Source organism: Streptomyces fumanus (assembly GCF_014655295.1).
Lineage (GTDB): Bacteria > Actinomycetota > Actinomycetes > Streptomycetales > Streptomycetaceae > Streptomyces > Streptomyces fumanus.
Genome location: NZ_BNBI01000013.1, coordinates 1 through 111,836 on the forward strand (window position 1 = coordinate 1; position 111,836 = coordinate 111,836).

Sequence of the window (111,836 nt, forward strand, 5' to 3'; positions counted from 1 at the left end):
TCTACTACGGCGACGAGATCGGCATGGGCGACAACATCTGGCTCGGCGACCGCGACGCGGTGCGCACCCCGATGCAGTGGACCCCGGACCGCAACGCCGGGTTCTCCACCTGCGACCCCGGGCGGCTGTCGCTCCCCACGATCATGGACCCGGTCTACGGCTACCAGGTCACCAATGTCGAGGCGTCGATGGCCTCGCCGTCCTCGCTGCTGCACTGGACCCGCCGGATGATCGAGATCCGCAAGCAGAACCCGGCCTTCGGCCTCGGCACCTACACCGAACTGCCGTCCTCCAACCCGGCCGTCCTCGCCTTCCTGCGGGAGTACGAGGACGACCTGGTGCTGTGCGTCAACAACTTCGCGCGGTTCGCCCAGCCCACCGAGCTGGACCTGCGCGCGTTCGCCGGGCGCCACCCGGTCGAGCTGTTCGGCGGGGTGCGCTTCCCGGCCATCGGCGAACTGCCGTATCTGCTGACCCTCGGGGGCCACGGCTTCTACTGGTTCCGGCTCACCCGAGTCGCATCCCGCATCGGCCGCCGAGCGTGAGCGCGGGCCGAGGAAAGGACGCGTCACCATGCCGAAGACCGCATCCCCGCGCCCGAGACCGGCGCAGCTCCCCGAGCCCATGGGGTCGCTCGGCGAGTTGCTGCGTGACTGGCTGCCCAAGCAGCGCTGGTTCGCGGGCAAGGACCGGCCCGTCACCGACCTGGGTCTGCTGTCGATGACGGAGCTGTTCCCCGGCTGTCTGCATCTGCTGGTCCACGCCGGTCACGGCACGGTGCCCGCGCCCGGCGGCGCGCCACCGGCCGGCGACTGCTACCAGTTGCTGCTCGGGGTGCGCGAGCACCCGTCGCCGCGGCTGGGCCGGGCGCTCATCGGCCGGGTCGGCGACGGTCCGCTGGCCGGTCTGACGGTGTACGACGCGTTGCGCGACCCCCGGATGGCCCAGTTGCTGCTGGAGCGGCTGCGGCACCCGGGCAAGGCCGGTCCGCTGCGCTTCGAGGCGGACCCGGCGCGGCCGGTGCCCGCCGGGCTGGTGCCGCGGCTGCTGGACGCCGAGCAGTCCAACTCCTCGCTGGTCTACGGCGACGAGTTCATCCTCAAGGTGTTCCGGCGCATCCAGCCCGGGGTCAACCCCGATCTGGAGGTGCCGGGGGCGCTGGCCCGGCAGGGCTGCGGCCGGGTCCCCGCGCCGGTGGCGTGGTTCCGCACCTCGCATCCGTGCCAGGCGACGCTGGGCGTGCTCCAGCCGTTCCTGCACGACGCCACCGACGGCTGGTCGCTGGCCCTGGACGCGCTGGCGGGCGGCCACGACTTCACCGCGCAGGCCCGGGAGCTGGGCCGGGCCACCGCCGATGTGCACCTGGCGCTGGCCGCGGCGTTCCCGGCCGGGGCGGGCGCGGAGAACGGGCGGACGGCGGCGGCGATGACCGAGCGGCTGACCGCCGCCGCGCACTGCGTCCCGGCGCTGCGCCCCTTCGTACCGGGGCTGCGGTCCGCGTTCGCCGCGCTGAGCACCTGCGACACCGGCCCGCCCGCCCAGCGCGTCCACGGCGACCTGCACCTGGGGCAGGTGCTGCGCGCCGGACGCGACTGGTTCGTCATCGACTTCGAGGGCGAGCCGTCCCGGCCGCTCAGCGAGCGCCGCAGCGTCCACTCCCCGGTCCGGGACATCGCGGGCATGCTGCGCTCCTTCGACTACGCCGCCCGGCAGCGCCGGCCGTGGCGCCCGGAGTGGGCCCGCCGCTGCCGCGAGGCGTACTGCGCGGGCTACGCCGCCCGGGCCGGCTGGGACCCGCGCAAGAAGCACGGTCTGCTGCGCGCCTACGAGACGGACCGGGCCGTGTACGAGGTGCTGTACGAGGCCCGGCACCGCCCCGACTGGCTTCCCGTACCCATGGCGGCGATCGAACGACTCGCCGTGAGAGGAGACTGACATGGCCCTCCGCGACACCTCGCTCCCCGAGCCGTCCGGTCCCGCCGCCCCCTCCGCCGGGGCGGCCGGTGCCGCTGACCCGCTGGACGCGGCCGACCGGGGGCAACTGCTGGCGGGCGCGCACCACGATCCGCACGCGCTGCTCGGCGCCCACCCGGTGCCCGGCGGGATCGCCTTCCGGGCGCTGCGGCCCTGCGCCCGCGCGGTGAGCGTGGTCACCGGCGGTGAGCGGCATCCGCTGGTGCCGGAGGGCGACGGCCTGTTCTCCGGGGTGCTGGCGCTGCCGGAGATCCCCGCGTACACGCTGCTGGTGGAGTACGCGGAGGCCGAGCTGGAGACCCATGACCCGTACCGTTTCCTGCCCGCGCTCGGTGAGCTGGACCTGCATCTGATCTCCGAGGGCCGGCACGAGCAGCTCTGGCGGGCGCTGGGCGCGCAGCCGATGGTCCACCAGGGCGTGGCCGGCACCCGCTTCACCGTCTGGGCGCCGAACGCGCGGGGCGTGCGGGTGGCCGGCGACTTCACCTACTGGGACGGCACCGCCTTCCCGATGCGCTCGCTGGGCTCGTCCGGGGTGTGGGAGCTGTTCCTGCCGGGGATCGGCGAGGGCGCCGCGTACAAGTTCGAGATCCACTCCCGGTACGGTCAGCGCTTCCTCAAGGCCGACCCGATGGCCCGGCGCACCGAGCAGCCGCCGGACACCGCGTCGGTGGTGACGGCCTCGCACTACACCTGGGGCGACGAGGAGTGGATGCGGGGCCGGGGCGCGACACCGGTGCACGAGGCGCCGTTCTCGGTGTACGAGGTCCACCTGCCGTCCTGGCGGCCGGGGCTGACCTACCGCGAGCTGGCCGAGGAACTCCCCGCGTACGTGAAGGACCTGGGGTTCACCCACGTCGAGCTGATGCCGGTCGCCGAGCACCCCTACGGGCCGTCCTGGGGCTACCAGGTCACCGGGTTCTACGCGCCCACCGCCCGGCTGGGCACCCCGGACGACTTCCGGTACCTGGTGGACGCGCTGCACCGGGCCGGGATCGGCGTGATCATGGACTGGGTGCCGGCCCACTTCCCGAAGGACGACTGGGCGCTGGCCCGCTTCGACGGGGACCCGCTGTACGAGCCGGGGGACGAGCGGCGCGCGACCCACCCGGACTGGGGCACGTACACCTTCGACTTCGCCCGCACCGAGGTGCGCAACTTCCTGGTCGCCAACGCGGTGTACTGGTGCGAGGAGTTCCACATCGACGGGCTGCGGGTGGACGCGGTCGCCTCGATGCTCTACCTGGACTACTCGCGCGAGTCCGGGCAGTGGGAGCCCAATGTGTACGGCGGCCGGGAGGACCTGGCGGCGATGGCGTTCCTCCAGGAGATGAACGCCACCGTCTACCGGCGCTGCCCCGGCGTGGTGACCATCGCGGAAGAGTCCACCGCGTGGGGCGGGGTGACCCGGCCCACCGACGCGGGCGGCCTCGGCTTCGGGTTCAAGTGGAACATGGGGTGGATGCACGACTCGCTGGAGTACGTCGCCAAGGAGCCGGTGCACCGCAAGTACCACCACCACGAGATGACCTTCTCGATGGTGTACGCCTACAGCGAGAACTACGTGCTGCCGATCTCGCACGACGAGGTGGTGCACGGCAAGCGGGCGCTGGTGTCGAAGATGCCCGGCGACTGGTGGCAGCGGCAGGCGAACGTCCGCGCCTACCTGGGCTTCATGTGGGCCCACCCCGGCAAGCAGCTCCTGTTCATGGGGCAGGAGTTCGCGCAGGGCGCGGAGTGGTCGGAGCGGCAGGGCCCGGAGTGGTGGCTGCTGGACGACGGGTACCACTCGGCGGGCGACCACCGGGGGGTGCGGGACCTGGTCCGCGATCTCAACACCGTCTACCGGGACACCCCGGCGCTGTGGCAGCGGGACACGGATCCGGCCGGTTTCCGGTGGGTGGCGGTGGACGCCGCCGACGACAACGTCTTCGCGTTCCTGCGCTATGGCGCCGACGGCTCCCCGCTGCTCGCGGTGTCGAACTTCTCGCCGGTGGTCCGGCACGGCTACCGGCTCGACGCCGGCGCGGAGACGGCCGCCTGGCGGGAGGTCCTGAACACCGACGACACCCGGTACGGCGGCAGCGGCGTCACCGCCGCGGACCCGGTGGCAGCGGAGGCCGGGGGCCTGCGGCTGACCCTGCCGCCGCTGGCCACGGTGTGGCTGGTGCCGCACACCCGCTGAGGCCCGGCGGCGACGACCAGGTGTTCGACCGGCCCGCAAGGGGCAGGCGGGGCCTTGCGACCGAGAATTCCTCGTCGTCGCCGCGGCAGGCTACAGAAAGGGCGGCATCACGTGCGCACCGTCGGAGTGGAGGAGGAACTCCTCCTGGTCGATCCCGAGACCGGCGAGCCCCGGGCCATGTCCGCGGCGATCCTCGCCCGGGCCGCGCAGGAACCGGGCGAGGAGGACGTCTTCGAGAAGGAACTGCACGACCAGATGCTGGAGTTCGCCACGCATCCGCAGGCGGACATGGAGAAGCTGCACGCGGAGATCGTCCGCTGCCGCAAGGAGGCCGCCCGGCACGCCGGGGGCATCGGCTGCGCGGTCGCGGCCCTCGCCACCTCTCCCCTGCCGGCCAGCCCCGCCGTGGGCGTGAGCCGGCGCTACCAGTGGATGGCGGAGCAGTACGGCGCCGTGGTCCAGGAGCAGCTCGTGCTGGGCTGCCATGTACATGTCGCCGTCGACTCCGACGAGGAGGGCGTCGCCGTCGTCGACCGGGTGCGGCCCTGGCTGCCGGTGCTCACCGCGCTGAGCGCGAATTCGCCGTTCTACCAGGGCAAGGACTCCGGCTACAGCAGCTACCGCAGCCGGGTCTGGCAGCGCTGGCCGTCGGCCGGGCCGACCGAGCTGTTCGGGTCGGCGGAGACCTACCACCGGCGGGTCTCCGACATGGTCGCCACCGGCACCCTCCTGGACGAGAAGATGGTCTACTTCGACGTCCGGCTCTCCGAGCAGTACCCGACCGTGGAGTTCCGGGTCGCCGACGTCTGTCTGCACTCCGGCACCGCCGTGCTGCTGGCCACCCTGGCGCGCGCCCTGGTGGAGACCGCCGTGCGGCAGTGGCGGGCGGGCGAGGAGCCGGCCGACCCCAGCGTGAGCCTGCTGCGCCTGGCCGCCTGGCGGGCCGCCCGGTCGGGGCTGACCGAGGAGCTGCTGCACCCGGCGACGATGCGCCGGATGCCCGCCGAGACCGTCGTACGGGCGCTGCTCGACCACGTCGAGGAGGCGCTGGCCGGCACCGGTGACCTGGAGCGGGTGCGGGAGGGCTGTGCGGAGCTGCTGCGCGACGGCAACGGGGCCAGGGTCCAGCGCGAGCTGCTGGAGCGCACGGGCAGCCTGCGGGACGTCGTCACCGAGTGCGTGCGCCGCACCCAGGGCTGAGACCTCCCGGAGCCGCCGCCGCGGCCCCCGCTCAGAGCATCAGGGCGATGGCATAGGCCAGGAAGCCCGCCGCGACGAGGACGACCAGGAGCAGGATCAGGGTCAGCGGCGCCTTGGCCCAGCCTTTCGTGGGGTTGTGCACCTCCCGGGGACCGGCCTCGGGCAGGCTGCTCTCCGCGGGCGGGGTCTCGCCGGGCGGCACCCCGCCGCCGGGCTCCAGACCGGTGGTGCGTTCGGGTTCGGGGTCGGGATTCGTATAGCTCATGCCCTACGGGTCCCCCGATCGGCCGGGATCACCGAGCCGGGGCTGACTTCCGCCGTCCCGTCCCCCGGCGCGGCCCTCCTCGGCTAGATTCGAGCACCGCGCCGGCGGTGTCCGTCGGCGCGTCGCCCCGCCCGATCCGTCAGGAGCAGTGCATGCGCGAAGCTCTCGCTCCCCCCGCCGCCCCGCCGCTGACCGGCGGGCTCGCCGACTCCCTGTTCGAGACGGCGGCCCGGACGCCCGCCCTGCCGCTGCTGGCCCGCCGCCCCGACCCGGCCGCCGCCCGCTGGGAGGAGGTGACCGCCGCCGAGGTCCGCGACGAGGTCGTCGGCCTGGCCCGGGGCCTGATCGCCTCGGGCATCCAGCCGGGCGAGCGGGTCGCGATCATGGCGCGGACCCGCTACGAGTGGACGGTGCTCGGCTACGCGCTGTGGTCGGTGGGCGCCGAGGTGGTGCCGATCTACCCGGCCTCCGCCCGGGACCAGGTCGAGTGGATCCTGCGGGACGCCGGATGCGTGGCCGTCGTGGTCGAGGACGAGCAGGGCGTGATGACCGTCGGCTCGGTGTGCGCCACCCTGCCGTCGCTGCGGCACGTCTGGCAGTTGGACGCGGGCGCGCTGGCCGAGCTGACCGCGCGCGGCGAGCCGGTCCCGGCGCCCACCGTGGACTCCCTGCGCCGCATCGTCCTGCCGGACGCCACCGCGGTCGTCGCCTACACCTCCGGCACCTCCGGCCGCGCGCTGGGCTGCGCCCTGAGCCACCGGGGCCTGGCCGGCCCCTGCGACGTGCTGCTGGCCGGCTGGGGGCACACCGCCGCGCCGCCGGGGGAACAGGGCTCGGTCCTGGCCTTCCTGCCGTTCTCCCATGTGTACGGGCTGATGATCCAAAGCCTGTGCGTGCGCGGCGGCCTGCTGATGGGGCACGAGCCGGAGATGGACGCGGCGACGCTCGCCTCGGCGCTGCGCTCCTTCCGCCCGACGTACTTCTACGCGGTCCCCTCGGTGCTGGAGAAGATCTACAAGAACTTCCTGCGCGCGGCCCAGCAGGCCGGCCGGGGCGCGCTGTTCGAACGGGCGGCGGAGACCGCCCGGCAGTACGCGGCGGCCCTGGAGCGCCGCCGGCTGGGCACCGGCCCGGGACCCGGCCTCGACCTGCGGCTCCAGCACGCCCTGTACGAGCGGACGGTCTACCGCGGGCTGCGCGACGCCCTGGGCGGCCGGGTGCGCCGCGCGACCTGCGGCGGCTCCCCGCTCAGCCGGGAGCTGTCCCTGTTCTTCGAGGGCATCGGCATCTATGTGCACGACGGGTACGGGCTGACCGAGACCAGCGGCGGGGTGACGATGCAGCCGCTGGGCCGGGAGAAGTCCGGCACCGTCGGCAAGGCGCTGCCCGGCACCGAGATCCGGGTCGCCGACGACGGCGAGATCCTGGTGCGCGGCCCGTCCGTCTTCCAGGGGTACGTGGGCGACGCCGCCGCCACCCGGTCCGCGCTGCGCGGAGGCTGGCTGGCCACCGGCGACCTCGGCCACCTGGACGAGGAGGGCTACCTCACGATCACCGGCCGCAAGAAGGACGTCATCATCACCTCCGGCGGCAAGAGCGTCGCCCCGGCCGCGCTGGAGCAGCGGCTGCGGATGCACCCGCTGGTGCACCAGGCGGTCGTGGTCGGCGACAACCGGCCCTGCGTCGGCGCGCTGATCACGCTGGACCCGGAGTTCCTCACCCACTGGCGGGCCGCCCTGGCGCTGCAGGGCGACGCCCCGGCGCGGGAGGCCCGGGAGGAGAACGCGCTGCGCGAGGAGATCGCCCGCGCGGTGGCCGTCGCCAACAGCGCGGTGTCGCGGTCGGAGTCGATCCGGGTCTTCCGGGTGCTGCCCCGGCCGTTCGACGTGGCGGGCGGGCTGCTGACGCCCTCGATGAAGCTGCGCCGGGACGAGATCGTGCGGACCTACGCCTTCGAGATCGACGCGATGTACGCGGCGCGCTCCCGCCCCCGGGTGCGGACCGCGGCGGACGAGCCGGACGCGTGGGACGACTCGGACAATGTCTTCCTGCGCTGACCGTCCCGCGCCCGCTCCGTGCCGCTCACCTCCCGAGGTCCCGTGCGGACGGGCGCGTAGGCTCTGTCCGCACGGGAACTAGCAGACGAAGGGGGCACACGGAAAGGACGAGACAGCCGGGCTGACGCCGGGCCGGGAAGGCGAAATGGCAGCCGAGTCGCGTTGGGACAGGACACTGGCTTCCGAGGAGATCACGAACCGCACCGCCAGCTTCGACGGGGAGCTGCACAATGTCACCGGTGCGCGGCTGGTCGCGGAGGAATTCCTCTACGACCTCGCGCGGGTGTCACCACCGACGGCCCCCGAGCACTGGGACGACATCCTGCTGGTCGTCACCGAGCTGGCCGCCAACGCGGTGCAGTACGCTCCCGGACCGTTCCAGTTGCGGTTGCGCCGCACCTTCGACGGGGTGCACGTGGCGATGCACGACACCAATCCGACCCCGCCCAGCCCGCGGCCGTTCCATCCGAACAACGGCGGCGGCGGCATAGGGTGGCACCTGATCCACACGCTGTGCGACCAGGTCAGCGTGGTCCCCGACGACCGGGGCAAGGACATCCACGTCTTCCTGCCCTGGTGACCGCCCCGGCCGTCGGACCCGGGGCGGCCGAGCGGCCCGCCTCAGGAGGCCGAGGCGGTCCGGGGCGGCAGGGCGGCGTAGTACTCGCCGACGGTGGTGAGGTACTGCGGGTCCATCGTCTCGCTGTCGGTACGGAACCGGGGGGCGGCCTTCACCTCGGCCCGGGTGCAGGACACCGTGACCTTGCGGGCGCCGGGGTCGATGCCCGTGACCACGCCGACCGGCACCAGCACACTGCGGCCGAAGACCCAGACGCCGGTGTCGACGACCAGGTGGCGCATGCCGTAGTGGTCGGCCTGGCGGTCCACCTGACCGATGGTTCCGTCGGGCGCGACGACGGTGCAGCCCGTCAGGTCCTCTCCCTCGACGTGGCCGCTGTCCGGCGCGTACGACCAGATTCTGTCCATCGGCACAGTGCTCCTTCCCTCCCGGGTGGTGACGGGTCGCTGTCCGGGGCCCGGCCCCGTCCCGGCCGGCCCGGCCTTACACAGCAGCAACTACCCTCCCCGCGCACCGCCATTCGGCGAGCGCCGCCCCACCTGCGGACCCGGCCGGGCGGTCCGCCCGCCGACGGTGAAAAAACTGTTCACGTACCCCCGATCCAGCAATCCATGCACGGTCCGACCCGAACGCGTGAGGGACCGTCACGGGCAGGCGTCGTCTTTTTGTTCCCCACCGCGCGGGTGCGTTAGCCTCTGGCGTATTTTCTCATCGGGCAGCTCCGCTGAACTGCGGAAATGCACGCACGGCATACCGGGTCGGTACCCCCGCCCCGGTGGGTTCCGAGTCCTCGGTGGCGAGGGCTCCTGGGGAGCGGAACGAGGGTGCGCATGACCAGCGACAGCACCGGGACCGTCGAAGCGGTCCCGGGCGACCAGGAGCTGCGACGGCTCCTGGCCGGCTTGACGGCCGTCCGCGACGGCGACTTCGGCACCCGGCTGCCGGACGACGCCGACGGACTGCTGGGCGACATCGCCAAGGTCTTCAACGGCATGGTGGACCAGTTGTCCGTGTTCACCTCCGAGGTCACCCGGGTGGCCCGCGAGGTGGGCACCGACGGCCGGCTCGGCGGGCAGGCGAAGGTGCCGGGGGTCTCGGGCACCTGGTCCGACCTGACCGACTCCGTCAACGCCATGGCGGGCAACCTGACCACACAGGTCCGGGACATCGCCCAGGTGGCCACCGCGGTCGCCCGGGGCGACCTGTCGCAGAAGATCGACGTGGACGCCCGCGGCGAGATCCTGGAGCTGAAGAACACCATCAACACGATGGTCGACCAGCTCTCCGCCTTCGCCGACGAGGTCACCCGGGTCGCCCGCGAGGTCGGCACCGAGGGCCGGCTCGGCGGGCAGGCCGACGTCCAGGGGGTGCGCGGCACCTGGCGGGACCTGACCGACTCGGTGAACTTCATGGCGGGCAACCTGACCAACCAGGTCCGCAATGTCGCCCAGGTCGCCACCGCCGTCGCCAAGGGCGACCTGTCGCAGAAGATCACCGTGGACGCCCGCGGCGAGATCCTGGAGCTGAAGAACACCATCAACACGATGGTCGACCAGCTCTCCGCCTTCGCCGACGAGGTCACCCGGGTCGCCCGCGAGGTCGGCACCGCCGGGAACCTGGGCGGGCAGGCGCAGGTGCGGGGCGTCTCCGGCACCTGGAAGGACCTCACGGACAACGTCAACGTGATGGCGTCCAACCTGACCCACCAGGTCCGCTCCATCGCCCAGGTCGCCACCGCCGTGGCCAAGGGCGACCTGTCGCAGCGGATCACGGTCGAGGCCAAGGGCGAGGTCGCCGCCCTCGCCGAGGGCATCAACACCATGGTCGACACCCTGTCGGCGTTCGCCGACGAGGTGACCCGGGTGGCCCGCGAGGTCGGCACCGAGGGCCGGCTGGGCGGCCAGGCGCACGTGCCCAACGTGGCCGGCACCTGGAAGGACCTGACCGACAACGTCAACTCCATGGCCAACAACCTCACCGGCCAGGTCCGCAACATCGCGCTGGTGACCACCGCCGTGGCCCGCGGCGACCTGTCGAAGAAGATCGACGTCGACGCCCGCGGCGAGATCCTCGAACTGAAGACGACCATCAACACGATGGTCGACCAGCTCTCCGCCTTCGCCGACGAGGTCACCCGCGTCGCCCGCGAGGTCGGCACCGAGGGCCGGCTCGGCGGCCAGGCCGAGGTCGAGGGCGTCTCCGGCACCTGGAAGCGGCTGACGGAGAACGTCAACGAACTGGCGGGCAACCTGACCCGGCAGGTCCGGGCCATCGCCGAGGTCACCAGCGCGGTCGCCGAGGGCGACCTGACCCGCTCCATCAACGTGGAGGCGTCCGGCGAGGTCGCCGAGTTGAAGGACAACATCAACGCGATGGTGGAGTCCCTGCGCGAGACCACCCGGGCCAACCAGGAACAGGACTGGCTCAAGACCAACCTGGCGCGGATCTCCTCCCTGATGCAGGGCCACCGGGATCTGCCCGTGGTCGCCGAGCTGATCATGGACGAGCTGGTGCCGCTGGTCTCCGCCCAGTACGGCGCCTTCTACCTCGCCGAGGACGGCGAGCGCGGCCCCGAGCTGCGGCTCGTCGGCTCCTACGGCTCCCCCGACGACGACCGGCCGGTCCGCATCCCGTTCGGCCGCACCCTGGTCGGGCAGGCCGCGCGCAGCCGCCGCACCATCATGGTGGACGAGCTGCCGCCGGACTACGTCACCATCTCCTCGGGCCTCGGCCATGTGGTGCCGTCCGCCCTGGTGCTGCTGCCCATCGTGGTCGAGGGCCAGGTCCTCGGCGTCATCGAGCTGGCCTCGGTCAGCCCGTTCACCCAGATCCACCGGGACTTCCTGACCCAGTTGATGGAGACCATCGGCGTCAACCTCAACACCATCGTCGCCAACGCCCGCACCGACGAGCTGCTCGCCGAGTCCCAGCGGCTGACCGCCGAACTCCAGGCCCGTTCCACCGAGTTGCAGGTGCAGCAGGACGAGCTGCAGCGCTCCAACGCCGAGCTGGAGGAGAAGGCGTCGCTGCTGGTCGCCCAGAACCGGGACATCGAGGCGAAGAACCTCCAGATCGAGCAGGCCCGGCAGGAACTGGAGGCCCGCGCCCAGCAGTTGTCGCTGGCCTCGAAGTACAAGTCGGAGTTCCTGGCCAACATGAGCCACGAACTGCGCACCCCCCTCAACAGCCTGCTGATCCTGGCCCAGTTGCTGGCTCAGAACCCCTCCCGCAACCTCACCCCCAAGCAGGTCGAGTACGCGGGCATCATCCACTCGGCGGGCTCGGACCTGCTCCAGCTCATCAACGACATCCTGGACCTGTCCAAGGTCGAGGCCGGCAAGATGGACGTCGCGCCCGAGCGGGTCACGCTGCGCCAGCTCATCGAGTACGTGGAGGCCACCTTCCGGCCGATGACCACGCAGAAGGGCCTGGAGTTCACGGTGACCACCGCGCCCGGCGCGCCGGCGGACCTGCTCACCGACGACTCCCGGCTCCGTCAGGTGCTGCGCAACCTGCTTTCCAACGCGGTGAAGTTCACCGAGCGCGGCGGGGTCGAGCTGCGGGTGGAACCGGCCGCGGACGAGGAGGTCCCGCAGGGCGTGGTCCGGGGCGGCGCCGTGGTGGCGTTCCGGGTCCGCGACACCGGCATCGGCATCCCCGAGCAGCACCTGGAGACCATCTTCGGCGCCTTCCAGCAGGCGGACGGCACCACCAGCCGCAAGTACGGCGGCACCGGCCTCGGCCTGTCCATCACCCGGGAGATCGCCCAGTTGCTGGGCGGCGCGGTGACCGTGGACAGCACGCCGGGACAGGGCAGCACCTTCACCCTGTTCCTGCCGGTCTCCCGCCCGGACTTCGAGGAGCTGCTGGGCCGCCGCCGGGACACCGAGAGCGCCGCCGCCGAGGCCGACGCCGACGCCCTGGCCCGGCCGGAGCCGGTGCCGGAGCTGTCGGCGGGCAAGGGCGAGCGGCCCCGGCGGCTGCTGGTCGTCGAGGAACGCCCCCGCGGACTGCTGACCCTGGTCGCCGAGAGCGTCGTCGCCGACCTGCGGCAGGCCCGGGACGACGCCGGGTCCCGCACCCCGCTGGACGTGATCACCGCCGTCGGCGCCCAGGAGGCCGCGGGCGCCCTGGCCGCCGACCCCTGCCACTGCGTGGTGCTGGAGCTGGGCATGCCGGACGGTGAGGCGTCCCGCTTCCTGCGGGCGCTGCGCGGCGACTCGGCGCTGGCCAACGTACCCGTGCTGGTGCACAGCGGGCACCGGGTGGACTCGGCGCTGGAGGAGACCCTGCGCGCCGAGGGGACCGGCGGGGCGCTGGAGTTCCTCACCAGCCTGGACGAGCTGCGCGAGCGGATCGCCCTGCACCTGTCCGCCGAGGAGCCCGGCGACGTGCTGTCGCTGGTCCGCTCCGAGGAGCCGCAGCGCCTGGTGCCGCCGCTCACCGCCGAGCCGGCCGCGGGCCGCACGGTCCTGGTCGTCGACGACGACGCCCGCAACCTGTTCGCGCTCAGCGGCATCCTCGAACTGCACGGCCTGCGGGTGCTGCACGCCGACAACGGCCGCAAGGGCATCGACACCCTGCTGAACAACCCCGACATCGCGCTGGTGCTGATGGACGTGATGATGCCGGAGATGGACGGGTACACGGCGACCGCGGAGATCCGCGCCATGCCCCAGTACGCCGACCTGCCGATCATCGCGGTCACCGCGAAGGCCATGCCGGGCGACCGGGAGAAGTCGATCGCCTCCGGGGCCAGCGACTACGTCACCAAGCCGGTGGACACCGGCGACCTCATGGACCGCGTACGGCGGTGGCTGCCGGCATGAGCGTGCCCGTCACCGTCCCGTACCCCGGCCGGCCGTCCGGCGCGCACCGCAGTCGAGGAGCAGTCACCCCGTGAGCATCTCCGAGCAGCCCCAGGACCCGGCCGACGGCAAGCCCCCCGGCGCGGAACTCGCCGGCGTCTCCCCCGAGTCGCCGGTGGGGCGGCTGGCGGCCACCGTGGACCGGCTCAGCCGGGAGGTGGCCCAGGCCCAGGCCGAGGCCGAGGGCCGGGCCCTGATCGAACTCGCCAAGGGCATCCTCGTCGAACGCCTCGGGTGCGGTCCGGCGCAGGCCGCCCGGCAGCTCGCCGAGCTGTCCGAGCAGGCCCGGATGACGCCGCTGGAGTTCGCGGTCGACGTCATCAACCAGGCCGCCCGGGACCGGATGTCGGAGGTGACCGACGCCTTCCTCGCCGCCACCGCCGCCGCGGAGAGCGAGGAGCAGGCCGCCGAGTCGGCCGCCGTACGGCTGCGGGCGGCCGAGAGCGGCGCGCTGGCCGCCGACGACACCCAGGCGGTCGCCGACGCGCTGCTGGAGCAGGCGCTGCGCCCGCTCGGCGCGGTGGCGGTGGCGATCTGGTCGGCGGGCTCCGACGGCTCGCTGGCGCTGGCCGGCAGCGCGGGGTTCTCCCCCGCGGAGGCGCTGCGCTGGCGGTACGTGCCGCCGGACGTGGCCACGGTGGCCCGGCGCGGCCTGACCGAGCGCGACGGCCAGTGGATCAGGTCCCTGGCGGAGACCGGGCTGCCCACCCTCGGCCGGCAGCGCTACCCGGAGGGCGGCCGGGTCGCGCTGCCCGCCGGGACGGGCGGCCGGGTGCACGGCGTGCTGGAGATCGCCTGGCCCGATCCGCTCCAGTTGCAGCCGCCGCAGGTGGTCCGGCAGGTGGAGGCGCTCGCGGAGCTGTGCGCGCACACCCTGGAGACCTCCACCCGGCCCCTGGGCGGCGCCGAGCCGCGGGTGCTGCCGGACGCCGCGGAGCTGATGGACCTCGCCGACGGGCTGCACGACCCGGCGCTGGTGCTGGTGCCGCACCTGGACGCGGACGGCAACCTGGTCGACTTCCGCATCCAGCACGTCAACGACCGCTTCCTGGACCCCGCCGGGCGGCCCCGGGCCGTGGTGGGCGGCGCGCTGCTGCTCCAGGCGTACCCGATGGCGGCCGGGGAGAGCGAGCTGTTCCAGCGCGTGGAGCGGGTGTACGCCACCGGGGAGCCGTTCCGGGCCCGGCGGATGAACCTGACCGCCCTGGTGGACCAGGTGCCGCTGTCGGCGGTGGCGGACATCAGCATCAGCCGGCACGGCAACGCGGTCCTGCTGATCTGGCGCATCGAGGACGAGACGGCCCGGCTGGCCAGCCTGCTCCAGCACGCCCAGCGGCTCGGCCGGATCGGCGGGTTCGAGGAGAACCTGCTGACCGGCGAGATCACCTGGAACGGCCAGTTGTTCGACCTGTACGGCCGGCCGCAGACCGACACGCCGGTGCCGCTGGAGCAGTTGCCCGCGCACGCCCACCCGGACGACGCGGTCACCATCGGCCGGTTCCTGCGCACCCTGCTGCACCGCCGGCGGCCCGCCTCGGCGGCGTTCCGGCTGGCCCGCCCGGACGGGGTGACCCGGCACATCCGGGTGGTCGCCGAGCCGGTCCTGGACACCGACGGCCGGCCGCTGCTGGTCCGGGGCGCCTACCAGGACATCTCCGCGCAGCACTGGACGGAGGTGGCGCTGGCGGCCACCCGCGACCAGTTGGCGCACACCGAGCAGCAGGCCCATGAGCGCAACCGGCTGACCCTGCAGTTGCAGCACGCCATCATGCCGCCCGCGCAGGGGCCGCTGAAGCTGGACGGCCTCCAGGTCGCGGTGCGCTACCGGCCCGCCGAGACCGAGCAACTGGTGGGCGGCGACTGGTACGACGTGGTGGTGCTGCCCAACAAGCTGGTGCTGCTGTGCGTGGGCGACGTGGCCGGGCACGGCATAGAGGCCGCGACCAGCATGGTGGTGCTGCGCAACGCGCTGCGCGGCCTGGCGGTGACCGGCGCGGGCCCGGGCCAGCTCCTGTCCTGGCTGAACATCGTGGCCCACCATCTGACCGGCGCGGTCACCGCGACCGCGGTGTGCGGCCTGTACGACCCCGCCCGGCGCACCCTGACCTGGGCCCGCGCGGGGCATCTGCCGCCGGTGCTGGTCCGCGACCGGCAGGCGGCGCCGCTGCCGCTGGTCAAGGGCCTGCTGCTGGGCGCGGTGCCGGAGGCGGTGTACGAGGAGGCGGAGGTGCAGCTCGCCGCCGACGACACGCTGCTGATGTACACCGACGGCCTGATCGAGCGCCGGGACCGGTCGGTGGAGGAGTCGCTGGCCCATCTGCTGACCACCGTACGGGCCGCGCCCACCCCCCTGGACCAGCAGTTGGACCGGCTGCTCACCTACAGCAGGTCCGACACGGACGACGACACCTGTCTGGTGGGGGTGCGCCTCGGGTGACGGCTGGGACGCATGACCGGCCGGATCGGGGGTAAGCGCGCGGGCGCGGCCACGAACGAGCACCGAGAGGGGACGTACCCGATGAGATCTTGATCACCCGTGCGCGTCCGGAAAGACGCGCATCGAAGTGGCCCACGGGGGTAACCAGCCCAGGCTGTCCGCATTCGTTGGAGGTACACGTGCCCATTGCCCAGGATCCGCTGTCCGTCGAGGTGACCCTGCCTCGCGAGGACGTGGCGCTGCTCACGGTCGAGGGCTATCTGGACGTCGACACCGCGACGGAGTTCCAGCACCATCTGGCCAATCAGCTCCACCACGGAAGGCGGCATTTCCTGCTGGACCTGTCGGCCGTGCCCTTCATGGACTCCTCCGGCATGAACATCATCCTGCGGGTCTACCAGGAGGCCCGGGAGCTGCCGGGCAGCGTGCACATCATCCGGCCCACCTCCGCGGTGCGCCGAATACTGGATCTCACCGGTGTCAGCATCACCGTCCCGGTCTCCGAGAGCGTCGAGGAGGCGCTCGCCCGCGTCGACGGGGAGCCGGGTCCGGCCGGGGCGCGGGAGGACTGAGCACACGGTCCTTCGCTCCTCGGACGCGGGCCGCGGCGGCCCCCGCCCCACCTGCCGCTCTCCCCACCCGCCCCGGTGGGAGCGGGTGCCCCACGCGGTGTCGTACGAGGTCGGCGGGTCGTTACAGTTGACGCCCGGCAGAGTTACGTCGTCGGCCCGTTGCCGCAACGGTGCGCACGACGCAGTGCGGATGAGGAGTGAATCAGGTGCCGGAGCACGCAGCGGACGGGACGTTCGTCAACCCGACGGGCGAGGTGCGGGACTTCCTGCGCCGGCGGCGCGAGCAGATCGCGCAGCGCTGGGCGGACGAGCCCTTGTTCCGCACGGTGTTCACCGTCTCGCGGGACGAGGCGGTGGAGGCGGCCAAGGCGGTCGTCGACGCGCTGGCGGAGGTGGCGGACGCCGCGCGGGTGGAGGACCCGGACGCCGCGGGGTTCTCCTCGGTGCGCGAGCAGCTCGGGCGGATGGGCACGGCCCGTTCCCGGGCGGGGCTGAGCGCCGGGCAGATCTCGAGCGAGCTGGCCTCGCTGCGGCTGCCGCTGGAGAACCCGCTGCTGGCCGATCTCCAGGAGGCGGAGGCCCCCGAGGGGCATGTGCGGGCGTGTATGACCACGCTGACCGTGCTCATCGGGACGCTGCGGGTGGTGGTGATGCAGACGGCGCTGAGCGAGGGGCAGGCCCTCATCGACCGGCAGCGGCTGCAGTTGCTGGAGGTGGCGACGCCGGTCATCAAGCTGTGGGACGGCATCGTCGCCGTGCCGCTGATCGGCACCCTGGACAGCGCCCGCAGCCAGGTGGTCATGGAGACCCTGCTGGAGGCCGTGGTCGAGCAGCAGGCCCGGTACGCGATCCTGGACATCACCGGGGTGCCGACGGTCGACTCGCTGGTGGCGCAACACCTGATGAAGACGGTGGCCGCGGCCCGGCTGATGGGCGCCGAGTGCATCGTCTCCGGCATCCGGCCGGCCATCGCGCAGACCATCGTCCACCTCGGCCTGGACCTGGGCACCGTGGTGACCCGGGCGGGCCTCGCCGACGCGCTGGCCTACGCCCTGCACAAGCTCGGGGCCGGCATCGTCGCCGACGCGGACCTGCGGTGAGCGAGATGTACCCCGGCGGCGCCGCCGGGCGCGTGCCCGTGCTGAAGCTGGGCGAGGTGCTCCTGGTCACCATCCAGGGCGACCTGCACGACAGCACGGCCGAGCAGCTCCAGCAGGACCTGTCCGAGACCATCGCCCGCAGCGGTGCCACCGGTGTCGTCATCGACATCTCCGGGGTGGAGATCGTCGACTCCTTCCTCGGCCGGGTGCTGGCCGAGATCGCCGCCCAGTCCGCCCTGCTGGCGGCGCGGACCGTGGTGGTCGGCATGCGGCCCGCGGTCGCCATCACCCTGGTCGAGCTGGGTCTGACGCTGCCGGGGCTGCGCACCGCGCTCAGCACCGAGCAGGCCATGGACCTGCTGACCGGGCCCTCCCGCCTCGGCGGCCGGCGCCAGGAGAGTCCGTGATGCACACTGCCGCGGGCGTCGAGGCCCGTCTGCCGATCCGTTCGGACATGGATCTGGTGTGGGTGCGCCAGCATGTCCGGCAGGCGGCCGCCCAGCTCGGCTTCGGCCTGGTGGACCAGACGAAGCTGGTGACCGCGGCCAGCGAGCTGGCCCGCAACACGCTGGTGTACGGCGGCGGCGGCACGATGGAGTCGCAGCACCTCGTCGACGGCTCCTCGCACGGGCTGCGGCTGGTCTTCAGCGACCAGGGGCCCGGCATCGCCGACGTGGAGCAGGCCCTCAGCGACGGCTACACCTCGGGCGGCGGTCTGGGCATGGGCCTGGGCGGCGCGCGCCGGCTGGTCCACGAGTTCGCCATCGAGAGCGCCCCGGGCGCCGGTACCACCGTCCGCGTCACCTCCTGGACGGGACGGACGCCCCGGCCGCGCGAGGAGCACTGATGCCGCGGGTCTGGGAGGTGCCGGTGCACGACTCCACCCGGGTGCGCGACGCCCGGGTGGCGGCGGAGCAGGCGGCGGCGCTGGCGGAGCTGGACGGGCGGCGTACCGCGACGGCGGCGCTGGTCGCCACCGAGCTGGCCACCAATCTGCTCAAGCACGCGGGCGGGGGCCGGGTCCTGATCGACGTGGTCCCCCCGCCGGAGCTGTCCGCGGGCGCCGAGCCGGTGCCGGTGGTGCAGATCGCGGCGGTCGACCACGGGCCGGGGATCGCGGACGTGCCCGCCGCCCTGGGGGACGGCTTCTCCACCGCCGACTCGCTCGGCGCGGGCCTGGGCACCTGTCTGCGGGTCGCCGACGACTTCACGCTGCACAGCGTGCCGGGCCGGGGCACGGTGGCGCTGGCCCGCGTCGGCGCCGCCGCGGCCCGGCCCCGGATCCGGGAGGCCGGCGGGACGGCCGGGGTGCGGGCCGGCGGGGTGAACGTCCCGTTCGGCGGGGCGGAGTACTCCGGGGACGCCTGGGCGTGGGTCCGGGCCGGGGACCGGGTGACGCTGATGCTGGCGGACGGGCTGGGACACGGCCCGGAGGCGTCCCGGGCCTCGGCGGCGGCGGTCGCGGCGCTGCGGGAGGCCGCCCATGTGCCGCCCGCCGAGGCGCTGCGCCGGCTGCACGGGGCGCTGACCGGCACCCGGGGCGCGGCCGTCGCGGTGGCCCAGGTCGACCTGCGCGCCGGGCGGCTCAGGTTCGCCGGGATCGGCAATGTGGGGGCGCGGCTGTGCGAGGACGGGACCTGGCGGGCGCTGGTGTCCCGGCCCGGCATCGTCGGCGCGCACCGGCCGACGACCCTGCGCGAGGAGGAGACGGCCTGGACGGCGGACCGGGTGCTGATCCTGCACAGCGACGGGCTGCCCAGCCGCTGGTCGCCGTCGCCCGAGGCGTGCCGTCCCGAGGCCGACCCGGCCGTGACGGCCGCGGTGACGGTGCGCGACGCCAGCAGTTCCGCGCGTCCGGTGCGGGACGACACCGCCGTGGCCGTGCTGACCCCGACCCCGCCGGAAAGATCATGAAGCGTACGTGGCAGATCTCCACCGTCACCGACGCGGCGCGGGCCCGTATCGCCGCCGCGCGACTGGCCGCGGCGTGCGGTGCGCCGCCGCTGGAGCGGGCCGGGCTGGCGGCGGCGCTCAGCGCCCATCTGCGGCAGTGCCTGACCAAGGGCGGTGTCTGGCACCTGGTGCTGACGCTCCGCGCGGACGACGGGGGGAGCCTGCTGGCGGCGGAGGTGACGCCGGCGCGGGACGCCGACGCTGCCGGTGAGCCGCCCTGGCGGACGACGCTGGCCTGTCCGGAGCCGGCCGGGAGCGGGGTGCCGGGCGCGGTGGCCGAGGACCCGGGCGCGCTGGCGGAGGCGCTGCTCGGCGCCGACGAGGACACCGCGGTGGTGCTGGACAAACTCACCGAGCAGGAGGAACTGGTCGCCTTCCACCGGGAGGAGCTGCAGCAGACCAACCAGGGCGTGGTGGCGCTGCACGCCGAGCTGGACGCGGCCGGGCGGGCGCAGCGGGAGGCGTTCGCCGCGGAGCGCAAGGCCCGCACCGAGGCGGAGGACGCGCGCCGGCGGCTGACCTTCCTGGCGGACGCCAGCGCGGTGCTGACCACCTCGCTGAACCACCACGAGATCGTGCGCCGCCTCCCGGACCTGCTGGTGCCGCGGTACGCGGGCAGCGTCGACGTCTGGCTGTTCGACGACGACGACCCGCGGCGGACGACCCCGCACCCGTCGGCGGCGGTGACCGCCGCCCGCACCGGCCGCCCGCAGTACGCCGCCGACCGGCCCGGCGATCTGCCCGGCGTGGACGACCACCCGCCCTCGCCGCTCGGCGCGGACCGGCCGCTGCTGTGCATCCCGCTGCCGGCCCGGCGGGCGCCGCTGGGCGTGCTGACCCTGACCCCGCCCGGGGAGCACTGGGACCCGGACGACGCGGTGATGCTGCTGGAGCTGACCCGGCGGGCCAGCATCGCCATCGACAACGCCCGCCGCTACGAGCACAACCGGGACATCGCCGAGACCCTCCAGCGGGCCCTGCTGACCGAGCTGCCCGCGACCCCGGGGCTGGGCCTGGCCGCGCGCTATCTGCCCGCGACCCACGGGCTGAACATCGGCGGTGACTGGTACGACGCGTTCCGGCAGCCCGACGGCGGGGTGATCACCGTGGTCGGCGACGTCACCGGGCACGGGCTGCACGCGGCGGTCATGATGAGCCAGTTGCGCACCGCACTGCGCGCCTACGCCGTCGACGGCGGCAGCCCCGGCAAGCTCCTCACCCGGCTGCACGACTTCCTGCACCACCTCCAGCCGGACCTGTACGCCACCGCCGTCATCGCCCGGTTCCACCCGGACGACCCGACGATGACCTGGGCGGCGGCCGGGCATCCGCCGCCGGTGCTGCGCGGCCCGGACGGGCGGGTGCGGATCCTGGACGCCAAGCCGGGCGCCATGCTGGGCATCCCGCTCAAGCAGGAGATCGCCGACCACAGCGTGCGGCTCTCCCCCGGGTCGACGCTGGCGCTCTACACCGACGGCCTGGTCGAGCGGCGGGCGCGGGGCATAGACCCGGGCATCGAGCGGCTCGCGGCGGCCCTCGGATCGTTCGGGCCGGCGGAGCTGGACACCGATCTGGGCGGCGCGGCGGACGGCATCCTGCATCCGCTGCTGAGCGACTCCGAGCGGGACGACGACGTCTGTCTCCTCCTGTGCCACCTGCGCGGCGGCCGCTGACGGACCCCCCTGCCGTCCCCCGACGGCCGCCGCCGAGTGGCGGGGTGTGCCGCCGCGCGATGAGATCGGTGGGTGCGAAGCAGCGATCCAGGGGCAGGCGAAGGACGTATTCGGCAGACCGCCCGGAGCCGCAGAAAGGGATGAACACCGTGACACGACCCAGGATCCTGGTGGTCGGCGCAGGTTTCGCCGGCGTGGAGTGCGTCCGTCGCCTGGAGAGGCAGCTCACCGCCCAGGAAGCGGACATCACGCTGGTGACACCGTTCGCCTACCAGCTCTATCTGCCGCTGCTGCCCCAGGTGGCCTCCGGCGTGCTGACCCCGCAGTCGGTGGCCGTCTCGCTGCGGCGCAGCAGCAAGTACCGCACCCGGATCATTCCCGGCGGCGCCATCGGCGTGGACCTGAAGGCCAAGGTCTGCGTGGTGCGCACGATCACCGACCGGATCGTCAACGAGCCGTACGACTACATCGTGCTGGCCCCCGGCAGCATCACCCGTACCTTCGACATCCCGGGCCTGACCGATCACGCCTTCGGCATGAAGACACTGGCGGAGGCCGCGTACATCCGCGACCACGTGATCTCCCAGTTGGACCTGGCCGACGCCAGCGACGACCCGGCGGAGCGGGCCTCCCGGCTGCAGTTCGTGGTGGTCGGCGGCGGCTACGCGGGCACCGAGACGGCGGCCTGCCTGCAGCGGCTGACGCACGCCGCCGTCAAGCGCTACCCGCGGCTGGACCCGGGCCTGATCAAGTGGCACCTGATCGACATCGCGCCGCGGCTGATGCCCGAGCTGGGCGAGAACCTGGGCCGCAGCGCCCAGGAGGTGCTGCGCCGGCGCGGTATCGAGATCTCCCTCGGCGTCTCCATCGCGAAGGCCGGCCCGGAGGAGGTCACCTTCACCGACGGCCGGGTGATCCCGACCCGCACCCTGATCTGGACGGCCGGTGTGGTCGCCAGCCCGCTCATCGGCACGCTCGGCGCGGAGACGGTCAAGGGGCGGCTCGCGGTCACCGCCGAGATGTGCCTGCCCGACCACGACGGGGTGTTCGCCCTCGGTGACGCGGCGGCCGTGCCCGACCTCGCCAAGGGCCAGGACGGGGCCGTCTGCCCGCCGACCGCGCAGCACGCGATGCGGCAGGGCCGGCACGTCGCCGACAACGTCATCGCCGCCCTGCGCGGGCAGCCGCGGCGGCCGTACGTCCACAAGGACCTGGGGCTGGTCGTCGACCTCGGCGGCACGGACGCGGTGTCCAAGCCGCTCGGCGTGGAGCTGCGCGGGCTGCCCGCGCAGGCGGTGGCCCGCGGCTACCACTGGTCGGCGCTGCGCACCGGCGTGGCCAAGACCCGGGTGATGACCAACTGGCTGCTCAACGCGGTGGCCGGCGACGACTTCGTGCGCACCGGCTTCCAGGCCCGCAAGCCCGCCAAGCTGAAGGACTTCGAGTACACCGACGCGTATCTGTCCCCGGAGCAGGTGCGGGCGCAGGTCGAGGGGGCCGGGGCCCGGACCTGACCCGGCGCCGGGGGTCCGCTTCCGGCATGACATGCTGAGAAGTGGATCTCGGCGTTCGAGCAGGGGAGAGTACGGCGGCGTGAGAGCAGCGGGACGCTCGGTGCGGACACGACTGCGGGACCGCGTCGCGGCGTCCGACCCGGGGCTGCTCCGGCTGATCGCCGGGCTGCGGACGGTGGGCGCCATCGCGCTGGCGCTGGCCGTGCTCGCCCTGCTCGGCTCGGACGTCACCCATCTGGTGGCGGGGGCGATGGCGGCGATGGTCGCCACCTTCGCCATCCGCGAGAAGCAGCCCGGCGCGCAGGCCCTGACGCTGGCGCTGGGCCTGCCGGTGGCGCTGGCCTCGGTGTCGCTGGCCGCGCTGCTCAGCTCCCGGGTGATCGCCGGCGACGTCTTCTTCGTCGTACTGATCTTCTGTGCCGTCTACGGCCGCCGGTTCGGCGACCGGGGCACCGCGCTGGGCCTGATCGGGTTCCAGCTCTACTTCGTCTCCCTGTTCGTCGGCGCGAGCGCCGGGGCGCTGCCCGAGCTGTACCGGGCCGTGGCCCTGGCGTTCGCGTGCAGCGCGCTGGTGCGGTTCGCGGTCGTGCCGGCCCGGCCCGCGGGCATCCTCCAGCGGCTGCGGCAGGCGTTCCGGGCCCGGCTGGCGCAGTTGATCTCCGCTCAGTTGGCGCTGCTGGACGCCGAGCCGGACGGCATCGACAAGGCGCTGGAGGACCTGCGGGAGGGCACCGCCCGGCTGCACGAGACGGCGCTGATGATCCAGACCCGGCTGGAGGAGGGCACGCCCGACGCGTCCACGGCCCGGCTGGTGCAGCGCCGTATCGCGGACGCCGAGATCGCCGCCGAGCGGCTCGGGCTGCTGCTGCTGAGCGCGCGCAGCGCCCGCCGGGCCGACACCCTCACCCTGCACCTGCCGGGCGCGCCCGCGCCGACGGTGCGCAGCCTGCCGGGCTCCGACGAGGCGATGGGGCTGGTGCGCCGGGACCTCGGGGCGCTGCGGGAGCTGGTGCTGCGGCCGCCCGCCGAGGCCCGCGGCACGGCCCTGTCCCACCTGCGCAACCGGCTGCTCGGCTACCGCGAGGAGGAGAACCTGCCGGCGGCGTCACCGGCCGTGCAGGACGTCTTCCGGGGCATCGGCGAGACCGCACGGGCGGTGCTGGGGCTGCGGGTCGCGCTGGACGGGCCGCAGGACGAGTCGGACGACTCCCCCGCGACCACCCGCTCGCGCGAGGAGCTGGACGCCGAGGACGCCGCGATCGACGCCGGTGAGGAGCAGGCCCCGGCGGCGGAGCCGACCGGGCTGCGGCGGCCGACCACCCGGGCCGCGGTGCAGGTGGCGGTCGGGTCCTCGCTGGCCATCGTGGGCGGCGAGCTGCTGTCCGCGCAGCGCTGGTACTGGGCGGTGCTGACCTGCTGGATCGTCTTCCTGAACACCGCCTCCACCGGCGAGATCCTGGTCAAGGGCTACCGGCGGCTGCTGGGCACGGTGTTCGGGGTGGTGGCGGGCATCGTGCTGGCCGGGGTGGTCGGGCAGCACACCTGGACGGCGTTCGCGCTGGTGCTGGTCTTCATCTTCGCGATGTTCTACACCGCGCCGCTGTCGTACACCCTGATGTCGTTCTTCGTCACCGCCATGCTGGGGCTGCTCTACACCCTGCTGCACACCTACAGCACGGCGGTGCTGCTGCTGCGGGTGGAGGAGACGGCGCTCGGCGCGGCCTGCGGGGTGGTGGCGGCGGCGCTGGTGCTGCCGGTGCGCACCGACCGGCGGACCGACGAGCTGCTGGGCACGGTGCTGGAGAAGCTGGTGGACGTCACCGAGGGCGCGGTGGAGCAGCTCAGCGGCGGCCCGGCGGCGGAGCTGCTGGACCGGGCCCGCGACCTGGACCAGGCGCTGGGGGACTTCCGGGCGGCCACCCAGCCGCTGACGCACCCGATCACACCGCTGCGGGCGCGCCGGGACACCGCCCGCTATGTGGTGGCGCTGCTGGAGACCTGCGCGTACCACGCCCGGTCGCTGGCGGCGACGGCGGAGCTGCTGCCGACCCATCCGTCCATCGCGGCCGACCCGCGGCTGCGGGGGGCGGTGCGGCGCACGGTGCGCAACATCGAGGCGATCGCGGCCCGGGTCGCGGACGAGCGGGCCGGCACCGAGGTGGAGACCGGTCCCAGCATCGCCTCGCTGCTGGAGCCGGACGCCGGCGGCGCCCCGCGCTACGGCAGGATCACCGGGCGGGTGCTGCGGCACCTGGAGCGGCTGGACGAGGCGGTGACCGGCCTCGCCCGGCCGCTGGGCGTGCCCGTCGCGGCGCCGCGGCGCTGAGCGCGGGCCGGGGCGGTCAGAAGTCGGTGGGCAGGCCGCTGGCCTCGGCGATGCCGCGCAGCTCCTCGTTCTGCCGGTGGCGTTCCGCGAGGTAGTCGGCGATCTCGCCGAGCCGGTCGGGGTCGGCGGCGGTGGCCGCGTCGGTCACCACGCGGACCGGGCCGGTCTCCTCGGTGCTGATCTCGATCACCTCGTTGTCGAGACGGCCGGTGACGGCGGTGGCGATGACCAGGGCGGCCTCGTCGCGTATCTCCTGGGGCAGCTCGTCGGCGCCCTGCCCGTCGAGGGAGAAGTCGATGGTGGGGAGCTGGTGCTCGTCGATCGCCCGCAGCACCGGTTCCACGACGCTCAGCAGCAGCCGGTAGTCCTCGGTGTCCATACGGATGCGCAGGAGATCGAGGTAGACGTCCACGGGACGGCCGTCCGGCGGAATCTCGTGTTCGTTCATCCGCACCGTGTTCCCCGTCCCGCGCGGATCAGACCCGCCGCCACCGGGCCAGTGCGAACGAGAAGACGCCGAACAGCACCAGGCCGGCCGCGACCAGCGCCAGCAGCCAGGGGCCGAGCGGGGTGTCGGCGAAGGAGCGCAGGGTGTCGTCGAGGCCCTTGGCCCGGTCGGCGTCGTAGTCGACCGCGGCCCGTACGGCGAAGGCGCCGGCGGTGGCGAACACCGCTCCGCGCGCCACTCCCCCGGCCACGCCGGTGATGTCCACCAGCTTCCGGGACCAGGGGGCCAGCTCGCCCGTCTTGAGCTTCTTGCGGAAGCTGCGGCGGGCCGCCTGTACGGCGATCACCACGCCGGCGATCACGATGCCCACGCCGGCCGCGCCGACCAGCCACCGGCCGGCGGTCACCTCCATGACCCGGGCGGTGACGTCCCGGGACTGCTGGTCGCTCGATCCGCCGGAGCCGTGGGAGGGGCTGGCGGCGAACGCGAGGACCGAGTAGGCGACGAAGCCGTAGAACACGCAGCGGGCGGCGGCCGGCAGCCGCTTCTTCGCCTTGCGGCCGTCCGCGCCGATGGTGCCGAACAGCGCCTCGGACAGCCGCCACAGGGCCATCCCGACCAGGCCGATGCCCAGCGCCCACAGCAGCACCGAGCCGAACGGCTTGGCGGCCAGTTCCTCCAGGGCGCCCGAGCGGTCGGCCTCGCGTCCCCCGCCGCCGCCGAAGGCGATCTGCAACGCCAGCAGCCCGACCAGCAGGTAGATCACCCCGCGGGCGGTCAGGCCCGCGCGGGCCGCGCTCTCCCGGGCCGATCCGTCGGCCAGTCGCCGGGCCCTGGCCCGGCCGGTCATTCCCGTCAGCACTCGCGTGGCCATGTTCTGGCTCCCCTCCCGGTGTGTCGCGGATCGGATGCCCCCGCCCGGGCCCGGCACACCCGCCGGGGCCGGGCCGCCGTCCCGGGTCCGGACACGCCACCGCCGTGGGGGCGCGGGGCGCGGCCACGGCGGTGAGGGTGCCCTCCCGCTCGGCGTCAGTCGCCGACGGCGACGGGGGTGGGGTGGTCGGGGGCGGGCGCGGCGGCGAGCCAGTGGCGCGCCGCCTCCAGGGCCAGTCGTACGTCGCGGGTGCCGGTGGACACGCACAGCGTGTACGCCAGGTCCCGCGCTCGGGGGCTGGGTGTGCCGTCGGCGGGCGCGCCGGCCAGGGCCGACTCGTAGTCGTCCACGAGCCGGCGCAGCACGGCGGGGTGGGGCCTCAGCATGTTTCTCGGTTCCTCCTTCACACCGACGCGGGCCGGCCGGGGCCGCCGCGCCGGTTCGTCCGCTGACCCAGCGCCTCGTCGCGCACCCGGGCGCAACTGCGGCTGATCAGGCGGGAGACGTGCATCTGCGAGATGCCCAGCCGGTCCGCTATCCGGCTCTGTGTCATGTCCTCGAAGAACCGCATGTAGAGGATGGCGCGTTCGCGCTCGGGCAGCTTGCGCAGCCCCTCCTTGGCGGACTCGCGGTCCACGACGGTGTCGAACGAGTTGTCCGAGGCGCCGAGGGTGTCGGCGAGGCTGTAGCCGTCGTCGCCGGCCGACAGCTCGGCGTCCAGCGACAGGGTGCTGAAGCTCTCCAGCGCTTCCATGCCGGCGCCGACCTCCTCCTCGGTGAGCCCGGTGTGGGCGGCGATGTCGGCCACCGAGGGTTCCGGGCTGCCGGGGTTCTGCGTGAGTTCGCGCCGGGCGACGCGGACCTTGTTGCGCAGTTCCTGGACCCGGCGCGGGACCCGCAGGGCCCACATCCGGTCCCGGAAGTGCCGCTTGACCTCACCCGTGATGGTGGGGACGGCGTAACTCTCGAAGGCGCCCCGCTCCGGGTCGAAACGGTCGATGGCCTTCACCAGCCCCAGCGCCGCCACCTGCCGCAGGTCCTCCACGGACTCCCCGCGGTCGCGGAAGCGGCCGGCGATCCGGTGGGCCATGGGCAGCCAGGCGGTGACGAGCTCGTCGCGTACCGCGTCGCGCTCGGGCCCGTCCTCCAGGGTGGCGAGCCGGGCGAAGAGCGCCGCGGTGTCGGGTGCGTCGTCGTGCCGGCGCCGGGCGGTCCCGGTGGTCGGCTCGGGGGACGGTTCGGTGGTGGTCGTGGGCTCGGCGGTGGCGGGACGGTCAGTGGGCGTGTCGATGAGCATGCGGATTCGCTCCTGAACGGTGGTCTCAGGGGACTTACCGCGGGAACGGGGCCGACCGGATCACATGGGGTCCGAGCGGCCGTGCCGCCCCCGCTGCTGCGCCTCCGGTCCGAAGCACGAAACTGCGACTGCCCTCACTCCGGGGGAACAAACTCCGCTTTTCGAAAAGTAACTAGGACAGCGGTACGAGGACGCTGATGCACTTGCCTCCGGACGGCAGATCGCGCACGTGGACGTCGCGGGCGAGGCGGCAGACGATCGGCCAGCCCCGGCCGCCCACCCGGCGGCGTCCCTGCGCGTCGGTCGGGTCCACGGCGACCGGCAGGCGGTCGCTGCGGTCGCTGACCGAGACCCGGACCGCGGGGCCGGTGACGTCGACCCGGAAGTCGGTGATGCCGCCGCCGTGCAGAATGGCGTTGGTGGTCAGCTCGGAGGCGACCAGCACGGCGTCCGACAGGGCGTCGTCGTCGCAGCGGGCGCGGCCCTGGCGGCAGCACTCGGTGACCGCGCGTTCCACGGCCCGGCGGGCCTCGGCGGGTTTGGACGGCCGCGGCGGCAGGCGCCGGCCGGCGCCGCCGCGTTCAGCGGCGGGATCGGTGGGGTGCGGTTCGCACATCCGTCAGCTCCCTGGTCGATGGGACAAGCCGGACCCGGCCGCGGTGGCGCGGCCGGCCAGGAGGACCATGTGAACCGGCTGACCTCTCCCCGCACCCCCAAACCTCCGGGCCTCCGTACGGCCCAAGGGCCATTCCGCGGGCCGGCGGGGGTACGCGGAAGGGCATGACGGATGTTGTGGACTCGGACGAACTGCTGCGACGGATGCAACGCGCGAGGGCCTGCGCGGCCCAGGAGGAACAGACCTGGCGGGCCCGGCGGGAGGAGCTGGACGCGGCCGACCCGGCCGCCCGGGAGGCGGAGGTGCGCTCCCTGGCCTACGAGGCCGTCGTCCACGTCCTGGACGAGGTGCTGACCCCGGGCAACCGCACCCGGCGGAGCTGACCGGCGCCCGCCCGGCCGGACGGGCGCCGGGCGGAGCCGGCCGGCGCCCGCCGATTGGGCGGGCCGTCGCGGGGAAGGCGACCGGCATGGCTGTCGATCACACCCGCGCACCCGTCCTGGAAGCCCTCGCCGAGTACCGCCGCGAGGGGCGGCTGTCGTTCACGCCCCCCGGGCACAAGCAGGCGCGCGGCGCCGACCCGGCGGCGCGTGAGGTGCTGGGCGACGCGGTGTTCCTCGGGGACGTGCTGACCACCGGCGGGCTGGACGACCGGCTCACCCGGGGCCGGGTGCTGCAGCGCGCCCAGGAGCTGATGGCCGACGCCGTCCACGCCGACCACGCGTTCTTCTCCACCTGCGGCAGCTCCCTGTCGGTCAAGGCGGCGATGCTGGCGGTGGCCGGGCCGCACGAGAAGCTGCTGATCGGCCGGGACGCCCACAAGTCGGTGGTCTCCGGCCTGCTGCTGTCGGGCATCGAGCCGGTCTGGGTCGAGCCGCGCTGGGACCCCGACCGGCATATCGCGCACCCGCCGTCCGCCGAGGAGTTCGACCGGGCCTTCGCCGCCCACCCCGACGCCAAGGGCGCGCTGATCACCAGCCCGACGCCGTACGGGGCCACCGCGGACCTGCGGGCGGTCGCCGAGGTCTGCCACCGCCGGTCGCGGCCGCTGATCGTGGACGAGGCGTGGGGCGCGCACCTGCCCTTCCACCCGGACCTGCCGACCTGGGCGATGGACGCGGGCGCCGACATCTGCGTGACCAGCATCCACAAGATGGGCAGCGGCCTGGAGCAGGGTTCCGTCTTCCACCTCCAGGGCGACCTGGTGCCGCCGGAGCTGCTCGGGATGCGCGCCGACCTGCTCGGCACCACCAGCCCCTCGTCGCTGATCTACGCGGGCCTGGACGGCTGGCGCCGGCAGATGGCGCTGCACGGGCGGGAGCTGATGGGCGGCGCCCTGGAGCTGGCGGCCGAGGTGCGGGCGGCGATCGAGCAGATCGACGGCATGCACGTCAACGACCGGGCGGACTTCTGCGGTCCGGGCCGCGCCGACGACTTCGACCCGCTGCCCGTGGTGATCGACCTGGACGGGCTCGGCATCTCCGGCTACCAGGCGGCCGACTGGCTGCGCGAGCACCGGGGCCTGATCGCCCACATCACCGACCACCGGCGGATCGGCGCGCAGCTCACCCACGGCGACGACCGGGAGACCGCCGGGGAGCTGCTGGCCGCGCTGAAGGACCTCGCCCGGGTGGCGCCCTCGCTGCCGGCCGCGCCCGAGGTGGCGGTGCCGGTGCCGGACGAGCTGCGGATGGCGCAGGTCGCGCTGCCCCGGGACGCGTTCTTCGGGCCGGTGGAGAACGTGCCGCTGGAGGAGGCCGCGGGGCGGGTCGCGGCGGAGATGATCACCCCGTATCCGCCGGGCATCCCGGCCGTGCTGCCGGGCGAGCGGCTGACCGCGCCGGTGCTGCGGTACCTGCGCACCGGGCTGGAGGCCGGGATGTACCTGCCGGACCCGAGCGACCCGTCGCTGGAGACGGTCCGGGTGGTGGCGGAGTGAGCGGACCGGCGCCCCGGCCGTGACCCGCGTGAATCACGTCACGAACCCGCGCCCGGCGTTCTCGGAACGGTCAGAAATGGTTTAGCGTTCATCCATACGTGGTGACGGGGTCGACCCGCGCGGCCCCCCGGCGCCACCGCTTACGGCCCTGGCTGGCTTCCCCCGTCCAGCCAGGGCTTTCTCATGCCCACGCGCGGTCGCCGGAGATCGGCCGGGCCGCCCGGGGGACGGTGGCCGCCGAAATGGGCACTGGGACTGCACCGGAACCGAACCGTCGGCGAGGAGTCCCGCCTCATGACCAAAGCGATAAAACTGCTCACCGCCCTCCCCCCGCCGCAGCGTGCCCGGCTGACCGCCCTCGCCCGGGAGGTCTCCTTCCCGGAGGACGCCGCGATCTTCGAGGCCGAGGGTCCCGCCGACCGCTTCTGGGTCATCCGCTCCGGCGCGGTCTCCCTCACCCAGAGCGTCCCGGCGGCGCAGCGGGTCACGGTGGCCAGCCTCGGCGCCGGCGACCTGCTGGGCTGGTCCTGGCTGTTCCCGCCGTACCGGTGGGACTTCGGGGCGGAGGCGTTCAGCCCGGTGCGCGCCTACGAGTTCCGCGCGGACCAGGTGCTGGCGCTGTGCGACGAGGACCCGCGGCTCGGCCTCGCCCTGGTCCGGTCGGTCGCCGAGATCCTCGCGCACCGGCTGGAGATGACCCGCGGCCAGCTCATGGAGCAGTACGCGCTGCACCGGCGCGGCTCCCTGTGAGGGCTCAGACCCGGTAGCGGCGCAGCGCGGGCACGGCCAGCGCCAGGCCCAGCATCACCACGACGACCAGCAGTCCGCCGCCGGTCACGGCGGTGCGGGCGCCGAACGCCGAGCCCGCGGTGCCGTGCAGCACATCGGCCAGGCGCGGGCCGCCCGCGACGACGACCGTGAAGACGCCCTGCATCCGGCCGCGCATCTCGTCGGTGGCGGCGGAGAGCAGGATCGCCCCCCGGAACACCATCGAGACCATGTCGGCGACCCCGGCCAGGGCCAGGAAGACCACCGCGAGCCACAGGTTGCCGCTCAGCCCGAACCCGGCGATGGCCGCGCCCCAGGCCACCACCGCGCCGATCACCATCCAGCCGTGCCGCCGGGCCCGGGAGAAGGTGCCGGAGAACAGTCCTCCGGCCACCGCCCCGATGGGGATCGCCGCGAACAGCAGCCCCAGCGCGAGGCCCTCGCCCCAGGGGGCGTACGTCTCGGCGGCGAGCTGCGGGAACAGGGCGCGGGGCATGCCGAGGACCATGGCGACGATGTCGGCGAGGAAGGAGAGCAGCAGCACGGTGTGCGCGGCGATGTAGCGGAAGCCCGCCACCACCTCCCGGACGCCCGCGCGCCGCTTCGCCGCCCCGGTCAGCGGCACCAGCGCGGGCAGCCGGTACACCGCCCAGACGGTGACGCACAGGGCGAGGGCGTCGATGAGGTACAGCTCGGGCAGGCCGATGACCGGGATGAGCACACCGGCGAGCAGCGGGCCGACCACCTGGCCGGTCTGCATGACGGTGGAGCCCAGGGCGTTGGCGGCGGGCAGCTCGTCCTCGGGGACCAGCCGGGCGATGGAGGCGCTGCGGGCGGGGGCGTTCAGGCCCCAGAACGCCTGCTGGAGGGCGAGCAGCGCCATCAGCACGGCGACCGACTCCAGGCCGGTGACGGCCTGCACCCAGAACAGCAGCGAGGTCACGGCGATGCCGCTGTTGGTGATCAGCAGCAGCTTGCGGCGGTCCATGGTGTCGGCGACCGCGCCGCCCCACAGCGCGAACACCACCAGCGGCAGCAGTCCGGCGAGGCTGGCCGCGCCGACCCAGGCCGAGGAGCCGGTGATGTCGTAGATCTGCTTGGGCACGGCGACGGCGGTGAGCTGGCTGCCGACGGCCGTGACGATGGTGGAGCTCCACAGCCTGCGGTAGGCGGGGCGGCGCAGCGGGCGGGTGTCCATCGCCCAGCGGCGCCAGCCCCGGCGGGGAGCCGGTTCGCTGCCGTCGGCGTCGGGGGTCTCGGCCCGGGGTGCGGTGCTGCTGTCGCTGGTGTCCACGCGTTCCTACTTGGTCGCTACATCTTTCGATTCGGGGGTTCACTATCGCAGGACGCGGCGGCGGGCGGGGCGGGGGGCGTCAGCTTCCGGCGAGCAAGGAGACGCCGAGGGCGATCATGGTGACGGCGACCAGGCCGTCCAGCACCCGCCAGGCGGCAGGCCGGGCCAGGAACCGGCCGAGGAAGCGGGCGCCGAAGCCCAGCGCGGCGAACCAGACCAGGCTGGCCAGCGCGGCGCCCAGGCCGAAGGTCCAGCGCAGCGGGCCCCGGTCGGCGGCGACCGAGCCCAGCAGGAACACCGTGTCCAGGTAGACGTGCGGGTTGAGCCAGGTCAGCGCCAGGCAGGTGAGCACCGCCCGGCGCCGGGAGCCCGCCGCCTCGCCCTCCGCCCGCAGCGCGCCGCCCGGCCGCACCACCCGGCGGGCGGCCAGGGCGCCGTAGCCGAGCAGGAACAGGCCGCCGATCCAGCCGACCGCGGTGAGCGCGCCCGGCCAGGCCACCACCAGCGCGCCGACCCCGCCCACCCCGAGGGCGATCAGCACCACGTCGGACAGGGCGCAGATGCCGACCACCGCGAGGACGGCGTCGCGGCGCACCCCCTGGCGCAGGACGAAGGCGTTCTGGGCGCCGATGGCGACGATGAGCGAGAGGCCGGTGCCGAAGCCGGCGGCCGCGGCGGTCAGGGCGTTGGTCATGGACCCGACGCTAAACGGGGCGATCACTGGACGTACAGCTAAAGATTCTTACGTACCCTTAGCGCTCGTGATGACGACGGCGCTGGGTGATCTCCCGCTGGACCAGGTGCGGACGCTGCTGGCGGTGGTGGACGAGGGGACGTTCGACGCCGCCGCGGCGGCGCTGCATGTGACGCCGTCGGCGGTGAGCCAGCGGGTGAAGGCGCTGGAGCAGCGCACCGGCCGGGTGCTGCTGCTGCGCACCAAGCCGGTGCGGCCGACCGAGTCCGGCGCGGTACTGGTGCGGCTCGCCCGGCAGGTGGCCCGGCTGGAGCGGGACGCCCACGCGGAGCTGGGGCTGAGCGGGCCCGGGGAGCCGACCCGGGTCTCGGTGGCCGTCAACGCGGACTCGCTGGCGACCTGGTTCCTGGCCGCCCTCACCCGGGTGCCGCCCGAACCGGCGCTCTTCTTCGATCTGCGCCGCGAGGACGAGGACCACACGGCGGCCCTGCTCCGGGAGGGCGCGGTGATGGCGGCGGTGACCTCCTCCCCCGACCCGGTGCCGGGCTGCTCGGTGCGGCCGCTGGGGCGGATGCGGTACCGGCCGGCGGCCACGCCGGACTTCGCCGCCCGGTACGTCACCGGCCGGCCGCTGCCGGAGGCGCTCGCCGGGGCGCCGGTGGTGGTCTTCGACCGGCGGGACGACTTCCAGGACGGGTTCGTGCGCCGGCTCGGCGGCGGGCGGGGCGCGGCGAGCCCCGCGCGGCACTACGTCCCCACCTCCGAGGGTTTCGCCGAGGCCGTCACCGCGGGCCTGGGCTGGGGCATGATCCCCGAGCCCCAGGCCCTGCCGCTGCTGCGCGCCGGGCGGCTGACCGACCTGGCGCCCGGCCGCGTGGTCGACGTCCCCCTGTACTGGCAGCAGTGGAAGCTCGACTCCCCCGCCCTCGCCACCGTGGCCGAGGCGGTGGCCGGGGCGGCGGCGGAGGCCCTGCGGCCCTGACGGACCGGACGCCGTACGGATCGGCCGGTTTCACCCCGCCGTCGGGCGGCACCCGGAAGGCGAGCAATCCGTACCGAGGACGCGATACGACGATCGCAGGTGACTTCTGATGGACAACTGGCGTGAATTCGCAGCCTGCCGCGACGAGGACCCCGATCTCTTCTTCCCGATCGGCACCTCCGGCCCGGCCCTGCTGCAGACCGAGCAGGCGAAGGCGGTGTGCCACCGCTGCCCGGTCCGTGACCAGTGTCTGCGATGGGCGCTCGACACGGGACAGTCCATCGGTGTCTGGGGCGGGACCAGCGAGAACGAGCGCCGCGCGCTGAAGCGGCGGATCGGCGCCCGCCGCGGCACCGGCTGACGCCGGGAGTACGTGAGAAGGCGGTGGCCGCCCCTGCCGGGGGCGGCCACCGCCTTGTCGTACGGGTGCTCAGTCACCCCCGCGGCGCAACGTGCCCCAGGGGCGCTCCTGGTGGTCCACCACGTCCCGGGCCTCCTGGATGACGGCGTCGTCGAGCCAGTACAGCGGCTCGACATCGGTCACCAGCGGCTCGTTGTCGGGGCCGCGGCCCGTCTCCCGCCCGGTGAGCACCCACGCCCGGACGCCGGGGCCCTTGTCGTGCGGCAGATGGGCGTAGTCGTACAGCCGCCGGGCCACCCACACCCGTACCGGGCGGTCCCCCCACCACTCCTCCACGTCGAGCGAGTTGGCGGAGAGGCCGGGCATGGGCACGCCCGTGAGTTCGTCGGTGCTGGACAGGCTGCGGAGGTCGGTCCCGGGACCCCGGGACCAGCGGACGTACAGGTCCTTGTGCCCTTCGACCAGATCGATGACCTCGCCCAGTGTGCGCGCGAGCGGCAGCTCGTCCGGTGCGCTCATGTCCGATACCTCCTCGTCGCTTACCAGCCGACGGAGTACCCCCGTGACCGGCAAGGATTCGGAAAACGGACCGACGGCATAGGCTCGCCGGAGGAGCGCCGACCGTGGAAGGGGTCCGATCGTGAACGTCCGGGTGCGCCGCGTCTACGAACCGTCCGAGCCGGACGACGGGGTACGGGTCCTGGTGGACCGGCTGTGGCCGCGGGGCCTGGCCAAGGACGCCGCCCGGGTGGACGAGTGGCCCAAGGCCCTCACCCCGTCGACGGAACTGCGCCGCTGGTTCCACGCGGACGAGGGCTCCTACGAGGAGTTCGCCGAGCGGTACGAGGCGGAGCTGGCCGGGCCGGCCGCGGCCGAGGCCCTCGACGGGGTGCGGGGGCTGGTCCGCGAGGGCCCGGTGACCCTGCTGACCGCGTCGAAGACGCCCGAGCGCAGCCACGCCGCCGTGCTGGCCGGCCTCCTCCGCGAAGGCAAGAGCGAGAGCAGGGGCAAGGGCAAGGGCAAGGAGAAGGGCAAGGGCTGAGCGGCGGGTGGTCCGCTCACGCCGTCTGCCGGGCCGCCGCCCGTCCCGCCGCCCGCCCCGAGAAGAGGCAGCCGCCGAGGAAGGTGCCCTCCAGCGCGTTGTAGCCGTGCATCCCGCCGCCGCCGAAGCCGGCCACCTCGCCGGCCGCGTACAGGCCCTCGACCGGCTCGCCGTCGGTGCCGAGCGCGCGGGAGTCGAGGTCGGTCTGGATGCCGCCGAGGGTCTTGCGGGTGAGGATGTGCAGCTTGACGCCGATCAGCGGGCCGGCCGCCGGGTCCAGCAGCCGGTGCGGGGCGGCGACCCGGCTGAGGCGGTCGCCGAGGTAGCGGCGGGCGTTGCGGATGCCCTGGACCTGGGCGTCCTTGCCGAACGGGTTGGCCATCTGCAGGTCGCGGGCCTCGATCTGGCGGCGGATCGCGGCGGCGTCCAGGAGCGGTTCGGCGGTGAGCGCGTTCATCCGGTCCACGAGCTGTTCCAGGCCGGGCGCGGTGACGAAGTCGGCGCCCTCGCGCAGGAAGGCGGCCACCGGTCCGGGGGCGCCCTTGCCGAACAGGCGGGTGCGCAGGAAGGCGGCGCGGTCCTTGGCGGTGATGTCGGGGTTCTGCTCGGAGCCCGACAGCGCGAACTCCTTCTCCACGATCCGGCGGGTGAGGATGAACCAGGAGTGGTCGTACCGGGCGATGTCCGGGTCGGTGCGCAGGTGCCGGAGGGTGCCCAGGGTGTCGTAGCCGGGCAGGCAGGGGTCGGGCAGGCGGCGGCCGAGCGCGTCGAACCACAGGGCGGACGGTCCGGGCAGGATGCGGATGCCGTGGCCGGGCCAGATCGGGTCCCAGTTGCGGATGCCCTCGGTGTAGTGCCACATCCGGTCGCGGTTGACCAGGCGGACCCCGGCGGCCTCGCTGATGCCGAGCATCCGGCCGTCGACGTAGGCGGGGACGCCGGTGACCATCTCGGCGGGCGGGGTGCCCAGACGGGCGGGCCAGTGGCGGCGGACCAGGTCGTGGTCGGCGCCGATGCCGCCGGAGGTGACGATCACGGCCTGGGCGGTCAGCTCGAACGCGCCGGCCGGGTCGCGGTGGGAGGCGACCCCGCGGGGCGAGGTGTCCTCGGCGAGGACCGTGCCGCGCACGCCGCGGGCGGTGCCGCCCTCGACGACCAGTTCGTCCACCCGGTGGCGGTGGTGGAAGGTGAGCAGCCCGTCGCGGGCGGCCTCCCGCGCGTACCGTACGAAGGGCTCCACCACGCCGGTGCCGGTGCCCCAGGCGATGTGGAAGCGGGGCACGGAGTTGCCGTGGCCGTGGGCGGTGAGGTCGCCGCGCTCGGCCCAGCCGACGGTGGGCAGCAGTTTGATGCCGTGCCCGTCCAGCCAGGACCGCTTCTCGCCGGCCGCGAACTCGACGTAGGCGCGGGCCCAGCGCACCGCCCAGGCGTCCTCGTCGTCCGTCCGGTCGAAGGCAGCGCTGCCCCGCCAGTCGCTCCAGGCCAGCTCGAAGGAGTCCTTGACGCCCATCCGGCGCTGCTCCGGCGAGTCCACGAGGAACAGGCCGCCGAACGACCAGAACGCCTGCCCGCCGAGGTTGGCGGCGTTCTCCTGGTCGACCAGCGCGACCCGGCGGCCCCGGGCGGTCAGTTCGTGCGCGGCGACCAGTCCCGCGAGACCCGCTCCGACGACGATGACGTCGGCGTCCATGGCGATCGTCCCTTCCTCGTATGGTGCTGCGTGGTGGTGGGCCGGGCCGCCCGCCGGCGTCTCATTGCGGCGTCCCGCCGCCGTCGCTGAGCAGCGCGGTCAGCAGTCCGGCGAGCCGGGCCCGGGCCCGTTCGGTGTCCCGGTCCAGCAGGAGCTGGACGGTGATGCCGTCGTACGCGGCGACCACCGCGTGCGCGGCCCCCTCGGCGTCGCCGAGCACGGCGGGCAGCGGGGTGTGCCGGTGGGCGCGGGCCAGCCGGACGGCGATCGCCCGCCGCAGTCGCGCCCGGTGCTCCAGCAGGGTGCGGGCCAGCTCCGGGGCGCGGGCGGCGCGGACCAGGAAGTCGGTCTTGACCAGCAGCCAGTCCCGGTCGAGCAGCAGCACCTCGGTGACCCGGTGCACGGCGGCGGCCACGTCCGGTTCCGGGCCGTCGGCGGCGAGGGCGGCGGTGACCTGCTCGGCGATCAGGTCGGCGCGCTGCCGGTAGAGAGCGAAGAACAGCTCGTCCAGGGTGGTGAAGTTCGAGTAGAAGGCGCCCCTGCTGTACCCGGCGGCCTCGCAGACCTCCTCGATGGAGACGCGGCCGAACCCCTTGGCGGCGAACACCGTGAACGCGGCGTCCAGCAGCTCGGCCCGGGTGCGGGCCCGGCGCCTGGTCGTCCGTCCCGCCCTCGCCGTCATGGTCCGCCCTCCGTCCGATGCGCGAACGTATCGGATACGGCGGTGTATCGGAAGGGACCGGACGCCACCGGCAACCGAAGGGAACACATTTTCGAATAAGGAGTACGCTGGCACCATGACCACGCACCTCCAGGGCTCCCTCTTCGACCAGACCGACCAGGTCCGGGTCGGCCCCCTGGACGGGATCCGGCGGACCGTGCTGGGCCGCGGCGCCTGGATCGACGTCCTGCCGGGCTGGCTGACCGGGGCGGACGCCCTCTTCGCCCACCTCGCGGCCGGGGTCCCCTGGCGCGCGGAGCGGCGCGCCATGTACGACCAGGTGGTCGACGTCCCGCGGCTGCTCGCCTTCTACGGCGCGGGCGACCCGCTGCCGCACCCGGCGCTGGACGAGGCGCGCGCCGCGCTGAGCGCGCGGTACGCCGGGGAGCTGGGCGAGCCGTTCACCACCGCCGGGCTCTGCCACTACCGGGACGGCCGGGACAGCGTCGCCTGGCACGGCGACCGGATCGGGCGGGGCGCGCGCCAGGACACCATGGTCGCGATCCTCTCCGTGGGCGCCCCCCGGGACCTGCTGCTGCGCCCGGTGGGCGGCGGCGACACCGTGCGCCGGCCGCTGGGCCACGGCGACCTGATCGTGATGGGCGGCTCCTGCCAGCGCACCTGGGAGCACTGCGTACCGAAGACCGCGCGGGCCGTGGGGCCCCGGATCAGCGTCCAGTTCCGCCCGCACGGGGTCCGCTGACCCGCCGGCCGGGGACCGGTGCCGGCGGCGGCCCGCGTCTGGTTGGCTGTCCCCCGCGGGGGCCGGCGCGGGACAGGGAGAGCGATGGACGCGGACGTACGGCAGGTCGCCGACGGCACCTACCTGGTGCACGGCGGCCACACCAACTGGGTGATCCTCACCGAGGGGGACGCGGTGACGCTGGTGGACACCGGCTACCCCGGGGACCGGCGGGCACTGCTGGCCTCGCTGGCCCGGGTGGGCGCCGCGCCGGAGGCGGTGACGGCCGTGCTGATCACCCACGCCCACAACGACCACCTGGGCTCGGCCGAGTACCTGAGCGCCGCCCACGGCACGCCCGTACACCTGCACGAGGCCGAGGTCCCGCACGCGCGGGGCGACTTCCTCCAGCAGGTCTCCGTGCCGACGGTGCTGCGCAACAGTTGGCGGCCCGGTGCCCTGCCGTGGATCGCGCACGTCGTACGGTCCGGCGGCACCGCCCGGCACCCGGTCACCGCGCCCCGGGCGTTCCCCGGGCCGGGCGCCCTGGACCTGCCCGGCCGCCCGGTGCCGGTACACACCCCCGGGCACACCGACGGCCACTGCGCCTACCACCTGCCCGACGCCGGCGTGGTCGTCTCCGGGGACGCCCTGGTCACCGGGCACGCCCTGGCCCGCACCGGCGGACCGCAGCTCTTGCCCGGCATGTTCCACCACGACCGGGCCCGCACCCTGGCCTCGCTCGCCGTCCTGGAACGGCTCGACGCCGACGTCCTGCTGCCCGGCCACGGCCCCGTCCACCGGGGACCGGTCGCCGACGCCGCCCGCCGGGCCCGGGAGCGGGCCCTGCGCGGCGGGTAGCCGGGCGGGCCCTTCGGCGCGGGCAGGCGGGCGGGCCCTCTACAGTCGGGGCCATGGCCTTGCACATCAGCGCCACCAACCCGGAGCACCCCGTGCTCCTGCTCGAACTGCCCTGGCACCTGCCGCTGGAGGAGTGGCCCGACAAGTACCTCGTGCCGCTCCCCCGCGGCATCTCCCGGCACGTGGTGCGCTACGCCCGGGCCGGCGACGAGGTGATCGCCGTCAAGGAACTGGCCGAGCGGCCCGCGCTGCGCGAGTACGAACTCCTGCGCGACCTGGACCGGTTGGGCATCCCCGCGGTGGACGCCCTCGGCGTGGTCACCGGCCGCACCGACGAGGCCGGCGAGCCGCTGGAGCCGGTGCTGATCACCCGGCACCTCGGCGGGTCCATGCCGTACCGGTCGATGTTCGAGACGACGATGCGCCCGGCCACCATGCACCGGCTGATGGACGCCCTCGCGGTGCTGCTGGTGCGGCTGCACCTGGCCGGGTTCGCGTGGGGCGACTGCTCGCTGTCCAACACCCTGTTCCGCCGCGACGCGGGCGCCTACGCCGCCTATCTGGTGGACGCCGAGACCGGCGAGCTGCACGCCAGGCTCAGCGACGGGCAGCGCGACTACGACCTCGACCTGGCCCGCGTCAACATCAGCGGCGAGCTGCTCGACCTGGAGGCGTCCGGGGCGCTGCACCCCTCCGTCGACGCCGTCGAGTTCGGCGCGGAGATCTGCGCCCGCTACCGGGACCTGTGGCGGGAGCTGACCCGCACCTCCGTCTACCCGGCGGGCAAGTACCACTACATAGAACGCCGGATACGCCGGCTCAACGACCTCGGCTTCGACGTCGCCGAGATGCAGATCGAGCACGCCTCCAACGGCGACACGGTCACCTTCGTGCCCAAGGTCGTCGACGCCGGGCACCACCAGCGGCAACTGCTCCGGCTGACCGGCCTGGACGCCGAGGAGAACCAGGCCCGGCGGCTGCTGAACGACCTGGAGTCCTGGATGGCCACCCAGGACGACTACGACCCCGACGACCCCCTGAGCGCCCGCCCGGAGGTGCTGGCCCACCGCTGGGTGCGGGAGGTGTTCCGGCCGACCGTGCGGGCGGTGCCGCGCGAGCTGCGCGGCACCATGGACCCGGCGGAGATCTACCACGAACTGCTGGAGCACCGCTGGTACCTGTCCGAGCGGGCCCAGCACGACATCGGCCTGGACACCGCCGTCCAGGACTACATCGCCCACGTCCTGCCCAAGGCCCGCGAGACGCTCCAGTTGGTGCGGGAGGAGTGACTCACGCGTGCGGCACCACGGCCACCGGGCAGCCCGCGTGGTGCAGCACGCCGTGCGCCACCGAACCGATCCGGGCGCCGACGGCCGTACGGCGGGCGCGGCGCCCGACGACCATCAACTGGGCGCGTCCGGCCACCGACAGCAGCACCTGCCCGGCGCTGCCCATCTCCACGTGCTCCACCACGTGCACGCCGGGGAAGCGGTCCCGCCAGGGCGCGAGCGCCGCGTCCAGCGCCTGCCGCTCGTACGGCTCCAAACCCCCGGCGTCGTCCAGCAGCTTCAGCGAGGCCGGGCTGTAGGCGAACAGCGGCGGCAGGGTCCAGGCCCGCACCGCGCGGACGGTGGCGCCCCGGGCGGCGGCGGCCTCGAAGGCGAACCGCAGCACCTCGGCGCTGTCCTCGGGCTCGCCCTGCTGGCCCACCACGATCTCGTGCCCGGCCACCTCGTCCGAGGGCCGGTTCCCGGCCCGGACCAGCACGACCGGCCGGGTGGCGGCGGCGATCACCTGCTGGCCGACGGAGCCGAGCAGGAAGCCGACGACGGGGCCGTGCCCGCGCGAGCCCAGCACCAGCGTCCCGGCGTCGGCCGCCGCCGCGACCAGCGTCTCGACGTCGTCGCCCTCCAGCACCTCGGTGGTCACCTCCAGGCCCGCGTGGCGCCCGGTGACGGCCGCCACCGCCTCGGCCACCGACTCCCGTACCCACCGCTCCTGGGTCTCCCGGTCCGCCGCCTCGGGCCGCGGCTCGAACCGCCAGGCGTGCACCACCCGCAGCGGTGTCCCGAGCCGGACCGCCTCCCTGGCCGCCCAGGCCAGTGCCGCGAGGCTCTCCTCCGATCCGTCCACCCCTGCCGTGATCGGGCGCGTCATGCGGTTCCTCCTGAGTGCTGATGGCGTACGTCGGCACCAGTCTTCCCCACGTCAGCCGCTCGACCGGCCCGCGGGGGCGAAGATCCGCTGTCCGCGCACGGACCGGCGATCGAACATACGATGGGCGCAGGCCGGTGCGGTCACGGAGACGCCGTGCCGTGAGCCGGCCGCTCGACGTGGGGGACGTATGACACAGGCCGCCGAGACGGCGCGGACCGTCATCATGACCGTGGACGACGACCCCGGGGTGTCCCGGGCCGTCGCCCGCGACCTGCGACGGCGCTACGGCGCCACGCACCGGATCGTGCGCGCGGAGTCCGGCGAGTCCGCGCTCCAGGCGCTGCGGGAGCTGAAGCTGCGCGGCGACCTGGTCGCGGTGATCCTCGCCGACTACCGGATGCCCCGGATGAACGGCATCGAATTCCTCGAACAGGCCATGGACATCCACCCGGGAGCCCGCCGGGTGCTGCTGACCGCGTACGCGGACACGAACGCGGCCATCGACGCGATCAACGTGGTCGATCTCGACCACTACCTGCTCAAGCCGTGGGACCCGCCGGAGGAGAAGCTCTACCCGGTCCTGGACGACCTGCTGGCGGCCTGGCGGGCCGGCGACCACAAGCCGGTGCCCAGCACCAAGGTGGTCGGGCACCGCTTCTCGGCGCGCTCCTCGGAGGTGCGGGAGTTCCTCGCCCGCAACCAGGTGCCCTACCGCTGGTACTCGGCCGACGAACCGGAGGGCGGGCGGCTGCTGGCCGCCGCCGGGCAGGACGGGCGGCGGCTCCCGGTGGTGATCACCCCCGACGGGACGCCGCTGGTGCAGCCCGCGGCCCCCGATCTGGCCGCGCGGGTCGGCCTGGCGACCACCCCGGCGGCCGACTTCTACGACCTGGTGGTGATCGGCGGCGGCCCGGCCGGGCTGGGCGCGGCCGTGTACGGGGCGTCGGAAGGGCTGCGCACGGTGCTGGTGGAGCGGTCGGCGACCGGCGGCCAGGCCGGGCAGAGCAGCCGGATCGAGAACTACCTCGGCTTCCCCGACGGCGTGTCCGGCGCCCAGCTCACCGACCGGGCGCGGCGGCAGGCGGCGAAGTTCGGCGCCGAGATCCTCACCGCCCGGGAGGTGACCGGCCTGGAGGTGAACGGGGCGGCGCGCACGGTCCGCTTCTCCGACGGCTCGGCGATCGCCGCGCACAGCGTGCTGCTGGCGACCGGCGTGTCCTACCGGCAGCTCGACGCGCCCGGCTGCGAGGACCTCACCGGCTGCGGCGTGTTCTACGGTTCCGCGCTCACCGAGGCCGCCTCCTGCCAGGGCCACGACGTGTACATCGTGGGCGGCGCCAACTCCGCCGGGCAGGCGGCGATGTACCTGGCCCGGGGCGCCAAGACGGTGACGCTGCTGGTGCGCGGGGAGTCGCTGGCCGCGTCGATGTCGCACTACCTGATCCAGCAGATCGAGGACACCCCCAACATCGTGGTGCGCTGCGGCACCGTCGTGGAGGGCGCGCACGGCGACGGCCGCCTGGAGCGGCTCACCCTGCGCGACACCGAGACCGGGCACAGCGAACTGGTCGACGCCCAGTGGCTGTTCGTGTTCATCGGCGCGGCCCCGCTGACCGACTGGCTGGACGGCACGGTGCGGCGGGACGCCCGCGGGTTCATCCTGGCCGGACCCGACCTGATGACCGACGGGCGGCCGCCGGCCGGCTGGGACCTGGACCGGCCGCCGTACCACCTGGAGACCAGCGTCCCGGGCGTGTTCGTGGCGGGCGACGCCCGCGCGGAGTCCGCCAAGCGGGTCGCGTCCGCCGTAGGAGAGGGTGCCATGGCCGTGATGCTCGTTCACCGGTATCTGGAGCAGTCGTGAGCGGCCGCCCGATGCCGTGCAGCCCCGGCGAGATCGGGGCGCTGTTCCTGTTCGAGAAGCTGACGCCGGAGCAGTTGGGACGGCTGTGCGCCGAGGGGCGGGTGGAGCTGTTCGAGCCCGGCCCGGTCTACACCGAGGGCGAGCCCGCCACCTGCTTCTACGTGATGCTGGACGGCACGGTGGTGCTCTCCCGCCGGGTCGGCGGGGACGAGGTCGAGGTCAACCGCACCTCGCAGCGCGGGGTGTACGCGGGCGCGATGCAGGCGTACCTCGGGGAGCGGGTGCCGCAGCGGTACACCAACTCGATGCGGGTGACCGAGCCGACGCGGTTCTTCGTGCTGCCCGCGGACACCTTCGCCAGCATCATGCAGGAGTGGTTCCCGATGGCGGTGCACCTGCTGGAGGGGCTGTTCTTCGGGGCGAAGAACACCCAGCGGGCGGTCGGGCAGCGGGAGCGGCTGCTGGCCCTGGGCTCGCTCAGCGCCGGGCTGACGCACGAGCTGAACAACCCGGCCGCGGCGGCCGTCCGGGCCACCGCCGGCCTGCGGGAGCGGGTGGCGAAGATGCGGCACAAGCTGGCCGTGATCGCCGAGGGGCCGTTCTCCCGGGACGCGCTGGCGGGGCTGATCGAGATCCAGGAGCGCACGGCCGAACGGGTCGCCAAGGCGCCCTCGCTCAGCCCGCTGGAGGCCGCCGACCGGGAGGACGCCCTCACCGACTGGCTGACCGACCACGGCATCGAGCAGGGCTGGCAGCTCGCCCCGGTCTTCGTGCAGGCGGGCCTGGACACCGAGTGGCTGGACCAGGTCGCGGCGGCGGTGGACGAGGAGATCCTGCCCGGCGCGGTGGGCTGGCTCAACTACACGGTCGAGACCGAGCTGCTGATGGACGAGATCGCCGACTCCACCGCCCGGATCTCGCACCTGGTGAACGCCGCCAAGCAGTACTCCCAGCTCGACCGCGCCCCCTACCGGATCGCCGACGTCCACGAACTCCTCGACAGCACCCTGCTGATGCTGTCCGGGAAGATCGGCCCCCGGATCAAGGTCGTCAAGGAGTACGACCGCACCCTCCCGGGCATCCCGGCGTACCCGGCGGAGCTGAACCAGGTGTGGACCAACCTGATCGACAACGCGGTCGCCGCGGTGAACGCCGCGGGCGGCGAGGGGACGCTCACCGTGCGCACCGCCCGCGACCACGACCGGCTGCTGGTGGAGTTCCGCGACACCGGCACCGGGGTGCCGCGGGAGATCCGGGACCGCATCTTCGACCCGTTCTTCACCACCAAGCCGGTGGGCGAGGGCACCGGGCTCGGCCTGGACATCTCCTGGCGGATCGTGGTCAACAAGCACCACGGCACGCTCCGGGTGGACTCCGAGCCGGGCGACACCCGCTTCCAGGTCCTGCTGCCGCTGACCGCGGCGGAGCCCGACACCGAACCGACCGAGGAGTCCGCATGACCGACGACACCGGAATCGACCCCGCCGTCCCGCCGAGCGGCGCGGGCTGCGCCGAGTGCGACGCGGCCGGCGGCTGGTGGTTCCATCTGCGGCGGTGCGCCGCCTGCGGGCACGTGGGCTGCTGCGACAGCTCCCCCGGGCAGCACGCCACCGGCCACTACCGGGCCACCGGGCATCCCGTGGTGCAGAGTTACGAACCCGGCGAGGACTGGTTCTGGGACTACGCGACGGACACGCTGCGCGAGTCGGGCCCCGAGCTGGCCCCGCCCGCCAGCCGCCCCGCGGACCAGCCCGCGCCCGGACCGGCCGGGCGGGTACCGGCGGACTGGGCGCGCTCGCTGCACCGGTGACGGGTCGTCGTACCGAGGGAGGACGCTGACGGACCGTCGTCGCCAGGGTGTTGCGGAGGGCGCTGACGGCCGTCGTTCCCCGGGCGCTGACGGGCCGCCGTCGCCAGGGCGTTGCGGGTGGCGCTGACGGGCCCTCGTTCCCCGGGCGCCGGTGATCCGCGTGCCGGGGGCGCTGTCGGTGCCCCGTGCCAGGATGGGGGCGTGCCGCAGACCTCGTTCGCCGCTCCGCTCGTCGGCCGGGAAGCCGAACTCGCCCGGCTCACCGGCGTGCTCGCCCCCGCCCCCGCCGGAGGCGCCCGCGCCGTGCTGATCGCCGGGGACGCCGGGGTCGGCAAGACCCGGCTGCTGGACGAGGCCGCCGCCCGCGCCGCCGGGGCGGGCCGCACGGTACTGACCGGGCACTGCGTCGACCTCGGCGACGTGGGCCTGCCGTACCTGCCGTTCACCGAGATCCTCGGCGCGCTCGCCGCCGACGAGCGGTTCGCGCCCGTCCTCGCCGCCCATCCGGTGGCCGACCGGCTGCTGGGCGCCGGGCCGGACGCCGCCCGGGACCCCGACGGGCGGCTGCGGCTGTTCGAGGGCGTCGCCGGGCTGCTCACCGAGCTGGCCGGGACCGCCCCGCTGCTGCTGGTCCTGGAGGACCTGCACTGGGCCGACCAGTCCTCCCGGGACCTGCTGCGCTTCCTGCTCGGCCGGGGCGTGCTCCAGCGCTCCGGGGACCGCCTCGCGGTGTTCGCCTCCTACCGCGCCGACGACCTGCACCGCCGCCACCCGCTGCGGCCGCTGCTGGCCGAGCTGGTCCGGCTGCCCGGCGTGGAGCGGCTGGAGCTGCGGCCGCTGCCCGACGCCGACGTGGCCCGGCTGGTGCGCACCCTGCCGGACCGCCCGCTGCCGGAGGCCACGGTCCGCCGGATCGTCGAACGCGCCGAGGGCAACGCCTTCTACGCGGAGGAACTGGTCGCCGCCACCGGCCCCGGCGACGACGGCGTGCCCAGCGCGCTGGCCGACGTGCTGCTCATCCGGTTCGAGCAGCTCACCGACACCGCCCAGCAGGTGCTGCGGACCGCCGCCGTCGCCGGGCGGCGGGTCGGCCACGACCTGCTGCGGGACGCCGTCGGGCTGCCCGAGGAGGAGCTGGAGGCGGCGCTGCGCGAGGCCGTGGGCCGGCAGCTCCTGGTGGCCGGCGACGGCGACACCTACGCCTTCCGGCACGCGCTGGCCCGGGAGGCGGTCTACGCCGATCTCCTCCCCGGGGAACGGGCCCGGCTGCACGGCGCGTTCGCCCGGCTGCTGACCGCCCGCGACCACCGCCCGGAGAGCGCCGCCGAACGCGCCCACCACCACCGGGCGAGCCACGACCTGGCCGCCGCCCTCGCCGCGTCCCTGGAGGCCGCCGACCACGCCGAGCGGGTCGGCGCGCCCGCCGAGGAGCTGCGGCACCTGGAGACGGCCCTGGACCTGTGGTCGGCGGTGGAGCCGGACCGGCGGCCGAGGGGCACCGGACTCGTGCCGCTCACCCTGCGCGCCTCCGCCGCCGCGGCGCACGCCGGGCAACTGCACCGCGCGGTCTCCCTCACCCGGTCCGCGCTGGCCGGCCTCGACCGGGACGCCGACCTGGAGCTGGCCGCCCGGGTGCGGTACACCCTCGCCGGGAACCTGCTGGACGTCGACAGCCTGACCGCCGCCTTCGCCCACAGCAGCGAGGCGCTCGCCCTGATCCCCGCCGACCCGCCGTCGGCGACCTGGGTGTGGGCGGCGGCCACCCATGTACTGGCCGCCCGCCAGGTCGGCCGGAACGGCGTCGCCCTTAAGGTGGCGCACCGCGCGCTGGCCGCCGCCGAGGCGCTGGGCATCGACGACGCCCGCGCCGACCTGCTGATATCCCTGGCCGGCATGGACGGCGGCGGCCGGAGCACCGCGATCGGCCAGCGACGGCTGAAGCTGGCCCGGGACCTGGCGCGGCGCTCGGGCAACACACCGGTGGAGCTGCGCGCCCTGTTCAACCTGGCCGTCGGCACCTTCGAGGCGGGCGACCTGGAGAACTGCCTGGACCGGGTGACCGAGGGCCTGGACCGGGCCCGCCGCGCCGGGCTGCTGCACGCGCCGTACGCGGGAGAGCTGCGCTACCTCCAGCGGCTGGCGCGGTACACGCTCGGCCACTGGGACGACTTCGGGGCGAGCGGGCCGGACGAGGAGCCGGGCAGCCGCCTGTTCGTCGCCACCGGGCCCCTGCTGTACGCGGCGCTGGCCCGGGGCGACCTCGGCGCCGCCGACCGTGCCGAGGAGATGCTCCAGGGACCGTTCGACTGGCTGGGCACCCTGGTCGCGGGGGTGGTGCTGACCGACGCCGCCGCGCTGCGCGGCGACCCGGAGGAGGCGGTGCGCCGGATGCGGTCCACCGTCGAGGCGCTCACCGACGACGCGGGCACCCCGCCCGACGCGACGGTCCGGCTCGCCGCCCTCGCGCTGGCCGCCGTCGCCGACGCGGCCGTCGAGGCACGCCGGACCGGCGACGCGGCCGGGGTCCGGCGCTGGACGCGGACCGCGACGGACCTGGTGCGCCGGGCCCGGGAGTCGGCCGCGCACAGCCAGCGCGCGCTGCCGCAGGGGCCGGAGGGGCAGGCGTGGCTGGCGCGCGCCGAGGCCGAGTGGACCCGGGCGGTGTCCGGGCCCGACCCGGCGGTCTGGGCGAAGGCGGTCGCCGCGTTCGGGTACGGCGACCGCTACGAGCGGGCCCGGTGCCGGCTGCGGCTGGCCGAGGCCCTGCTCGCCGCCGGCCGGCGCGAGGAGGCGACGGCCGAGGCCGAGGCCGTCCGGCGCGACGCCGACCGGTTGGGCGCGGTGCCGCTGCGCGAGCGGCTGGACGCCCTGGTGCGCCGCGGCCGGCTCGCCGAGGCGCCGCCCGCCGGGGAGCGCGCCCCGGCGCTGACGCCCCGGGAGCGGGACGTCCTGAGGCTGCTGGCGCTCGGGCGCAGCAACCGGCAGATCGGCGAGGAGCTGTTCATCAGCGCCAAGACGGCCAGCGTCCACGTCTCCAACATCCTCGCCAAGCTGAACGCGGCGAGCCGTACCGAGGCGGCGGCCATCGCCCACCGCGACGGGCTGCTGGCGCCGGAACCGCCCGCCCCCGAGCCGTCGTCCACGACGTAGGCGGTGCGGCCGCGAGGGGGCTTCCGCGCCGGGGCGGTGGGGAACCTCGTCGTCGCGCCGGGCGTTGTCCGGTCAGCCCCACCGGTGCGGGAGGACCACGACGACAGGGCGGCAGGATGAGCGAGTTGGTGCCCGGCGGCAATGTGCCCCTGCCCGGCGGTCCCGTGGGCGTGCGGGTGGGGGGCGCCTTCGATCTGTCCGCGCTGATCACGGACGACGGGGGCAAGGTGGCCGGCGACGGCGACTTCGTCTTCTACAACCAGCCGGACGCCCCCGGGGCCCGGCTGCGGGACGGTGTCCTCACCGTCGACCCGGCGCGTCTGCGCACCGGCGCCACCCGGGTGACCGTCGCCGTCAGCCCCGCCGACCCCGGCACCGCGCTGAGCGACCTGCCCTCGCCCGCCCTGCGGATCACCGACGCGTCCGGCCGCGTCCTCGCCCGGTTCACTCCCCCGCGTCCGGGCCGGGAGACGGTGCTGCTGCTCGCGGAGTTCTACCGGCGCGGCGACCGGTGGAAGCTGCGCGCCCTCGGCCAGGGCTACGCGGACGGCCTGGCCGGCCTCGCCCGCGACTTCGGCGTGGACGTGGACGACGACCACCCGACGACCAGCCCCGCGACCGGTCCTGCAACCAGCCCCACGACCGGTCCCATGGCCGGCCCCACCACCACCCCCGCGACCGGTCCCACGGCCGGCCCCGCCACCGGCCCCCTCACCGGTCCCGCCACCGACTCCGCCCCGCCCGGTGCCCCGGACCCCGCCGCCTTCCTCGACGCGGTCAACTCCGCGCGGGCCGCCGCCGGTTCCCCGCCGGTGCGGTTCGACCCGCGGCTCGTGGCCGCCGCCCGGGAGCATGCCGCCGCGATGGCCGCGGCCGGTGCGCTGAGCGTGCAGACCAGGGACGGGGTCGCCGTCTACCAGCGGATCATCGCCGCCGGATACCGGTACCTCACCGTCGGCGAGCACCTGGTCTCCGGGCCGCGCACGGCACGCGAGTTCGCGGCGTACTGCCTGGAGACGGACGGCGCCCGGCGCACCCTGTGCGACGCCGCGTACGCCCATGTCGGGCTGGCGCGCGCCACCGGCGGCCCGGCGGGCGGCGCCTACTGGACGGCGCTGTGGGCCGGTCCGCTCACCCCGGACGGCCTGGCCCGGACGGTCGCCGAGGTCGTCGGCCTCACCAACCGGCGGCGGACCGGCGCGGGGCTGCCGCCGCTGGCCGCCGACCCCCGGCTCACCGCCGCCGCCCAGGCGCACAGCGCCGACATGGTGGCCCGCGACTTCTACGCGCACACCGACCCCGACGGCGGCCGGCCCTGGGACCGCGCCGGCGCCGCCGGCGCCCCGCACCGCACGGTCGGCGAGAACATCGCCTGCGGCCAGCGCTCCCCGGCCGATGTCGTGGAGGGCTGGATGAACAGCCCGGGGCACCGCGCCAACATCCTCAAGCCCGACTTCACCCACATCGGCGTCGGCCTGGCCGGCGGGGGCCGCGCGGGCACGTACTGGACGCAGGTGTTCGGCGGTTGACCCACCGCGCACACGATCTTGGCGGAACGGCGGGGTCCGGGAAAGGATGCCCCCATGAAGGGTGACCTCTTTTCCCACGAGCACATGGTGCAGCCCGCGCAGGCGCCGGGCATGACCGTCGAGAACTCCAAGTGCATCCGCTACGCGGTCAACGGCGAGATGCTGGCCCGGCAGGGCGCCATGGTCGCCTACCGCGGCAACCTCCAGTTCGAACGCAAGGGCCAGGGCGTGGGCGGGATGCTCAAGCGCGCGGTCACCGGGGAGGGGCTGCCCCTGATGGCGGTGCGCGGCCAGGGCGAGGCGTGGTTCGCGCACGAGGCGCAGAGCGTCTTCGTCGTCCAGGTCGACCCGGGCGACGAGTTCACCGTCAACGGCCGCAACGTGCTCTGCTTCGACGCCTCGCTGTCGTACCGCATCGCCACCGTCAAGGGCGCCGGCATCAGCGGCGGCGGCCTGTTCAACAGCGTGTTCAGCGGCCAGGGCAACCTGGGCCTGATCTGCGAGGGCACCCCGCTGGTCATCCCGGTCTCCCCGCAGTACCCGGTGTACGTCGACACCGACGCGATCGTCGGCTGGACCGCCGGGCTGGACACCTCCCTGCACCGCTCGCAGTCCATCGGCTCGATGCTGCGCGGCGGCTCCGGGGAGGCCGTGCAGCTCATGCTCCAGGGGCAGGGATATGTGGTGGTGCGGCCGAGCGAGGCCACGCCGCAGAAGACGCAGCAGCACTGAGAGGCCACGTACGTGATCGGGATCAGGGAGATCGACGCCGCCGCCGAGCGCATCGCCGGCCATGTGGTGCGCACCCCCACGGTGGACAGCCCCGGGCTGTCGGCGCTGCTCGGGGTGCCGGTGACGGCGAAACTGGAACTGCTGCAGCGCACCGGCTCGTTCAAGGCGCGCGGCGCGGTCGCCAAGCTGCTGTCGCTGAGCGAGGCCGAGCGGGCCGCCGGGGTGGTGGCGGTCAGCGGCGGCAATCACGGGATCGCCCTGGCGGTCATGGCCGCCGCCCTCGATGTGAAGGCCACGGTGGTGATGCCGCGCACGGCACCCGCCCGTTCCGTCCGGATCGCCGAGGACGCCGGGGCGTCGGTGCGGCTGACCGACGGCATGGACAGCGCGTTCGCGCTCGCCGCCCGGCTCGGCGAGGAGGGGCTGACGCCGGTGCACCCCTTCGACGACCCGGTGGTCATCGCCGGACAGGGCACCGTGGGGCGGGAGTTCGCCGCCGACGCGGGCGACCTCACCGACGTCCTGGTGAGCATCGGGGGCGGCGGGCTGATCGCCGGGGTGGCGGTGGCGCTGCGGGCGCTGCGGCCGGACATACGGGTGTGGGGGGTGGAGACCGAGGGCGCCGAGGCGATGTCGCGGGCGCTGGCGGCGGGCGGGCCGGTGCCGGTGGAGGTGTCGTCGATCGTCACCACGCTCAGCGCCCCGTCCGTGTCGGCGCTGACGTACGAGCATGTGGCGGCGCTGGTCACCGAGGTGCTGGTGGTGCCGGACCGGGAGGCCGTCCGGGGTTCGCTGGAGCTGGCCGAGCACGCGAAGCTGTGGACCGAGCCGGCCGCGGGCTGTCTGGTCCCCGCCGCCCGGCGGGTGGCCGAGCGGGTGGGCCCCGGGGCCCGGCTCGGCCTGGTGGTCTGCGGAGGCAACGCGTCGGTCGCGGACGTGGCGGCCTGGACCACACGGTTCGGCCTGGGCTGACGGCCGTACGGGACCCGGGGGCGGCGGGAGGGGCCGCCCCCGCGCCAGAAGGCCGCCGTCCCCGCCGGCACACGCCCCCTCCGGGCCGTTTTCGCCCGGTCAGGACGGGGACCCGTCCGTTATGGTGCGAATCGGATACACGATGATGACCGAGCAGGCCGGCCCCCGTGAACTGGTCGGCCATGTGGTGCGGGCCGAGGAGGTCGGCTTCGACTTCTCGGTGACCTCCGACCACTACTTCCCGTGGCTGCGTGCGCAGGGTCACTCCCCGTACGCGTGGAGCGTGCTCGGCGCGGCGGCCCAGGCGACGTCGCGCATCCCGCTGATGACGTACGTGACCTGCCCGACGTTCCGGTACCACCCGGCGGTGGTGGCGCAGAAGGCGGCGACGATGCAGTTGCTGTCCGAGGGCCGGTTCCGGCTGGGGCTGGGCTCGGGCGAGAACCTCAACGAGCACGTGGTGGGCGGCGGCTGGCCGTCCGTGGACGTGCGGCACGAGATGTTCCGGGAGGCCGTGGAGATCATCCGGGCGCTGTTCGACGGCGGTCACGTCACCCACCACGGCACCCACTTCGACGTGGAGTCCGCCAAGCTGTGGGACCTGCCGGACAGCCCCCCGCCGATCGGGATCGCCGTCTCCGGCGAGCGGTCGGCGAAGCTCGCGGGCGAACTGGCCGACCTGGTGATCGCCACCGAGCCGAAGCCGGAGCTGCTGGACTCCTTCGACCGGCACGGCGGCAGCGGCAAGCCCCGCGTCGGGCAGCTCCCGGTCTGCTACGACCCGGACCGCGAGACGGCGATCGAGCGGGCGCACGACCAGTTCCGCTGGTTCGGCAGCGGCTGGAAGGTCAACTCCGAGCTGCCGCACCCGGACTCCTTCGAGGCGGCGACCCAGTTCGTCACCCCGGACGACGTGGCCGCGTCGATCCCGTGCGGCGACGACCCGCAGGCGTTCGTCGAGGCGGTGCGGCCGTACGCGGAGGCCGGGTTCACCGAGATCGCCCTGGTGCAGATCGGCGGCGACTCCCAGCACGCCTTCCTGGACTGGTCCGAGAAGACCCTGCTGCCGGCGCTGCGCGAGGCGCTGGGCGGCTCCTGAGGGCGTGTCGGATCGGTAACGTTCGATAACGTTCCGGGAATGTCACCCGGTCGACGGAGCATCGTCCGGGAGGTCGGGGTACTCGAAGAGGGCTACGCAGATTCGTCGTCCCGGAGGCCCTTTCGTGAACTCGCTCGTGCACAAGACGCTTGTCGTACAGCTCCAGGCGGGCGACACGGACCGGTGCTCCGTCCTCGCCCACCTGGGGTACGACGCCGCGGACCCGTTCGCGCTGAGCATCGTCTTCAGCCACGACGGGCGGGTGCTGGCCCGCTGGACGCTGGACCGCGAGATGGTCGCCGACGGCCTGCTGCGCCCGGTCGGCGTCGGTGACGTGCGGCTGCGCCCGGTCTCCCGGGGCGTCTGGGACGAGCTGCGCATGGAGTTCCTGGGCGACCCGCGCACCGACGGCGACCGGCACCGCGCGGTGGTGTACGCGTGGGCGCCGGCGGTCGCCGCCTTCCTGCGCGAGACCCACCGCCTGGTCCCGCCCGGCCGGGAGAAGGTCGCCGTCGACGACTTCCTGGCGGAGGTCATCGCCGGCGCCGAGTGACGCCGGCCTACCCGGCGGTGTACCGGTGGCGGGTCCACAGGGGCAGCGCGAACCAGCACAGCAGGTACCAGCCGACCACCCCCGCGACCAGCCAGGGCACGAACCCGTCGTGGGTGGCGACGCGCAGGATCAGCAGCAGCGAGGCGGTCGTGGTGGCGAGCAGCAGCACCAGCCCGAGCAGGGTGAGCCGCGACGCCCACCGCACCGCCTGCGGTTTGACGCGCCGCCCGGAGACCAGGCGGTGCAGCGAGACCGGGCCGATCAGCGCGCCGGTCGCGCAGGCGCCGAGGACGACGGTGATCAGGTAGATCCGCTGGTCGGTGTCGGACAGCCGCTCGTACTTCGGCTGGAAGACCACGGTCAGCAGGAAGCCGAAGAGTATCTGTACGCCCATCTGGGCGACCCGGACCTCCTGGATCAGCTCCGTCCACATCCGGTCGGCGCGCTCCTCCTCGGTCTCGTCGCGCCCCCGGCGCCTGACCGCCGTCTCTTCCCGCGTGCCGCTGTCCGTCACCGTGTCCTCCTGGTCGCCGTGGCCTCACCTTGGGCTTTCCTGTTGCCCGGGTTCCCCGGAGTCAGACACCGTGACGGGTGGGGTGTTGTTTGGACCACCGGCGGGCGGTTACACGGACCGCGACTTTGACGTGGTTTTCGAGGAGGTCATGAGGTATGTCCGACACGCAGCTCACCGTGACACTGGACGGTGGCGGCATCGAGGACGCGCGGGCCGTGGTGCGCGCGCTCCAGGACGTGTTCGGCGAGCCGGACGAGGTGCCCACCGACGAGCGGGCCACCATCCGCACGGCCACCTTCAGCTCCGCGGCGAACCCGGAACCGTCCGGCACCACCCGCGGCGGGAACCTGTCCGCGCCGGTGACCGTCACGGTGCAGGGGTCCCCGCAGGCGGTGGCGGCGGCCAGCGAGACGCTCACCTCCGCTTTCTCCACCCGGGACGAGGGCGCCGCCTCCGGCGACCAGGAGCAGGAACGGCAACTGCTCCTGGTGCCGTGACCAGCGGTTTCCCGACTACCAGCGGCTCTCGACCTGGTCCTTGATCCGCCGCTCGTACAGCTCGGTGATGGCCCCGAGCGTCGCGTCGGACAGCTCGGGCAGCCGGGCGGCCTCGGCGTTGGCGCGGGCCTGCTCGGGCGAGCGGGCGCCGGGGATGACGGTGGTGACACCGGGCTGCTGGACGATCCAGCGCAGCGCCAACTGGGCCGGGGTGCAGCCCTCGGGGGCGAGCGCCGCGAACTCGGCGGCGGCCTCGACGCCCGTGGTGAAGTCGACGCCGGAGAAGGTCTCGCCCTGGTCGAACGCCTCACCGTGCCGGTTGAAGGTGCGGTGGTCGTTGGCGGCGAAGACCGTGTCGCGGGTGTACTTGCCGGAGAGCAGGCCGGAGGCGAGCGGGACCCGGGCGATGATGCCCACACCGGCCTCCCGGGCGGCGGGGAGCACCTCGCGCAGCGGCTTCATCCGGAACGGGTTGAGGATGATCTGCACGCTGGCCACGCCCGGCCGGGCGATGGCGGTGAGCGCCTCGGCGCAGGTCTCGACGCTGACGCCGTACGCCTTGATCCGCTCCTCGGCCACCAGGGTGTCCAGGGCGTCGAACACCTCGTCCGTGGAGTAGACGGGGGTGGGCGGGCAGTGGAGCTGGACCAGGTCGATGACGTCGACGCCGAGGTTGCGCCGGGAGCGGTCGTTCCAGGCGCGGAAATTGTCCAGGACGTAGTTCTCGGGGAGCTGGTCGACCCGGCGGCCCATCTTGGTGGCGACCATGACGCGCAGGTCGGGCCGGCCGCGCAGGAACGCGGCGATGGTCTCCTCGCTGCGGCCGTCGCCGTAGACGTCGGCGGTGTCGAAGAAGGTGACCCCGGCCTCGGCCGCCGCCTCCAGTACGGCCTGGGCCGCCTTGTCGTCGACGTCTCCCCAGTCGGCGCCGAGCTGCCAGGTACCCAGGCCGATCACGGAGGCGTGCTGACCGGACCTGTCGAATGAGCGTTCTTCCATGGCGTCAGTGTGTCATCCGCCGGCCCGGTCAGGCGCGCCCGGCCGGCTCCCTGGCCTGCAGGGCGCGGGCCAGCCGGGGGCCGAGGCGGCGTTTGAGGCGGCGCAGCGGCTCCAGGTGTCCGGCGGCCCGGTCGAGGCGGTAGTACAGGTCCGGCGGGAGGTACGGCAGCAGGGGTGAGTGGCGCTGGCCGAGCAGGGCGAACATCCGCTCGGGCGGCAGGGCGAGGTAGCGGGGCAGGTTCTCGTACCACCGGGCGCTGTAGCGGGCGGCGCTCTGGACCGGCAGCAGGGCCGCCTTGCGTTCGCGTTCGTAGCGGGCGAGGGCGTCCGGCAGGGCGGCGGGTCCGCGCAGGGCGGCGGCCAGGGACATGGCGTCCTCCAGGGCGAGGGTGGTGCCGGCCCCGATCGAGTAGTGCGTGGTGTGGGCGGCGTCGCCGAGCAGCACCAGGTTGCCGAGGGACCAGGTGCGGTTGGTCAGGGTGCGGAAGGCCGTCCAGGGGGTGCCGCCCTCGGCCGGGGCGCGCCCGGTGAGCCGGTGGCCGTCGAGCAGACCGGCGAAGTACTCCTCCAGCAGGGCGAGTTGGCGGTCCGGGTCGGTGCGGTCCAGGCCGAGCCCGGTCCAGGTCTCCGGTGCGCACTCCACGACGACGGTGCTGCCCCGGGGGCCGAAGGCGTAGCCGTAGGCCCAGATCCAGCCGTGCGCGGTCGCCACGAAGGCGAAGGTGAAGGCGTCGAAGACCTTGCTGGTGCCGAGCCACGCGTAGCGGTTGCGGCCGGTCCTGATCCCGGTGCCGAAGTGGCCGGCGTGACGGGTGCGCAGCGCGCTGCCGGCGCCGTCGGCGGCGACCACGAGGTCGGCGGCGGGCCACCGCGCGCCGGTGACCTCGCTGCCGTGCTCCAGGCGGACGCCGAGCGCGCGGGCCCGGGCGGCGAGGATCTCCAGCAGCCTGTGCCGGCCGATACCGAAGCCCTCGTCGCCCCGGTGACGGACCGTCAGGTCCCCTACCCGGGCGACGCCGTCCCGCCAGCGTGCGGAGGCGTCCTCGACGGCCCGCGCGGACTCCGGGTCGTGGGCGCGGAGCCGGTCGAGCAGCGGACGCCAGTACGTGACGCCCCAACCGTAGGTGGAGCCCTCGGGGTTGCGTTCGTGGACGGTGATGTCGTGGGCGGGGTCCTGCCGTTTGAGCAGGATCGCGAGGTAGAGCCCGGCGGGTCCGCCGCCGACGCAGACGACCTTCACACACCCTCCTGAACATGGGCGAAACGGTCATATTTCTGCGCACAGTAGCAGCGAGAACGTCCGGTGCCGGGCTGATTCGGCCCGGAAGTCACGGGTACCCGCGCACCGTCGCAACGAGAAATCCACGAGCCGAAGGAGGCAGTACCTCATGTCGCAGGTCGAGGAGTCCGTCGAGGTCGGCGTCCCGGTCCACACCGCGTACAACCAGTGGACCCAGTTCGAGTCGTTCCCCGAGTTCATGAGCGGCGTCGAGCGGATCGAGCAGCGCACCGACACCCTCACCCACTGGGTGACGAAGGTGGACGGCGTGCGGCGCGAGTTCGACGCGGAGATCACCGAGCAGATCCCGGACGAGCGGGTCGCCTGGACCACGGTCGGCGGCGAGGCCAAGCAGGCGGGTGTCGTCACCTTCCACCGCCTGGACGACCAGCACACCAAGGTGATGCTGCAGATGGACTTCCAGCCGGACACCCTCGCCGAGAAGGCGGGCGACAAGCTCGGGGTCGTGCAGCGTCAGACCAAGGGCGACCTGAAGCGCTTCAAGGAGTTCATCGAGGGGCGCGGTCACGAGACCGGCGCCTGGCGCGGGGCCGTCTGACCCGCGCGCCCGGCCTCCGGGGCTATCCGGCTTCGGCCGTACGGCACTCCGGATGGCCCCAGCCCTGGGTGTTCTTGGCGATGGACTCGCCGGCCGCGTAGGCCCGCCCGCACAGGCAGCGCCCGGGGAACTTGGCCTTGATGGTCCGCGCCGAGCCGCCGCCGCCCTTCCGGGTGGCGGCGGCTTTGCGTCGCGGGGCCCTGGCCTTCGGGGTGTCCGGCGACGGCGGCGGCTCCGGGGAGCCGAGGTCGCTGCCCGCCGGTTCCTGGACGGTGGCGGCCTGGCTGGCGGCCCGGTCCGCGAAGTCGTTGAGCCGGTCGCCGTCGACCTGGTGGGCGGGGACGTAGCGGAACTCCACCGAGCGGCCGTCGAGCAGCGCGTCGATGCGCACGACCAGTTCCTGGTTGGCGACCGGCTTGCCCGCGGCGGTCTTCCAGTTGTTGCGCTTCCAGCCCGGCAGCCAGGTGGTGACGGCCTTCATCGCGTACTGGGAGTCCATCCGGATCTCCAGCGGCACCCCGGGGTCGACGGCCGTGAGCAGCTTCTCCAGCGCCGTCAGTTCGGCGACGTTGTTGGTGGTACGGCCCAGCGGCCCGGCCTCCCAGCGGGCCGGGGTCTCGCTGTCGTCGGCGACGACCCAGGCCCAGCCGGCCGGTCCGGGGTTGCCCTTGGAGGCCCCGTCGCACGCGGCCACTACACGTTCACGCATGCGCCCGATCATGCCATGGCCGCGCGGGCGGTCCGGGACACGCTCCCGTCCGCGGACGGGGCCCGGCGGTCACTCGCCGGCGAACGCCTTCTCCAGCTCGGCGATGTCGAGCTTGCGCATGGTGAGCATCGCCTTGCTCGCGCGCGCCGCCTTCTCGGGGTCCGGGTCGGCGAACATCTCGTTGATCCGGACCGGGACGACCTGCCAGGACAGTCCGTAGCGGTCCTTGAGCCAGCCGCACGGGCCCTCCTCGCCGCCGCCCTCGCGCAGCGCGGCCCAGTAGTGGTCGACCTCTTCCTGGGTGTCGCACATCACCTGGAAGGAGACCGCCTCGGTGAAGGTGAACTGCGGCCCGCCGTTCAGCGCGACGAACTTCTGGCCGTTGGCGGTGAAGTCGACGGTCATCACGGTGCCGGCGGGGCGCATCGAGCCCTCGGGGTAGCGGGTGATCGCGCCGAGGCCGGAGTTCTCGAAGACGGAGACGTAGAAGCGGGCGGCCTCCTCGGCCTGGTCGTCGAACCACAGACAGGTGGTGAAGCCGGCGGTGTCCATCAGGGTTCCTCCTGGGTCGTGGAGCACGGTCTGGAAGGTAGACCGCCGCGCGCCCCGGAACTCATCGGCCCGGCGGCCCCTTCTCCCGCTCTGCCCGTGGCGAATCTGCCGCGGGCAGAGAACGGGCCGCTACGGGCCCCGCGCGGCCGACAGTGGGGACAGCGGCACTTCCGCCGCGTACGAGGACGAAGGAGCGCCGATGTCTCCACTGACCGCCGGTCCGGTGCCGGCCACGCTGCCCCGCGCCGAGGAGGGCGACACCCCCGCGACCCGGTTCGACGACCACCTGGCCGCCCAGTTGCTGGCCCAGCGCGTCATCCTGCTGGGCACCCAGGTCGACGAGGTCTCCGCCAACCGGATCTGCGCCCAGTTGCTGATCCTGTCCGCGGAGGACCCGCGCACCGACATCACCCTGTGCGTCAACTCCCCCGGCGGCTCGGTCCACGCGGGCCTCGCCATCTACGACACGATGCGGCTGATCCCCAACGACGTCGCCACCCTCGCCATGGGGTTCGCCGCCAGCATGGGGCAGTTCCTGCTCAGCGTGGGCGCCAAGGGCAAGCGGTACGCCCTGCCGAACGCGCGGATCATGATGCACCAGCCGTCGGCGGGCATCGGCGGCACCACCGCCGACATCGAGATCCAGGCGGAGAACCTGGAGTTCACCAAGCGGACCATCGAGCGGATCACCGCCGAGCACACCGGCCAGTCACCGGAGACGATCTCCCGGGACGGCGACCGGGACCGCTGGTTCACGGCCGAGGAGGCCAGGGAGTACGGCATGGTGGACCGGGTCGTGCACGCCCTCGCGGACGTCCGCCCGACCGCCCCGAAGCGACGGATGGGACTGTGATCATGGGGACGTACACGATTCCGAACGTCGTCGAGCGCACCCCGCGCGGCGAGCGGTCCTACGACGTGTTCAGCCGCCTGCTGTCGGAGCGGATCATCTTCCTCGGCACCGAGATCGACGACGGCGTGGCCAACGTGGTCATCGCCCAGCTCCTGCACCTGGAGTCGGCGGCCCCGGACAGCGAGATCTCGATCTACATCAACTCCCCCGGCGGCTCGTTCACCTCGCTCATGGCGATCTACGACACGATGACGTTCGTACGGGCGCCGGTCTCCACGTTCTGCGTCGGCCAGGCGGCCTCCACGGCGGCGGTGCTGCTGGCGGGCGGGGATCCCGGGCGGCGGTTCGTGCTGGAGCACGCCCGGGTGCTGCTCGCCCAGCCCGCCAGCGGGGGCCGCCAGGGCACCGTTTCCGACCTGGCGCTCCAGGCCAAGGAGATGGTCCGCATCCGCTCCCAGGTCGAGGAGGTGCTGGCCCGCCACACCCACCACGACGTGCGCACCCTGCGCGCCGACATGGACCGCGACAAGGTGTTCACGGCCGCGGAGGCGGTGGCGTACGGGCTGGCCGACGAGGTGCTGAGCCGGCGCCTGGCGACGGTCTGACCCGCGGGGGCCGGCGCCCCGGGTCTCCCCCGGGCGCCGGCCCCGCACCGCCGGGCGTCAGGCGGCCAGGCACAGCCCGTCGTGCCGCGCGCCGGCCGCACCGGGCCGGGCGGTGGTGGTGGTGCGGGCGGGGGCGGTGCGGGCCGTGGTGGCACGGGCCGTGGTGGGTGGGCTCAGTCGGCGCTGGGCGCGGGAGAGCAGGTCGCCCAGGCCCAGGCCGAGGGCGCGGGCGGCGGCGGCGAGCACCTCGGAGGACGCCTCCTTGCGGCCCCGCTCCACCTCCGACAGGTACGGCACGGAGATCCGCGCCGCCTCGGCGACCTCCTTCAGCGTGCGTTCCTGGGCGAGGCGCTCGCGGCGCAGGACCTCGCCCACCAGGTCCCGCCACAGCGGTTCCCGGGGGGCGGCGGCGGGGGGTCCGCAGCGCTCGGCGGCGGGCGGACGCAAGGGGATGACGCGGGCTTCGTTCGGCACGTGGCTGCTCACCCCGCTCAGCCTAGGAGCCGCCGCGCGCAAGGAAGAAGGGGACGGCGTTCCGCCCTGAGGGAAATCCGGCGGCCGCGGGCGCGGCCCCCGAGATGTGCCCGGACGCTCACCCCGTTACCCTGAGAGAGCGGTTTCTCACGACACCGCGGTCACTGTTCTCGTGCCATGCGGCCACCAGCGGCATGTGCGGGCGTGACCTGGGTACCCGCGACCGCGGGAGGACTTAGGGGAGACGTCGAACCGTGACTTTCGTGGGAGAGGCAATGAAGCCCGCCGTGACCCGGCCGGGGACACGGCGTGTCGAGTACTTCACCGGGACCGGTGCGGACGGCGGATCGCTTGCGCAAGCCGTGGACGGCCGGTCCGTGGCCCCGCGCGACGCGCGCGAACTGTCCCGCCAGTTCTTCCAGCGCTTGGCCGGACTCGAAGAGGGCACGCACGAGTACCAGTACGCGCGCAACACCCTGATCGAGATGAACATGTCACTCGTGCGGTTCGCCGCCGGGCGGTTCCGCGGCCGCGGCAACGACATGGAGGACATCGTCCAGACCGGCATGATCGGCCTGATCAAGGCCATCGACCGGTTCGAGCTCTCGCGCGAGGTGGAGTTCACCTCGTTCGCGCTGCCGTACATCGTCGGCGAGATCAAGCGCTTCTTCCGGGACACCACGTGGGCCGTGCACGTGCCGCGGCGGCTGCAGGAGCTGCGCGTGGAGCTGGCCAAGGCCCGTGAGGAGCTGTCCAGCCGGCTGGACCGCGAGCCGACCGCCGCGGAGCTGGCCACGCTGATGAACATCAGCGAGAGCGAGGTCGTCGAGGGCCAGATCGCCGCCAACGGCTACCACTCCTCGTCCCTGGACGCCGCGCTCACCGGCGACGGCCCCGAGGGCGGCGAGGCGGTGCTCGCCGACTTCATCGGCGTGGAGGAGAACGGGCTGCGGCTCGTCGAGGACTTCCACACCCTGGCCCCGCTGATGGCGGAGCTGAGCGACCGCGACCGGCAGATCATCCACATGCGGTTCGTGGAGGAGGCCACCCAGGCGGAGATCGGCGAACGGCTCGGCTGCTCGCAGATGCACGTCTCGCGGCTGATCAAGCGGATCCTCAGCAAGCTGCGCGAGGGCATGCTCGGCGACCTGGACCGCGTCTGAGACCGGCCCGCGCCGCACGACAGGACGGTGGCCGCCCTTCCTCAGGAGGGGCGGCCACCGTGCGGCCCGGGTCGGTGCCGGGTGCGTACCGGTCAGTCCTGGGCGAGGCGGACCACCGCGCGGACCCGCTTGCCGACGGGGACCCGCTCGACGTGCAGTTCCTCGGTCAGCGCGTGCACGATCTCCAGTCCGTGCCGGCCCACGCGCTCCGGATCGCGGGGAAACCGGCGGGGCACCGCCGCGCTGCTGTCGTAGACGCACACCGTCACCGTGGTGTCCGTGCCCTCCAGCTCCAGGATGTACGGGCCGTTGCTGTGCCGGTCGGCGTTGGTCACCAGCTCGCTCACCACCAGGAGCACGGCGCCGTCATCGCGGTCGCCGATGGTGGCGCACCACTCGGTGCGGAGCTGCTCCATGAAGAGGGACGCGAAGGAGCGCGCCTCCGCGATGCATCCCGGCTCGCCGGTGAAGTGTGCCGCCCGCCGAAGCGGTTCCACGGGCACGTCGAAACCAGTCGGTATCACTGCCCCGTCCAGATGATCGATCATGCGTTTCTCTCTCGGAAGCCGGACTGGCCGGACGCTACTGCACCAGTCCTCGTACCCCGGCCTCGGCGGAGCAGTCCCCCTGATCCGCACCGCGTGCATCGTCACGGCCCGGCGGGGAACCCGGAGGGATCCGGAGCCGGTCGCGGCGCGGACGCCGGCCCGGCGGGAAGGGCGTGCGATGGACGAGCTGATGACCGCGCGGAGCCTGACCACCCGGCCGGTGGTCACCCTGGGCGGCGACGCGGTCGCCCAGGTCAAGGACACCGTATTCGACGCGGCGGCGGGCCGGATCGTCGGGTTCGCGCTCAGCGGACGCGGGCTGCTGTCGGGGTCGCTGGGACACAGGCTGCCGTGGTCGGCGGTGCACTGCCTGGGCCATGACGCGGTGATGATCCGCTCCCGGCGGGACCCGGCGGGCGCCTCCCCCGTGCCGCCGGACGGCGAGGTGCTGCGCGACCGGGTGCTGGGCGCGAGGCTGCTGACGGACTCGGGCACGGAGGTCGGCACGGTGCTGGACGTGGTGGTGGCGGGCGGCCGCAGCGGTCGCGTCGTGGGCTTCCGGGTCGACGCGAGCAAGGCGCTGGTGCCGGGCCCCCGACGGCGCCGCCGCCGGGTGTACGTGCCGCGCGGCGAGGACCTCACCGTCACCGGCCGGGCCCTGGTCCTGCCCGGGGAGAGCGTCCGGGTCACCGAGGACCTGTCCGGGCTCGGCGCCCTGGCCGCCGGCCGGCCGGGGTGTACGCCGTGATGCTGTTCTCCCGGGTGCGCGGCCTGCCCGTGGTGGCACCCGACGCGACCGAGACCGGGGTCGTCACCTCCCTGGCCGTGGACGTCGACGCGGGGACGGTCACGCATCTGCGGCTGCGCGGCCGGCACCGCCGGGAGACGGTGCTGCCCTGGGCCGCGGTGCACGCCGTCGAACCGGACGCCGTCCTGGTCCACGCCCACTCCCCCGGCCCCTCGGACGCCCCCGCGCCGCCGCACGACCTGCTGGGCAGCCGCGTGCTGACCGACACCGGCGAGGCGCGCGGCACGGTGCTGGACGCCGTCTTCGACCCGGACACCGGCCGGGTCCTGGCCGTGTTCACCACGCTCGGCACCCTGTCGGCGGAGCTGCTGCTGGGGCTCGGCGACTACGCCCTGGTGGTACGGGCCACCGGCTGAGCGGGGACGCGGACGGCCGCGCCGACGGGCGGGCCCGGCGGGTCCTGCTTAGCGTGGCGGCGTGAGCACGCGCACCTCCCCCGGCCGTCCCGGCCCGCACCCGCACGGCTGGCCGCGGGCCCTGGGCGCCGTGCTGGCCGGGCTGCTGGCCATGGGCGCGGTGGCCGCGCTGGGGCTGTGGGCGGCCGGGGCCGGGGACCTGCCCGGCGGGGCCTTCCCACGCGTCGTCACGGCGGTGATGGTGACGGCGGTGGGCGGCTCGGTCGACGTGTCCGGGGCGGCCGGGGACCTCATCGGTGCGGAGGCGGACCTGACCGTGATGCCGCTGTCGGTGACGCTGACCGGCGCCCTGGTGATCGGCCGGGGCTTTCTGCGTCCGCTGCGGCGGCGGGCGGTGGCCGGGCTCCCCGGGCTGGCGGGGTGGGCGGGCCGGATCGCCGCGCTGTGGCTGTGCGCCCTGCTGGGCCTGGCCTTCGCCGCGCGCCACACCTTCGAGGTGTCGCTCGGCGAGGGGCTCCTGGACGACCTCGGCGACCTGTTCGGCCTCTCCCCCACCGTCGGCTTCGCCGCCGACGTCCCGCTGACCGTGCTGTTCGGCCTGCTGTGGCTGGCGGGCGTGCTGCTGCTCGCCGTCCTGGTGACGCGCGGGGTGCCGCTGCCGGGGCGCCTGTCGCGGCTCGGGACGGCGGTGCGGCCGGCGGCGTCCGCGGTGCTCCTGCTGCTGCTCGCCTGCGTGGCCGCCGGCGCCGTCGCCGCCCTGGTGGTCGCGGCGACCCGCGGGCACCCGGCGCGGACCCTGGCCGTGCTGCTGCTCGGCCTGCCCAACCTGGTGTGGCCGGCGCTGACCATCGGCCTGGGCGCCACCTGGGACGGGCAGGTGGACGGGCCGTTCGCCCTGCCGATGCCGCACCTCCTGGACGAGGTGCTGCGCGCCCCGGACGCCGCCGCGCTGAACCTGGGCACGCTCGCCGAGCGGGACGGCCGGGTGTGGTGGCTGCCGGTCGCCGCCGGGGTGCTGCTGCTCGCCGCGGGGTGGCTGACGGCGGTGCGGTCCCGCCCCCGGACACCGGCCCGGCACAACGCCGTGCGGCTGGCCGTGGCCCTGGCCATGGCGGCGCTCATGGTCTGCCTGGCCGCCAGGGTCTTCGCGCACGGCCTGTCGGTGCTCGGCATCGGCGACCTGAGCGCCGGGCTGTCCGGCCATCTGTTCCTGCGGCCCCGGCTGTGGAGCACCGTCGGCCTGGCGGCGCTGTGGGGAGGGCTCGCGGGCCTCCTCGGCACCCCGCTCGCCCGCTGGACCGGCCGCCGGACGGGCCGCTGACCGGTCTTCGCCGACCGGTATTCGCCGACCGGTCTCAGCCGACCGGAACCATCTGCGGCGCCACCGTGCGCTGCATCCGCAGCGCGTCCACCGACTCGGCGAGCAGTTCGTACTCGGTGGTCTCGTCGCTGGTGGCGACCCGGACCAGCCGTCCGGCGGCCAGTTCGTCGGCGATCAGGTCCTGCCGGGCCGCATCGGCGCACCAGGAGCGCAGCACCCGGGGCACGTCCGGCGCGTCGTCGGCGACCGGGGTCAGGGCGCCGCGCGGCAGGTGCGGCTGGTCCGGCTGGGGGTCGAGGCGCTCGGCGATCCAGGAGGCGCGGTCGCGCAGCCACCACAGGGCGAGGGCGAGGGTGGGGGCCCGGTAGGTGCCGAGGGGGACGCCGACCCACCGGCCGCCGCAGACTCCGTACGCGGTGACATGGCACAGGAACTCGTCGTGCACGTCTACCATCCCCAGTCGCGTGGCCCGCCGGCCGGTGCGGCGCGTGTGCTCTGCGTGAGGGCGCCGTCGCGTGACGTGAGGCGTCCTAGGAGTCGAGTATGTTCACGGACGAATCACTGTCACCATGGCTTTCCGGCCACTCTCCTGGCATATTCACGGCGATCTCTGGCGAAAACCTTGCGGGCGTACGGGCGGCGCGTCCGGCGGCTCGCCGGACGCGCCGTTCCGCGCGGGCGCACTACGGTGCGAGCACCTCGTCGATGCGGGCCAGTTCCTCGGCGTCGAAGCGGAGGTTGCCGGTGGCGGCGACGCTGTCCGCCAACTGCCGGGGGCTGCTCGCGCCGACCAGGGCGGAGGTCACCCGGCCCTCGCGCAGCACCCAGGCCAGGGCCATCTGCGCCAGGGTCTGGCCGCGCTCCTTGGCGATCGCGTCGAGGGCGCGCAGCTTGCCGACGAGTTCCCCGGTGACGGCGTCGGAGCTGAGGAAGGGGCTGTCGCTCGCGGCCCGCGAGTCCTCCGGGATGCCGTCGAGGTAGCGGTCCGTCAGCAGGCCCTGCTCCAGCGGGGAGTAGGCGATGGAGCCGACCGCCAGCTCGTCCAGGGCGTCCAGCAGGCCCTCGGTCTCCGGGCGCCGGTCGAGCATCGAGTAGCGCGGCTGGTGGATCAGGAGCGGGGTGCCGAGGCCGGCGAGGATGCGGGCGGCCTCGCGGGTCTGCTCCGGCGAGTAGTTGGAGACGCCGACGTAGAGGGCCTTGCCCTGCTGCACCGCGGAGTGCAGCGCGCCCATCGTCTCCTCCAGCGGAGTCTCCGGGTCGGGGCGGTGGGAGTAGAAGATGTCGACGTACTCCAGGCCCATCCGCCGCAGGCTCTGGTCGAGGGAGGACAGCAGGTACTTGCGGGAGCCCCACTCGCCGTACGGGCCGGGCCACATCAGGTAGCCGGCCTTGGTGGAGATGACCAGCTCGTCGCGGTACGGCGCGAAGTCGGCCCTGAGGGCCGCGCCGAGCGCGGACTCGGCGGCGCCGGGCGGCGGGCCGTAGTTGTTGGCGAGGTCGAAGTGGGTGACGCCGAGGTCGAAGGCGCGGCGCAGGATGGCGCGCTGGGTCTCGACGGGCCGGTCCGGGCCGAAGTTGTGCCACAGGCCGAGCGAGAGGGCGGGCAGCTTCAGGCCGCTGCGGCCGGTGCGCCGGTAGGGCATGTCCGCGTAGCGGTCGGGGTGTGCGGTGTACAACGCGACTCCTGGAGGGGTGGGCCCACGAATACCGGGTTCCACTCTGTCGTGACCTGCGGGCAGTGGTCCAACAGAAGAATCCGATGGGATTGTGCGGATACGCTTCTCAATCATGGAACTGCGCCATCTCCAGCACTTCGTCGCGGTCGCCGAGGACCAGCACTTCACCCGGGCGGCGGAACGCCTGCTGGTCTCCCAGTCCGGCCTGTCGGCGTCGATCCGGGCGCTGGAGCGGGAGCTGGGCACAGCGCTGTTCGTGCGGACCACCCGCCGGGTGACGCTGACCGAGGCCGGCCGGGCGCTGCTGGACGAGGCGCGCCGGGTGCTGGCGCAGGTGCGGTCGGCGTACGAGGCGGTGGCGGCGGTGCAGGGGGTGCTGCGCGGCACCCTGTCGCTGGGCACCGAGCAGTGCATCGCCGGGGTCCATGTGGCGGGGCTGCTGGCGGCGTTCCGGCGGCGCCATCCGGACGTGGAGATCAGGCTGCGGCAGGCGGGCTCGGGGGAGCTGGCCGAGGAGGTCGCGGCGGGCCGGCTGGACCTGGCGTTCGCCTACCGGACGCGGGCGGACACCGACCAGTTGCGCTCGGTGTCACTGGCCAGTGAGCCGATGACGGTGCTGTGCCATCCCGGGCACCCGCTGGCGGCGCGGGGCGCGGTGCTCACCCCCGGGGACCTGGCGGACGAGGTCTTCGTGGACTTCCACCCGGACTGGGGGCCGCGCCGGATCACCGACACGGCGTTCGCCGCGGCGGGGGTGCGGCGCACGGTCGCGCTGGAGGTGAACGACGTGCACGGGCTGCTGGACCTGATCGACGAGGACCTCGGCGTGGCCGTCGTCCCCCGGCACTTCCGGCGCAAGCGGGCCTCGCTGACCTCGCTGCCGCTGAAGGACACCGGCGAGGCGGCGTACGAGACGATCGCCCTGCTGCCGCCGGCCGGTGCCACCAGCCCGGCGGCACGGGCCCTGCTGGCACTGCTGGAAACGGGGAGCGGCTGAGGGGCCGGTGCGTCATGGTGGAGCCATGCATGCCAAAGACATCCTCATCGAGGGCTACACCCGTATCCGGGAAGAGGTCCACGCGGCCGTCGACGGTCTCGGGCCGGAGCTGCTCAACACCCGGCCGTCCGACGACGCCAACTCCATGAGCTGGCTGCTCTGGCACCTCACCCGGGTCCAGGACGACCATGTCGCCGACGCCTTCGGGCTGGAGCAGGTGTGGCTCGCCCAGGACTGGGAGAAGCGGTTCGGTCTCGGCCTGCCCCGCCACGACACCGGGTACGGCCACAGCCCGGCGAAGGTCGCCCAGGTACGGGTCGACTCGGCCGGCCTGCTGACCGGCTACTACGACGCCGTGCACGAGCAGACCCTCGGCGCGCTGCGCTCGCTGACCGCCGGGGACCTGGAGCGGGTGGTGGACGACAACTGGGACCCGCCGGTCACCCTCGGCGTGCGGCTGGTCAGCGTCCTGTCCGACGATCTCCAGCACACCGGACAGGCCGCCTACCTCCGCGGGCTGCTTCAGAGCACCGGGGCGTAACCCGGCAGGACGACATCGGCGATGAGGGCCTCACGCTCGTCGAACGGGGCGAAGGCGCTCTTGAGGGCGTTGACCGTGACCGTGCGCAGGTCCTCGGCCGTCCAGCCCGCCTCGGTCACGAGCAGGGACATCTCGCGGGTCATCGTGGTGCCCGACACCAGACGGTTGTCGGTGTTGAGGGTGACGCGGAAGCCGAGGTCCTTCAGCGCGGTGATCGGGTGCCCGGCGATGGAGGCCGCGGCGCCGGTCTGGAGGTTGGAGGTGGGGCACATCTCCAGCGCGATCCGGCGGTCGCGCACCCAGGCGGCGAGCCGGCCGAGCTTGCCGGCCGCGAGGTCCGGGATGTCCTCGGTGATCCGCACCCCGTGCCCGATGCGCTGGGCGCCGCAGACCTGGAGCGCCTGGTGGATGCTGGGCAGGCCGTGCGCCTCCCCGGCGTGGATGGTGAACGGCATGTTCTCGCCGCGCAGGTAGGTGAAGGCGGCGAGGTGGTCGGCGGGCGGGAAGCCGTCCTCGGCGCCGGCGATGTCGAAGCCGACCACGCCCGCGTCCCGGTACGCCACCGCGAGGGCGGCCGCCTCGCCGACCCGGTCGAACATCCGCATTCCGCACAGCAGCGTGCCGACCCGGACCGGTGTGCCGGCCGCCGCGGCCTTCGCCATGCCGGCCGCCAGCCCCTCCTGGACCGTCTCGACGACCTCGGGCAGGGTCAGCCCGCGCTCCAGCATCAGCTCGGGGGCGTAGCGCACCTCGGCGTAGACGACCCCGTCGGCGGCCAGGTCGAGGACGTACTCCTCGGCGGCGCGCAGCAGGCCCTCGCGGGTCTGCAGCACGGCGAGGGTGTGCTCGAAGGTGGCTATGTAGCGCACCAGGTCACCGGAGTTGGCGGCCTCGTAGAACCAGTCGGCCAGCGCGTCCGGGTCGGTGGCGGGCAGTCGGTGGCCGGCGGACCGGGCCAGTTCCACGACGGTGGCGGGGCGCAGGCCGCCGTCGAGGTGGTCGTGCAGCACCGCCTTGGGCAGGCGGCGCAGGGTGTCGGTGTCGAGCCTGGTCATACGGGGGTGTCCTCGTCGGGGGTGGGCTGGAGCAGGTCCCAGCGGTTGCCGTACAGGTCCTGGAAGACGGCGACCGTGCCGTAGGGCTCGTGCCGGGGCTCCTCCAGGAAGGTCACGCCCGCGGCGCGCAGGCGCGCGTGGTCGCGGGCGAAGTCGCCGGTGTGCAGGAAGAACCCGACGCGCCCGCCGGTCTGGTCGCCGATCCGGGCCCGCTGCGCCTCGCCCTTGGCGCGGGCCAGCAGCAGCGCGGTGCCGCCGGTCCCGGTGCCGGGCCGGACGACGACCCAGCGGGAGCCGTCGGGCCGGGGCGTGTCCTCGGCGAGGCGGAACCCGAGGGCGCCGGTGTAGAAGGCGATCGCCTCGTCGTAGTCGTCGACGACGAGGGTGACCAGGGCGATGCGGGACATCGGGTCCTTTCGGCGGGGGGACGTCGACGGACGAGGTTATACGTAAAACTGCGGGACGCGAAACCGCCCGCCCACCGGCGGTGCGGTGGGCGGGCGGATCGCGGTGCCGGGGGCGCCGGTCAGCAGTACAGGTTGCCGCCCGGGTCGACGCCGAGGATCTGGGCGAACCGCTGGTAGGTGCTCACCCGGCTCTGCACCTGCGCCGGGTTCTTGCCGTCGCACTCCAGGGAGCCGTTGATGGAGCGGATCGTCTGGCCGAAGCCGGCGCCGTTGACCATGGCGTTGTGGGGGGTCATGGTGCCGGGGCCGGACTGGGTGTTCCAGTACCACAGGCCGGTCTTCCAGGCGACGGCCGCGTCGTTCTGCACCAGCCAGGGGTTGTTCAGCAGGTCGAGGCCGAGGGCGTCACCGGCCGCCTTGTAGTTGAAGTTCCAACTGAGCTGGATGGGGCCGCGCCCGTAGTAGGCGGCCTGGCCGGCCGGGCAGCCGTAGGGCTGGCTCCAGTCGCAGTAGTGCGGGTAGTTGGCGGTGTTCTGCTCGACGATGTGCACCAGGCCGCCGGTCTCGTGGCTGACGTTGGCGAGGAAGGCGGCGGCCTCCCGCTTCTTGGTGGTGTCGCTGCCGGTGGTGGCGAAGCCGGGGTAGGCGCTGAGCGCGGCGGTGAGCCCGCTGTAGGTGTAGAAGCCGTTGCGGCTCGGGAACATCTGGTTGAACTGGGCCTCGCTGACCACGAAGGTGCCGACCGGGGTCTGCCCGCCGTCGCAGGCGTAGGGCTCCCAGTACCAGGTGCTGATGGTGGGGTCGTAACCCGGGTTGGCGTGTTCGGCGATGTATGCCTTGCCGTCGGTGTAGCGCACGATGTCACCGGCGTTGTACGCCTTGCCGGCCACCCAGTTCGGGAAGCTGGAACACGCGGCGGCGGCGGCCGGCGTGGCCGGCGTCAGCGCCGGTACGGCGCCCGCGAGGGCCAGGATGGTCACGGCGGCGGAGATACGGCGTCTCGACACGGGATCAACTCCTTCACGGAGCACGGCCGTTCCCGTACAAGGGCAGCGCGGAGCCGGGCCGAGAGCACACGGGCCGGGCACGGCGCGGTGGGGGCGGCCGTGGTGGGGGGTGCCTGCGGGCCATACTCAACCGCGTTTGGTATGTACCAGTCAAGGGTGTAGACCAATCAACCATGTCGGAGCGCCCCGGGTCGGGGCGCTCCGGGTGTCACCGTCCTAGCCGAGGCCCGGCGGTGGCCGCCACAGGCCCCGGGCGGCGAGCCTGGGCAGGACGCCCTCGCCGAACCAGTACGCCTCCTCCAGGTGCGGGTAGCCGGAGAGCACGAACTCGTCGATGCCCAGGGCGTGGTACTCCGCGATCCGGTCGGCGACCTCGTCGTGGCCGCCGACCAGGGCGGTGCCGGCGCCGCCGCGCACCAGGCCGATGCCGGCCCACAGGTTGGGGTGGATCTCCAGGCCGTCCCGGCCTCCGCCGTGCAGGGCGAGCATCCGCCGCTGCCCCTCCGACTCGCTGCGGGCGAGCCCGGCCTGCACGGACCGCACGGTCTCCGGGTCGAAGCCGGCCAGCAGCCGGTCGGCCTCGGCCCAGGCCGCGCCGGCGGTGTCGCGGGTGATGACGTGCAGCCGGATGCCGAAGCGCGGGGTGCGGCCCTCCCGCGCGGCCAGGGCCCGTACCCGGGCGATCTTCTCGGCGACCTGCGCGGGCGGTTCGCCCCAGGTGAGGTACACGTCGGCGTGCCGGGCGGCGACCTCAACGGCGGCGGGCGAGGACCCGCCGAAGTACACCTCCGGCACCGGGTCGGGCGGCCTGGTCAGCTCCGCGCCCTCGACCCGGAGGTGCTCGCCGTGCAGGTCGACGGTCTTGCCCTCCCACAACTGCCGTACGACGGTGAGGAATTCGCCGGTACGGCGGTAGCGGGCGTCCTTGTCGAGGAAGTCGCCGTAGGCCCGCTGCTCCCGGCTCTCGCCGCCCGTGACGACGTTGAGCAGCAGCCGGCCGCCGCTGTGCCGCTGGAAGGTGGCGGCCATCTGCGCGGCGAGGGTGGGTGAGACGAAGCCGGGCCGGAAGGCGACGAGGAACTTCAGCCGCTCGGTGTGCTGGCTGACCATCGCGGTGGTCAGCCAGGCGTCCTCGCACCACGCCCCGGTGGGGGTGAGCGCGCCCGTGAAGCCCAGGCTCTCGGCGGCGCGGGCGATCTGGCCGAGGTAGGCCACGGTCGGCGGCCGGTCCCGCCCGGAGGCGGTGACCGGGCTGCCGTGGCCGCCGCCGACGACATCGCGGCTGTCGCCGTTGGTGGGCAGGAACCAGTGGAAGGTCAGGGCCACCGCTCAGCCCGCCGCCGCCAGCAGCGGCAGTTCGGCGCCGAGCGCCGCCGAGAACCCGTCGACGACCTGGGCGAGGGCCTCGGCGGCGGCCGGGGCGACGGTGACCGTGCCGTCCTCGCGCACGGTGATGTCCTTGTCGAGGGTGAACCAGCCCTGCACTATGTGCTCGGCGCCCATGGAGTTCAGCACCGGGCGGAGCGCGTAGTCGATGGCGAGGACATGTGCGGTACTGCCGCCGGTGGCCAGCGGCAGCACGGTCTTGCCGGTGAGCGCGTACTGCGGCAGCAGGTCGAGGAGCGCCTTGAGGACACCGGAGTAGGACGCCTTGTAGACGGGGGTGGCGACGACCACGCCGTCCGCGCGGGCGAACAGGTCGGTGGCGGCCACGATCGCGGGGTGCCGGAAGTCCGCGCCGAGCAGCGCCTCGGCGGGGACGGTGCGGATGTCGAGCGGGACCACCTGGTGGCCCTGGGCGGTCAGCCGCTGGTCGAGGTGGCGCAGCAGGCGGTCGGTGCGGGAGGAGGCGGACGGGCTGCCGGAGACGGACAGGACGGTGGCCATGGGTCCTCATTTCGGGTGGAGCGAGGGCGCGCCGGGGCGGTACGGGTACGGCCGCGCCGCCCGCCGGACAGGGCGGCGCGCCGCGGCCGGCCCGGACGGGCGGGCGGACGGCGCGGAGCCGCTGACCAGCGGTCGCGGACGACGGTGGCGTGGCACGGACCGGGGCGGTGGCACGGCCGGCGGGGCGGGCGCGCGGGGAAGCACGTGCCGCGAGCGCGGCACGGGAGAGGGCGGCGGACCGGGGAAGCGGTCGAAGGGCGATCAGGCCGCGGAGCGACAACAGGCGCTGGAGACCCGCGCGAGGTCGACATGGCGTCGCCGCGTGAGGTCCAGTCGTGTCGTCATGCGATCGATCGTGACAGCCGCCGTCGACAACCGTCAAGGAGAAGCCGGTCGTTCTCGCATCCCGGACCCGGTTCCCCGAGGGGATGTTCCGCGCGACCACACCCCGTGGGACACACCCCGCCGGAACACCCCGTAGGCCGGACCGCGCGTCTCCTCGCGGTCCGGCCTACGGGGCCACCGGGCTCACTCCTCGTCGGACCTCGGCACCACGACCAGGAACGCGTCCGAGTTGATGTCCATCACGACGGTCGCCGGCTCACCCGCGGCGCGCCGCTCGGCCGCGTACTCCTCGGCCGGCCACGAACCGCGCGGCGACCCCGCCGGAAATCGCTCCAACACCTTCGCGCTCATGCGGATGACACCTCCAGGTCGACCTTCGGACCGCGGACCTCGCGTGTAATCCGCATGCCCCCGTTCGAATCCGGTATGTCCCCCCTGACGGCCGTCCGGTGGAGCCCCGCCCGGCGGGGTGCTCCCATGGAGGGGGGCACCGAGCTGGAGGGCCGAGCACCATGCCGAGCGACGACACCGGACCGGGACTGCGCTGCCTGGTCACCGGCGCCACGGGGTACATCGGGGGCCGGCTGGTCCCGGAACTCCTCGCCGCGGGCCACCGGGTGCGCTGTCTGGCCCGCTCCCCCGGCAGGCTGCGCGACCACCCCTGGGCGGGCGACGCCGAGGTGGTGCGCGGGGACGTCACCGACCCGGACTCCACGGCCGCGGCGATGCGGGGCGTCGACGTGGCGTACTACCTGGTGCACGCGCTCGGCACCGGCGCGGGGTTCGAGGAGACCGACCGCCGGGCCGCGCGGCTCTTCGGGGAGCGGGCGCGGGCCGCCGGGGTGCGGCGCGTCGTCTACCTGGGCGGTCTGACCCCGGCCGGGGTGCCCGAGCGGTCCTTGTCGCCGCATCTGCGCTCACGCGCCGAGGTGGGCCGGATCCTGCTGGCCTCGGGGGTGCCGACCACCGTGCTGCGGGCCGCGGTCGTCATCGGCTCCGGCTCGGCCTCGTTCGAGATGCTGCGGTACCTGACCGAGCGGCTGCCGGTGATGGTCACCCCGAGCTGGGTGCACACCCGTATCCAGCCCGTGGCGGTCCGGGACGTGCTGCGCACCCTGGTCGGCAGCGCGCGGATGCCGGAGGACGTCAGCCGAGCCTTCGACATCGGCGGCCCCGATGTGCTGACGTACCGTCAGATGATGGAGCGGTACGCGGCCGTCGCCGGGCTGCCGCGCCGGCTCGTGGTCTCCGTCCCGGTCCTCACCCCGCGGCTGTCCGGCTACTGGGTGGGCCTGGTGACGCCCGTGCCCGCGTCGATCGCCCGGCCGCTCGCCGAGTCGCTGCGCCACGAGGTGGTGTGCCGGGAGCACGACATCGCGCGGTACGTGCCCGATCCGCCGGGCGGCCCGGTCGGCTTCGACGACTCCCTCCGGCTCGCGCTGCGGCGGGTCCGGGAGGCGCGGGTGACCACCCGCTGGTCGTCCGCCTCGGTGCCCGGCGCCCCCAGCGACCCGCTGCCCACCGACCCCGACTGGGCGGGCGGCAGCCTCTACACCGACCACCGGGCCGTGCCGGTGGACGCCTCGCGGGAGGACCTGTGGCGGGTGATCGAGGGCATCGGCGGGGAGCACGGCTGGTACTCCTTCCCGCTCGCCTGGGCGGTACGGGGCGGGCTGGACCGGCTGGCCGGCGGGGTGGGCCTGCGGCGCGGGCGCCGGGACGCGACGAGGCTGCGGGCCGGGGACTCGCTGGATTTCTGGCGGGTGGAGGAGATCGAGCGGGGGCGTCTGCTGCGGCTGCGCGCGGAGATGCGGGTGCCGGGAGCGGCCTGGCTGGAGATGTACGCCGAGACGGACGAAGGCGGGCGCACCCGGTACCGGCAGCGGGCCCTGTTCCACCCGCACGGCCTGCTGGGACACCTGTACTGGTGGGCGGTGGCACCCTTCCACGCCGTGGTCTTCGGCGGCATGGCCCGCAACATCGCCCGCGCCGCCGCCAAGGGCGAACGGGCCGGGACGGCCCCGCCGGACGACTACACATAAGCGGGAAATAAGAGCATCATGGACATACGCGGCACCCGGCACATACCGCGGCAGCCGCGGTCGGTCCTGCCAGTCGAAGGAGACGACCCATGGCCAACGTCTCGCACCCCAGAGGTGACATCACGAGTCATCCCGACGCCCCGGAGATGCGGGCCAGATACGCCCGTATGCTCGGCGGCCGCGATGTGGCGCTCGTGGACGGACCGGTGTTCCTGCTCGGTCTGTACTGCGCCGTGTCCCCGTGGATCCTCCACTTCACGGGGAGCCAGCCGTCGCTCGTCGCCCACAACCTGATCATCGGCATCGCGATCGGTCTGCTGGCGCTCGGGTTCACCCGGGCCCCGGAGCGCATGTACGGCCTGAGCTGGGCCATGTGCGCCATGGGCGTATGGATGATCGTCTCGCCCTGGATCGTGGGCACGCGCCCGGACGCTGGGGTCATCTGGAACAACGTCGTCATCGGCGCCCTCGCCCTGCTCCTCGGCGCGTTCTGCGCCGCCACGGCGGTGAAGAGCGCCCCCAGGCCGTAGCCCGGCCCGAGCCAGACCGCGGCGGGCCGGTCCGCGCCCTGCGGACCGGCCCGCCCGGCACGCTCCCTTCGCGCCGGTCGTACGCCCCCGGACTGACCCCGCCGCCCGCGGGCAGACGCAGTACAGCGCAGTACCACGGAGGTTCCGGAGCGGAAGGGGCGGAAATGGAGATTGACGGGATCATCAGCGCGATCGTCATCGGTGTCGTCATCGGCGTCCTGGGCCGGCTCGTGGTCCCGGGCCGCCAGCGGATCGGCATCCTGTGGACGATCCTGGTCGGCATCGTGGCGGCGCTGATCGGCACCGCGATCGCGGGCGCGTTCGACGTGGCGGACACCGACGGCCCGGACTGGATCGAGTGGCTCATCCAGATCGGCCTGGCCGCGGTCGGCGTGGTCGCCCTGGACCGGGCGAAGTCCCGCCGCTGACGGCGGCGGCACCGGCGTACGGCCGGCCACCGCACGACCGACGGCACCGCACGACGCGGGGGCGCACCGGGCACCCGGCGCGCCCCCGCGTCGTGCCCGTAGGGTGATCTTGTCGTCGATCACTCGTGAGGAGGGCCGTGCACGATGGCCGTGAAGGATGCCGAACTGCCGTATCTGCGCCGGTGCGTGGAGCTGGCCGCGCGGGCGCTGGAGGCCGGGGACGAGCCGTTCGGCTCGGTGCTGGTGGGCGCCGACGGCACGGTGCTGGCCGAGGACCACAACCACGTGGCGTCCGGTGACCGCACCCAGCACCCCGAGTTCGCGCTCGCCCGCTGGTCCGCCGCCCATCTGACGCCGGACGAGCGGGCCGCCGCGACGGTCTACACCTCGGGCGAGCACTGCCCCATGTGCGCCGCCGCGCACGCCTGGGTGGGCCTCGGGCGCATCGTGTACGTCGCCTCCTCGCGGCAGCTCATGGCCTGGCTCACCGAACTCGGCGTCCCCGCGCCCCCGGTGCGCACCCTGTCCGTCCAGGAGATCGCGCCCGGCGTGCCGGTGGACGGCCCGGTGCCCGGGCTGGCCGAGGAGGTGCGGGCGTTGCACGTCCGCTTCCACGGCGGCCAGGGGTGAGCCACCGGCGGTTGCCGCGAAGACGCGGATGATAAGCCGTCCCCCGCCCTTCCGCCCGCCCGGAGGCGGGGGTTCCGGGAGCCGCTTATGGTGATCGAGGGCGCCGTTCTGCGGTCCCCGACGGGGCGCCCGGGAGGCATCGATGCTGGCCAAGCTGTCGACTCGGCCCTCGGTCCGGCGCTGGGCGGTCCCCGGCGCGCTGGGCCTGGCCCTGCTGGGCGCGGGGCTGCCCGCCGCCGTGCCCGCCGCCGCAGCGGACGAGGACACCGGACGCGGGCTCGCCCGGTTCTACGACCAGCGGGTCAGATGGTCGGCGTGCGAGGAGACGGACGCGCCGAAGGACCTCCAGTGCGGCAAGGTCACCGTGCCGCTGGACTACGGCCGGCCCGCGGCGGGCTCCCTCGACCTGGCCCTGGCCCGCTACCGGGCGACGGGGCCCTCCCGGGGCTCGGTGCTGCTGAACTTCGGCGGTCCGGGCGGCTCCGGCGTCGACGAACTCACCGCCGGCGGCAAGGACTTCCTGCACCTGACCAACGGCTACGACGTGGTGACCTTCGATCCGCGCGGTGTCGGCCGGTCCTCACCGGTGAGCTGCGGCCCCGGTTCGGTGCGGATCATGGAGGCGACCGACGGGGACGAGGGGATGAAGGACCCCCGCGAGACGCTGCGGCAACTGCGCCGGGCCGCCGCGCAGTGCGCCGAGCACTCCGGGCGCGTCCTGCCCCACATAGGCACCGTGAACGCCGCCCGGGACCTGGACGTGATGCGCCAGGCGCTCGGCGACGACAAGCTGAACTACCTGGGGTTCTCCTACGGCACCCGGCTCGGCGCGGTGTACGCCGCGCAGTTCCCGCACCGGGTGGGCCGGCTGGTGCTGGATGGCGTGGACACCCTGACCGAGCCGCTGGCCGAGCAGGGCGCGGCCGGTGCCCGGGGGCAGCAGACCGCGCTGGAGAACTTCCTCGACTGGTGCGTCCAGGACATCGCCTGCCCCTTCGGCCAGGACGCCCGGGACGCCCGGCGCCAGGTCCTGCGGCTGGTCGGCTCGCTGGACCAGGACCCGGTGCCGTCCGCGTTCGGTGAGCCGTTCACCGGGCAGGACCTGGTCGGCGCGCTCAGCCAGGGGCTCTACAGCCGGCGGATGTGGCCCGCGCTGGAGCGGGCCGTCGCGCAACTGGTGGAGAGCGGCGACAGCGGCGGCCTGGAGGGCTTCGTCTCCGGCGGGGTCGGCTTCCCCGTCCGCCGGGCCGCCGGCGGCGGGCTGACCGACCCGGAGGACGTGCCGCTGGACAACCTCCCGGCGGCGCTGATGGCGATCAACTGCGCCGACGACCCCGACCGCCCGAGCGCCGAGCAGGTCACCCGGTCCCTGGGCCATCTGCGCCGGCGGTACGAGGAGGCGTCCCCGGTGTTCGGCCGGTACCGGCTCACCCAGGTGCTGATGTGCTACGGCCGGCCCCGGGGCACCGACTACATCCGCGACGAGGTGAAGGGCGTCGACACCCCGAAGATGCTGCTGGTCGGCACCCGCGGCGATCCGGCGACGCCGTACCGGTGGACGCAGGAGACGGCCGCGCGGCTCGGGCCGTCGGCCGTGGTCCTGGACAACAAGGGCGAGGGGCACACCGGGTACGCGTCCTCGGAGTGCGTGCACCGCAAGGTCGACGACTTCCTGCTGTACGGCTCGCTGCCGCCCTCCGGCTCCTCCTGCGGACCCGAGGAGGGGCGGGAGAGCGGCGGCTGAACCCCCGGGGTCAGTCCAGGACGATCTCGGGCCGGTACAGGTCCAGCCAGAGCGCGAGGTCGAGGGCGCGTTCCAGGCCGCGCCGGCCGGCCTGGGTGCTGACCGGCGTCTCCCGGTCGGCCGCCGCACGCAGCCGGTCGCGGTCGACGAGGTCGAAGACCGGGTGCCCGGAGCGGGCGAGCAGCTCCCGGGCCTGGTCCTGGAGGGCCGCCGCGTACTTGGGGTCCTGGGTCGACGGGTAGGGGCTCTTGACCCGGTCGTACACGGACCTGGGCAGCACGTCGGCGGTCGCCTCGCGCAGCAGGGTCTTCTCCCGGCCGTCGAAGGACTTCAGCGCCCAGGGCGTGTTGTAGACGTACTCGACCAGCCGGTGGTCGCAGAACGGGACCCGCACCTCCAGGCCGACGGCCATGCTGGCGCGGTCCTTGCGGTCCAGCAGGATGCGCACGAAGCGGGTGAGGTGCAGGTAGGACATCCGCCGCATCCGGTACTCGAAGTCGCTCTCGCCGTCGAGCCGCTGGAGGCCGGCGACGGCGTCGCGGTAGCCGTCGGCGACGTAGCCGGACAGGTCCAGGGCGCGGGTGAGGTCGGGGCGGAGCACGTCGGTGTCCTCGCCGAGGTGGCGGCCCATGGTGACCAGCCAGGGGAAGGCGTCGGCGGTGCGGGCCGCCTCGTCGAAGAACTGCAGGTAGCCGCCGAAGACCTCGTCGGCGGACTCGCCGGACAGGGCGACGGTGGAGTGCTCGCGGATGGCCCGGAAGAGCAGGTAGAGGGAGCTGTCCATGTCGCCGAGGCCGGCGGGCAGGTCGCGGGCCCGGATGACCTTGGCCCGTATCTCGGGGTCGGCGAGGTCCTGGGCGTCCAGCACGATGTCCTGGTGGTCGGTGCCGGCGGTGCGGGCCACGTCGTGCACGAAGGGGGTGTCGGGGGTGCCGCGCAGTTCGTCGGCGACGAAGTTCTCCGTCTGCCCGGCGAAGTCCACCGCGAAGCTGCGGACCTTCTCGCCCCGCTCGGCCAGTTGCCGGGCGGCCAGCGCGGTCATCGCGGAGGAGTCCAGGCCGCCGGAGAGCAGGGTGCAGCGAGGTACGTCGGCGACCAACTGGCGGCGCACGATGTCGTCGAGGAGCGAGCGGACACGGGCGACGGTGGTGTCGCGGTCGTCGGTGTGCGGCCGGGTCGGCAGCTCCCAGTAGCGGCGCACCCGCAGCCCCGCGCGGTCCACGGTGACGACGGTGCCCGGCTCGACCTCGCGCATGCCGTCCCAGACGGCGTGGCCCGGCGTCTTGATCATGGTGAAGAGTTCGCACAGCCCGTCGAGCCGGACCCGGCGGCGGGCCAGCGGGTTGGCGAGGATCGCCTTGGGCTCGGAGCCGAAGAGGACGCCGTCGGCGGTCGGGTAGTGGTAGAAGGGCTTGATGCCCATGCGGTCCCGGACCATCACGAGCCGGTCCGCGCGGCCGTCCCAGACGGCGAAGGCGTACATGCCGTTGAGGCGTTCGGCGAGCGCGTCGCCCCACTCCAGGTAGCCGCGCAGCACCACCTCGGTGTCGGAGTCGGTGGTGAAGCGGTGGCCGCGGCCGGTGAGCTCGCGGCGCAGTTCGGTGAAGTTGTAGGTCTCGCCGGAGTAGACGAGCGCGACCGTGCCCTCGGGGGTGTCGGCGGTCATCGGCTGCCGGCCGCCGGGCAGGTCGATGATGGCGAGCCTGCGGTGGCCGAGCGCGGCGGGGCCCTCGGCCCAGACGCCGCGGTCGTCCGGTCCGCGGCAGGCCATCGTCTCGGTCATCGCATCCAATGCCGCCCGCTCACCGCGCAGATCGCGGTCGAAGGAGACCCAGCCGGTGATTCCGCACATGCCCTACCTCCTGCGTCCGGTTCGCCGGGGCGCCCGCGCCGAGCGGCGCTTTTGCTGGTGCGAGCGACGACCGGCCGAACCAGTTGTAATAACCATCTACATTCCGAGCGTGCGCGATCCGAGCCCAGAAGGTCAACGTGGCCGTAACGTGGCCGATACACGGACCCCCATCATTTCGGCCACTCTTTGCATCCGCGATACCCGCTCCGCCCGTCGGTGGCACCCATCGAACGCCCTCGGGACGCCCTTGGGCGCGACGATCCGGCCACGGGCAAAAACTCCTTCAACCCGCGCGGCACCGACCCCGCGCCGGCCCGCCCCTTGACGGCCGTGGAACGCTGGCCTCGGTGCCCGCGGACCTCCGGCGGGCCGGAGAAGGAGCCGACGGAACGTGAGTCAGTTGCTGGGCGTGGCGGTCCTCGGCGCGGGACACATGGGCGCCGACCACATTCGACGGCTGGACCGGGTGGTGAGCGGGGCCAGGGTCGTCGCCGTCGCCGACCCCGACGCCGCGCGGGCCGAGGAGGCCGTCGCCGGGCGGGCGGGCGTGACGGTCCACGCCGAGGCCGAGGCCGCGCTGGACGTGCCCGGGGTCGAGGCGGTGCTGATCGCCTCCCCCGGCGAGGCGCACGAGGAGGCGCTGCTCGCCGCGTTCGCCCGGGGGCTGCCGGTGCTGTGCGAGAAGCCGATGGTGCCCGACCCGGCGGGCGCGCTGCGGGTGGTGGAGGCCGAGGCCGGACTGGGCCGGCGGCTGACCCAGATCGGGTTCATGCGGCGCTACGACACCGAGTACGCGCGGCTGAAGTCACTGCTGGACAGCGGGCGGCTGGGCCGGCCCCTGCTGCTGCACTGCACCCACCGCAACGTCTCCTCGCCCCCGTACTTCACCTCCGCGATGCTGATCGACAGCTCCGTCTCGCACGAGATCGACGCCGCCCGCTGGCTGCTCGGGCACGAGATCGACGCGGTGACCGTGCACCGGCCGCGGCCGTCCGCCGGCGCGCCCGCGGGCCTGTCCGACCCGCAGTTCGTGGTCTTCGAGACCGACCGGGGCGCCCTGGTCGACGTGGAGGTCTTCGTCAACTGCGGCTTCGGCTACCAGGTGCGCTGCGAGGCCGTCTGCGAGGCGGGCAGCGCCCGGATCGGCGAGGACCACACCATGGTGGTGACGGCGGCGGGCGGGGCCCGCGAGGAGGTGCCGGCGGACTATCTGCTGCGGTTCGCGGACGCCTACGACCGCGAGCTGCGGGCGTGGGTCGACGCCACCCGCGCCGGCCGGGTCACCGGACCGAGCGCCTGGGACGGCTACGCGGCCGCCGCGGTCGCCGAGGCGGGAGTGCGCGCCCTGGAGTCCGGCACCCGCACGGCCGTCGGCCTGGCCCCGCGCCCGGCCCTGTACGCGGAACCCCACTAGAACCCCCGCACATCGAACACACGGACCACACCAGAACGCCCGTACGCCTCAGTCAACTCCCGTATCCTTCCTACGACTTGGCGCCGCTCGAAGGACGCACCGGGGACGGTGGCATATGCCGCTGGCACCGCCGTGCCGGGTGTCGCCAAATCCCTTACGGGGCCTGGCGGGCTGTGCGACAGTCGATAGCGGTTCTCCCGCCCGCCGCGGTCCCGTCCCGGTCGGACCGTCAGCACACCGGAGCGCGTCATGCCGTCCCACCTGTCCGCGGGTCATTCCGCCGCCCCGCCGCCCGGCCGCCGCGCGGTCGAGTCGCTGATCACCCAGGCGCGGCGGCTCAAGGGCGACGTGGACGCCGTGCGCCGGGGCACCCCGCGCGACGGAGCGGACCCCCACGGACGCTGGCGGCGCGCCCTGTACGACCTGGCGCTGCACCAACTGGAGGACCTGGACGAGCACTTGGCGCAGTTGCGGGAGGGTCCGGCACCGGCCGCCGGGACCGGGCACCCGGCCGGGTCGCTGCTCAGCCGGGTCGGCAGCGCCGAGTGGAACCTGCTGACGGACGCCGCCGACTGGTCCGGGGAGCTGTACCGGATCCTCGGCCGCGACCCCGCCGCCCCGCCGCTCACCCTCGACGAGCTGCCGTCCCTGGTCCTGGACGAGGACCGGCCGAAGCTGACCGCGATGGTCACCGGCTGTCTCGTCGACGGGCGGCCGATCGACGGCGAGTTCCGGGTCGTCCGCCCGGACGGCACCGTGCGTACGGTGCACATGATGGGCGAACCCGTGCTCGACGCCGACGGCAGCACCGCCTCGATGTGGGCGGTGCTGCGCGACGTCACCGCACTGCGCCGCAGCCAGCGGGCGGTGGCCGCGACCCGGGAGGCGATCCACCCCCGCCCCCGGGACACCGGGCCGGAACCGGCGCCGCTCCCCCGTACGGCCGGTCTGGACCTGGCCGCCGCCCGCTCCCCCGCTTCCCCCGACCGCCCCGGCACGGCCTGGTACGACGCCGCCGAGACCGCCGACGGCGAGGTCCTCCTCGGCGTCGGCCCCCGCCCCGGCGACCCGGAGACCACCGCGCTGCTCATCGGCACCCTGCGCGGCCTGGCCATGGCGGGCACCCGGCCCGGCGCGATGCTCGGCCGGCTCGCCCTCACCGGCACCGCCTGCTGTACGTACCGGGCCGGCACCCGCGTCCTGACCTGGGCGGGCACCGGACACCCCGCCCCGCTGCTGTTCCGCGACGGGACGGGGCGCCGGCTCGGCACACCGCCGTCCGCCGGCCGGGCACCCGAAGCGGGAGCACCCGACGCCCGGGCACGCGACGTTCAAGCGCGCGATGCACGCACACCTGACGCCCAGGCACGCGACGTTCAAGCGCCCGATACACAGGCACCCGACTCCCAAGCACCCGTCTCCCAGCCCGAGGAGACCCTCCGGCCCGGTGATCTGCTGCTCCTGCACACCGGCCCACCGGCCGTGGCGGACCGGCTGCTCGCCCTGGCCCCCCGCCTGGCCGAGGCGGGCTCGGCGCAGGAAGGGGTGCGGATCGTGACGCGGGAGTGCCCCGGACTCGGGGACGACACCTGTGTGCTGGCCGCCCGGGTGCTGCCGTGACGCAGCGCGCCGCGCGCTACGCCAGGGCGCTGTTGCCGCTCTTCCCCTTCCCCTTCGGCAGCGCCAGTTCGATCTCCTCCCGCAGCTCCCGGATCCGCGGGCAGCTCGCGTACCGCGCGGTCAGCCGGTACATCTGGCGCAGCCGGTCCCAGGTGCGCAGGGAGGAGTTGGAGCCCATCGACATCAGGGCCAGCCGCGCGTACCGGTCCGCCTGCTCGGGCTCGTCGGCGATGAAGCAGGCCGAGGCCATGGAGAGATGGTCGAAGATCTTCGACCGTCCCCGGGCGTCGCTCCTCGTGTCCAGTGCCTTGCCCGCGTAGTACTGGGCGTGCACCGCCGCACCCGGGTCGGACTCGGCCAGCGTGCGGTAGGCCAGGGCCGTCATGCCGTACAGGTCCTCGGCGGTGAAGAGCTGCATCCAGTCCGGCGGTTCGGTGTCGTCGCGGTCGGAGACGAACAGGTCCTCGGCCTGTCCGAGGGTGCGGCGCATGGCCTGGCCCTTGCCCATGGACGCCAGGGCCCACGCCTCGATGGTGTGGAACATCGCCCGGGTGCGCGGCAGCAGTCGCTCCCCCGAACCGGAGGTGGCCAGCTTCATCAGGTCCAGTGCCTCGTCGGGCCGCCCGAGGTGCACCATCTGCCGGGCCGCCCGGGAGAGCGCCTCGCCGGCCCGGGGCCGGTCACCGCCCTCGCGGGCGGCGTGGGCGGCGATGAGGAAGTACTTCTGGGCCGTGGGTTCCAGCCCCACGTCGTGCGACATCCAGCCCGCGAGGACCGCCAGGTTGGCGGCGACGCCCCACAGGCGCCGCTGGAGATGGGGAGGGTGGCGGTAGGCGAGCATGCCGCCCACCTCGTTGAGCTGGCCCACCACGGCCTTGCGCTGGAGGCCGCCGCCGCGGGCGGCGTCCCAGGCGCGGAACACCCCGACCGAACGCTCCAGTGCCTCGATCTCCTGCCACCCGATGGGGGCGGCCTCGTAGCGGTCGAACCCGGCGGGGTCGGCGATGCGCAGGGGATCGTGGAGGTCGGGAGCGTCGGCGGCCAGCACCGGGTCGGTGTGCAGCCAGTCGTGCATGGCGCTGCTGAGTGCGGAGCCCGTGGCGAGCGCGGCGCCCGCGCCCACCAAGCCGCGTCGGTTGAGCATGAGATCCATTCCCGTGAATTCGGTGAGGACCTCGGCGGTCCGCTCGGGCGCCCACGGCACGCCGTCGGGATGTTCCGCACTCCCGTCGCGTGGCCGATTCCCCGCGCGCCCGTGCCGCACCAGACCGAGGTCCTCCATGGTCACGACACGGCCGAGACGCTCGGTGAACAGGGCCGCCAGCACCCGTGGCACCGGATCGCGCGGGATCTCTCCCTTGTCGATCCAGCGCCGCACCCGCGAGGTGTCGGTCGCCAGTTGGAGGTGGCCCATGGCCGCCGCCTGCCGGTTGACCAGCCTCGCGAGTTCGCCCTTGGACCAGCCGGCCAGGCCGAACAGGTCCGCGAGCCGGGTATTGGGTCGTCCGCTCACGTCAAGCCCCCAGGTTCTCGGCTGAGTTGACAGTAGACCCGCCGGACATGCCCGGCGACTATTCGCCAGGGTTCGCCAGGGTCCGCCAGATGGTGTGCCAGGGCCGGACGGGTGTCGAGTAGGAACGCGCCACCCCGACCCGGCCACCGCGGGGGCATTCCCCAGGGTGGCCCCCGGCGGCCGGGCGGGCGGCGCGACCACCGGCCGACCGACGGCTCAGCTCAGGCAGGCACAGCAGGTACAAGAAGGGATCTGGCTCGCCCATGTACGCAGCATCGGCCTCCGTGTCCGCCCCCACCCGCACGCCGCACCCCCGTCCCGCCGGAAGCGGACCCTACCTCGCCCCCGCGCGGCCGGCCTCCGAGGTGCTCGGGGCGGGCAGGGCGCGGCGTGCCCCGGTGCCGGGCGGCCAGCCGCTCAGCGGGAGAATCGACCTGTCCGGCCCGCAGGGCACCCAGTTGCGTACGGCGATCGCCGCGGTGCACCGGATCTGCCCGGAGTTCGCTCCGGTGCAGGTGCTGCGCCGCACCGGGCGGTCGGTGCTGCTGGTCGGGACGACCGGACGCAGCACCGCCGTGGCCAAGTGCCTGCTGGACCACTCCCCCGCGTGGGCGGAGCGGAGTAGGCACGAGATAGCGGCCTACCGCTCGTTCGTCCGGCAGCGCCCGCCGGTGCGGGTGCCCAGGCTGATCGCGGCGGACCCGGACAACTGCACGCTCGTCATCGAACGGATGCCGGGACGGGTGGCGGCCCTGCAGCGCCACCCCCTGGAGACACCGCCGCGCGCGGACATCAGGGCGGCCCTCGGCACCATCTGCCGGCTCAACGCCTGGCGGCCCCCGGCGGGTGCCTTCGACGCCCCGCTGGACTACGCGGCGCGAATCTCCCGCTACCACGAGCTGGGGCTGCTCACCGACCGGGACCTGGGCGACCTGCAGAAGCTGCTGCTCGGCATCGCGCACGCGGCCGGCCGCCAGGGCATGGGCCAGTTCTGCCACGGCGACGCCCTGCTGTCGAACATCCTGATGTCACCGGCCGGACCGGTGCTGGTCGACTGGGAGCACGCGGGCTGGTACCTGCCGGGGTACGACCTGGCGACGCTCTGGACGGTGCTCGGGGACGCGCCGGGGGCCCGGCGCCAGATCAGCCAGCTCGCCCAGTCGGCGGGCCCGGCCGCGCGGGACGCGTTCCTGGTCAACCTGATGCTGGTCCTGACCCGCGAGATCCGTACGTACGAGACGGCCGTGCAGCGTTCGATGCGCGACGCGGCCCCGCCGGCCCCGAGCCCGGCCCACCCGGGGGCCACGCCGACCGGCGAGGAGCAGCGGCTGCTGCTGCGGCGGCTGCACGACGACGCCCAGTTGGCCCGCCGGGCGGTGCGCGCGGCGGTCGGCACGCGCTGACGGGACCACGGCCCGCGGTGCGCCCCGAGAGGGCGTGCCGCGGGCCCTTCCGTGTGCCCGCGACCGCGGACGCCACTGGTGTACGCCACTGGCGTCAAGTCCTCCTCACCCCTGCGTGATTGACGGATCGTCGCACCGGCGGGTACCACTGACGGACACCCGGCCCCGGCCGCCCCGACACCCCCCGTCGTCCCAGGAGGCCGCATTGCGAGGTTCCGTCCCCGGCCCGTCGTCCGCCACCGACTCCCCCGGCGGCATACGCCCGCGCGCCACGGCCGCCGCCGTCGCCGCGTCGGCGCTGCTGCTGCCGCTGCTCGGCGCCGCCCCGGCCACCGCCGGGCCCGCCGGTACCGCGCCCGCCCCCGACCGGCTGCAGCGGGCCTTCGCCGCCGCGGCGGCCGAGTACCACGTACCGCCCAGCGTGCTGCTGGGCGTCTCCTACCTCCAGTCCCGCTGGGACACGCACGGCGGCGCGCCGAGCGTGACCGGCGGCTACGGCCCGATGCACCTCACCGACGCCCGCACCGCCCTGGCCCGCGCCTCCTCGCACCACGACGAGGGCGCCGAGGACCCGCGCGGCGACGACGCCCGCCCCGCGGTGCGCCCGGAACCCCGGCCCGTGGCCACCGCCGTACCGGCCCGGCTGTCGACGCTGCCGAGGGCGGCCGAACTGACCGGGCTGAGCCCCGAGGCCCTGCGCACCGACCCGGCGGCCAACGTGGTCGGCGGCGCCGCGCTGCTCGCCGACGCGCAGCGGCGCCTGGGCGAGCCGGCCGGCGCGGACCCGGCGGACTGGTACGGGGCGGTGGCCCGGTTCTCCGGCGCCGACGACACCGCCACGGCGGCGGCCTACGCCGACGACGTGTACGCCGTGATCCGCGCCGGTGAGCGCCGCACCACCGACAGCGGGCAGCGCGTCACCCTGCCCGCCCGTCCCGAAGTGGCCCCGGAGCGCGCCCAGTTGGCGCGGGCGGGGCTGCGGACCGCCGAGACGGCCGGTACCGAGTGCCCGCCGACGGTGTCCTGCGAGTGGGTGCCGGCGCCGTACGAGGAGTTCGGGGACGGCGACTACGGCAACCACGACCTGGCCGACCGGCCCGCCTCCCAGCGCGTCCGGTACATCGTCGTGCACGACACGGAGGGCACCTGGGACGGTGTCCTGAACCTGGTGCAGGACCCCACCTATGTGTCCTGGAACTACTCCCTGCGCTCCACCGACGGCCACATAGCCCAGCACGTGAAGGCCGAGGACGTGGCCTGGCACGCGGGCAACTGGTACGTCAACGCGGGCTCGATCGGCCTGGAGCACGAGGGCTTCCTCACCGATCCGGACACCTGGTACACGGAGGCGATGTACCGCTCGTCGGCGAGGTTGGTGAAGTACCTGGCGAAGAAGTACGGCGTCCCGCTGGACCGGCAGCACATCCTGGGCCACGACAACGTGCCCGGGCCGACCGCCTCCAGCGTCCCCGGCATGCACACCGACCCGGGCCCGTACTGGGACTGGGCGCACTACTTCCGGCTGCTGGGCCGCCCCTTCCACCCCACCGCCGGGAAGGACGCGGACGTGGTCACCATCCGCCCCGACTACGCGTCGAACCGGCCGGTCTACACCGGCTGCGCGAGCGCGGGCGTGCCCTGCCCGGCGCACGGCTCCAGCGAGGTGCGGCTGTACTCCGACCACGACGAGACGGCCCCGCTGATCCGGGACCCGGGCCTGGGCACGGCTCCGGGGACGGGCGTCAACGACCTGTCGTCCCGGGTCTCCACCGGACAGCAGTTCGCGGTCGCCGACCGGTGGGGCGACTGGACGGCCATCTGGTACCTGGGGCAGAAGGCGTGGTTCCGCGACCCGCCCGAGCGGCGCACGGCCGTGCCCGCCAAGGGCACGCTGGTCACGCCCCGGGCCGGTCTGGCGAGCGCCCCGGTGTACGGCAGGGCCTACCCGGAGGCGGCGGCCTACCCGGCCGGGGTACCCGTCCAGTCGGTGTCGCCGCTGCCGTACCGCCTGCCCGCGGGCCAGGCGTACGTGGTGGGCGACGAGGTCCCCGGCGAGTACTACTACGCGGTGACCTACGACGAGGAGTCGCACCGGGTCGTGCGGGGCCAGGACCGGTACTACGAGATCCAGTACGGGCACCGCGTGGCGTTCGTCCGCGCCGCCGATGTGGAGACCGTCGGCTGAGTACCCGGTGTCAGCCCTGCTGGAAAAGCTCCGCCGGGAGCGGCTTCAGCAGGGCGTACAGGTCGTCGGTGATGGGGCGGTCCCAGGCGGCGATGGTCACCAGGACCTGGTCGCTGCGGTCGAACTGCACACAGGAGATGCGGCTCTCGGAGAGCTTGAGGCGGCGCACGATCAGCAGGTTGTCGCCCTGCATGACCGGGGTGTCCTCGGCGCCGACGACGGTGACCTCCTCGTCGTTCTCCAGCGCGAGCAGCAGTTGGGCGACCTCGAAGGGGACCTGCCCCTCGGGGACGTCCCGGGCCGGGGAGCCCTCGGGCAGGTTCCCGATGATCATCGCGGGGCCGCGGCCGCCGAACAGGTCGTACCGCAGGAAGACGCCCTGGCAGGTGCCGTCGGGGGCGGGCAGCAGACCGGCGCCCAGATTGCCGGGCCAGTCGCCCGGGTCCATGGCCAGTACGTCGAAGTCGGGCCCGGCGGGGGTGGCACTGCGGCGGCGGAGGAACGACATGCCGCCCATGGTACGTGGCCGCGTCGCCCGGACGCCGGGCGACCGGGGCCTCATTCCGCCGGCGGGGAGGGCGGGACGACCGCGACGGGGGCCGCGGCGTGCAGCAGGACGGCGTGGGTGACCGAGCCCATCATGCGGGCCGGGGCCAGCAGGCGTCGCCGGTGCCGGCCGACGACCACGAGGTCGGCGTCGCGGGAGGCGGCGACCAGGTTGCCGGCCGCGTCGCCGGGGACGACGTGCGGCTCGGCCCGGACGCCGGGGTGCCGTTCGCGGTGGGGGGCGAGGAAGCCTTCGGCGAGGGCCCGGGTCTCGCTCGCCACCGCGGCCTCGTCGATCACCGGCGGCACCACCTGGCCGGGCGCGGTCCAGGCCGGTACCGGCCACGGGTAGGCGGCGACGGCCCGGACGCTCGCGCCGCGCGTGGCGGCCTCGGCGAAGGCGAAGGCGAGGGTGGCGTCGTCGGGGCTGTCGACCCGCAGCCCGGCCACCACGTGCGGGCCGGGTCCGGGCGGGGCCGCCTCGGCGGGCACCTCGCGGCCGGGGCGCGGTACGACGACGACCGGGCACTCGGCGTCGCGGGCGGCGGCCAGCGAGGCGGAGCCGAGCAGCAGGGCGGCGAAGCCGCCGCGGCCCCGGGAGCCGAGGACCAGGAGCTGGGCGTCGGCGGAGAGTTCGGGCAGGGCGGCGTTCGGGACGCCCTCGACGGCGAGGTACTCGGTGTCCGGCGGTCCGTCGCCGGCCCCCAGGTGGGCGCGGGCGGCGTCGAGGACCTCGTCCTCCTCCGGGTGGGGCGGGGCGACGGCCATGACGTCGGGCTGGGACCACACGGCGTACTGCCGCACGTGGGCCACCCGCAGGGGTGCCGCGCGCCGGCGGGCGGCGTCCCGTGCCCAGTCCAGGGCGCGCAGGCTGTCGTCCGAACCGTCGACCGCGGCGACGACCGGCAGGGTGCTCATGGGTTCCTCACCTTCCGGAGTGCGTCCCCCCTCCGGGCGCCAGCCTCGCTCAGGTGGCGGTCCCGGGCGGGTGCCCGGGGACGCGTGTCCGGGAAATCACCGCAGAACTCCCCCGGTTCGGCCGGTCCGCGGCCGGCGGCCGGCGGGGCTCAGGTGAGGTCGAACTCGCCGCCGCGCGCCCCGGAGACGAAGGCGCCCCACTCGGCGGGGGTGAAGATCAGGGAGGGGCTCTCCGGGCGGGTCCCGTTGCGCATGGCGATGAAGCCCTCGACGAAGGCGATCTGCACGTCCCCCAGACCTCCGCTGCTGGACTGCCACTGCGCGCCGCTCAGATCCAGGTCCGGCTTGTCCCAGCCTGTCGGCGGGCGCTGGTGGGTGGTGGTCTCGGCCACGTCCGTGCTCCTCCCGATCGCGTCGTCCGCGGGTCAGCCTAGCGATCGGCCCGGGGCGCCGACAGGCCGTGCGGGAAGGACCTTTCAGGCGGTGGCGAAACGGTCCCGCAGCTCCCGCTTGAGGATCTTGCCGCTGGCGTTGCGGGGCAGCGCGTCGGCGAACAGGACCCGCTTGGGGGCCTTGAAGGCGGGCAGCCGTGCGCGGGCGTGGGCGAGCAGTTCGGCCTCGGTCACCTCGCCGCGCGGGACGACGACGGCGGTGACCGCCTCGATCCAGCGCGGGTCGGGCAGCCCGACCACGGCGGCCTCGGCGACGCCGGGATGGGTGTAGAGGGCGTCCTCGACCTGGCGGGAGGCGACCAGCACGCCGCCGGAGTTGATGACGTCCTTGACCCGGTCGACGATGGTGAAGTAGCCGTCCGGGTCGCGCACCGCGAGGTCGCCGGAGCGGAACCAGCCGTCGCGGAAGGCCGCGGCGGTCTCCTCGGGCTTGTCCCAGTAGCCCTCGCACAGTTGCGGGGAGCGGTAGACGATCTCGCCGGGGGTGCCGTCGGGCACGTCCCGGCCGTCCTCGTCGACCACCCGGGCGTCCACGAACAGCACGGGCCGGCCGCAGGAGTCCATCCGGCCCTCGTGCTCGTCGGGGCCGAGGACGGTGGCCAGGGGGCCGATCTCGCTCTGTCCGAAGCAGTTGTAGAAGGCGAGTCCGGGCAGCCGGGCGCGGAGCCGCTCCAGGACGGGCACCGGCATGACCGACGCGCCGTAGTACGCCTTGCGCAGGCCGCGGAGGTCCCGGGTGGCGAAGTCGGGGCGGCCCGCGAGGCCGATCCAGACGGTGGGCGGCGCGAACAGGCTGTCCGCCCGGCCGGCCTCGATCAGGTCCAGCAGGCGGTCGGGGTCAGGGCTCTCCAGGAGGATGTTGGTGGCGCCGACGGCGAGGTAGGGCAGCAGGAAGACGTGGGTCTGCGCGGAGTGGTAGAGCGGCAGCGCGTGCACCGGGCGGTCGCCGGCCCGCAGGTCGAGGGCGGTGATGGCGCTGAGGTACTCGTGCACCAGGGCCCGGTGGGTCATCATCGCGCCCTTGGGCAGCGCGGTGGTGCCGGAGGTGTAGAGGAGCTGCACCAGGTCCTCGGCGCCGGGTTCCGGGCCGTCGAAGGCGGGGGCGGTGGCCAGCCGGTCCAGGAGGGAGCCGTCGGCGTCCCGCAGCGGCAGGACGGGTACGGCGGCGGGGAGCCGGCCGGCGAGGGCGGGGTCGGCCAGGACCAGCGCGCTGCCGGACTGGGTGACCAGGTACGCCAGGTCGTCGCCGGTGAGGTTCTGGTTGACCGGCACGTGCACCAGGCCGGCCCGCGCGCAGGCGAGGAAGGCGATCAGGTAGGCGTCGGAGTTGTGGCCGTAGGCGCCGACCCGGTCGCCGGGGGCGAGTCCCTCGGCGCGCAGGACGGCCGCCGCGCGGGAGACGGCGGTGTCGAGTTCCTGGTACGTCCAGGTGCGGTCGCCGAATTCCAGGGCGGTCCGCGCGGGGGTGCGGCGGGCGCTGCGGCGCAGCACTCCGTCGACGGTGCTGCCGTGTCCGGGCGTCATGACGGTGATCCTCGGCCGGGGACGGCGGCGGGTCAAGACACGTACGGCCCGGCGGCGGGGATCAGGAACGCGTCGCTGTCATGGCGCTGACAGGGCCGATACCGGTTGGTACGCTCAACCGCTCCCTTCCGTCGAGGGCGTCGGGAGGCCCGATGCGCACGCGTCCGGGACGGCCACCGCCCGCGGCGGTGACGCCGTCGGCGGCCGGACGGCCGGACCGGTCGGCACCCCCGTCCCGCGGCCCGGCCCGCCCGCGGACCGGACCCGGCGGTTCCCCGGTGAGCGCCGGACGCGGTCACGGTTCCGGTTCGGGTTCCGCGGGAGAAGACGTCCGGCCCCGGCAACCCGAAGGAGGCTCTCCATGGCAGCGGCGGAACAGGGCACGGGCGCAGTGACCCGGCGGCAACTGAGCGCGGGCGCGCTGGCGCTGGGCGGGGCGCTGGCCATCGGCCCGTACGCGGCCGGGCCCGCCGCGGCCGTCGCCCCGGGGGTCCGGCGGACCACCCTGCGGCACGGCCCGGCCGAGCGGGCCGGGCTGCTCCCGGAGCATCTGCGGCGGCTGGTCACCGGCGCCGAGGCGTTCCTCGGCCCGTCCCCCCGGCACCCCTGGTACGCGGGGGCGGTGCTGCTCGCCGGGCGGGGCGGCACGGTCGCGCTGCACGAGCCGATCGGCATGGCGGTGCGCTACCGGGCGTACGACGAGGCCACGGACACCGGTGTGGAGTTCCCGGCCGCCGAGCAGATCCCCACGACCCGGGGGACGGTGTTCGACCTGGCGTCGGTGTCCAAGCTGTTCACCACGCTGCTGGCGGTCCAGCAGATCGAGCGGGGCGCGCTGCGCCTGGAGGCGGCGGTCGCCTCGTACCTGCCGGAGTTCGGCCGGGCGGGCAAGCGGGAGGTGACGATCCGCCAGCTCCTCACGCACACCTCGGGGTTCCGGGCGTGGATTCCGCTCTACACCTCGCCGACGTACGAGGAGAAGGTGCGGCGGATCTTCGACGAGGCCCCGGTCAGCCCGCCGGGTACCGCCTACCTCTACTCGGACCTGAACCTGATCTCGCTCCAGTTGGTGCTGGAGCAGCTCACCGGCCGCCCGCTGGACGCCCTGCTGCGCGAGGAGATCACCGGCCCGCTGGGGCTGCGCCGCACCCGCTACAACCCGCCCGCCTCCTGGCGGCCGTCGATCGCGGCCACGGAGGACGCCCGCGCCCCCTGGTCCGGGCTGGACCGGGGCCTGGTGTGGGGCGAGGTGCACGACGAGAACGCCTTCGCGCTGGGCGGGGTCGCGGGGCACGCGGGGGTGTTCTCCGACGCCTGGGACCTCGCGGTGCTCGGCCGCACCCTGCTCAACGGCGGCGCCTACGGCCGGGCGCGGATCCTGCGGCCGGAGTCGGTGGAGCTGATGTTCACCGACTTCAACACCGCCTTCCCCGGCGACGAGCACGGCCTCGGCTTCGAGCTGTACCAGCACTGGTACATGGGCGCGATGGCCACCCCGCGCACCGCCGGGCACACCGGCTTCACCGGCACCTCGCTGGTGCTGGACCCGACCACCGACTCGTTCCTGGTGGTGCTGGGCAACTCCGTGCACCCGGTGCGCACCTGGCGGTCCGGGTCGGCGCCCCGGGTGGCGGCGGCCGACGCCCTGGCGCGGGCGGTGCCGGTCCGGCCGCCGCGCGGGCGCACGGCCTGGTTCTCGGGGATGGCGAACGCGGCGACGGCCACGCTCACCCTGCCCGCGCTGGACACCTCGGCGGGCGGCGCCCGGTTGCGCTGCGCGCTGTGGTGGGACACCGAGCCGGGTGCGGACGCCCTGGTCCTGGAGGCCGCCCTGGACGGCGGTACGGCCTGGCAGCCGGTGCCGTTCACCACCTCCCGGCCGGGGGCGGCGCCCGCGGAGCACCCGGCGGGGTCGGTCGGCGGCTTCTCCGGCCGGGTCTGGCACCGGCTGACCGCCGCCCTGCCGGCCGCCCGCTCGCTCACCCTGCGCTGGCGGTACACGACCGACCGGCTGTACGTGGGGCGCGGGGCGTACGTCGCGGCGCCGCGCGCCGAGTCGGCCGACGGCGTCCTGTTCGACGCGGCCCGTCCCGCGGACGCGGCCCGGATCGAGCCGGCGGGGTGGACGCGGTCGGCCGACTGAGGCGGGGGCCGTCCTACTGGTTGAAGACGGCCTTCTGGACCTCGTTGGGCCCGTCGAAGCTGTCCTGCTTCAGCCCGTCGAGCACGCTGACGACCTGGTCGTCGGCCTTGTTCTTGCGGGCGCGGTCGACGAGCGACTTCTTGTCCGCCGGGTAGTCCATGCCGCTGAGGGCCTTCTGCAGGTCGATGGGGCTGAGGTCGGCCATGACGGCCTCCTTGTCGTACCGGTCGATGGGTGGGGGGTCCTGCGGTCCGCACGGCCAGGCGTGCGATATGTCCGCTATGTCGCGGTACCCAGCCCGGCGCGGCACATGCGCCCCGTCCCCCGCTCGCGTCCCTTCCGCCCCCTCCGCCCCCTCCGCCCCTTCAGTCCCCCGGTTCCGCCAGCACCGCCATGGCCGCGTTGTGCCCCGGTACGCCGCTGACGCCGCCCCCGCGGACCGCGCCCGCGCCGCACAGGAACACGTTGGGGTGGCCGGTCTCCACGCCCCAGCGACCGGTGCCCTCCTGGGCGTACGGCCAGGACAGGTCGCGGTGGAAGATGTGGCCGCCGGGCAGCCCCAGCTCGCGCTCCAGGTCCAGCGGCGACTTCACCTCGACGCAGGGCCGCCCGTCCGCGTCGGTCGCCAGGCAGTCGGCGAGGGGCTCGGCGAGCTGGGCGTCGAGCTGGGCCAGGGTCGCCGTCAGCAGGCCGGCGCGGACGCAGTCGTGGTCGCCGGTGAACAGCCGGGCCGGGGTGTGCAGGCCGAACAGGGTGAGGGTGTGGTGGCCGCGCTCGGCGAGTTCCGGGCCGAGGATGGTGGGGTCGGTGAGCGAGTGGCAGTAGATCTCCGAGGGCGGGACGGCGGGCACCCGGCCGGCGGCGGCGTCGGCGTGGGCGGCGGCGAGCTGGGCGTAGCCCTCCGCCACGTGGAAGGTGCCGGCGAACGCCTCCCGGGGGTCCACCTCGGGGTCGCGCAGCGCGGGCAGCCTGGTCAGCAGCATGTTGACCTTGAGCTGGGCGCCCTCGGCGGGGGCGGGCGGCGGGCCGCCGGTCAGCTCCGCCAGCGCCCGCGGGGAGGCGCCGACCAGGACGTGCCGGGCGGCGGCGGTGCCCTCGCCGTCGGCGGTGCGGTAGGTGACCTCGGCGGTCCGCCCGTCGGTGTCGATCCGTACCGCCTCGTGGCCGGTGGCGAGCACGGCACCGGCCGACCGGGCGGCGGCGGCCAGCGCGTCGGTGAGCGCGCCCATCCCGCCGACCGGCACGTCCCAGGCGCCGGTGCCGCCGCCGATGACGTGGTACAGGAAGCAGCGGTTCTGGAGCAGGGAGGGGTCGTGGGCGTCGGCGAAGGTGCCGATCAGGGCGTCGGTGAGGACCACGCCCCGGACCAGGTCGTCGGCGAAGTGCTCCTCGACGGCGACCCCCACCGGTTCCTCGAACAGGGCCCGCCAGGCGTCCGCGTCGTCGACCCGGCGGCGCAGTTCCTCCCGGGTGGGCAGCGGTTCGGTGAGCGTCGGGAAGACCCGCCGGGCGACCTGGCCGGTCATGCCGTAGAAGCGCCGCCAGGCCGCGTACTCGCGTTCGCCGCCGGTGAGCCGGGCGAAGGACTCCCTCGTCCGCCGCTCGCCCCCGCCGACCAGCAGCCCCGTCGGTCGGCCGCCCCGCTCGACGGGCGTGTACGAGGAGATGTCCCGGGTGCGCACCCGGAAGTCCAGGCCGAGGTCCCGGACGATCTTCCGGGGCAGCAGGCTGACCAGGTAGGAGTAGCGGGACAGCCGGGCGTCGACGCCGGGGAAGGGCCGGGTGGACACCGCCGCTCCGCCGGTGCGGGCCAGCCGTTCCAGGACCAGGACGGAGCGTCCGGCGCGGGCCAGGTAGGCGGCGGCGACCAGGCCGTTGTGGCCGCCGCCGACGACGACGGCGTCGTAGGCACGGGTTCCCCGGTGCGTGGTCATGGCTCTTGGTAGCACGCGGTGATCGCCCCCGCCAGGGCGCCGGTGCCTACGGCCGCAGCCGGTGCGCTGCCGGGCGGGTGTCCGGGCCGAGCCGTGCGACGGCGGTCAGGATGTGCCGGGGCGGCAGTTGCCAGCGCACCTGGGCGGGGATCGCGCGCAGGACGGTGCCGGCGCGGCGCAGACGGCGGGTGACGGTGCCCGGGTCGGGCGCGGGCCTGCCGTACAGCTCGTGGGCGTACGGCGGCAGGGAGCCGTAGGCCAGGTCCGCGACCCGCCGCCACAGCAGGGCGCGGGCCGGGACCAGTGCCCGGGGGGTGGGCGGGCGGCGCAGGAAGTCGTCCACCTCGCGGGCCTCGGGTCCGGCGGCCAGTTCGGGCCGCACCCGGGCGAAGTAGGCGGCCAGGTCGGCGCGGCTGGCGGGCACACCGGCCGGGTCGAGGCCGACCAAGCGGGCGCTGACGCGGTGTTCGGCTAGGTAGCGGTCGGCCTGGGCGTCGGTGAGCGGGAACCCGGAGCGGCGCAGCACGTGCAGGTAGGAGCCGACCTCGGCGCAGTGCACCCAGAGCAGCAGCCCGGGGTCGTCCACGCCGTACCGCTCGCCGGTGTCCGGGTCGACGGCGCTGAGCCTCCGGTGGATGCGGCGGACCCGGGCGCCCGCCTCCTGGGCCGCCCGTGTGGTGCCGTACGTGGTGGTGCCGACGAAGCGCGCGGTGCGCAGCAGCCGGCCCCAGGCGTCCCGCCGGAAGTCGGAGTTCTGCATGACGCCGCGCACCGCGCGCGGGTGCAGGGCCTGGAGGTACAGGGCGCGGATCCCGGCGATCCACATCATCGGGTCGCCGTGCGCCTGCCAGGTCACCGATCCGGAGCCGAACAGCCCCGGATCGGCCCGCTCGCCGTCACCGCTCGCGCCCGTCTCGCCGGTCAGGAAGGCAGCCATGCCGTGAGGCTACCCGCGACCGGGCGGGGCGGGTCAGCGCAGGGTGGCCAGGAAGTCCCCGCAGGCGCGGGCGCAGTCCCGGCACGCCGCCGCGCTCTCCTCGGCGCCCGGCTGCCGGTCGAAGACCTGGGCGGTCTCCAGGCACACCTGCCGGCACCACTCCACCTGGGCGCGGATGGCCGCCTCGTCGGCCTGGGTCTGCTCCGACAGCACCCGGCAGGTGGCGTCGCACACCTCGGCGCACATGATGCCCTTGCGGCGCACCTGTTCCTGGTTCTCGCTCCCGTCGGGGTCGACGAGGCTCGCCCGCAGCGCGCTGGCCCGGGCACACTCGGTGCAGGCTTGTGCGCAGGCGAAGCGATCCTCGAGAAACTGGAAGAGTTCCGCTTGAGAAGTCGTCGTCGTCGTCACACCGCGCGAGTTGCCGCCGTCCCGGCCGCCAAACCCGCCGAGCCCGGTGTTCCCAAGGGGCGCGGCCCGTTTTCCGGTGCCCTCGCCGGGCACTCGTGCGGCCCAGCGAGCACGAGAACGGAAGGTGGCGACATGCCGGGACGACAGGAACTGCCGTCGACCCTGGAGCGGTCTCCCCAGGCGGCCCAGCGGACCTGGATCAAGGCGCACGACTCGGCCGTGCGGGAGTACGGCGAGGGCGAGCGCGCCCACCGGGTGGCGTTCGGCGCGCTCAAGCACAAGTTCGAGAAGGTCGGGGACCACTGGGAGCGCAAGGAGGGCGGGCGCAAGGGCCCCTCGGACTCCCGGTCGGCGCGGCCCCGCGGACAGGGCGGGCGCAGCGGCGAGGGCGTGGACGAGAGCGCCTCCAAGGAGCACCTGTACGACCTCGCCAAGCGACTGGACGTGCCGGGCCGTTCGCGGATGAGCAAGCCGGAGCTGCTCGACGCGATCCGCAAGGCCAACCGTTCCCGGACCCGGTCCGCGCGGTCGAGCTGACCAGGTTGGCGGCCCCGACCGGGGGTACCCGCGGGTCATGAGTAGCGCATGGATGAACCTGGCCGCGACCAACGGCGCCATGGGCGTCGGGCTGGTCGTGGCGGCCGTCGTGGTCGTGGCCCTGCTGATCGGCGCCTTCGCGGTCGGCATCCGCGTGAAGCGCCGGGAGGCGCCGCCGCCCCGCCCCGAGGAGCAGCCGCATCTGCCCGAGGGCGGCCCGGTCCGTGAGACCCGGGAGGTGCGGGAGCCCGAGGAGGTGCCGCGGAGCGACGAGCGGATGCGGCCGCACGAGCTGAAGCGCCAGGGCAGCCGGACCTCCGCCGGACAGGAACGGCCCCGCTGGGACGAGGGCGGCAGCGGTTCGTTCGGCAGCGGCGGCCCCGGCGGCGGCCGCTGACCCCGCGCCGCCCCACCCGCGTAGCCGGGCCGCCCCGGCCGGCCGCGCAGTACAGAGGAAGTGAGAACCATGGCCGATCCCGCCCGCAACACCCTCCCGCTGCCCGACTACGACCATCTGCCGATCGGCGGTCTGCAGAGCCGGATCCGGTCGCTGGCCGCGGAGGAGGTCGAGGAGCTGCTGGCCTACGAGCGGTCGCACGGCGACCGGCGGCCGGCGACGGAGGTGCTGTCCGCGCGGCTGGAGCAGTTGCGGGCCGGCGCCCGGCCGTCGTCCGGTGACCCGGCGGCGCTGCGGCCCGAGCGGCACGAGGGGCACCACGGTTCGCGGGTGTCGCCGGCGACCTCGCCGCAGCCGCACAACCCGCCGCCGCACGGCACCCCGGACCAGCCGGCCCAGCCGAAGGGCGACCGCACCTAGGGGCGGCCGAAGAGCAGCACCAGGGTGGGGGCCCGCGCGTGGCGCGGGCCCCCACCCTTATTTGCACACTCCTGGGCAACAAACTAGCCTGCACATCGATGGGCAAGTAACTGTCTTCCTAGGAGCCCCCGCGATGCCGCTTCTCACCGGCACCCCCGTCGACCGGCAGGCCGCGCCGTCCGCGCGGCGCTGGTGGGCGCTGGGCGTGCTGTGCCTCAGCCTGCTGATCGTCGTCATGGCCAACACGTCCCTGATCGTCGCCGCCCCGGACATGACCCGGGACCTGGACCTGAGCAGCAGCGACCTGCAGTGGGTCATCGACGGCTACACCGTCCCCTACGCCGCGCTGATGCTGGTGCTCGGCGCGATCGGCGACAAGTACAGCCGCCGGGGCGCCCTGGTGGCCGGGCTGCTCGTCTTCGCCGCCGGATCGGTCGCCGGCAGCCTGGTGGACCGCACCGAACTGGTCGTCGCCGCCCGCGCGGTGATGGGCGTCGGCGCCGCCGTGGTCATGCCGGCCACGCTCTCGCTGCTGGTCGCCACCTTCCCCCGGGCCGAGCGGGCCCGGGCGATCACCGCCTGGACCGCCACCTCCGGGCTCGCCATAGCCGTCGGCCCGCTGGTCGCCGGCTGGCTCCTGGAGGACCACTCCTGGGGATCCACCTTCCTGATCAACGTGCCGATCGCGGTCGTCGCCGTCATCGGCGCGCTGACCCTGGTGCCGCCGTCCCGGGCCGCGGACATGGGCCGGATCGACTACGCCGGCGGTCTGCTGTCGATCGTCTCCGTCGGCTGCCTGGTCTACGCCGTCATCGAGGGCCCGCACTTCGGCTGGGGCACCGGCCCGGTCACCGCGGCCGTCGTCGCGGGCGCCGGACTGGTCGCCTTCACCCTCTGGGAGCTGCGGCACCCGCAGCCGATGCTGGACGTCCGCCGGTTCGCCCGGCGCCCGTTCAGCGGCTCGATGATCGCGGTGCTGTTCTTCTTCTTCGGCGCCTTCGGCTCCATCTACTACGCCACCCAGTACCTGCAGTTCGTGCTCGGCTACGGCGCCCTGGAGACCGGCGTCCGGCTGCTGCCGCTGGCCGGCGCGGTGTTCGCCGGCGCCGCGGTCACCGGGCGGCTCGCGCCGAAGGCGGGGGTACGGATCACCGTCGGCACCGGCATGGCCGTCGGCACCGTCGCCGTGCTGCTGCTCGCCCTGGTGGACAAGGGCGCGGACTACGGCGACTTCCTGCCGTCGCTGCTGCTGCTCGGCTTCGCCATCGGGCTCAGCGTCTCCCCGGCCACCGACACCATCATGGGCTCGTTCCCCGAGTCCCAGCTCGGCGTCGGCGGCGGCGCCAACGACACCTCGCTGGAGCTGGGCGGCTCGCTCGGCATCGCCGTCCTGGGCTCGCTGCTCGGCACCGCCTACGCCGACAGGCTGGGCAGCCTGGCCGGCGGCAGGCTGCCGGGCGGCGCGCTGGACGCGGCCGAGGAGTCGGTGGGCGGCGGCCTCGCGGTCGCCGAACAGGTCGCCCGGGACCCGTCCGCCGGGCCCGCCCAGGCCCGGGCGCTGGTCGACGCCGTGCACGAGTCCTTCGCCCACGGCGTCGCCCGGACCAGCCTGATCGGCGGCATCGTCATGGCCGTCGGCACACTGATCGTCCTGCTGGTGCTGCCCGGCCGGAAGGACCCCGCGCTCAGGGACGGATGACGGCGCGGACGCAGCCGTCCGTCTTCTCCTTGAACATCTCGTACGCCGTGGGCGCCTCGTCCAGCGAGAGGGTGTGGGTCGCCAGGTGGGCCGTCTTCAGCTCACCGGCGGCCAGCTTCTCCAGCAGGGTCGGGATGTAGCGCTGGCCGTGCATCTGGGCGCCGCGCACGGTCAGCCCCTTGTTGACGACGGCGCCCAGCGGGAACTTGTCGACGGCGCCCGCGAACACGCCGAGGACGAACACCGTGCCCGCCTTGCGGCAGGCGTGGATGGCCTGGCGCACCGCGGTGGGACGGTCGGTCTGCAACCGGAGCTGCTGCTTGGCCTGGTCGTACAGGTACGCGGGCCCGTCGCTGTGCGCCTCCATGCCGACGGCCTCGATGCACACGTCCGGTCCCCGCCCGCCGGTGCGTTCGCGCAGTTCGGCGGCGATGTCCGTGCGGGTGTAGTCGAGGGTCTCGGCACCCACGTACCGCTCGGTCATCGCCAGCCGTTCGGGGATACGGTCGATGGCGATGACCCGTTCCGCGCCCTTGAGGATCGCGGCCCTGGCGGCCATCTGGCCGACCGCGCCGCAGCCCCAGACCGCGACGACGTCACCCGGCCGGACACCGGCGAGGTCGGCGCCCATCCAGCCGGTGGGCACCGAGTCGGAGACGAACAGGGCGCTGGTGTCGTCGATGCCCTCGGGGACCTGGAAGGCGCCGTAGTCGGCGAACGGCACCCGGACGTACTCGGCGTGGCTGCCGCGCAGGCCGCCCATGGCGTGCGAGTAGCCGAAGATCCCGGCGGTCTCGTAGCCGAACAGCGCCTGTCCGATGCCGGGGTTGGTGTTGCTGTTGTCGCACAGGGACCACAGGTCGTTGGCGCAGTACCAGCAGCGTCCGCAGCCGATGAACGAGCAGACGACGACCCGGTCCCCCACCTTGTGCCGGCGCACCCCGGGCCCGGTCTCCACGACCTCGCCGAGGAACTCGTGCCCGATCACGTCACCGGCCCGCATCGCGGGGATGTAGCCGCCGATCAGGTGCAGATCGGAGCCGCAGGTGGTGCCCGCGATCAGCCGTACGATCATGTCCTGGTCGTTGCGCAGCTCGGGGTCCGGGACGTTCTCCACGGACAGCTTGTTCACGCCTTCCCAGCACAGCGCCTTCACAGCACCCCCTCCCCTCCGGCTCGGCGGGTGACCATCTCGACCAGCTTGCCGCCCGGGGTCGGGCGGGTGGTCGGCGGGGCGTCGGGCAGCAGGACCTCCCCGGCCTCCAGCAGGGCCTTGGCCCGGCGCAGCGCCAGCCGCAGCTCCTGCCGCGGGTCCTCGCCCGCGAGCCGGGCCGGCAGCGAGGTCTGCCCGGCCGTGGGCACCTGGACCGGCCGGACGGCCAGTTCGGTGCCGCGGTCGCCCGGGGCCGGGCGGACCCGTACCTCGATCTTGCCGGGGAACGCGGCGAGGGGCTCGGGCAGGTCGTCCGGCGAGACCTCGGCGAGCGGCCGGTTGACCGTCACCGTGAGCCACCGGTCTCCCGCCCGGTCGTCGGCCGTCCGGCCCGACCGCGCCTTGCGCACCGCCGCGACCGAGGCGGCGGCGACCGGAATCGTCCACCACACCTTCTTCATGGGCTGTCCTCCGCTTCGGCACAGGTCCGTCACCGTCCCGCGGCGGGTTTCCCGGCACGGGGAGACGAAACGGCACCCGCCGCCGGGCCGGGGCGGGCCGGGCGGCGGGTGCCGTGGGACAAGGGGGGCTCAGCGGTCTCCCATGGCCTTGCGGACGGCGTCCTTGGTGCTGTCCATGAGGACGGCGACCGGACCGAGGGCCATGTTCTTGGCGCCGGACTCCACGCCCGGGTGCGGGCGGGTGGGCGCCATCGCCTCGGCGGCCTTCAGCGCACGGGCCATCGCGGCCAGGTTGGCGGTGTCGGCGCTGCGCCGGATGTGGGTGAACTCGTAGCGTTCCTCGGCCCGGGCGTGCCGCTGCACATCGCTGCGCAGCGCCACGAGCCGGGGCAGGAACGCCGGGTCGTCGGTGTCCATCTCGTCCAGCGCGGCGAGGGTCTCCTTCGCCGCGCGTTCCTCGGCGAGCCGGTCCTCGACGACCGCCTCGCCGCCCGGCAGGCCCCGCCGGGCGAAGGGGTGGACGACCTCCTCCTCGGCGGTCTCGTGCACGGCCAGCAGCCGCACCAGGCGGCGGAAGGCGTCCCGGCGCTCCTCGCCCGAGGCGGCCTCGACCTCGTCGAAGAGGTTGCGGATGTCGCCGTGCTGCCGCATGAGCAGGGAGACCACGTCGTCGTCCTTGGCGTGGTCGTCCCCGGCGTGCGGGGTGTACGTCCCGGTCATGGCGTCCCCCTCACTTCTCGCGCATCGCGGGGTCGGGGTGCGCGCCCTCGGACTGCACCCGGTACTCCCGGCCGAACATCTCGTTGTGCTCGGCCATCACCCGGTCGCTCGGCGGGGCCTCGCCGCCGTGGATCTGCTCCTGCATCCGCTCGAACCGCTCGTGCGCCTCCCGGACGTAGCCCGCGCCGAGCGTGGTCAGGTCCATCTGGGTGTCGAGGAGTTCGCGCAGGTACTGCTTGTTCGGCTCGAAGGTGAGCACGTTGGGCAGCTCGGGCGCCAGGACCTGCTGGGGGTCGCGGCCGTCGTGGCGGCGCATCAGGTCGCAGGCGACGTGCAGGTGCTCCAGCTCCATGTTCAGGTGCAGCTCCCAGATCGCCTTGACCTTGGGGTCGCTCTCCTGCTCCATGAAGGAGTAGTACAGGTAGCACTCGTTGTACTCGTGGTTGACGAGCTGCTCCCACCAGGTCTCCCCCGGGTCCACCAGGGACTCGTAGTGGGTGACGTGCTCCTCCTCGATCAGCCCGATCTCCTGGTACAACTGGCGGGCGATCGGCTCCATGTAGGTGGGGCCGGTGTTCATGTAGAAGTTCATGGTCTGCTGCTCGGTCGACATGATCGTCAGCGCGTGCAGCTTGGACAGCGGGTTCGTGGTGTTCTTGTCGTACGGGTCGCGGACGTTGTCGACCGGGTCGCGGTGGTGGAACCGGGTGGGCCGGCCGGGCATGACCTCGGTGAGGTTGTCGACGATCGACTCCGCCTTGCGGTGCTCGATCATCTCGTACAGGTTGGCGTACCGGTACAGGTGGTCGAAGTCCTCCAGCACGCCGAACTGGTACGCCTGCTTCAGGTACGGGTCCGGCTCCATCCGGGCCACCCAGGCCGTCAGGTCCACCGCGACCTGCTCGTAGGCGATGGTGGTCTCCAGCACCGAGGAGACGCCGGGCAGCAGCCAGTTCACGACCTTCTGCTGCTGGGCCTCGATGTACCGGGTGCGGGCCAACTGCCGCTTGATCTCGGGGTCGGGACAGTGCCGGGCGAGCTGGTGGCTGAAGAGGATCGCCTCCACCTCGATCCCGTTCATGGTGATGATCCGGCACCGGGTGTACGGGTCGCACCGGTCCGGGTCGATGGGCTCCACGTTCAGCTCACGCCAACTGCGCACCTGGCGGTCGAGCGGGATGCCCCGCTGCTCCAGCGGGTTGAAGGTCATGGGGGTGCCTCCTGACGACGAGGGGGGAAAGCCGCACGCGGGACGGGGGTACCCCGTTACGGGCGACAGGCACGGCCTTTCTTCGCAGTCTGTCCGCGCAGGGCGGGTTCGGGCCATCCCGGACGCCCATGGGTGGCGGGGTTCCCTCTGCTGGGTCAACCGGCGCGGCGATCCGCCCGCGGGGCGGCCCCGGTGGCCGGTCGCCGGGTGCGCCGGGTGCGGCGGGCGCGGGCGGGGTCCGGCGGGGCCGGTGGCGCCGGGATCGGGGCGGCGGGCGGGGTGGCGCCGCCCCGGCCCTGGTGGTACGGGAGGGCCGGGGCGGCGGGGACGGCCGGGTCCTGGACGCGACGGTGGCCGGGAAACGCCGGTCGGTGGGCTCTGCGGTCGGTGGGCTCTGCGGTCGTCAGGCGCCGGTCGTGAGGTGCCGCTCCGGCGCCGGGGCCGTCGTACGGAGGGATGCGAGGGCGGCGGCCGTGGCGCCGGCGGGTTCGGCCTGGTAGACGATGAGCTGCTGGTGCGGGGCGCCGTTGACGGTGAACGCGGCGAACGCGATGTGCAGGTCGCCCACCCGGGGGTGCCTGAGGTGCTTGCCGTCCTGGGACTTGACCTCGACCTCGTGCAGGCTCCAGAGGGCGGCGAACTCCTCGCTCGCGGCGGACAGTTCCGCCACCACCTCGGCGATGCGGGCCGAGCCGGGATCGTGCCCGTACGCCGCCCTCAGCTCGGCGACGCAGGAGTGCGCGGTCCGGTCCCACTCCTGGTAGAAGTCCCGGCCCGCCGGGTCGGCGAAGACCATCCGGGCCAGGTTGTCGAACGCCTCGAAGCCGTCGTGCAGGGCGGTGGCGAGCGCGTTGCCGGCGAGGACGTCGAGGGCGGGGCCGAGGACGAAGGCGGGCGTGTGCTCCCACGACTCCATCAACCGGAGCAACTGGCCGCTCACTTCACCGTGCTCCGCGGCACCGGGGCGCCGGTGGGCGGCGAGGCGGAGCCGGTGGAGGTGGCCGGTGGCCTCCGCGTCGAGCCTCAGGGCCTGCGCCACCGCGTCGAGGACCTGCGGGGAGGGGCTGTTCTCCCGGCCCTGCTCCAGCCTGATGTAGTAGTCGGAGCTGACCCCGGCCAGCAGCGCGACTTCCTCTCTGCGCAGTCCCGGGACCCGGCGCCGGCCGTGCTCCGGAAGGCCGACATCGCGCGGCTTGAGGGCCTCGCGGCGGGCTCTGAGGAATTCCCCCAAGGGCGTCGCATCGCTCATGCGTCAAGATTAGACCAGACGGGGGAGATTTCCCGAGCGTCCTTTCCCCCGGAATTCCTCGACCGGGGACCGCTCATCCTGGGTGTGACGCACCCACCTTCCGGGGGTCCTTTCCCGGACGCTATGTTCTAGCCTCGACGGCATGGACATCGACGAGCGCCCCGACCCGGCGGAGGGACTGGGCGGGTTCCTGCGCTCCCGGCGGGAACGCCTGGCCCCCGCGGACGTGGGCCTGTCCGGCGGCGGACGCCGGCGGGTACCGGGGCTGCGGCGGGACGAGGTCGCCGCGCTGGCCGGTGTCAGCGCCGGCTACTACGTACGGCTGGAGCAGGGCCGCGAGTGCCACCCCTCGCACCGGGTGCTCGACGCGGTGGCGCGGGTGCTGCGACTGGACGACGCCGACCGGCGGGAGCTGTTCCGCCTGGCCCGGCCCACCGCCCGCCGGATGCGGGCCCCCGTCCGCGTCGAGCGCCCCGGGGCGCACTTGTGCCGGCTCATCGAGGGGTGGACCCGGACGCCCGCGTTCATCGTCGGCCACGCGCAGGACATCCTGGTGGCCAACGACCTCGCCGAGGCGCTCTACTCCGACTTCGCCCAGCGGGACAACGTGCTGCGGATGCTGTTCCTCGACCCGGCGGCGGGGTCCTTCTACCGCGGCCCCGAACGGGCCCGGCAGCGCGCCGTGGCCGACCTGCGGGCCACCGCCGCGCGGACCCCCGACGACCCGCGCGTCCTGGAGCTGGTGGGCGAACTGGCCGTGCGCAGCGCCGGCTTCCGCTCGCTGTGGGCCCGGGAGTACCCGCGGGTGCCGCCCTACGAGGTCGAGCGCGTGCACCACTCACGCGTCGGTGACATGGAGCTGCGCCACGAGGCGCTGGCCATCCGCAGCGCCCCGGGGCAGCAGCTCGTCGTCCTCCAGGCGGAGCCGGACTCCCCGTCCGCCGACGCGCTCGCCCTCCTCGGCTCGCTGGACGCCATGGCGAGGTGAGATCGGCGCACGGACGGCTCGTGGAATTCCCCCCTTTCCATTCCGGAATATGTCCTGCCCGGCGCCCGGGGAATGCGAGCGAATTCATGGCGTGGCCGCTTGTCCGCTTTTCCCCTGTGGCGGGATCAGCCTTTCCCCTGGGGGAGGTATCGGCGTTTTCGCGGGGCGTCAGCAGGTGAGGCGCGCGTCGGCCCAGTCGGCGTGGTCGGAGTCGACGCCGTCGCCGCCGTCGGTGACCACGAGCCGGACCACCTGGGCCCCGGTGATGTCGGCGGTCAGGGTCTGGGCGGGCATCGCGTTGGTGAGAACGCCGGTGGCGGCGGCCCTGGTGCCGTCCGCCCAGATCTCGAAGGCGACGGTACCCGCGGTGCCCTTCTCGTCGTCCACGCCGACCTCGGCGGTGATCCGCTCGCAGCTCTCGCCGGTGTAGAAGGAGAGGTCGCTGGGCGCGTGGACGCCGAGGCCCTTGGCGTAGGCGGTGCCGCCGACGGTGATCGGGTTGCCGTCGCCGGCCGCCTGCTCACCGTTGCTGGTGTCCCGTTCCACCGGCCCCCAGCCGTTGGTGGCCGACAGCCACGGCCGGTCGCTGAGGTACGACGTGCCCGAGGGCGGCGGTACGACGACGGTCACGGTCAGCGGGACCGTGCCGGTGACCGGCGTCCCGGACGGCGAGCGGTAACTCGCCCGCAGGGTCAGGCCGTACGTGCCGGTCGGTGTTCCGGCCGGTGCGGTGACCCGCCACTTCGCGCTCAGCGACCTGCCGGGGGCGAGGGCGGGGGCCGTGGTCGCCGAGACGGGCCGGACGGTCCAGCCCTCGGGGCCGGTCAGCGACACGGACACCCGGCGCGCGGCGGTGCGGCCGAGGTCGGTGACGGTGCCGGTCAGCGTGACGGGGGTGGCCGCCTGGAGGAACGGGTCGCCGTCCACGCCGAGTTCGACGGCCGGCGGGTACGCGGCCCAGCGGCGGTCGGCGGCGACGCGCAGCAGGACGGTGCCGTGGGCCGGGACGGTGGCGGCGATGGTGCCGGCGGTGTGGGTGGTGCGGTGCTGCCACAGGTCGCGCACTGTGTAGCCGGCGGCGTCCGGCAGGCCGACGGCGCTCGCGGTGGTGGCGATGCGCTGGGCGTTGCCGGACTCGTTGAAGAGGGCCACCGCCCGGCTGCCGTCCGCCATCTCCTTGCCGACGACCCAGCGTCCGCCGCCGGAGGAGACGACCTCGCCCTGCTTGCCGAGCGGGTCCTGGTCGACGGCGATGACCTCTTTGTTGCCCAGGATGTCGAAGGTCTCCTGGGAGGCGGTGCGCAGGTCGGCGCCGATCAGCAGCGGGGCGGCCATGATCGACCACATCGAGAAGTGCGAGCGGTACTCGGTGTCCGTCATGCCGCCGTTGCCGACCTCCAGCATGTCGGGGTCGTTCCAGTGGCCGGGTCCCGCGTACGGGGCGAGCGGGAGGTTGCTCTTGAGGATCTGGAGCATGGAGCCCCAGTTGTCGCTGATGTCACCGGTGGTCCGCCACAGGTGACCGACGTCCGCGGCCCACTCCCAGGGCCGGTTCTGGCCCCATTCGCAGATGCTGTAGACGATGGGCCGCCCGGTCGCCTTCAGCGCGTCGCGCATCGTCTCGTAGCGCTGCCGGGCGTCCACGCCCTGGTTGTTGCAGTTGTCGTACTTCAGGTAGTCCACGCCCCAGTCGGCGAACTGCCGGGCGTCGCTGTACTCGTGGCCCAGGGCACCGGGGAAGCCCGCGCTGTTGCAGGTCTTGGTGCCGGCGCTGGTGTAGATGCCGAACTTCAGCCCCTTGGCGTGGACGTAGTCGGCCACCGCCTCGATGCCGTGGGGGAAGCGCGCGGGGTCGGGCACCAGCTTGCCGTCGGCGTCGCGCTCCGGCAGGGCCCAGCAGTCGTCCAGGTTGACGTACTGGTAGCCCGCGTCCTTCAGGCCCTTCGCCACGAAGAGGTCCGCGATGCCCTTGACCATCGCCTCGTCGAACTCGGCGCGGCAGTGGGTGGAGTTCCAGTTGTTGAACCCCATCGGCGGGGTGAGGGCCAGACCGTCGGCCAGGGCCGGGGTGTCGTCGGCGGGGGCGGTGCCGGGGGCCGCCAGGGCCGGTGTCGCGAGGCCCGCCGCGCACAGCAGGCCCGCGGTGAGCGCGGCGGCCACTCTGCGGCGGATGGTGCGGGTGTGAGAGTCACGCATCGTCGTCGTTCCTCCGACTCGCAAGGGGTCCGATGACATCGACGCGTCATCGGTGTGCGGTAACGGTAGGAGATGTCCGAGTGTGTTGGGAAGAGCGGCGACGCGTCGGGGGGATGTGTTCGGTTTCGGCGGGCGTGGCCTTCGCCGTGTCGAGGTCGCCACCACTGGCTTCGTGGACGAGAGCGGGAACGGCCGCCTCACGGCCGGTGGGTGGTGGCGAGGGCGCGGGCGAGGTCGGCCCTGAGGGCGGTGTCGTCGCCGTGGGTGCCGGCCCAGGCGACGTGGCCGTCGGGGCGGATCAGCACGGCGCGTATGCCGGACCAGTCGGCCGGGGGCGTGCGGAGGGTGCCGGCGTGCACGCGCAGCCCTGGCCGGGACCAGGTGCCCAGGGGGCGGGCCGGGTCGCCGGTGAGGTCGAGCAGCAGGTAGCTGTCGGCGCGCAGCAGGGCGAACAGGCCGGTGTGGCCGACGGCCAGGTCGGGTGCACGGGTGCCGGTCAGCGGGTGGGCGTCGGGTGCGGCGGGCGGGTAGGCGACGGCGAGGGAGCTGACCTGGGCGGCCAGGTGGTCGTTGAGGTCGGGCAGCGTGGTGATGAGCCCGGCGAGCAGGTGACGCAGGTCGAGCCCCTCGGGAGTGAAGGCCGTCATGAGGGCGACCTGCGCGCGGCTGGTCGCGGTGAGGTTGGCGCCGACCGGGTGGCGTTCGGCGTGGTAGGTGTCCAGGAGGGTGTCGGGAGCCCAGCCGTTGAGGGTGGCGGCGAGCTTCCAGGCGAGGTTGGCGGCGTCCTGGATGCCGACGTTCATCCCGACGCCGCCGGCGGGGAAGTGCTGGTGGGCGGCGTCGCCGGCGAGGAGGACACGGCCGCGCCGGTACCGGGCGGCGAGCCGGGTGGCGTTGCCGTAGCGGGAGAGCCAGACGGGGTCGCGCAGGCCGAAGTCGGTGCCGGCCATGGCGATGACGTTCTCGCGCAGTTCGTCGAGGGTGAGGTCGCCGGGCCAGGTGGTGGTGAGGTCGCGGGGGGTGATGCCGACCAGGCGGTGCAGGCCGCCGGGCATGGGGACGGCCATGAGGGTGCCGGCCGGGCCGAAGTAGCTGTAGCCGGCGGCCGGAGGCTCGTCCAGGACGACGTCGCCGAGCCAGCCGAGCACGGTGGAGGGGGTGCCGGGGTAGTCGATGCCGGCCGCTTGGCGCACGGTGCTGCGGGCGCCGTCGCAGCCGACCAGGTACGCCGCCCGCAGAGTGGAGTCGCCGCGCGGGCCGGTGACGTGCACGTCGATGTGGTCGGGGCCGTCGGTGAGGCCGGTGACCTCCTGGCCGCGCAGGATGTCCGCACCCGAGTCGAGGGCCTGCTGCTCCAGCAGCGCCTCGGTGCGTTCCTGGGGCAGGGCGAGGGTGTAGGGGAACGGGCTGGGCAGGCGGCGGAAGTCCAGCCGGGACTCCAGTACGCCGAAGTGGCCGCCGGGGAGTGGCATGCCCTCCCCCACGAAGGGCCCGTGCACGCCGCGGGACGCGAACGTCTCGATGGTGCGGGGGTGCACGGTCAGGGCGCGGGAACGGGGATCGCGCCCGGTACGCCTCTCGACGACCGCGACGGTGATGCCGCAGCGGCGCAGCTCCGCGGCCAGCCACAGCCCGACGGGGCCCGCACCGGCGACGACGACCTGGTGGTTCATGACGCTTCTCCTCACAGCAGTCTTGGTCGGTGACCAAGTGACACGGTGCAGTAAACTAGGTCAGTGACCAAGAAGCAAGCCGACGAAGACTCCGCGGGCCAGCTCACCCGGGCGGTCGTGATCGACGCCGCGCTCCAGGTGCTGCGGGACAAGGGACTGGCCGGGGTGTCCACCCGGGCGGTGGCCGACCGTCTCGGGGTACGGATGAACACCGTGCTGTGGCATGTGAAGACCAAGGCCCGGATGCTGGAACTGATGGCCGACGCCGTCCTCGGCACCATCGACTACACCGGCCTGCCCGCCTCACCGCGGGAGCGGGTCCGGGAGCTGGCCGGCCGGTACCGGCGAGCGCTGCTCGCGCACCGCGACGGTGCCGCCCTCGTCACGGGCACGTATGCGGCCGAGCCGCACACCCTGCGCTTCGCCGACCGCCTCGTCGACGCGCTCCTCGGAGCCGGAGCGGACGAGAAGCAGGCGGCCTGGACGGCATGGACGATCACCTACTTCGCCCTCGGCCTGGTGCAGGAGGAACAGGCCGCACCCGAGCAGCGCGACGACCGCCTCGCCCGGGCCGTGGACCCCGCCGCGCACCCGGCCCTGCACCGGGCCCGTGGGCACTTGCGTCCGGAGGCGTTCGACGACCGCTTCGCCTTCGGCCTGGACGCGGTCCTCTCCCGCCTGCCGGCATGAGACCGGTGCGCGCCGCACCCGGCCGACCGGGCCGGACCCCGCACGAACATGCGGCGGACTCGGCCAGGGACATGCCGTCCGGACGCCCGCGAGGTCCTCACGTGCCCCTCGTCGGCACCGCGCCCCGGCCGCCGGCGCCCACGCCGAAAGGGCCTCGGGTGCGATGTGCGCATCCGTGGCCCGTCCGGCATGCGGCAGAAGCCGGAGGCCGCGCCGCCCGGCCCTGACCATGGCGCGGCCGGTCCCGGGTCAGGCGGACAGAGCCGGGGTCGCGGTCTCGGCGTCCCCCTCACCGCCGGCGGCGGTCCGGGAGGCGCTGCCGCGTCGCAGGGTGAGGGCGATGGCCACGCCGAGCAGGGTCAGGGCCGCCGCCGTGAACCCGGCCGTGCGCAGGCCGGGCACCAGGGCGGCACCGTCGGTGGCGTGGGTGCCGTGGGAGGCGACGGCGATCAGGACGGCCAGACCGACGGCGCTGCCGATCTGCTGGGTGGTGGAGGCCATGGCGGAGGCGATGCCCTGGTGGGCGGCGTCCACGCCGGTGCCGGCGGCGGCGAACATGGCGGTCCAGCCCAGGCCCTGGCCCAGGCTCAGCAGGATCACGCCGGGCAGCAGCGCGGGGTAGCCGCCGGTGGGCGACAGCGCCAGCGCGAGCACGGCCATGCCGGCGGCGCCGAGCAGGAGTCCGGCGGTCAGGGTGGTGCGCGTGCCGACCCGTCCGAGGAGCTTCTCGCTGGCCTTGGTGCCGGCCATGCCGGTCAGCGCGGAGGGCAGGAAGGCCAGGCCGGTGGCCATGGCGCTGTAGTGGTGCACGTTCTGCAGGTACAGGGTGAAGAAGTAGTACTGCGCTCCGAAGGTGCCCATGAAGACGAAGGTGACGCCCATCGCGGCCACCAGGTTGCGGTTGCGCAGCAGCCGCAGCGGCATGAGCGGGTGCGCGGTGCGGGCCTCCACGGTCAGGAAGAGACCGACCAGGGCGAGCCCCCCGATGAGGGCGGACAGCACCTGGGCGGAGGTCCAGCCCGCCTCCGGACCCTGGACGACGCCGAAGACCAGGGCGGTGAAGCCGACGGTCGCGGACAGCGCGCCGGTCACGTCGAAGCTGCGGCCCTGGGCGCGGGACGGGTCCGGGCCGATGGCCTGGTACGCGACAGCGGCGGCGCCCAGCGCCAGAGGCACGTTGACGTAGAAGACGGACTCCCAGCCGAGGTAGTTGGTGAGCACGCCGCCGAGGAGCGACCCCAGGGCGAGCCCGACGGCGCCGGCACCGCCCCACACGGCCAGCGCCCGGTTGCGCTCCGCGCCCTCCGCGAAGCTGGTGTTGATCAGCGAGAGGGTGGCCGGCAGCAGCAGCGCGCCACCGAGGCCCTGGACGGCACGGGCGGCGACGAGCACACCCGGTCCGGTGGCGAGGCCGCCCGCCAGGGAAGCGAGTCCGTACAGGACCAGCGCCGTGGTGAACATGCGGCGCCGGCCCAGCAGGTCGGCCATCCGGCCGCCCAGCAACAGGAAACCGCCGTAGGCGACGGCGTAGGCGCTGACGACCCACTGCAGGCTGTGGGCGTCGAAGCCGACATCGCGGCCGATCTCCGGCAGTGCCACGTAGACGATGTTGTAGTCGATGGCGCTGATGAACTGCGCGAAGGCCAGGAGGGCGAGCAGCAGCCCGGTTCCCCGACGCTTGGTCATGACAGGTCCTAACGGTATGTGCAGCGATTATGTATGCGGTTAACCGCTTACTTGTTGGGTCGAAAAGAAGGCCGCCGAAGCGGCCCCGAGTGATCGAGAGGGGTGGGAAGGGGTCGAGGGGTCAGCCGCGCAGGGTGCGCGCCCAGGGGGCGTCCACCGCGTCGGCCCCGACGGCCAGCACCACGTTGCCGAGCAGGGCGCCGGCGAAGTAGCGGCGCAACTGTTCGTCGGAGGCGCCGGAGACGGCCCGGACGTACTCGACCTGCTTGGCGTAGCAGGTGCGCACCGCCTCGCCGATGACCGGCTCGCCGGCCGCGCAGTTGCCGTGCATCAGGATCATCAGCACGTCCCGGTCGGCGACGACATCGCCGTACGAGGAGCTGAGGGCCTCCAGGATGGCCTCCGGGTCCGTGCTGCGGACCTTGGCGACGGTGGCGGCGGCGGCTTCGCGCAGCACCTGGGAGCAATGCTCGATCAGAGCGGCGAACAGGCTCTCCTTGTCCGGGAAGAGCCGGTAGAGATAACCCTGCGAGATCCCCG

At 74.2% G+C, this 111,836-nt stretch carries 108 protein-coding genes (1 of these 108 running past the window's edge); 60 read left to right on the top strand and 48 right to left on the bottom strand.

Translation table 11 applies throughout. From position 1 onward, the window contains the following. The 4 genes from IE316_RS26755 to IE316_RS26770 all read left to right on the top strand — a co-directional run. Positions 1-545 (top strand): alpha-glucosidase C-terminal domain-containing protein (locus IE316_RS26755; protein ID WP_229910567.1); only part of this gene is annotated, 545 nt, incomplete at its 5' end. A 28-nt stretch (positions 546-573) separates the two neighbouring features. Continuing rightward, positions 574-1,935: a maltokinase N-terminal cap-like domain-containing protein gene (locus tag IE316_RS26760; protein WP_190207055.1), complete on the top strand. Its 1,362-nt coding sequence runs from the start codon at positions 574-576 to the stop codon at positions 1,933-1,935. Position 1,936: 1 nt separating this feature from the next. After that, positions 1,937-4,159: a 1,4-alpha-glucan branching enzyme gene (gene glgB, locus IE316_RS26765; RefSeq protein WP_190207056.1), complete on the top strand. Its 2,223-nt coding sequence runs from the start codon at positions 1,937-1,939 to the stop codon at positions 4,157-4,159. Positions 4,160-4,270: 111 nt separating this feature from the next. Continuing rightward, on the top strand, positions 4,271-5,359 hold the full coding sequence (locus IE316_RS26770) for a glutamate--cysteine ligase 2 (RefSeq protein WP_190207057.1): 1,089 nt from the start codon (positions 4,271-4,273) through the stop codon (positions 5,357-5,359). A 31-nt stretch (positions 5,360-5,390) separates the two neighbouring features. On the opposite strand, the gene IE316_RS26775 is transcribed toward IE316_RS26770, so the two are convergent. Continuing rightward, positions 5,391-5,624, bottom strand: coding sequence for a DUF6480 family protein (locus IE316_RS26775; RefSeq protein WP_190207058.1), 234 nt, complete (start codon positions 5,622-5,624; stop codon positions 5,391-5,393). Positions 5,625-5,776: 152 nt separating this feature from the next. Here IE316_RS26775 and IE316_RS26780 point away from each other — a divergent pair, with 152 nt between their 5' ends. Beyond that, positions 5,777-7,681: an AMP-dependent synthetase/ligase gene (locus IE316_RS26780; protein WP_190207059.1), complete on the top strand. Its 1,905-nt coding sequence runs from the start codon at positions 5,777-5,779 to the stop codon at positions 7,679-7,681. Between the two features lie 145 nt (positions 7,682-7,826). After that, complete coding sequence (locus tag IE316_RS26785; RefSeq protein ID WP_190207060.1) at positions 7,827-8,261, top strand: ATP-binding protein; 435 nt, start codon at positions 7,827-7,829, stop codon at positions 8,259-8,261. Positions 8,262-8,302: 41 nt separating this feature from the next. On the opposite strand, the gene IE316_RS26790 is transcribed toward IE316_RS26785, so the two are convergent. After that, the gene (locus tag IE316_RS26790) at positions 8,303-8,668 is read right to left on the bottom strand and encodes a PRC-barrel domain containing protein (protein ID WP_190207061.1); all 366 of its coding nucleotides are present in this window, start codon (positions 8,666-8,668) and stop codon (positions 8,303-8,305) included. A gap of 423 nt (positions 8,669-9,091) precedes the next feature. On the opposite strand from IE316_RS26790, the gene IE316_RS26795 reads away from it, so the two are divergent. The 10 genes from IE316_RS26795 (at position 9,092) to IE316_RS26840 (ending at position 24,704) form a co-directional block, all read left to right on the top strand. Then, a complete protein-coding gene (locus tag IE316_RS26795) occupies positions 9,092-13,090 on the top strand; it encodes a hybrid sensor histidine kinase/response regulator (protein ID WP_190207062.1) in 3,999 nt (1,332 codons plus the stop codon). 70 nt (positions 13,091-13,160) lie between these two features. Further along, positions 13,161-15,566 carry a SpoIIE family protein phosphatase gene (locus IE316_RS26800; RefSeq protein ID WP_190207063.1) on the top strand — a complete coding sequence of 802 codons (2,406 nt, stop codon included), beginning with the start codon at positions 13,161-13,163 and terminating at the stop codon, positions 15,564-15,566. 179 nt (positions 15,567-15,745) lie between these two features. Next, on the top strand, positions 15,746-16,138 hold the full coding sequence (locus IE316_RS26805) for an STAS domain-containing protein (protein ID WP_190207064.1): 393 nt from the start codon (positions 15,746-15,748) through the stop codon (positions 16,136-16,138). A gap of 206 nt (positions 16,139-16,344) precedes the next feature. Further along, positions 16,345-17,238 carry an STAS domain-containing protein gene (locus IE316_RS26810; RefSeq protein WP_190207065.1) on the top strand — a complete coding sequence of 298 codons (894 nt, stop codon included), beginning with the start codon at positions 16,345-16,347 and terminating at the stop codon, positions 17,236-17,238. Positions 17,239-17,243: 5 nt separating this feature from the next. After that, entirely contained in the window at positions 17,244-17,645 is a 402-nt protein-coding gene (locus IE316_RS26815) for an STAS domain-containing protein (protein ID WP_190207264.1), read from the top strand. Next, the gene (locus IE316_RS26820; protein WP_190207066.1) at positions 17,645-18,085 is read left to right on the top strand and encodes an anti-sigma regulatory factor; all 441 of its coding nucleotides are present in this window, start codon (positions 17,645-17,647) and stop codon (positions 18,083-18,085) included. The genes IE316_RS26815 and IE316_RS26820 overlap by 1 nt, the downstream gene beginning before the upstream one ends. After that, the gene (locus IE316_RS26825) at positions 18,085-19,152 is read left to right on the top strand and encodes an ATP-binding SpoIIE family protein phosphatase (protein WP_190207067.1); all 1,068 of its coding nucleotides are present in this window, start codon (positions 18,085-18,087) and stop codon (positions 19,150-19,152) included. The genes IE316_RS26820 and IE316_RS26825 overlap by 1 nt, the downstream gene beginning before the upstream one ends. After that, a complete protein-coding gene (locus IE316_RS26830) occupies positions 19,149-20,864 on the top strand; it encodes a PP2C family protein-serine/threonine phosphatase (protein ID WP_190207068.1) in 1,716 nt (571 codons plus the stop codon). Before IE316_RS26825 ends, IE316_RS26830 begins: the two co-directional genes overlap by 4 nt. Before the next feature lie 140 nt (positions 20,865-21,004). Continuing rightward, the gene (locus IE316_RS26835) at positions 21,005-22,378 is read left to right on the top strand and encodes an NAD(P)/FAD-dependent oxidoreductase (protein ID WP_190207069.1); all 1,374 of its coding nucleotides are present in this window, start codon (positions 21,005-21,007) and stop codon (positions 22,376-22,378) included. 79 nt (positions 22,379-22,457) lie between these two features. After that, positions 22,458-24,704 carry an FUSC family protein gene (locus IE316_RS26840; RefSeq protein WP_190207070.1) on the top strand — a complete coding sequence of 749 codons (2,247 nt, stop codon included), beginning with the start codon at positions 22,458-22,460 and terminating at the stop codon, positions 24,702-24,704. Between the two features lie 16 nt (positions 24,705-24,720). Here the strand turns inward: IE316_RS26840 and IE316_RS26845 are convergent, their stop codons facing one another. The 5 genes from IE316_RS26845 to IE316_RS26865 all read right to left on the bottom strand — a co-directional run bounded on the left by IE316_RS26845 (position 24,721) and on the right by IE316_RS26865 (position 27,939). Beyond that, complete coding sequence (locus IE316_RS26845; RefSeq protein ID WP_190207071.1) at positions 24,721-25,152, bottom strand: hypothetical protein; 432 nt, start codon at positions 25,150-25,152, stop codon at positions 24,721-24,723. A 28-nt stretch (positions 25,153-25,180) separates the two neighbouring features. Next, a complete protein-coding gene (locus IE316_RS26850) occupies positions 25,181-26,026 on the bottom strand; it encodes a DUF1206 domain-containing protein (protein WP_190207072.1) in 846 nt (281 codons plus the stop codon). A gap of 155 nt (positions 26,027-26,181) precedes the next feature. After that, positions 26,182-26,412 (bottom strand): DUF5133 domain-containing protein, encoded by a 231-nt coding sequence (locus IE316_RS26855; RefSeq protein WP_190207073.1) that lies wholly within the window; start codon positions 26,410-26,412, stop codon positions 26,182-26,184. Between the two features lie 17 nt (positions 26,413-26,429). Beyond that, entirely contained in the window at positions 26,430-27,323 is an 894-nt protein-coding gene (locus IE316_RS26860) for an RNA polymerase sigma factor SigF (protein ID WP_190207074.1), read from the bottom strand. A gap of 172 nt (positions 27,324-27,495) precedes the next feature. Beyond that, entirely contained in the window at positions 27,496-27,939 is a 444-nt protein-coding gene (locus IE316_RS26865; RefSeq protein WP_190207075.1) for an ATP-binding protein, read from the bottom strand. A gap of 164 nt (positions 27,940-28,103) precedes the next feature. Here IE316_RS26865 and IE316_RS26870 point away from each other — a divergent pair, with 164 nt between their 5' ends. The 3 genes from IE316_RS26870 to IE316_RS26880 all read left to right on the top strand — a co-directional run bounded on the left by IE316_RS26870 (position 28,104) and on the right by IE316_RS26880 (position 30,628). Further along, entirely contained in the window at positions 28,104-28,322 is a 219-nt protein-coding gene (locus tag IE316_RS26870; protein WP_190207076.1) for a hypothetical protein, read from the top strand. An 86-nt stretch (positions 28,323-28,408) separates the two neighbouring features. Then, positions 28,409-29,878 carry an aminotransferase class I/II-fold pyridoxal phosphate-dependent enzyme gene (locus IE316_RS26875; RefSeq protein WP_190207077.1) on the top strand — a complete coding sequence of 490 codons (1,470 nt, stop codon included), beginning with the start codon at positions 28,409-28,411 and terminating at the stop codon, positions 29,876-29,878. A gap of 294 nt (positions 29,879-30,172) precedes the next feature. Further along, complete coding sequence (locus IE316_RS26880; RefSeq protein WP_190207078.1) at positions 30,173-30,628, top strand: cyclic nucleotide-binding domain-containing protein; 456 nt, start codon at positions 30,173-30,175, stop codon at positions 30,626-30,628. 4 nt (positions 30,629-30,632) lie between these two features. Here IE316_RS26880 and IE316_RS26885 read toward each other — a convergent pair whose 3' ends face one another. Together IE316_RS26885 and IE316_RS26890 are read right to left on the bottom strand one after the other, a co-directional pair. Next, positions 30,633-31,940: an MFS transporter gene (locus IE316_RS26885; protein WP_190207079.1), complete on the bottom strand. Its 1,308-nt coding sequence runs from the start codon at positions 31,938-31,940 to the stop codon at positions 30,633-30,635. Positions 31,941-32,019: 79 nt separating this feature from the next. Then, positions 32,020-32,634, bottom strand: coding sequence for a LysE/ArgO family amino acid transporter (locus IE316_RS26890; protein WP_190207080.1), 615 nt, complete (start codon positions 32,632-32,634; stop codon positions 32,020-32,022). A 70-nt stretch (positions 32,635-32,704) separates the two neighbouring features. Here IE316_RS26890 and IE316_RS26895 point away from each other — a divergent pair, with 70 nt between their 5' ends. Then, positions 32,705-33,616, top strand: a complete 912-nt coding sequence (locus tag IE316_RS26895; protein ID WP_190207265.1) for a LysR family transcriptional regulator ArgP — start codon at positions 32,705-32,707, stop codon at positions 33,614-33,616. 109 nt (positions 33,617-33,725) lie between these two features. After that, on the top strand, positions 33,726-33,977 hold the full coding sequence (locus tag IE316_RS26900; RefSeq protein WP_190207081.1) for a WhiB family transcriptional regulator: 252 nt from the start codon (positions 33,726-33,728) through the stop codon (positions 33,975-33,977). A 69-nt stretch (positions 33,978-34,046) separates the two neighbouring features. Here IE316_RS26900 and IE316_RS26905 read toward each other — a convergent pair whose 3' ends face one another. Next, positions 34,047-34,496 carry a DUF6098 family protein gene (locus IE316_RS26905; RefSeq protein ID WP_190207082.1) on the bottom strand — a complete coding sequence of 150 codons (450 nt, stop codon included), beginning with the start codon at positions 34,494-34,496 and terminating at the stop codon, positions 34,047-34,049. Positions 34,497-34,617: 121 nt separating this feature from the next. Here IE316_RS26905 and IE316_RS26910 point away from each other — a divergent pair, with 121 nt between their 5' ends. Then, positions 34,618-35,019: a DUF488 domain-containing protein gene (locus IE316_RS26910; RefSeq protein ID WP_190207083.1), complete on the top strand. Its 402-nt coding sequence runs from the start codon at positions 34,618-34,620 to the stop codon at positions 35,017-35,019. Positions 35,020-35,035: 16 nt separating this feature from the next. Here IE316_RS26910 and IE316_RS26915 read toward each other — a convergent pair whose 3' ends face one another. Next, positions 35,036-36,709 carry an FAD-binding dehydrogenase gene (locus tag IE316_RS26915; RefSeq protein WP_190207084.1) on the bottom strand — a complete coding sequence of 558 codons (1,674 nt, stop codon included), beginning with the start codon at positions 36,707-36,709 and terminating at the stop codon, positions 35,036-35,038. A gap of 61 nt (positions 36,710-36,770) precedes the next feature. After that, positions 36,771-37,391, bottom strand: coding sequence for a TetR/AcrR family transcriptional regulator (locus tag IE316_RS26920; protein WP_190207085.1), 621 nt, complete (start codon positions 37,389-37,391; stop codon positions 36,771-36,773). A gap of 115 nt (positions 37,392-37,506) precedes the next feature. Here IE316_RS26920 and IE316_RS26925 point away from each other — a divergent pair, with 115 nt between their 5' ends. The 3 genes from IE316_RS26925 to IE316_RS26935 all read left to right on the top strand — a co-directional run bounded on the left by IE316_RS26925 (position 37,507) and on the right by IE316_RS26935 (position 40,262). Beyond that, positions 37,507-38,133, top strand: a complete 627-nt coding sequence (locus IE316_RS26925; protein ID WP_190207086.1) for an alpha-ketoglutarate-dependent dioxygenase AlkB — start codon at positions 37,507-37,509, stop codon at positions 38,131-38,133. An 84-nt stretch (positions 38,134-38,217) separates the two neighbouring features. Next, positions 38,218-38,973 carry an MBL fold metallo-hydrolase gene (locus IE316_RS26930; protein WP_190207087.1) on the top strand — a complete coding sequence of 252 codons (756 nt, stop codon included), beginning with the start codon at positions 38,218-38,220 and terminating at the stop codon, positions 38,971-38,973. Between the two features lie 53 nt (positions 38,974-39,026). Continuing rightward, the gene (locus IE316_RS26935; protein WP_190207088.1) at positions 39,027-40,262 is read left to right on the top strand and encodes a DUF4032 domain-containing protein; all 1,236 of its coding nucleotides are present in this window, start codon (positions 39,027-39,029) and stop codon (positions 40,260-40,262) included. 1 nt (position 40,263) lies between these two features. Here the strand turns inward: IE316_RS26935 and IE316_RS26940 are convergent, their stop codons facing one another. Further along, the gene (locus tag IE316_RS26940; RefSeq protein ID WP_190207089.1) at positions 40,264-41,130 is read right to left on the bottom strand and encodes a universal stress protein; all 867 of its coding nucleotides are present in this window, start codon (positions 41,128-41,130) and stop codon (positions 40,264-40,266) included. A gap of 187 nt (positions 41,131-41,317) precedes the next feature. Here IE316_RS26940 and IE316_RS26945 point away from each other — a divergent pair, with 187 nt between their 5' ends. The 9 genes from IE316_RS26945 to IE316_RS26985 all read left to right on the top strand — a co-directional run bounded on the left by IE316_RS26945 (position 41,318) and on the right by IE316_RS26985 (position 52,839). After that, positions 41,318-42,994: an NAD(P)/FAD-dependent oxidoreductase gene (locus IE316_RS26945; protein WP_190207090.1), complete on the top strand. Its 1,677-nt coding sequence runs from the start codon at positions 41,318-41,320 to the stop codon at positions 42,992-42,994. Next, positions 42,991-44,454, top strand: a complete 1,464-nt coding sequence (locus tag IE316_RS26950) for an ATP-binding protein (RefSeq protein WP_229910568.1) — start codon at positions 42,991-42,993, stop codon at positions 44,452-44,454. Before IE316_RS26945 ends, IE316_RS26950 begins: the two co-directional genes overlap by 4 nt. Then, positions 44,451-44,804: a UBP-type zinc finger domain-containing protein gene (locus tag IE316_RS26955; protein WP_190207091.1), complete on the top strand. Its 354-nt coding sequence runs from the start codon at positions 44,451-44,453 to the stop codon at positions 44,802-44,804. The genes IE316_RS26950 and IE316_RS26955 overlap by 4 nt, the downstream gene beginning before the upstream one ends. Positions 44,805-45,005: 201 nt before the next feature. Further along, a complete protein-coding gene (locus IE316_RS26960; RefSeq protein ID WP_190207092.1) occupies positions 45,006-47,954 on the top strand; it encodes a helix-turn-helix transcriptional regulator in 2,949 nt (982 codons plus the stop codon). Positions 47,955-48,070: 116 nt separating this feature from the next. Further along, the gene (locus IE316_RS26965; protein WP_190207093.1) at positions 48,071-49,483 is read left to right on the top strand and encodes a CAP domain-containing protein; all 1,413 of its coding nucleotides are present in this window, start codon (positions 48,071-48,073) and stop codon (positions 49,481-49,483) included. Between the two features lie 54 nt (positions 49,484-49,537). Next, the gene (locus IE316_RS26970; protein WP_190207094.1) at positions 49,538-50,215 is read left to right on the top strand and encodes an AIM24 family protein; all 678 of its coding nucleotides are present in this window, start codon (positions 49,538-49,540) and stop codon (positions 50,213-50,215) included. Positions 50,216-50,227: 12 nt separating this feature from the next. Then, entirely contained in the window at positions 50,228-51,187 is a 960-nt protein-coding gene (locus tag IE316_RS26975; RefSeq protein WP_190207095.1) for a threonine/serine dehydratase family protein, read from the top strand. 121 nt (positions 51,188-51,308) lie between these two features. After that, on the top strand, positions 51,309-52,286 hold the full coding sequence (locus IE316_RS26980; RefSeq protein ID WP_190207096.1) for an LLM class F420-dependent oxidoreductase: 978 nt from the start codon (positions 51,309-51,311) through the stop codon (positions 52,284-52,286). Between the two features lie 124 nt (positions 52,287-52,410). Next, the gene (locus IE316_RS26985; protein ID WP_190207097.1) at positions 52,411-52,839 is read left to right on the top strand and encodes an SsgA family sporulation/cell division regulator; all 429 of its coding nucleotides are present in this window, start codon (positions 52,411-52,413) and stop codon (positions 52,837-52,839) included. Positions 52,840-52,846: 7 nt separating this feature from the next. On the opposite strand, the gene IE316_RS26990 is transcribed toward IE316_RS26985, so the two are convergent. Beyond that, complete coding sequence (locus tag IE316_RS26990) at positions 52,847-53,353, bottom strand: DUF6328 family protein (protein ID WP_190207098.1); 507 nt, start codon at positions 53,351-53,353, stop codon at positions 52,847-52,849. A 155-nt stretch (positions 53,354-53,508) separates the two neighbouring features. Here IE316_RS26990 and IE316_RS26995 point away from each other — a divergent pair, with 155 nt between their 5' ends. Then, the gene (locus IE316_RS26995) at positions 53,509-53,850 is read left to right on the top strand and encodes a hypothetical protein (RefSeq protein ID WP_190207099.1); all 342 of its coding nucleotides are present in this window, start codon (positions 53,509-53,511) and stop codon (positions 53,848-53,850) included. 15 nt (positions 53,851-53,865) lie between these two features. On the opposite strand, the gene IE316_RS27000 is transcribed toward IE316_RS26995, so the two are convergent. Continuing rightward, the gene (locus tag IE316_RS27000) at positions 53,866-54,849 is read right to left on the bottom strand and encodes an aldo/keto reductase (RefSeq protein WP_190207100.1); all 984 of its coding nucleotides are present in this window, start codon (positions 54,847-54,849) and stop codon (positions 53,866-53,868) included. A gap of 28 nt (positions 54,850-54,877) precedes the next feature. Next, a complete protein-coding gene (locus IE316_RS27005) occupies positions 54,878-56,089 on the bottom strand; it encodes an FAD-dependent monooxygenase (protein WP_190207101.1) in 1,212 nt (403 codons plus the stop codon). A 148-nt stretch (positions 56,090-56,237) separates the two neighbouring features. On the opposite strand from IE316_RS27005, the gene IE316_RS27010 reads away from it, so the two are divergent. Further along, positions 56,238-56,687 (top strand): SRPBCC family protein, encoded by a 450-nt coding sequence (locus IE316_RS27010; protein WP_190207102.1) that lies wholly within the window; start codon positions 56,238-56,240, stop codon positions 56,685-56,687. Positions 56,688-56,709: 22 nt separating this feature from the next. Here IE316_RS27010 and IE316_RS27015 read toward each other — a convergent pair whose 3' ends face one another. Continuing rightward, the gene (locus tag IE316_RS27015) at positions 56,710-57,408 is read right to left on the bottom strand and encodes a ribonuclease H family protein (RefSeq protein ID WP_190207103.1); all 699 of its coding nucleotides are present in this window, start codon (positions 57,406-57,408) and stop codon (positions 56,710-56,712) included. A 57-nt stretch (positions 57,409-57,465) separates the two neighbouring features. Beyond that, the gene (locus IE316_RS27020) at positions 57,466-57,948 is read right to left on the bottom strand and encodes a VOC family protein (protein WP_190207104.1); all 483 of its coding nucleotides are present in this window, start codon (positions 57,946-57,948) and stop codon (positions 57,466-57,468) included. Positions 57,949-58,147: 199 nt separating this feature from the next. Between IE316_RS27020 and IE316_RS27025 the strand changes: the two genes are divergently transcribed. Then, positions 58,148-58,801 carry an ATP-dependent Clp protease proteolytic subunit gene (locus IE316_RS27025; protein ID WP_190207105.1) on the top strand — a complete coding sequence of 218 codons (654 nt, stop codon included), beginning with the start codon at positions 58,148-58,150 and terminating at the stop codon, positions 58,799-58,801. 2 nt (positions 58,802-58,803) lie between these two features. Then, a complete protein-coding gene (locus IE316_RS27030; RefSeq protein WP_190207106.1) occupies positions 58,804-59,406 on the top strand; it encodes a ClpP family protease in 603 nt (200 codons plus the stop codon). Between the two features lie 57 nt (positions 59,407-59,463). Here IE316_RS27030 and IE316_RS27035 read toward each other — a convergent pair whose 3' ends face one another. Beyond that, a complete protein-coding gene (locus IE316_RS27035) occupies positions 59,464-59,892 on the bottom strand; it encodes a helix-turn-helix domain-containing protein (RefSeq protein WP_190207107.1) in 429 nt (142 codons plus the stop codon). Between the two features lie 263 nt (positions 59,893-60,155). On the opposite strand from IE316_RS27035, the gene IE316_RS27040 reads away from it, so the two are divergent. Further along, complete coding sequence (locus IE316_RS27040) at positions 60,156-61,043, top strand: RNA polymerase sigma factor SigF (RefSeq protein WP_190207267.1); 888 nt, start codon at positions 60,156-60,158, stop codon at positions 61,041-61,043. 92 nt (positions 61,044-61,135) lie between these two features. On the opposite strand, the gene IE316_RS27045 is transcribed toward IE316_RS27040, so the two are convergent. Then, positions 61,136-61,591, bottom strand: coding sequence for an ATP-binding protein (locus tag IE316_RS27045; RefSeq protein ID WP_190207108.1), 456 nt, complete (start codon positions 61,589-61,591; stop codon positions 61,136-61,138). A gap of 178 nt (positions 61,592-61,769) precedes the next feature. Between IE316_RS27045 and IE316_RS27050 the strand changes: the two genes are divergently transcribed. The 3 genes from IE316_RS27050 to IE316_RS27060 all read left to right on the top strand — a co-directional run bounded on the left by IE316_RS27050 (position 61,770) and on the right by IE316_RS27060 (position 64,076). After that, a complete protein-coding gene (locus tag IE316_RS27050; RefSeq protein WP_190207109.1) occupies positions 61,770-62,339 on the top strand; it encodes a PRC-barrel domain-containing protein in 570 nt (189 codons plus the stop codon). Then, on the top strand, positions 62,336-62,755 hold the full coding sequence (locus IE316_RS27055) for a PRC-barrel domain-containing protein (RefSeq protein WP_190207110.1): 420 nt from the start codon (positions 62,336-62,338) through the stop codon (positions 62,753-62,755). The genes IE316_RS27050 and IE316_RS27055 overlap by 4 nt, the downstream gene beginning before the upstream one ends. A gap of 61 nt (positions 62,756-62,816) precedes the next feature. Next, the gene (locus IE316_RS27060; RefSeq protein ID WP_190207111.1) at positions 62,817-64,076 is read left to right on the top strand and encodes a streptophobe family protein; all 1,260 of its coding nucleotides are present in this window, start codon (positions 62,817-62,819) and stop codon (positions 64,074-64,076) included. 34 nt (positions 64,077-64,110) lie between these two features. Here IE316_RS27060 and IE316_RS27065 read toward each other — a convergent pair whose 3' ends face one another. After that, positions 64,111-64,521 (bottom strand): hypothetical protein, encoded by a 411-nt coding sequence (locus IE316_RS27065; RefSeq protein WP_190207112.1) that lies wholly within the window; start codon positions 64,519-64,521, stop codon positions 64,111-64,113. Between the two features lie 238 nt (positions 64,522-64,759). Continuing rightward, positions 64,760-65,752 carry an L-glyceraldehyde 3-phosphate reductase gene (gene mgrA, locus IE316_RS27070; protein ID WP_190207113.1) on the bottom strand — a complete coding sequence of 331 codons (993 nt, stop codon included), beginning with the start codon at positions 65,750-65,752 and terminating at the stop codon, positions 64,760-64,762. Between the two features lie 112 nt (positions 65,753-65,864). Between mgrA and IE316_RS27075 the strand changes: the two genes are divergently transcribed. Continuing rightward, entirely contained in the window at positions 65,865-66,749 is an 885-nt protein-coding gene (locus IE316_RS27075) for a LysR family transcriptional regulator (protein ID WP_190207114.1), read from the top strand. A 25-nt stretch (positions 66,750-66,774) separates the two neighbouring features. Further along, a complete protein-coding gene (locus tag IE316_RS27080; protein WP_190207115.1) occupies positions 66,775-67,290 on the top strand; it encodes a mycothiol transferase in 516 nt (171 codons plus the stop codon). On the opposite strand, the gene IE316_RS27085 is transcribed toward IE316_RS27080, so the two are convergent. The 7 genes from IE316_RS27085 to IE316_RS27110 form a co-directional block, all read right to left on the bottom strand. After that, positions 67,272-68,345 (bottom strand): adenosine deaminase, encoded by a 1,074-nt coding sequence (locus tag IE316_RS27085; RefSeq protein WP_190207116.1) that lies wholly within the window; start codon positions 68,343-68,345, stop codon positions 67,272-67,274. The genes IE316_RS27080 and IE316_RS27085 overlap by 19 nt on opposite strands. Further along, positions 68,342-68,752 (bottom strand): VOC family protein, encoded by a 411-nt coding sequence (locus IE316_RS27090; protein ID WP_190207117.1) that lies wholly within the window; start codon positions 68,750-68,752, stop codon positions 68,342-68,344. The genes IE316_RS27085 and IE316_RS27090 overlap by 4 nt, the downstream gene beginning before the upstream one ends. A gap of 119 nt (positions 68,753-68,871) precedes the next feature. Beyond that, positions 68,872-69,759 carry a glycoside hydrolase family 19 protein gene (locus tag IE316_RS27095; RefSeq protein WP_190207118.1) on the bottom strand — a complete coding sequence of 296 codons (888 nt, stop codon included), beginning with the start codon at positions 69,757-69,759 and terminating at the stop codon, positions 68,872-68,874. 216 nt (positions 69,760-69,975) lie between these two features. Then, positions 69,976-71,085, bottom strand: a complete 1,110-nt coding sequence (locus tag IE316_RS27100; protein ID WP_190207119.1) for an LLM class flavin-dependent oxidoreductase — start codon at positions 71,083-71,085, stop codon at positions 69,976-69,978. A 3-nt stretch (positions 71,086-71,088) separates the two neighbouring features. Then, complete coding sequence (ssuE, locus tag IE316_RS27105) at positions 71,089-71,646, bottom strand: NADPH-dependent FMN reductase (RefSeq protein WP_190207120.1); 558 nt, start codon at positions 71,644-71,646, stop codon at positions 71,089-71,091. A 261-nt stretch (positions 71,647-71,907) separates the two neighbouring features. Further along, positions 71,908-71,991, bottom strand: a complete 84-nt coding sequence (locus IE316_RS36300) for a putative leader peptide (RefSeq protein WP_351057810.1) — start codon at positions 71,989-71,991, stop codon at positions 71,908-71,910. A 183-nt stretch (positions 71,992-72,174) separates the two neighbouring features. Then, on the bottom strand, positions 72,175-72,342 hold the full coding sequence (locus IE316_RS27110) for a DUF8839 family protein (RefSeq protein ID WP_190207121.1): 168 nt from the start codon (positions 72,340-72,342) through the stop codon (positions 72,175-72,177). A gap of 161 nt (positions 72,343-72,503) precedes the next feature. On the opposite strand from IE316_RS27110, the gene IE316_RS27115 reads away from it, so the two are divergent. The 5 genes from IE316_RS27115 to IE316_RS27135 all read left to right on the top strand — a co-directional run bounded on the left by IE316_RS27115 (position 72,504) and on the right by IE316_RS27135 (position 77,365). Beyond that, complete coding sequence (locus tag IE316_RS27115) at positions 72,504-74,033, top strand: SDR family oxidoreductase (RefSeq protein WP_190207122.1); 1,530 nt, start codon at positions 72,504-72,506, stop codon at positions 74,031-74,033. Positions 74,034-74,122: 89 nt separating this feature from the next. Beyond that, a complete protein-coding gene (locus IE316_RS27120; RefSeq protein ID WP_190207123.1) occupies positions 74,123-74,563 on the top strand; it encodes an SPW repeat protein in 441 nt (146 codons plus the stop codon). Between the two features lie 164 nt (positions 74,564-74,727). Continuing rightward, positions 74,728-74,991, top strand: coding sequence for a GlsB/YeaQ/YmgE family stress response membrane protein (locus IE316_RS27125; protein WP_190207124.1), 264 nt, complete (start codon positions 74,728-74,730; stop codon positions 74,989-74,991). Between the two features lie 144 nt (positions 74,992-75,135). Then, positions 75,136-75,621, top strand: a complete 486-nt coding sequence (locus IE316_RS27130) for a nucleoside deaminase (RefSeq protein ID WP_190207125.1) — start codon at positions 75,136-75,138, stop codon at positions 75,619-75,621. Between the two features lie 142 nt (positions 75,622-75,763). Continuing rightward, positions 75,764-77,365: an alpha/beta hydrolase gene (locus IE316_RS27135; protein ID WP_190207126.1), complete on the top strand. Its 1,602-nt coding sequence runs from the start codon at positions 75,764-75,766 to the stop codon at positions 77,363-77,365. A gap of 10 nt (positions 77,366-77,375) precedes the next feature. On the opposite strand, the gene asnB is transcribed toward IE316_RS27135, so the two are convergent. After that, positions 77,376-79,217: an asparagine synthase (glutamine-hydrolyzing) gene (asnB, locus tag IE316_RS27140; RefSeq protein WP_190207127.1), complete on the bottom strand. Its 1,842-nt coding sequence runs from the start codon at positions 79,215-79,217 to the stop codon at positions 77,376-77,378. A gap of 391 nt (positions 79,218-79,608) precedes the next feature. Between asnB and IE316_RS27145 the strand changes: the two genes are divergently transcribed. Further along, positions 79,609-80,631, top strand: a complete 1,023-nt coding sequence (locus IE316_RS27145) for a Gfo/Idh/MocA family protein (protein WP_190207128.1) — start codon at positions 79,609-79,611, stop codon at positions 80,629-80,631. A 249-nt stretch (positions 80,632-80,880) separates the two neighbouring features. After that, positions 80,881-82,251 (top strand): PAS domain-containing protein, encoded by a 1,371-nt coding sequence (locus tag IE316_RS27150; RefSeq protein ID WP_190207129.1) that lies wholly within the window; start codon positions 80,881-80,883, stop codon positions 82,249-82,251. Positions 82,252-82,267: 16 nt separating this feature from the next. Here IE316_RS27150 and IE316_RS27155 read toward each other — a convergent pair whose 3' ends face one another. Then, entirely contained in the window at positions 82,268-83,764 is a 1,497-nt protein-coding gene (locus tag IE316_RS27155; RefSeq protein WP_190207130.1) for a DNA-binding protein NsdB, read from the bottom strand. A gap of 263 nt (positions 83,765-84,027) precedes the next feature. Between IE316_RS27155 and IE316_RS27160 the strand changes: the two genes are divergently transcribed. After that, positions 84,028-85,167 (top strand): aminoglycoside phosphotransferase family protein, encoded by a 1,140-nt coding sequence (locus IE316_RS27160; protein WP_190207131.1) that lies wholly within the window; start codon positions 84,028-84,030, stop codon positions 85,165-85,167. A 205-nt stretch (positions 85,168-85,372) separates the two neighbouring features. Beyond that, on the top strand, positions 85,373-87,352 hold the full coding sequence (locus tag IE316_RS27165; protein WP_190207132.1) for a peptidoglycan recognition protein family protein: 1,980 nt from the start codon (positions 85,373-85,375) through the stop codon (positions 87,350-87,352). 10 nt (positions 87,353-87,362) lie between these two features. Here the strand turns inward: IE316_RS27165 and IE316_RS27170 are convergent, their stop codons facing one another. From IE316_RS27170 to IE316_RS27185, 4 genes are all read right to left on the bottom strand, one after another. Then, positions 87,363-87,860, bottom strand: a complete 498-nt coding sequence (locus tag IE316_RS27170; protein WP_190207133.1) for a hypothetical protein — start codon at positions 87,858-87,860, stop codon at positions 87,363-87,365. A gap of 50 nt (positions 87,861-87,910) precedes the next feature. Further along, positions 87,911-88,816, bottom strand: a complete 906-nt coding sequence (locus IE316_RS27175) for a universal stress protein (protein ID WP_190207134.1) — start codon at positions 88,814-88,816, stop codon at positions 87,911-87,913. A 149-nt stretch (positions 88,817-88,965) separates the two neighbouring features. Then, positions 88,966-89,208 carry a DUF397 domain-containing protein gene (locus IE316_RS27180; protein WP_190207135.1) on the bottom strand — a complete coding sequence of 81 codons (243 nt, stop codon included), beginning with the start codon at positions 89,206-89,208 and terminating at the stop codon, positions 88,966-88,968. Positions 89,209-89,292: 84 nt separating this feature from the next. Continuing rightward, positions 89,293-90,792: an acyl-CoA synthetase gene (locus IE316_RS27185; protein ID WP_190207136.1), complete on the bottom strand. Its 1,500-nt coding sequence runs from the start codon at positions 90,790-90,792 to the stop codon at positions 89,293-89,295. A 361-nt stretch (positions 90,793-91,153) separates the two neighbouring features. Between IE316_RS27185 and IE316_RS27190 the strand changes: the two genes are divergently transcribed. Then, positions 91,154-92,935, top strand: coding sequence for a serine hydrolase domain-containing protein (locus IE316_RS27190; RefSeq protein ID WP_190207137.1), 1,782 nt, complete (start codon positions 91,154-91,156; stop codon positions 92,933-92,935). 13 nt (positions 92,936-92,948) lie between these two features. Here the strand turns inward: IE316_RS27190 and IE316_RS27195 are convergent, their stop codons facing one another. From IE316_RS27195 to IE316_RS27210, 4 genes are all read right to left on the bottom strand, one after another. After that, complete coding sequence (locus IE316_RS27195; protein ID WP_190207138.1) at positions 92,949-93,140, bottom strand: DUF2795 domain-containing protein; 192 nt, start codon at positions 93,138-93,140, stop codon at positions 92,949-92,951. Positions 93,141-93,300: 160 nt separating this feature from the next. Further along, positions 93,301-94,869, bottom strand: a complete 1,569-nt coding sequence (locus IE316_RS27200) for a phytoene desaturase family protein (RefSeq protein WP_190207139.1) — start codon at positions 94,867-94,869, stop codon at positions 93,301-93,303. Positions 94,870-94,915: 46 nt separating this feature from the next. Then, on the bottom strand, positions 94,916-95,806 hold the full coding sequence (locus IE316_RS27205; protein ID WP_190207140.1) for an oxygenase MpaB family protein: 891 nt from the start codon (positions 95,804-95,806) through the stop codon (positions 94,916-94,918). 33 nt (positions 95,807-95,839) lie between these two features. Further along, positions 95,840-96,217, bottom strand: coding sequence for a four-helix bundle copper-binding protein (locus IE316_RS27210; protein WP_190207141.1), 378 nt, complete (start codon positions 96,215-96,217; stop codon positions 95,840-95,842). Positions 96,218-96,349: 132 nt separating this feature from the next. On the opposite strand from IE316_RS27210, the gene IE316_RS27215 reads away from it, so the two are divergent. The 4 genes from IE316_RS27215 (at position 96,350) to IE316_RS27230 (ending at position 99,270) form a co-directional block, all read left to right on the top strand. Beyond that, positions 96,350-96,754, top strand: a complete 405-nt coding sequence (locus IE316_RS27215; RefSeq protein WP_190207142.1) for a ChaB family protein — start codon at positions 96,350-96,352, stop codon at positions 96,752-96,754. Between the two features lie 37 nt (positions 96,755-96,791). Then, entirely contained in the window at positions 96,792-97,151 is a 360-nt protein-coding gene (locus tag IE316_RS27220) for a DUF6479 family protein (protein ID WP_190207143.1), read from the top strand. A gap of 69 nt (positions 97,152-97,220) precedes the next feature. Continuing rightward, on the top strand, positions 97,221-97,571 hold the full coding sequence (locus tag IE316_RS27225; RefSeq protein WP_190207144.1) for a DUF8129 domain-containing protein: 351 nt from the start codon (positions 97,221-97,223) through the stop codon (positions 97,569-97,571). 133 nt (positions 97,572-97,704) lie between these two features. Further along, positions 97,705-99,270, top strand: a complete 1,566-nt coding sequence (locus IE316_RS27230) for an MFS transporter (RefSeq protein WP_190207145.1) — start codon at positions 97,705-97,707, stop codon at positions 99,268-99,270. Here IE316_RS27230 and IE316_RS27235 read toward each other — a convergent pair. From IE316_RS27235 to IE316_RS27255, 5 genes are all read right to left on the bottom strand, one after another. Next, the gene (locus tag IE316_RS27235) at positions 99,257-100,426 is read right to left on the bottom strand and encodes a zinc-dependent alcohol dehydrogenase (RefSeq protein WP_190207146.1); all 1,170 of its coding nucleotides are present in this window, start codon (positions 100,424-100,426) and stop codon (positions 99,257-99,259) included. The two genes, IE316_RS27230 and IE316_RS27235, sit on opposite strands and share 14 nt — an antisense overlap. Next, a complete protein-coding gene (locus IE316_RS27240) occupies positions 100,423-100,884 on the bottom strand; it encodes an SRPBCC family protein (RefSeq protein ID WP_190207147.1) in 462 nt (153 codons plus the stop codon). Before IE316_RS27240 ends, IE316_RS27235 begins: the two co-directional genes overlap by 4 nt. A gap of 129 nt (positions 100,885-101,013) precedes the next feature. Beyond that, positions 101,014-101,604 (bottom strand): hemerythrin domain-containing protein, encoded by a 591-nt coding sequence (locus IE316_RS27245; protein ID WP_190207148.1) that lies wholly within the window; start codon positions 101,602-101,604, stop codon positions 101,014-101,016. 10 nt (positions 101,605-101,614) lie between these two features. Next, entirely contained in the window at positions 101,615-102,814 is a 1,200-nt protein-coding gene (locus IE316_RS27250) for a hypothetical protein (RefSeq protein ID WP_190207149.1), read from the bottom strand. Positions 102,815-103,217: 403 nt separating this feature from the next. After that, a complete protein-coding gene (locus IE316_RS27255; RefSeq protein ID WP_190207150.1) occupies positions 103,218-104,063 on the bottom strand; it encodes a helix-turn-helix domain-containing protein in 846 nt (281 codons plus the stop codon). Between the two features lie 142 nt (positions 104,064-104,205). On the opposite strand from IE316_RS27255, the gene IE316_RS27260 reads away from it, so the two are divergent. After that, complete coding sequence (locus tag IE316_RS27260; RefSeq protein ID WP_190207151.1) at positions 104,206-105,051, top strand: helix-turn-helix transcriptional regulator; 846 nt, start codon at positions 104,206-104,208, stop codon at positions 105,049-105,051. A gap of 168 nt (positions 105,052-105,219) precedes the next feature. On the opposite strand, the gene IE316_RS27265 is transcribed toward IE316_RS27260, so the two are convergent. Both IE316_RS27265 and IE316_RS27270 read right to left on the bottom strand, forming a co-directional pair. After that, positions 105,220-107,247, bottom strand: coding sequence for an NPCBM/NEW2 domain-containing protein (locus IE316_RS27265; RefSeq protein ID WP_190207152.1), 2,028 nt, complete (start codon positions 107,245-107,247; stop codon positions 105,220-105,222). A 197-nt stretch (positions 107,248-107,444) separates the two neighbouring features. Continuing rightward, entirely contained in the window at positions 107,445-108,920 is a 1,476-nt protein-coding gene (locus IE316_RS27270) for an FAD-dependent monooxygenase (protein ID WP_190207153.1), read from the bottom strand. Positions 108,921-108,983: 63 nt separating this feature from the next. Between IE316_RS27270 and IE316_RS27275 the strand changes: the two genes are divergently transcribed. Further along, positions 108,984-109,610 (top strand): TetR/AcrR family transcriptional regulator C-terminal domain-containing protein, encoded by a 627-nt coding sequence (locus tag IE316_RS27275; protein WP_190207154.1) that lies wholly within the window; start codon positions 108,984-108,986, stop codon positions 109,608-109,610. Between the two features lie 249 nt (positions 109,611-109,859). Here the strand turns inward: IE316_RS27275 and IE316_RS27280 are convergent, their stop codons facing one another. Both IE316_RS27280 and IE316_RS27285 read right to left on the bottom strand, forming a co-directional pair. Beyond that, positions 109,860-111,296 (bottom strand): MFS transporter, encoded by a 1,437-nt coding sequence (locus tag IE316_RS27280; protein WP_190207155.1) that lies wholly within the window; start codon positions 111,294-111,296, stop codon positions 109,860-109,862. A 121-nt stretch (positions 111,297-111,417) separates the two neighbouring features. Further along, positions 111,418-111,836, bottom strand: partial view of a TetR/AcrR family transcriptional regulator gene (locus tag IE316_RS27285; protein ID WP_190207156.1) — the 3' portion only. Its footprint extends 130 nt past the window's final position; 419 of the gene's 549 nt are visible here — the last part of the coding sequence; its start codon lies off the right edge, out of view; the stop codon is at positions 111,418-111,420.

Excerpts from the sequence above, each read along its gene's own strand:
- IE316_RS26760 (WP_190207055.1), top strand. The coding sequence starts at position 574 with ATGCCGAAGACCGCATCCCCGCGCCCGAGACCGGCGCAGCTCCCCGAG.
- glgB (WP_190207056.1), top strand. The coding sequence starts at position 1,937 with ATGGCCCTCCGCGACACCTCGCTCCCCGAGCCGTCCGGTCCCGCCGCC.
- IE316_RS26775 (WP_190207058.1), bottom strand. The coding sequence starts at position 5,624 with ATGAGCTATACGAATCCCGACCCCGAACCCGAACGCACCACCGGTCTG.
- IE316_RS26780 (WP_190207059.1), top strand. The coding sequence starts at position 5,777 with ATGCGCGAAGCTCTCGCTCCCCCCGCCGCCCCGCCGCTGACCGGCGGG.
- IE316_RS26785 (WP_190207060.1), top strand. The coding sequence starts at position 7,827 with ATGGCAGCCGAGTCGCGTTGGGACAGGACACTGGCTTCCGAGGAGATC.
- IE316_RS26790 (WP_190207061.1), bottom strand. The coding sequence starts at position 8,668 with ATGGACAGAATCTGGTCGTACGCGCCGGACAGCGGCCACGTCGAGGGA.
- IE316_RS26795 (WP_190207062.1), top strand. The coding sequence starts at position 9,092 with ATGACCAGCGACAGCACCGGGACCGTCGAAGCGGTCCCGGGCGACCAG.
- IE316_RS26815 (WP_190207264.1), top strand. The coding sequence starts at position 17,244 with ATGTACCCCGGCGGCGCCGCCGGGCGCGTGCCCGTGCTGAAGCTGGGC.
- IE316_RS26820 (WP_190207066.1), top strand. The coding sequence starts at position 17,645 with ATGCACACTGCCGCGGGCGTCGAGGCCCGTCTGCCGATCCGTTCGGAC.
- IE316_RS26825 (WP_190207067.1), top strand. The coding sequence starts at position 18,085 with ATGCCGCGGGTCTGGGAGGTGCCGGTGCACGACTCCACCCGGGTGCGC.
- IE316_RS26830 (WP_190207068.1), top strand. The coding sequence starts at position 19,149 with ATGAAGCGTACGTGGCAGATCTCCACCGTCACCGACGCGGCGCGGGCC.
- IE316_RS26835 (WP_190207069.1), top strand. The coding sequence starts at position 21,005 with ATGAACACCGTGACACGACCCAGGATCCTGGTGGTCGGCGCAGGTTTC.
- IE316_RS26845 (WP_190207071.1), bottom strand. The coding sequence starts at position 25,152 with ATGAACGAACACGAGATTCCGCCGGACGGCCGTCCCGTGGACGTCTAC.
- IE316_RS26850 (WP_190207072.1), bottom strand. The coding sequence starts at position 26,026 with ATGGCCACGCGAGTGCTGACGGGAATGACCGGCCGGGCCAGGGCCCGG.
- IE316_RS26855 (WP_190207073.1), bottom strand. The coding sequence starts at position 26,412 with ATGCTGAGGCCCCACCCCGCCGTGCTGCGCCGGCTCGTGGACGACTAC.
- IE316_RS26860 (WP_190207074.1), bottom strand. The coding sequence starts at position 27,323 with ATGCTCATCGACACGCCCACTGACCGTCCCGCCACCGCCGAGCCCACG.
- IE316_RS26865 (WP_190207075.1), bottom strand. The coding sequence starts at position 27,939 with ATGTGCGAACCGCACCCCACCGATCCCGCCGCTGAACGCGGCGGCGCC.
- IE316_RS26870 (WP_190207076.1), top strand. The coding sequence starts at position 28,104 with ATGACGGATGTTGTGGACTCGGACGAACTGCTGCGACGGATGCAACGC.
- IE316_RS26875 (WP_190207077.1), top strand. The coding sequence starts at position 28,409 with ATGGCTGTCGATCACACCCGCGCACCCGTCCTGGAAGCCCTCGCCGAG.
- IE316_RS26880 (WP_190207078.1), top strand. The coding sequence starts at position 30,173 with ATGACCAAAGCGATAAAACTGCTCACCGCCCTCCCCCCGCCGCAGCGT.
- IE316_RS26890 (WP_190207080.1), bottom strand. The coding sequence starts at position 32,634 with ATGACCAACGCCCTGACCGCCGCGGCCGCCGGCTTCGGCACCGGCCTC.
- IE316_RS26895 (WP_190207265.1), top strand. The coding sequence starts at position 32,705 with ATGACGACGGCGCTGGGTGATCTCCCGCTGGACCAGGTGCGGACGCTG.
- IE316_RS26900 (WP_190207081.1), top strand. The coding sequence starts at position 33,726 with ATGGACAACTGGCGTGAATTCGCAGCCTGCCGCGACGAGGACCCCGAT.
- IE316_RS26905 (WP_190207082.1), bottom strand. The coding sequence starts at position 34,496 with ATGAGCGCACCGGACGAGCTGCCGCTCGCGCGCACACTGGGCGAGGTC.
- IE316_RS26915 (WP_190207084.1), bottom strand. The coding sequence starts at position 36,709 with ATGGACGCCGACGTCATCGTCGTCGGAGCGGGTCTCGCGGGACTGGTC.
- IE316_RS26920 (WP_190207085.1), bottom strand. The coding sequence starts at position 37,391 with ATGACGGCGAGGGCGGGACGGACGACCAGGCGCCGGGCCCGCACCCGG.
- IE316_RS26925 (WP_190207086.1), top strand. The coding sequence starts at position 37,507 with ATGACCACGCACCTCCAGGGCTCCCTCTTCGACCAGACCGACCAGGTC.
- IE316_RS26930 (WP_190207087.1), top strand. The coding sequence starts at position 38,218 with ATGGACGCGGACGTACGGCAGGTCGCCGACGGCACCTACCTGGTGCAC.
- IE316_RS26935 (WP_190207088.1), top strand. The coding sequence starts at position 39,027 with ATGGCCTTGCACATCAGCGCCACCAACCCGGAGCACCCCGTGCTCCTG.
- IE316_RS26940 (WP_190207089.1), bottom strand. The coding sequence starts at position 41,130 with ATGACGCGCCCGATCACGGCAGGGGTGGACGGATCGGAGGAGAGCCTC.
- IE316_RS26945 (WP_190207090.1), top strand. The coding sequence starts at position 41,318 with ATGACACAGGCCGCCGAGACGGCGCGGACCGTCATCATGACCGTGGAC.
- IE316_RS26955 (WP_190207091.1), top strand. The coding sequence starts at position 44,451 with ATGACCGACGACACCGGAATCGACCCCGCCGTCCCGCCGAGCGGCGCG.
- IE316_RS26965 (WP_190207093.1), top strand. The coding sequence starts at position 48,071 with ATGAGCGAGTTGGTGCCCGGCGGCAATGTGCCCCTGCCCGGCGGTCCC.
- IE316_RS26970 (WP_190207094.1), top strand. The coding sequence starts at position 49,538 with ATGAAGGGTGACCTCTTTTCCCACGAGCACATGGTGCAGCCCGCGCAG.
- IE316_RS26980 (WP_190207096.1), top strand. The coding sequence starts at position 51,309 with ATGGTGCGAATCGGATACACGATGATGACCGAGCAGGCCGGCCCCCGT.
- IE316_RS26995 (WP_190207099.1), top strand. The coding sequence starts at position 53,509 with ATGTCCGACACGCAGCTCACCGTGACACTGGACGGTGGCGGCATCGAG.
- IE316_RS27000 (WP_190207100.1), bottom strand. The coding sequence starts at position 54,849 with ATGGAAGAACGCTCATTCGACAGGTCCGGTCAGCACGCCTCCGTGATC.
- IE316_RS27010 (WP_190207102.1), top strand. The coding sequence starts at position 56,238 with ATGTCGCAGGTCGAGGAGTCCGTCGAGGTCGGCGTCCCGGTCCACACC.
- IE316_RS27015 (WP_190207103.1), bottom strand. The coding sequence starts at position 57,408 with ATGATCGGGCGCATGCGTGAACGTGTAGTGGCCGCGTGCGACGGGGCC.
- IE316_RS27020 (WP_190207104.1), bottom strand. The coding sequence starts at position 57,948 with ATGGACACCGCCGGCTTCACCACCTGTCTGTGGTTCGACGACCAGGCC.
- IE316_RS27025 (WP_190207105.1), top strand. The coding sequence starts at position 58,148 with ATGTCTCCACTGACCGCCGGTCCGGTGCCGGCCACGCTGCCCCGCGCC.
- IE316_RS27030 (WP_190207106.1), top strand. The coding sequence starts at position 58,804 with ATGGGGACGTACACGATTCCGAACGTCGTCGAGCGCACCCCGCGCGGC.
- IE316_RS27040 (WP_190207267.1), top strand. The coding sequence starts at position 60,156 with ATGAAGCCCGCCGTGACCCGGCCGGGGACACGGCGTGTCGAGTACTTC.
- IE316_RS27045 (WP_190207108.1), bottom strand. The coding sequence starts at position 61,591 with ATGATCGATCATCTGGACGGGGCAGTGATACCGACTGGTTTCGACGTG.
- IE316_RS27050 (WP_190207109.1), top strand. The coding sequence starts at position 61,770 with ATGGACGAGCTGATGACCGCGCGGAGCCTGACCACCCGGCCGGTGGTC.
- IE316_RS27075 (WP_190207114.1), top strand. The coding sequence starts at position 65,865 with ATGGAACTGCGCCATCTCCAGCACTTCGTCGCGGTCGCCGAGGACCAG.
- IE316_RS27080 (WP_190207115.1), top strand. The coding sequence starts at position 66,775 with ATGCATGCCAAAGACATCCTCATCGAGGGCTACACCCGTATCCGGGAA.
- IE316_RS27085 (WP_190207116.1), bottom strand. The coding sequence starts at position 68,345 with ATGACCAGGCTCGACACCGACACCCTGCGCCGCCTGCCCAAGGCGGTG.
- IE316_RS27090 (WP_190207117.1), bottom strand. The coding sequence starts at position 68,752 with ATGTCCCGCATCGCCCTGGTCACCCTCGTCGTCGACGACTACGACGAG.
- ssuE (WP_190207120.1), bottom strand. The coding sequence starts at position 71,646 with ATGGCCACCGTCCTGTCCGTCTCCGGCAGCCCGTCCGCCTCCTCCCGC.
- IE316_RS36300 (WP_351057810.1), bottom strand. The coding sequence starts at position 71,991 with ATGACGACACGACTGGACCTCACGCGGCGACGCCATGTCGACCTCGCG.
- IE316_RS27110 (WP_190207121.1), bottom strand. The coding sequence starts at position 72,342 with ATGAGCGCGAAGGTGTTGGAGCGATTTCCGGCGGGGTCGCCGCGCGGT.
- IE316_RS27115 (WP_190207122.1), top strand. The coding sequence starts at position 72,504 with ATGCCGAGCGACGACACCGGACCGGGACTGCGCTGCCTGGTCACCGGC.
- IE316_RS27120 (WP_190207123.1), top strand. The coding sequence starts at position 74,123 with ATGGCCAACGTCTCGCACCCCAGAGGTGACATCACGAGTCATCCCGAC.
- IE316_RS27125 (WP_190207124.1), top strand. The coding sequence starts at position 74,728 with ATGGAGATTGACGGGATCATCAGCGCGATCGTCATCGGTGTCGTCATC.
- IE316_RS27130 (WP_190207125.1), top strand. The coding sequence starts at position 75,136 with ATGGCCGTGAAGGATGCCGAACTGCCGTATCTGCGCCGGTGCGTGGAG.
- IE316_RS27135 (WP_190207126.1), top strand. The coding sequence starts at position 75,764 with ATGCTGGCCAAGCTGTCGACTCGGCCCTCGGTCCGGCGCTGGGCGGTC.
- asnB (WP_190207127.1), bottom strand. The coding sequence starts at position 79,217 with ATGTGCGGAATCACCGGCTGGGTCTCCTTCGACCGCGATCTGCGCGGT.
- IE316_RS27150 (WP_190207129.1), top strand. The coding sequence starts at position 80,881 with ATGCCGTCCCACCTGTCCGCGGGTCATTCCGCCGCCCCGCCGCCCGGC.
- IE316_RS27160 (WP_190207131.1), top strand. The coding sequence starts at position 84,028 with ATGTACGCAGCATCGGCCTCCGTGTCCGCCCCCACCCGCACGCCGCAC.
- IE316_RS27170 (WP_190207133.1), bottom strand. The coding sequence starts at position 87,860 with ATGTCGTTCCTCCGCCGCCGCAGTGCCACCCCCGCCGGGCCCGACTTC.
- IE316_RS27175 (WP_190207134.1), bottom strand. The coding sequence starts at position 88,816 with ATGAGCACCCTGCCGGTCGTCGCCGCGGTCGACGGTTCGGACGACAGC.
- IE316_RS27185 (WP_190207136.1), bottom strand. The coding sequence starts at position 90,792 with ATGACGCCCGGACACGGCAGCACCGTCGACGGAGTGCTGCGCCGCAGC.
- IE316_RS27190 (WP_190207137.1), top strand. The coding sequence starts at position 91,154 with ATGGCAGCGGCGGAACAGGGCACGGGCGCAGTGACCCGGCGGCAACTG.
- IE316_RS27195 (WP_190207138.1), bottom strand. The coding sequence starts at position 93,140 with ATGGCCGACCTCAGCCCCATCGACCTGCAGAAGGCCCTCAGCGGCATG.
- IE316_RS27200 (WP_190207139.1), bottom strand. The coding sequence starts at position 94,869 with ATGACCACGCACCGGGGAACCCGTGCCTACGACGCCGTCGTCGTCGGC.
- IE316_RS27205 (WP_190207140.1), bottom strand. The coding sequence starts at position 95,806 with ATGGCTGCCTTCCTGACCGGCGAGACGGGCGCGAGCGGTGACGGCGAG.
- IE316_RS27215 (WP_190207142.1), top strand. The coding sequence starts at position 96,350 with ATGCCGGGACGACAGGAACTGCCGTCGACCCTGGAGCGGTCTCCCCAG.
- IE316_RS27220 (WP_190207143.1), top strand. The coding sequence starts at position 96,792 with ATGAGTAGCGCATGGATGAACCTGGCCGCGACCAACGGCGCCATGGGC.
- IE316_RS27225 (WP_190207144.1), top strand. The coding sequence starts at position 97,221 with ATGGCCGATCCCGCCCGCAACACCCTCCCGCTGCCCGACTACGACCAT.
- IE316_RS27230 (WP_190207145.1), top strand. The coding sequence starts at position 97,705 with ATGCCGCTTCTCACCGGCACCCCCGTCGACCGGCAGGCCGCGCCGTCC.
- IE316_RS27240 (WP_190207147.1), bottom strand. The coding sequence starts at position 100,884 with ATGAAGAAGGTGTGGTGGACGATTCCGGTCGCCGCCGCCTCGGTCGCG.
- IE316_RS27245 (WP_190207148.1), bottom strand. The coding sequence starts at position 101,604 with ATGACCGGGACGTACACCCCGCACGCCGGGGACGACCACGCCAAGGAC.
- IE316_RS27250 (WP_190207149.1), bottom strand. The coding sequence starts at position 102,814 with ATGACCTTCAACCCGCTGGAGCAGCGGGGCATCCCGCTCGACCGCCAG.
- IE316_RS27255 (WP_190207150.1), bottom strand. The coding sequence starts at position 104,063 with ATGAGCGATGCGACGCCCTTGGGGGAATTCCTCAGAGCCCGCCGCGAG.
- IE316_RS27260 (WP_190207151.1), top strand. The coding sequence starts at position 104,206 with ATGGACATCGACGAGCGCCCCGACCCGGCGGAGGGACTGGGCGGGTTC.
- IE316_RS27265 (WP_190207152.1), bottom strand. The coding sequence starts at position 107,247 with ATGCGTGACTCTCACACCCGCACCATCCGCCGCAGAGTGGCCGCCGCG.
- IE316_RS27270 (WP_190207153.1), bottom strand. The coding sequence starts at position 108,920 with ATGAACCACCAGGTCGTCGTCGCCGGTGCGGGCCCCGTCGGGCTGTGG.
- IE316_RS27280 (WP_190207155.1), bottom strand. The coding sequence starts at position 111,296 with ATGACCAAGCGTCGGGGAACCGGGCTGCTGCTCGCCCTCCTGGCCTTC.